The organism is Xanthomonas sp. fls2-241-TYG-148 (genome assembly GCF_030208815.1).
Classification (GTDB): Bacteria; Pseudomonadota; Gammaproteobacteria; order Xanthomonadales; family Xanthomonadaceae; genus Xanthomonas; species Xanthomonas campestris.
In genome coordinates this window covers 56155-170962 of the sequence record NZ_JARVTE010000004.1, presented here as the reverse complement: position 1 = coordinate 170962, position 114808 = coordinate 56155, and the positions used below count along the sequence as shown (strand labels likewise).

Below are 114808 nucleotides of genomic sequence, written 5' to 3'. Positions count from 1 at the left end.
CTTTTCGCTGTCGGTGGCCGCGTTCAACCGCGTGGCGCAGTACGACGCGGCGATCAGCAACTATCTCTCGGCTGTGGCTGACAGTGCGGAGAGCGTGCCCACGCGTAGCCCGTTCCCGGCGCAGATCAATTCCAATTTCATCAAGGTGATGGACCTGCGTTACGGCGAGAACCCGCACCAGTCCGGCGCGTTCTACCGCGACCTGTATCCGGTGCCGGGCACGCTGGCGACCTTCCAGCAGCTGCAGGGCAAGGAACTGAGCTACAACAACCTGGCCGATGCCGATGCGGCGTGGGAATGCGTACGCCAGTTCGAGCGCTGCGCCTGCGTGATCGTCAAGCACGCTAACCCGTGCGGCGTGGCGGTGGGCGTGGCCTGCGGCGATGCCTATGAGCTGGCCTATGCCACCGACCCCACCAGCGCGTTCGGCGGCATCCTGGCGTTCAACCGCACGCTGGATGCGGCCACCGCCAAGGCCATCCTGGACCGCCAGTTCGTCGAAGTGCTGATCGCCCCGGACTACGAGCCCGGCGCGCTCGACTACGCGACCAAGAAGGCCAACGTGCGCGTGCTCAAGATCCCGCACGGCGCGGGCCTCAACAACTACGACACCAAGCGGATTGGCTCTGGCCTGCTGATGCAGTCGGCCGACAACCGCGGCATGTCCCTGGGCGAGCTGAGCGTGGTCACAAAGCGCGCACCCAGCGATGCCGAACTGGCCGATCTGCTGTTTGCCTGGCGCGTGGCCAAGTACGTCAAATCCAACGCGATCGTGTATGCCAAGGACAGCCGCACCATTGGTGTGGGCGCCGGGCAGATGAGCCGCGTGGTCAGCGCCAAGATTGCGGCGCTCAAGGCCGAAGAAGCCAAGCTCGAGGTGGCCGGCTCGGTGATGGCATCGGATGCATTCTTCCCGTTCCGCGACGGCATCGATGCCGCGGCGGCGGCCGGCATCCAGGCGGTGATCCAGCCGGGCGGTTCGATGCGCGATGGCGAAGTGATCGCCGCCGCCGACGAACACGGTCTGGCGATGGTGTTCACCGGCGTGCGTCACTTCCGGCATTGATCCACACGACAAGGACCGTCCCGATGCACCGATCGCACGCACTGGCCGCGCTGCTGGCGGCGGCCGCCCTGCTGGGTGGATGCAAGCAGGCTCCCGCACCCACCGCGGCGCCTGCCACCAAGGCGCCGGCCACGCCGGCTGCCACGCCCCACCTCAGCCGCACTGCGCGGCTGGAGGCGTTCGTGCGCACGCGCTATGGCGACAAGGCCAGCCTGTCGGCCGACTGGGCCGGTGAGGCCGATGGCTTCAAGGCCAACAGCCAGGTGTGCGCCGAACAACCGGTAGTGGTGGGCGAGCAGGTGCAGCAACTGCTGGCGGTCTGCCACAGCCTGAGGGACGGCGGCCACGGCAATCCGGGCCTGGTCGACTTCTTCGTGCTGCGCGGCGAAGGCGATGGCTTCAAGGTGGTGGCGGAGAAGCTGTCCGACACCTTCGGCAGCGATGGCCAGCCCGGCAGCGTGGACATCCTGCGCCTGGGCAGCGACTTTTATGGCTTCATCGTGCACAGCTTCTGGATGGGCCAGGGCCTGCTGCTCGAATCCCAGGACCTGGTGGTGCCCGGCCCCAAGGGCCTGGCCAACGCCGGCTCGCTCCGCGCCCATATCGACAACAGCGGCTCCATCAGCTGCGAAGACGATGCGCGCGAGCCGGACCAGACCGAGGCGCAATGCCGCGCCGAAGCCTTCAATGTCGACTTCACCCTGGACGTGGACAGCAGCAACATCCAGGCGCGCACCTGGCCGCTGCAGATCCACGAACACGGCACCGATTGCGGCGTTGCGCTGGACACCACGCATACGTTCGCGCTCGACACCAAGACCTGGACCTACCCCTTCCCCAACGCCCTGCAGCGCGAAGATTGCAGGTAGCGCCCCCTCCCCCGTACTAGCGAGCAGCCCTCTTGAAAATCCTCGTCATCGGCTCCGGCGGCCGTGAACATGCCCTGGCCTGGAAGATCGCGCAGTCCGCGCGCGTGAGCGAGGTGCTGGTCGCACCGGGCAATGCCGGCACCGCCACCGAAGCCAAGTGCCGCAACGTGGCGATCAAGGTCGATGACCTGGATGGCCTGCTGGCGCTGGCACAGCGCGAGGCCGTTGCGCTCACCGTGGTCGGCCCGGAAGTGCCGCTGGTGCTGGGCGTGGTCGACCGTTTTCACGCCGCTGGCCTGCGCATCTTCGGGCCCACCGCCAAGGCTGCGCAGCTGGAAGGCAGCAAGGCGTTCGCCAAGGACTTCCTGGCTCGCCACGGCATTCCCACCGCGTATTACGCGGTCCACACCGAGGTGGACGCCGCGCTGGCCTACGTGCGCGAGAAGGGCGCACCGATCGTGATCAAGGCCGACGGCCTGGCGGCCGGCAAGGGCGTGATCGTGGCGATGACGCTGGGCGAGGCCGAAGACGCGGTGCGCGACATGCTCTCGGGCAATGCGTTCGGCGATGCCGGCGCACGCGTGGTGATCGAAGAATTTCTGGACGGCGAAGAAGCCAGCTTCATCTCGATGGTCGACGGCACACACGCCTTGCCGATGGCCACCAGCCAGGACCACAAGCGCGTGGGCGATGGTGACACCGGCCCGAACACCGGCGGCATGGGCGCGTATTCGCCGGCGCCGGTGGTCACGCCCGAGGTGCATGCGCGGGTGATGCGCGAGGTGGTCGAGCCGACCGTGCAGGGCATGATCGCCGACGGTGTGCCGTTCACCGGCTTCCTCTACGCCGGGCTGATGATCGATGCGCACGGCGCGCCCAAGGTGATCGAATTCAACGTGCGCTTCGGCGACCCGGAAACCCAGCCGGTGATGCTGCGCCTGCAATCGGATCTGGTCGATCTGGTGGAAGCGGCCATCGACGGCACCCTCGACACCGCGCAGGCGCAGTGGGACCCGCGCCCGTCGCTGGGCGTGGTCATCGCCGCAAAGCCCTATCCGGACACCCCGGTCACCGGCGAGGTTATCACCGGCCTGGACCAGGTGCCGGCCAACGCCAAGGTCTTCCACGCCGGCACCGCGTTGAATGCCGACGGGCAGGTGATCAGCGCCGGTGGCCGCGTGCTGTGCGTGGCCGCCCTGGGCGACAGCGTGCAGGACGCACAGCGCACCGCGTATGCCGGCCTGCAGCCGATCCACTGGCCCAACGCCTTCCAGCGCAGCGATATCGGCTGGCGTGCAATCGCCCGCGAGCGCGACGCGCAGGGCTGATACATGGCGTGCAGCGGCGGCGGTCACGCCGCCTACTGACAAAGGACTAGCCGGCCTGCACACCGGCGGCGCGTGCCTGCGGCAATAATGCCCGGGCACGCTTGCCCTTCAGAGACCGTGGCCACCACTTCGTTCGAATCCCGCCTCAGCCGCCTGTGGGCCCATGAAAAGGCCAGCTATGGCCTGCGTGTGTTCATCGCGCTGGCGGTGGCCATGGGCCTGTGCTGGCACTGGCAGCAGCTCACCGCGGTGCCGGCGCTGTTCCTGGGCGCGATCGCCAGCGCCATCGCCGAGACCGACGACAACTGGCTGGGCCGCAGCAAATCGGTGCTGCTCTCGCTGCTGTGCTTCGCTGCGGCTGCAGCCGCGGTGGTAGTCCTGTTCCCGTATCCGCTGGCGTTCGTCACCGGCATGGCCGTGGCCACCTTCTCGCTCACCCTGCTGGGCGCGCTGGGCGAGCGCTACGCCTCGATCGCGCAGGCCACGGTGGCCTTGTCGATCTACGCCATGATCGGCATGGACCAGCACGGCAGCCACGATCCGCGCATCGCCTGGCATGGCGCAGCGCTGCTGCTGGCCGGCGCCACCTGGTACGGCGTGCTGTCGATCCTGTGGACCATCCTGTTCGCCAATCGCCCGGTGCGCGAGCGGCTGTCGCGGCTGTTCTTCGAACTGGGCCGCTACCTCACGCTCAAGGCCGACCTGTTCGAACCGGTGCGGCAAAGCGACCTGCATGCACGCCGGCTGGCGCTGGCCGAACAGAACGCCAAGGTGGTGGGCGCGCTCAATGCGGCCAAGACCGCGATCATGAGCCGCTTCGGCCGCTCCGGCCGGCCGGGCGTGCAGTCCGGGCTGTACTTCCGGCTGTACTACATGGCGCAGGAATTCCACGAACGCGCCAGCTCCTCGCACTACCCATACGAAGCCCTGACCGACGCGTTCTTCCACAGCGATGTGCTGTACCGCTGCCAGCGCCTGCTCGCGCTGCAGGGCAAGGCCTGCGCCGCGCTAGGCGAGGCGATCCGGCTGCGCCAGCCGTTCGATTACGGCGATCACAGCCGGCTGGCCACCGACGATCTGCGCCAGTCGCTGGACTACCTGCACGCCCGCGCCGACCCCGCGCTCACCCGCCTGCTCGGCGCGCTGGAATTGCTGGTCACCAACCTGCAGACCATCGAGCGGCGGCTGTCCGAAGCGGCGCAATTCGATTCCACCAGCGACAACCTCGACACCCGCCTGCGCGATTCCTCGCCGCACACCGTGCGCGAGATGGCCGCTCGCCTCGGTCAGCAACTCACGCCCGGCTCGGTGCTGTTCCGCCACGGCCTGCGCATGGCCATTGCACTGGTGGTGGGCTACGCAGTCATGCAATCGATACATGCCGACAACGGGTACTGGATCCTGCTCACCACCGCGTTCGTGTGCCGGCCCAATTACGGCGCCACGCGGCTACGGCTTGTGCAACGCATTGCCGGCACCTTGATCGGCCTGATCGCCACCTGGGCGTTGATGCAGTTGTTCCCCGGCACCGAAGTGCAGTTGCTGCTCGCACTGGCCGCAGCGCTGATCTTCTTCATCACCCGCACCGACCGCTACATGCTGGCCACCGCCGGCATCACAGTGATGGCGCTGTTCTGCTTCAACCTGCTCGGCGATGGCTTCGTGCTGATCTGGCCACGCCTGATCGACACCGTGATCGGCTGCGCCATTGCCGCTGCCGCCTCGTTCCTGATCCTGCCGGACTGGCAAGGCCGCCGCCTCAACCAGGTGATGGCCACCGTGCTGGCCAGCTGCGCGCGCTATCTGGCGCAGGTGCTGGAGCAGTACGCCAGCGGCATGCGTGATGATCTGCCGTACCGCATCGCCCGGCGCGACATGCACAACGCCGATGCCGCGTTGTCGGTGGCGCTGTCGAACATGCTGCGCGAACCCGGCCGTTACCGCCGCAACCTGGACGCGGGCTTCCGCTTTCTGGCGTTGTCCAACACGCTGCTGGGGTATCTGTCGGCACTGGGCGCGCACCGCGCCGCACTCGATGGCGAACAAGACGCCGGCATTGCCCAGGCCGGCGATTACCTGCAGCGCACACTCGGCGAGATCGCCAACGCACTCAGCCTGCGCCAGGTGCTACCTGTGCACGATGAAACCGAAGAACTGGCCATGGCCGATGCACTCGAGCAGCACGCCGTGCAACTTCCACCCAAACAGCGGTTGGTGCGTGACCAACTGGCGCTGACCCTGCGCCTGCTGCCCAAGCTCCGCGCCGCAGCGGTGGCGGTCACCGCCGCCCCGGTCGAGACCACCGCGCCCAAGGCGCTGCAGGGCGCTTAACCTGTAGGCAGTGCGCGATCGGCACACCGCCGTCTCTGCCATGTCGTCAGCACCTGCACGTGGCCACACACGAGAGGCCTGCGTCCAACGATCACGCGCATTTCAGCGGTGCCCCTCGCGCGCACCGCTGCCATTGCAGACCACACGCATCTGCAACACTCACCCATCTGCTGCTGCACTTAGAGCGGCTAACAACACGTCGCGAGCAGCCGTCAGGTGGGTGCGGACGGCGCGGAGGAACCGGAGTGTACGGGGGTACATGCCGATTCCGAGCACCGGCCGCGCCCGCCTCGCGGCTGCGCAGTCGTTTTGATCGCTGCGCTTACTTCCAGCTACCACGCGCCACACTGAGTGCCACCCAGCCCAGCGCCGCCAACGCCAGTACGGCGCCGCCGATCACCACGCCATTCCAGCCAGCCTGCGCATACGCCGCAGTGCCCAAGGTGGAGCCCACCGCGCCACCGATGAAATAGCAGGTGATATACGCCGAGGTGATGCGGTTGCGTGCATGCGGATTGCGCTGATAGATCACGCTCTGGTTGGCGATATGCACGCCCTGCACCGCGATATCCAGCAACAGCACGCCGATGATCAGCAGCACGATCGAGTGCGGTGCGAAGGCCAGCAGCCCCCACGACAGCAGCAGCATCACCAGCCCGCCCCAGCTGACGCGATCGCCGTGCCCATGGTCGGACCAGTGCCCGGAGCGATTGGCCGCCAGCGCGCCAGCAGCACCGATCAGGCCAAACAAGCCGATCACCGCAGTGCCGTAGCCATAGCCCGGCCCGGACAGCAGGAACGCCAGCGTGGTCCAGAACATGCTGAAGCCGGCAAACAGCAGCCCACCCAGCACCGAGCGCGAACGCAGCACCGCATCGTCGCGCAGCAACGTCAGCACCGAGCCCACCAACTGCGGATACGACAGCTGCGCATTGCCTGGATGGCGCGGCAGCCCGCGCCACAACAGGCCGGCGGTGAGCAGCAGCAGAGCCGCGGCAATCCAGTACACGGTGTGCCAGCCACCAACATCTGCAAGCAGCCCGGCGGCGGTGCGGGCCAGCAGGATGCCCAGCAACAGCCCACTCATCACCGTGCCGATCACCCGCCCGCGCTCCTGCGGGGCGGCCAGGGTGGCCGCGAACGGCACCAGGATCTGCGCCGCCACCGAGCTGGCACCGGTGACGATCGTGCCGGCCAGCAACATGCCGAAACTGTGCGAGGCCGCGCTCACCAGCAGGCCCAACGCACTGAGCACAAACAAGCCCACGATCAGCCCGCGCCGCTCCAGCCGGTCGCCCAGCGGCACCAGCAGCAACAGGCCGGCCGCGTAGGCCAGCTGCGCGGCGGTCACCACCGCCCCGGCGGTGCGCACCTGGATCTGGAACGCTTGCGCCAGGGTTTCCAGCAGCGGTTGCGCGTAGTAATTGCTGGCCACGGCCAGGCCGGTGGCCGCGGCCATCAGCAGTATCAGCCGGCGCGGCAGCGGTGGGTGAGAAATCGGTTCCGACGTCATGGCAGCAACCTGGTGTGGAGTGGATGGGGCGCAGTGTGGTCGGCACAGGGCCATCTTTCCAATGTATTGTTTTCACTGTTTCCATCTTGTTTCGAGATCGCATGTTGACCCTGCGCCAGCTGGAGTTCGCCGTGGCGGTGGCCGACGAAGGCGGCTTCACTGCGGCCGCGCGCCGCTGCAACACCGTGCAATCCGCGCTCAGCCACCAGGTTGCCAAGATCGAGGAGCTGCTGGGCGCGCGCCTGTTCGAGCGCGGCACCCGCCAGGTGCGGCCCACCGCCGCCGGCGAGGTATTTCTGCACAACGCGCGGCAGACGCTGCGCGCGGCCGAGCGCCTGCATGAAGAAATGGCCCAGGCGCTGGGCACCGTGCGCGGCCGGCTCACGCTGGGGCAGATCTCCTCGCTCACCACGGTGCAGGTGCCGGCGCTGCTGCACCGCTTCCGCAGCGCACATGCGCACGTGGATGTGCACCTGCGCACGGCCATGAGCGACGCCCTGCTGCATGACCTGCGCGAAGGCCGGCTGGACCTGGCCCTGGTCGGCGTCGGCCCGCAGGTGGTGGTGCCCGAGCAGCGCCTGCTGCTGCACGAAGAGGCACTGGCGCTGATCGTGGCCCCCGGCCACCGCTTCGCCAGCCGCAAGCGCGTGGCATTGGCCGAGCTGGACGACGAGCCGATGGCCGGGCTGATTCCCGGCGCCGGCGTGCGCGGCATCATCGACGCGGCCTTCGACCAGGCCGGCCTGCACCAGCGCCTGCAATACGAAGTCACCCATGCCGATCTGGTGCGCGAGCTGGTCGCCGCCGGGCTGGGCGTGGGCATCGTGCCGCAGACCATGGCCGGCGCCATGCGTGGCGTGGTGGCGCTGGCGCTGAAGGAACACTTCCGCTTCCTCACCTATGCGGTCTGGCGGCCGGACCCCACCCCGGCCACGCGCGCCTTCATCACCCTGCTGCGCGCGCAGGTGGAGCAGCAGCGCCCGGCGCGACGCCCGGTGCGCTGAGCCGCAGCGGGCGCCCCAGCCCGGCGCTGAAGCCTGCTAGGCTGCGCGCGTCGCGAAGGAGTCCGCATGTCCGGTCACAGTCAGTTCGCCCTGCTCAGGCAGCGCCGCTTTTTGCCGTTTTTCACCGTGCAGGCGCTGGGCGCCTTCAACGACAACGTCTACCGGCAAGCCATCATCGGGCTGCTGTTCTACCTGGGCATCGACGCGGCGCAACGCACGCTCTACACGAATCTGGCGCCGGCGCTGTTCATCCTGCCCTACTTCCTGTTCTCCGCCCTGGCCGGGCAGATCGCCGAGAAACTGGAAAAGCAGAAACTCATCGTGATCACCACCACCATGGAGATCGCGATCATGTCGCTGGCCGCGGTGGGCTTCATCACCGAAAACATGGTGATCCTGCTGATCGCGCTGTTCTGCACCGGCCTGCAATCCACGCTGTTCGGGCCGGTGAAGTATTCGATCCTGCCCTCGGTGCTGAAACCCGAGGAACTCACCGGCGGCAATGGCCTGGTCGAGATGGGCACCTCGATCTCGATCCTGTGCGGCATGATCTTCGGCGGGCTGATCTTCCAGATCGCCGGCAGCCACGGCCCGGTGGCTGCGGCCACTGCGGTCATTGCCATTGCCGTCACCGGCAACCTGGTCGCGCGGCTGGTGCCCAAGGTCGATGCCGGCGCGCCGGAGTTGACCATCAACTGGAACCCCATCCCCGAATCGCGCGCGATCATGCGCCTGACCCGGCGCACGCCGGCGGTGCGCAACGCGGTGCTCGGAGTGTCGTGGTTCTGGTTCATCGGCACCGTACTGACCGCGCAGCTGCCCACCTATGCGCAGCTCAATCTCGGCGGCCAGCAGGACCTGTACGTGTTCGCGCTGGCGCTGTTTTCGATCGGCACCGGCGTCGGCTCGCTGCTGTGCGAGCGGTTGTCCGGGCGCACCGTGGAAATCGGCCTGGTGCCACTGGGCGCGTTCGGCATCAGCGCGTTCCTGCTGGATCTGTATTTCGCGCGTCCGGGTGCGGCGCTGGCAAACGACCTGTCGATCGGCCAGTTCGTGCAGCAGGCCGGCAGCGTGCGGCTGGTCGTGGACCTGGTCGGCATCGGCCTGTTCACCGGCCTGTTCGTGGTGCCGCTGTTCGCGCTGATCCAGAGCCGCACGCCCAAGGCCGAGCTGTCGCGCGTGATCGCCGGGCTCAACATCCAGAATTCGTTGTTCATCGTCGCCGCGGCCATCATCGGCATCGCCCTGCAGCTGCCGCAACTGGTGCTGTTCGGGGTGCGTATTCCGCTGCCGGGGCTGAGCATTCCGCAGGTGTTCCTGGCGCTGGCAATCGCCAATACGCTGGTGGCGCTGTGGATCTTCACCCTGGTGCCCGAATTCCTGATGCGCTTCCTCAGCTGGGTGCTGGTGAGCGTGCTGTACCGGCTGCGTGCGCACGAGATCGATCGCCACGTGCCCGACGAAGGCGCCGCACTGCTGGTGTGCAACCACGTCAGCTACATGGACGCGCTGATCCTCTCGGCGGTGATTCCGCGCCCGGTGCGCTTTGTCATGTACTACAAGATCTTCCGCATCCCGGTGATGCGCTGGATCTTCCGCACCGCCAAGGCCATCCCGATCGCCGGCGCGCGCGAAGACCCGGCACTCATGCAACAGGCTTTCGACCGCATCGATGCGGCGCTGGCCGATGGCGAGCTGGTCTGCATCTTTCCCGAAGGCGCGTTGACCAAGGACGGCGAGATCGCGCCGTTCAAATCGGGTGTGGAAAAGATTCTCGAGCGGCGTCAGGTGCCGGTGATCCCGATGGCGCTGCGCGGCATGTGGTCGAGCATGTGGAGCCGGCGCGACACCCGCCTGGGCCGCATGCGCGTGCCGCGGCGGATGCGGGCGCAGATCGAAGTGGTGGCCGGCCCGGCGATTGCCGGCGATCAGGCCAGCGCCGCGCTGCTCGAACAGCAGGTCCGTGCACTACGCCAGGAGCACGCCTGACGGCCAGGGCGCGTGTGTGCCCAGCACTGGCGGGCGCTGGCTTTGCGTCCGCCGCGCCCGGCGAGTAGCCTGTGCGCCATCGCACGTTTCGCGCCGCTGCCCGCGGCGCGCAGACAGCAGGTCGCAGCAAGGGGGAAGTGCCGTGTGTCCACATGTCATGCCGCAGGCGCAGGTCCTGGCCGGCGGTCGCTGCCTGTGCCAGTCACGGAAGGCGCGCATGGTGCCCACGCTCGCGTTCGCTTGACTGCGGCCAGGGACGTCACTTCGGTTCCGGCCCATTGATCACCGTGTCTTGTTTCACCGCTGGATTCATCACCACCCAAGGAGCTTCACCATGAGTGCCGTCCCACCGCCGATCCACACCCCGTCCACCGCCGCGCCCGGCCCGGTTCCCAATCACCTGATCTGGGCCATCGTGTCCACCGTGATCGGCTTCTGCCTGTGCTGCCCGGCGCTGATCTCCGGCATCGTGGCGATCGTGTTCGCCAGCAAGGTCAACAACCTGCTCAACCAGGGCGACATCGACGGCGCGCGTCGTGCCTCCAACACCGCCAAGACCTGGTGCATCGTGACCTCCGTGCTGGCCGGTATCGGCCTGCTGATCAACATCGGCATGGTTGCCACCGGTGGCATGCAGGGCTACATGGACTACATGCAGCAGTTGCAGCACATGCAGTAATGGAGCTGCGTCCATGCCACTGGCTTGGACTGGGGGCGGCCACCAGCGTGGCCGCCGTCGGCGTGTCGCTGCTGTATCGCTTCGACCCGAACGCGAGCAACAGCCCGTTCCCGCCCTGCATGTTCCGCGCCGTCACCGGGTGCTACTGCCCCGGTTGCGGCATGACCCGCGCGTTGTATGCGCTGGTGCATTTCGATCTGCCCGGCGCCTTCGCCATGAACCCCGCCGCCGTGCTCGGCCTGTTCACCCTGCCCGGCCTGATCGCCTGGAAAGCCGGCTGGCGCGCCCGCTGGTTCGCCCCGGTAGTGGCAGTGATGTCGGAACCGAAGTTCTGGTTGTGGGCGCTGCCCACGTATTGGGTCGCCCGGAATCTGCCGTGGTACCCGTTTACGCTGCTGGCACCTGGCTAGGACGGAAAGGACGACGCAGTGACGCTTGAAGAAGAAGCAGACCGCGCGACCGTGCATGTCGCAGGAAAGATTGTTCAAACGGTCTGGCGCCACCGATCCAGCGAACTCGTTATCCAGTTTACCGATGGAAGCCGGATCTTCGCTGATGTCAAAGAAGATGCGCTTGAGCTTTCGATTACTGGTTGCAGCAACGACTAACAGATCGCCTCTGATCGGATCGTTGCTCCAACAACTCTGCAAATTGAACGCGATGTTCGAATCGCATGCAGGCCTCGACAGAGAACAGCTGCGTGATCGGTTGATGCTTTATTAAGAGCGGCTAACAAAACGTAGCGAGCAGTTGTCAGGCGGCTGCGCAGTCGTTTTGATAGCTGCTCTAAGTCGTTACGCGCAGATTCTGCAGTGCTCACAAATAGCAATGCACGCACCGCTTAGCGCACCCAACCGGCAATCACCAACAGCGCCAGCATCACCATCCACAGCAGCAACACGCGCCAGACCAGGCTCATTGCATCGCGCACTTCGGGCAGGCGGCGCCAGACCGGCACCAGGCCCGAATCAGTGTAGTCGTGCGCTTCCTCGCGCAGCTCGGCACTGACGCTGGCACGCGCCACAGCACCGAGAAAATGCGGCTCCAGCGACCAGCGATTGCCATGCGCTTCGCGCCAGGCGCGGAACACCGTGTCGAAGTTACCCACCAGCGCCATCGACACCGTCATCAACTGCGCCACCGGCCATTCCAGCGCGGCCAGCAACCAGCGCGCGCCGGCCAGGTTGCGGGGCGGCAACAAGACCGACACGGGGCTTTCCACTGCCAACGCAGTGAGCCGGTACAGCACCGCGCCGAACGGCCCCAGCAGCAGGAACCACCACAACACCGCAAACCAGCGGCGCAGGCCGTTTACCACCACTGCTTCCACCAGCGATGGCGCATCTTCGTGCACGCTGCCGCCGGCCGCCTGCAGGTGCGAAATGGCCTCGCGCCGCAGCGCCGGCTCATCGGCGTCGATCACCGCTTCCACATCGCGGTCCAGATCGCGCGGGCCCCAGGTCCAGGCCAGCACGGCCACGCCGAACAGCAAGGCCAGAAATCCGTGCCACACATCGTCCAGCAGCCACCGCAGCAGGAGCACCACTGCCAGGGCTGGCAGCAAGGCCAGCAGCACGCCGTAGCGGCCCTGCCACGCACCGCGCCCGGCTGCGTAGCTGTCCAGCCGGCGCAGCCACTGCGCAAACCACTCGAAACGGCGCAGCCGCACCACCTGGGCAGGCAGCACATGCCCCAGCGCGAGCGCAACGATGACGGCAACCAGGGTGGTAAACATGGGCGGGCCTCCTCAGCCGAGTCTAGCTGAGCGGGCGCAACCGGCGTGCGTGAGCCGCGCGCCGGTGCTGCGCACGTAATGCCGCGGTGCACCGCAATCGCGGGCGTTCAGCAACTCGCAGGCGTGGTGGGCGCGCTCAGCCATGCGTGCGGTACCAGTGCTCGATCAACGCACGCGCGATCGAGATAGCCGGCGGCAGGCCAATACCGGTGTCGCCCGATTCGCCGGCCAATGCAGCGCCGATCTCCGCGTGCGAAACCCAGCGCGCGTCTTCCAGCTCGCCAGTGACCTGCGGCAGTTCGGTGGGTGCGGCCGTTGCCGCAAAGCCCAGCATCAAGGCACCGGGAAACGGCCACGGTTGCGCGCCCAGATACTGGCAGCCCTGGACCTGCACCCGGGTCTCTTCGAACACTTCGCGCGCCACGGTCTGCTCCAGCGATTCGCCCGGCTCCACGAAGCCGGCAATCACCGAATAGCGCCGCGGCGCCCAGCTGGCTTGCCGCCCGAGCAACAGGCGCTGCCCGTCACTAACCGCAACGATGATCGCCGGGTCCACACGGGGGTAGTGTTCGGTCTGGCATTGCGTGCAATGCGCAATGAAGCCGGCACGGCGGAACGCGATCGCCCCACCGCACACGCCGCAAAAGCGGGTGCGCGATTGCCAGTGCAGCATCGCCCGCCCATAGGAAAACGCAGTGGACAGCTCGGCCGGCCAATCGGCGGCGGCCTGGCGCAGGTCCACGCGGTGCGGCAGCTCCGTGGTCACCTGCTCGGCCGCCAGGGCGAACCAGCCCACCCCATCGCGCAGGCCCAGGAAGATCGCCGCGCCCGGCGCATCGGCCAGGGCGGCGCCGTCGCTGAGCAACGGCTGGCCCTGGGCATCGGCAGCGGCCGTGCCCTTGGCATCGATCAACAACACGCGGCCCGTGGGCCATAGACGCGCAATCGCGTCGGGATCGTCACGCAACACGTCGCCGCGATCGAGCGGCGCATGCGTGAAGGCAAAAGCAGACAACGAAAAAAGAGGCTCTGACATCGGCGCAAGCCTGCCGACAATCGGCAACGCCCGCAACCATCGCACCGACCCAGACCCGGCTAGCGCCGGGATGCGTTCAGACGCTGAAGCTGCTGCCGCAGCCGCAGGTGGTCTTGGCGTTGGGATTGCGGATCACGAACTGCGCACCGGTCAGGCTTTCGGTGTAGTCCACCTCGGCGCCCATCAGGTACTGCAGGCTCAAAGGATCCACCAGCAGGGTGACGCCGTCGGTGGCCACGGCCAGGTCGTCCTCGGCGCGGTTCTCATCGAATTCGAAGCCGTACTGGAAGCCGGAACACCCGCCACCCTGGATATACACACGCAACGCCAGCTCGGCGTTGCCCTCCTCCTGGATCAGCTCGCGCACCTTGGCGGCAGCGGCATTGGAGAAGTTCAGCGGCCGGTCGATGGACTGGTAGTCCGGCGCCGGGGCGGCAGTGGGAAGCGAAACGAGCGTACTCATGGCGTCAGCATGAGGGCCAGGAGCCCCCACTTCAAGCCGGGGCGCCCGGATCCGGCGCCCGGGGCCGCTGGCGCTGCGCTCAGGCGTCGGCCGCTTCGGCCTGCAGGGCCTTGACCGGCTCGGCGGCGCGGCTGGGTTCCGGGGCCGGCAAGGCAGCAGTGGCACCGGCGGCAGCGGCATGGATCAGCCGCCCGGTCAGCTGCGCACCGGCGCTCATTTCCACCACCTGGTAGTGCACATTGCCCTGCACGCGCGCATTGGCGGCCAGTTCTACCCGCTCGGCGGCATGCACGTCGCCGGTCAGCTGGCCGTTGATGATCACCACCGGTGCGCGCACTTCGCCTTCGATGCAGCCCTGCTCGGCCACGGTCAGGATGGCACTGGCGCCGTCCTCGGCAATCACCTTGCCCAGGATGCGGCCTTCCACATACAGGCCACCGCTGAAGGTCAGGTCGCCGCGGATGACCACCTGCGGTCCGATCAAGGTATCGACCACGGTCTGCGCGCCACGGTTGGACTTGTTTCCGAACATGAGCTACTCCCCCGCGCCGTTGCCGGCGACTTTCCAATCGAATGTCTGATTGACCGGCGCCCCATCGCCGCTCAGGGAGATTTTGACACGTTGCGGGGTGAAATCCTTCGGCAGGATCACGCTGCCGTCCAATTGCTGGAAATAGCGGAACGAATACGGCTGGCCGACCGCATCAGGCTTCTGGTGCAGCTCGTTCCAGCTCACCGTAACCAATTTGCCGGCGCGCACGCCTTCCACCGCAAAGCGCAGCTGTCCCTGGCTGATCGCGCCGCGGTTGAGGTTCTGGGTGAGCACCACGCTGTAATTCCAGGTGCCGCCGGCTTCGGCGGTGAACTGCACCGAGTGTGCATTGAGCCCCTTGCGCTGCGCGGTGGAGCCCACCAGCCGCTCGTAGAAGGCTACGTCGGCGCGCAGCGCGGCAATCTGCTCGTCGCGCTCGGCCAGCGAGGCCTGCACCTCGGTGTTGGCAGCGCGACTGATCTTGTCGGACATCGCCAGATTCACCTGCCGCTGCTGCAGTTGCTCGATCTGGCGGCGCTGCTCGGCCTGCGCGCGCTGGGCCTGCCGCAGGCCGGCCTCGGCCTCGACCAGGCGCGGCGCGGCGGTGCGGGTGGCCATCCACCAGACCCCACCCAGCGAGGCCAGCCACACGATCACCAGCACCGCCCACAGCCAGTGCCGGCCGGAGCGGGGGCCGCCGGCATCGCGTGGGACGATTTGAACGCGCGCGGTAGGTCTCATGGGCGTGGGCTCCGGACGGGCCGGTCTGTGATCGGCGGCGTAGTGTGCCAGAGCATCGCCGGCCCTCACGCTGGCGCCCGGCCGGCCGTTATCCGATAGTTCCGCATCCTTTGCGTGGAGCAACGCCATGAGCGAGGCCCATCTGTTTGTCATCGGCATCCTGCTGGCCTGGCTGGCGGGCATCCGCGTCTATCTCACCGTGTTCGGGGTCGGGCTGGCCGGCCTGCTCGGCTGGATCGAACTGCCACCGGCCCTGGTGCCGGCGCAATCGTGGTGGGTGCTCGGCACTTCCGGCGCCCTGGCGGTGGCGGAGTTCTTCGCCGACAAGATCCCCGGCGTGGATTCGGGCTGGGATCTGCTGCAGACCTTGGCGCGGGTGCCGGCCGGCGCCTTCCTCGCCGCAGCCACGCTATCGCCAGACGGCGATCTGGCCACCGGCGCATTGGCGGCCGGCGCAGGCGTGGCACTGACCAGCCACACCCTCAAGGCCGGCACGCGGGCCTTGCTCAACACCTCGCCCGAGCCGGCCAGCAACTGGATCGCCTCGCTGGCCGAAGACACCCTCACCGCCGCCGCGCTCGCGCTGGCAGTGGCGCACCCGTGGCTGGCGTTGAGCGTGGCGGTGGGCAGCAGCCTGCTGGCCGCGCTGGTGGTGGTCTGGGTGTGGCGCCTGCTATGGCGTGGCGTGCACCGATTGGTGGCGCCGCTACGCGCCGCCTCGACATCGGCTGTACGCCGCTCCCCGCTATCGTGAAGTTCATCGCATAATCATCGCGACTGCAGGGAGTATCGATGGCCGCCCGAGATCCGGTTCCTTCCACCCGTGACGACACCGCGACACGTAACCGCGCGCTGCGCGCTGAAACCCCGCCGGCCGACTATTGGCGCCGCTGGGCCGACGATGCCGCGTCCGCCGACAACGCCGAGCCGGTGAGCGCCACGATCATTCCCGCACCCGCGCTTGCCGCAGTGCCTAACGTCAAGCCACCGGTCCAGCAAACCGCTGCCGGCCTGCCGCGCAGCGCAGCATCCAGCGCACCTGCGCCGGTCGCTGCCGCGCAGCCAGCTGGCGGCAATGGTGCCGACAATGTCGCTGCCGACGCGCCCTACCGCGTGCTGATCGTCGAGGACGACCGCTCGCAGGCCTTGTTCGCCCAGAGCGTGCTGCACGGCGCCGGCATGCATGCGCAGGTCGAAATGACCGCTGCCAGCGTGCCGCAGGCGATCCAGGACTATCACCCGGACCTGATCCTGATGGATCTGCACATGCCCGAGCTCGATGGCATCCGGTTGACCACGTTGATCCGCCAGCAACCCGGCCAGCAGCTGTTGCCGATCGTCTTCCTCACCGGCGACCCGGATCCGGAGCGCCAGTTCGAAGTGCTCGACAGCGGCGCGGACGATTTCCTGACCAAGCCGATCCGTCCCCGCCACCTGATCGCCGCGGTGTCCAACCGCATCCGGCGCGCGCGCCAGCAGGCGCTGCAGCAGGCCGGCGAACAGGTCAGCGTGCGCAGCAATCCGGAAACCGGGCTACCCACGCGCGGCCACGTCATGGAACTGCTCGCCGATGCACTGGCACGCAAGCAGACCGGCGGCCTGTTCTTCATCGAAATCGCCAGCGCGCTCGGTTTGCGCGAGCGTTATGGCTACGCCGCCTACGAGCGCCTGATGACCCAGGCCGGCCATCGCCTGGCCAGCGTCGCGCAGCCGTATCCGCTGGCGCGCCTCAACGACAACAGCTTCCTGCTGCTGGGCGTGGAGATGGACGAAGCCGGCCTGGAAGCCTACGCGCTGGAGATCCGCCAACGCCTGTCTGCGCATGCATTCCCGGTGCGCGAGGAAGAATCCGTGCATGTGCGCTGCGCTATCGGGGCCGCGCCGCTGGGCCTGGGCTTCGACGACACCGGCAGCGCGCTGGAAGCGGTCGAGCGCACCGCACTGCAGGCACGCCTGCGCAGCGACGGTGTGCAGACCTATCTGGCGCCCAGCCAGGCCGAGCAACAGGAACAACTGCGCCTGGTCGAAGGCCAGCTCGAACTGGCCTACCAGCCGATCGTGGCCGTGGCCGGTGGCGATACCGCGCAATACCAGGTGCTGCTGCGGCTGCGCCAGGCCGATGGCACCTTGCTGTCGGCCGGTCAGGTCATCCCTGCCGCCGAAGCAGCCGGGCGTATCGCCGATCTCGACCAGCAGGTCATGGATCACGCGCTCGGCCTGCTGCATTTGTACCAGCACGCCAGCCCGCCGCTGCGGCTGTTCGTCTCGCAATCGCCGCGCACGCTGGCGCGCGACGCCTTCGCCGACTGGTTGCTCAAGGCCATCACCGAGCGTGGCGTGGCCGGGCAGTCGCTGATCGTGGACCTGCGCCTGGACGATGCGCTGATCCACGCCGTCACCGTGCAGCAGTTCTGTGCCCGCCTGATGCCGGCCGGCGTGCAGTTCTGCCTGAGCCAGTTCGAACCCGGCGATGAAGCCAACGCACTGCTCAGCCAGTTGCCGCTGAGCTTCGTGCGCATGGCCAACCGCTTCGCCGATGCACACGGCAACGCGGCCGTGCGCGACGAGTTGCGCGGGGTGATCGACATCGCGCACCAGCGCGGCCTGCTGATCATCGGCCAGCGCATCGAGGATCCGCAGGCTGCCGCCGCCATGTGGATGAGCGGCGTGGACTTCATCCAGGGCAACCTGGTGCAGACGGTCGGCAAGGAACTGGACTTCGACTTCACGAACGCGGTGCTCTGAGTGGCGGCGCGGGCAGGAGGCCTTCGCGGCTGGAGCACGCTGGTCACCCTGGCCGCACTGGTTGCAGCATCCGCTGCAGCGTTGCAATGGCTTGGCGTCGCAGGGCCATGGGGGAGCGTCATCGCCGCTGCCAGCGTGCTCGCGCTGGTTTGCGGCATCTGTACCGCTGTTGCTGCTTATCGCGCCAGCCGCGCGCTGGGCGCACTTACCCGCCAGCTCGACGACACCAACACCGCGCAAGCGCGCATGCAGCAGGAGTTGCAGCGCCACGGCGAACTGGAACAGGAACTGCTGCGCGCCAAGCAGGCCGCCGAAGCCGCCTCGCTGGCCAAGGGCGAATTTCTGGCCACCATGAGCCATGAGATCCGCACCCCGCTCAACGGCATCATCCCGATGCTGGAGCTGATCTCGCGTGGCCAGCTCAGCCTGGATCAGCGCGACATGCTGCAGACCGCCACCGGCAGTTCGCTGCAGCTGCTGCGCATCGTCGACGACATCCTCGATTACTCCAAGCTCGAAGCGAACAAGCTCGAACTGGAAATCACCACCTTCAACCTGCGCGAGCTGCTCGACGGTGTCGCCCAGCTGATGCAGCGCACCGCCGAAGGCAAGCAACTGCGCCTGGGCCTGGACATCGAACCGTCGGTGCGCCTGCTGGTGCGCGGCGACCCGATCCGGCTACGCCAGGTGCTGGGCAACCTGATCGGCAACGCCATCAAGTTCACCGAACGCGGCAGCGTGGACATCCAGCTGCGGCGCCTGGGCGAAACCCGCGCCCAGCACCTGCTGCGCTTCCAGGTCCGCGACACCGGCATCGGCATCGCAGCGGACCAGCAGGCGCGCCTGTTTCGCTCCTTCGCCCAGGCCGACGCCTCCACCACCCGCCTGTATGGGGGCACCGGGCTGGGCCTGGCCATCTGCAAACGCATCATCGACCTGATGGGCGGCCGCATCGGCGTGGAATCGGAGCCCGGTCGCGGCGCCACGTTCTGGTTCGAGATCCCGCTGCTCAAGGTCATCGGCGACCTGCAACAGACCACCGGCGCCGACGCCGCACGCGTGATGGTGATCAGTTCCGACGCACGCCTGTCGCAGCGGCTCAAGCGCCTGCTCGACAGCTGGGGCATCTCGCACGTGCTGATGGAAACCACCCAGGAAGCGCTGGAGCGCGTGCGCCGCCACACCGACGACGAAGGCTTCCGCTGCGTCATCGCCGACCACGAGACGCTGCGCTACAGCGCGCGCGCCGTGCATCGCGCCCTGGCACGGCCGGAAGACCTTAGCGGCTCACGGCTGATCTGGCTCTACGGCGACGAGCCGGTGCCCGACGAACTGCAGGCCAACGCCACCCTGGTGCCGCGCCAGAGCCCGGACGAAACCCTGCGCGCGCTGGTGCTGCCACCCGAGCCCAAGCCGCCCGTGGCGCCCACGCTGGCGTCCGCGATGATCCCCGAGCCACTGCCGTCGCCAGTGGCGCACGCGCGCGACGTGCGCATCCTGTTGGTCGAAGACAACCCGGTCAACCTGCTGGTCGCGCAAAAACTGCTGGGCGTGCTCGGCTTCGAGGCCGACACCGCCACCGATGGCGAAGCCGCGCTGAGCAGCATGGAATCCACCCGCTACGACATGGTTTTCATGGATTGCCAGATGCCGGTGCTGGACGGCTATGCCGCCACCCGCCGCTGGCGCGCCATGGAAACCGAAAGCGGTGGCCGCCCGATCCCGATCGTGGCGATGACCGCCAACGCCATGGCCGGCGACCGCGAACGCTGCCTGGCCGCGGGCATGGACGACTATCTCTCCAAGCCGGTCGCCCGCGAACAGCTCGATGCCTGCCTGCAGCGCTGGCTGCCGCGCCAGGCCCTGCTGCCAGGCCCAAGCACCGGAGCCCCCAGCGCGGATGCCGAGAGCGCTGCCAGCGCCGCACAAGCGCGCGCGCTGCCGATCCTGGAAAGCGGCGTCATCGACGAGTTGTACGAAGTAGCAGGCGCGGACACCATCCGCATCCTGCAGCTGTTCCTGGAAGACGCCCCCGGCATCATCGAAGGGCTGGAAGCGGCCGCCAGCAATCGCGACAGCATGCAGCTGCGCGATCTGGCCCACACCCTGAAGTCCTCCAGCGCCAACGTCGGCGCCCAGGCGCTGGCCAACGCCGCCCGCCGCATCGAACTGGCCGCACGCACCGGCACCATCGAACGCCCGTCGGTCATGGTCGCCCTGGTCATCGCCGAATACGCCCGCGCCCGCCTGGCGCTGCTAGGCCAAGTCACACGTTTGCAAGCCGCCAGTCGCGCTGCGGGCTGATTGCTGGTTGGTTGGCTGCGTGGCGCAGCTCTCTCTCAAGATCGCAGCGTCGTAGTTGTTCAATCGAGCGTCGTAATTCTCAACGGGCGTCAACCGCGTCTTGGCCTTTGCCAGTCCTGGGCAAGCGCGCTTGAGCGCGCAAGTCAGCAACAGGTTGATAACGATGCGCCCCTGCATTGGTCATCATCGCGCCCACGGTACCGACGTTGAGAAGCCGCAACAGCAGGCGGGCACGGGCAGACGCCACGCGCGCGCAAGCGACTCACCACAGCAGCCGCAGGAGCTGCGGCTGCCCTCAGCGCGTTCAGTCGTCCAGCTTGGTCAGCAGATAATTCGGTTCGCCGATACGCGCCACCAGATCCAGCTGGGTCTCCAGCCAATCGATGTGCTCTTCTTCGGACTCCAGGATGTCCACAAAAAGCTGGCGGCTCACGTAGTCCTTGACGGTCTCCGCATAGGCCACCGCTTCGCGCAGCACCACGACCGCCTCGCGCTCAAGCGCCAGATCGCAGCGGAACATCTCGGTCGGGTTCTCGCCGATGCGCAGCTTGCCCAGCGCCTGGAAATTGGGAAGCCCCTCGAGGAACAAGATGCGGTCCGACAGCTTGTCGGCGTGCTTCATCTCGTCGATGGATTCCTTGTACTCATGCTCGGCCAGTTCTTTCAGGCCCCAGTTCTTCAGCATCTTGGCGTGCAGAAAATACTGGTTGATCGCAGTGAGTTCGTTGTAGAGCACCTTGTTGAGGTACTCGATGACTTTGGTATCGCCCTTCATGCGATGTCTCCGAGACAGTGAGCCGGCCGCACTCTAACGCGTTGCCGCGGCGCATGAAGGAACGCGAATCGTGATCAGTTGCGGAACGCGCCGCTGGCGCGTCACTCGCTGGGCCTGCTGTCGCTGCAGCCACCAATGGCATTACCAAGCTCGATGGCCGCAGAGGATTAGACGCTGCTTGCCTCCAAGCGTGGCGCCTCAGCACCTACGCCAACAACCAGACTCAGGCAGCGCTGGCGAATCCCAACATCGGCAAGGGCAATGCGCGGCTGGCATGCGCCTGGCTCAGCAAATCGCCCGCCATTTCCAGGCAGGAACCGCAGTTGGAGCCACAGCCGGTGCGCATGGTCAGCTCGGCCAGACTGGCGCAGCCGTTCTCGGCCGCTTCGCGGATCTGGTGGTCGGTGACCCCATTACAGATGCAGACGTACACGGTATCGGTCGGGTGCTGGCGGTCCGGAGGAGACCGGGACTGATTGCACCGCAAACGAGAATAGGTGTCAATTCCAAACGTTAATCATTATTAATCCGCACAGGCAGAGCCCCGCCGCGCTTACGTGGGCGCTTGCGCGGCCGGTCGTGGCCGGCCGCGCTGCTGCCCGGCAACCAGGCTTCCAGCGCACGCTGCGGCATCACGCCCACCGCCGCAGGCCCGGCCACGGTCTGGGCGAGTGGCGCGAGATGACGTAATGCACGCGCATACACGCCGCGCTTGAACATCACCACGTGCTCCACCGGATACCAGAAATCCACCCAGCGCCAGTGATCGAACTCCGGGCTGTCGGTATGGTCGAGCTTGAGGTGCGATTCCTGGCCGGTGAACTGCAGCAGGAACCAGACCTGCTTCTGGCCGATGCACACCTGGCGTTCGTTGCGACGCACCGCCCGGCTGGGTAGGCGATAGCGTAGCCAACCAGGGGTAGCACCGAGCAATTCCACATGCTCGGGCAACAACCCGGTTTCTTCGCGCAACTCGCGGTACATGGCTTCCACCGGAGTCTCATCGGTATTCATGCCGCCTTGCGGGAACTGCCAGCCATCCCTGCGCACACGTCGCGCCCAGAACACCTGACCATCCTCACGCATCAGCACAATGCCGACGTTTGGCCGGAAACCGTCCGGATCGATCACGATGCGGACTCCTGAAAATCTACTGTCACCGACTCTGCCACGGCGACGCCCGGCTCACAAGCTGAAAACGAAATGCTTGACAACATCTCCGCCCATCGTAAAATAGGCGGTTCCCTAGGCTATGTAGCTCAGCCGGTTAGAGCACAGCACTCATAATGCTGGGGTCGGTGGTTCGAGTCCACCCATAGCCACCAAGGTGTTCAGGCCATCACAGGCATGCGATACTCTTGGACCAACACGTTTTATATTGCCCCGTCGCCAAGCGGTAAGGCACCTGACTCTGACTCAGGCATTCGGTGGTTCGAATCCATCCGGGGCAGCCAAACACGAGAGGTCCGATCTAACGATCGGGCCTTTTTTGTTGCGCGCCATCTCGCCGCTGCACGTAAACGACAGCATGCTGGCGTAGAGCGACACCTGCTCTCACCGAGATCGCCTCGCGCAGCAGACTTGCGTTGCAAGTGCTTGCACGCGCGAAGGCACTTCAGAGGAAGCACTTTGTAGGAGCGCGCTCGCGCGCGATGAAGCTTTCCCAGTAACACCCCATCGCGCTCAAGCGCGCTCCTACCGAAGCAAGCGGGCACGGCTGCCACAACACAAGCAATCAGAAAACCCGCAGCACACGGCTGGAGCACCAGGCTCGTGCGCGACGATCGCGCTGCAACGGCTCCACCACGTTACAGCTGCTACTCGCGGAAGTGCGGGCCAAGCAAGCTAGCGCGCGACGAAGCTTTCCAGGTAACGCCCATCGCGAACATCGCGCCCACGTGCGCCCCACAGCGGCGACCTCGTCAAGATTTCCACAACACCGGCAACCAGAAAAAAAGGCATCCCAGAACGGCACGCTTCGCCACATCCGATTTGTGACTCGCCCGCATCAGTCTCAAAACGGCGCCGATGCCGCTACTCCCAGTCGAACAGAAGGCGAGCCTCATACACGCCCAAATGCGCATGACGGAGGCAACCAACGCCCGATCGTTCGACCAAACCAGCACCACACCGCATGACACGACGGCCGCCAATAATCAGACCAAAAAATGACGTGCCCAAAACGACAAAAGCCCCGGCATTGCCGGGGCTTTTGAAGCATCCCGGCGAACCGGGACGCAGCAAACGCGATGGATCAGCGCTTGGAGAACTGGGTCGCGCGACGCGCCTTGTGCAGACCGACCTTTTTACGTTCGACTTCACGGGCGTCACGGGTCATGAAGCCAGCCTTGCGCAGCTCGGACTTCAGGGTTTCGTCGTACTCGACCAGTGCACGGGCGATGCCCAGACGGATCGCACCGGCCTGGCCGGTGGTGCCGCCGCCGGATGCGGTGACCAGGATGTCGAAGCTCTCGGTGTTCTTGGTGAGTTCCAGCGGCTGACGCACGATCATGCGCGCAGTCTCACGGCCAAAGAACTCGTCCAGCGGACGGTTGTTGACGGTGATGTTGCCGGTACCCTTGCGCAGGAACACGCGAGCGGTGGAGGACTTGCGGCGGCCAGTGCCGTAGTTTTGCGTGATAGCCATGATTAGATATCCAGAACTTGCGGCTGCTGAGCGGCGTGCGGATGCTCGGCACCCGAATAGACCTTGAGCTTGCGGTACATGGTGCGGCCCAGCGGGCCCTTCGGCAGCATGCCCTTGACGGCGATTTCGATCACGCGCTCCGGGTGGCGCTGCAGCGCCTGCTCCAGGCTCTCGGTCTTCAAGTTACCGATGTAGCCGGTGAAGCGGTGATACTTCTTGTCTTTCAGCTTGTTACCCGTGACCACGATCTTCTCGGCGTTGATTACCACGAGGTAATCGCCGGTATCGACGTGAGGGGTGTAAACAGGCTTGTGCTTACCGCGCAGGCGGCGAGCCAATTCGGTGGACAGACGGCCGAGCGTCTTGCCGGCGGCGTCAACGAGATACCAGTCGCGCTGGACGGTCTCGGACTTGGCGGTGAACGTAGTCATGAGAAAACTCTTGAGTGTGGTCGGGCGGATTGCAGCGGCAATGACCGCTGGAACTTTGCCACGCGTTGTGAAGGCGAAACAGAAGAGGCGGGATTGTACGGGACGCCCCTCCCCGGCGCAAGTCGAGGCCTCACATGGCCGGCAGTGGTTGGCAGCACGTCGACCGGGGGCGAGAATCCCTACATGACCCAGATCCCCCCTTCCCGACTGCACAGCCCGCTCGACCGCCTGCTGGTCGAAGCCCAGCGCGCGCTGGACACGGTGTTCGGCAATCCGCCGGCCGAGCGCCCCAATCCCGCTGGCGACACTCCCGATGCCGCCCTGGCACCCGCGCAACGCCAGCACGCCGCCGGACTGATGCGGATCAACCACGTCGGAGAGGTCTGCGCGCAAGGCCTGTATTTTGGCCAGGCCGCGGTGGCGCGCGATGACCACACCCGCCAGCACCTCCTCACCGCCGCGCAGGAAGAGACCGACCACCTGGCCTGGTGCGCGGACCGGCTACGCGAGCTGGAGAGCCGCCCCAGCCTGTTCAACCCGCTCTGGTACGCCGGCAGCTATGCACTCGGCGCTGTCGCCGGGCTGCGTGGCGACGACTGGAGCCTGGGCTTTGTGGTGGAAACCGAACGGCAGGTGGAGGCGCATCTGGACGAACACCTGGAGACCCTGCCCGAGACCGACCAGCGCAGCCGCGCGATCCTGCGCGTGATGAAGATCGACGAAGCACGCCACGCCGATCACGCCGAGCAGGCCGGCGCACGCATTCTGCCGCCACCGATCCCCAGCGCGATGGCCCTGGCCTCCAAACTGATGAAGACCATCGCCTACCGTTTCTAGGGGATTGGGGATTGGCGGCTGGCGGCTGGCGGCTGGCGGCTGGCGGCTGGGGGCTGGCGGCTGGCGGCTGGCGGCTGGCGGCTGGCGGTCAGAATCTTGCACGCGTCCCCACGCAGATTGCACGGTGAGACGCGCGCCATGCCGTGTCCGCCAACGGCGATTTCGGCATGAGTGTCTGACGACGACTCCGACGCCTGACCCAATCGCGCCGCATGCCTCGGCGCACGCCGCTGCAGCAGAGTCCCCTTTTGTTGAGGCGCGCCAAAGGCGCGGGGATAGGCTGCGACGGAGTGGGGCCCAAGTTTTGCAGAGCAAACCTCGGAAGGCAGGCCTGCGAAGCAGGACTGACTACAACTACGACACCAGCTTCAAACCGATCACGCCGGCCACGATCAAGCCGATGCAGGCCAGCCGCGACCACGAGGCGCTGTCGCCAAACAGCGCGATCCCGGCGATGGTCACGCCCAGCGCGCCGATGCCGGTCCAGATGGCGTAGCCGGTGCCCACCGGGATGGTCTTCAGCGCCTGGGTCAGGAACCACAGACTCACGCCGGCCAGGCCGATCGTCAGCACGCTCGGCCACAGGCGGCTGAAGCCGTCGCTGTATTTGAGTCCCAGGGCAAAGCCGATTTCGAACAGGCCGGCCAACACCAGATAGATCCAGGGCATCACATCACTCCTCACAGAAAAAACGGACAAAAAAAAAGCGACCCGGTGTCTGCACACCGGGCCGCCGTCGGCTATGGAACGCGAGGTCATCGCGTGGCGGGCCGTCCCGCCGTGTCATGTGGTTGCGCAGCTGCAAGCAGCGGCGCAACGGTCGAAGCTACGCTTATTCGCTCAGATTGCGGCCGTGGAACAGTTCTTCGATCTCGCGCTTGAGCAGTGCTTCGATCTTCATGCGCTCCTTGAACGAGAGGTTCTTCGCGCGCTCTTCGAACAGGTACTGATCCAGGTCGAAATCTTTCAGATGCATCTTCGTGTGGAAGATATTTTCCTGGTAGACGTTGACGTCGAACATCTCGTAGCGCGACTTCACGTTCTTGGCGAGGAAGTGCTGGATCGAGTTGATCTTGTGGTCGATGTAGTGCTTCTTGCCCTTCACATCGCGGGTAAAGCCACGGACGCGGTAGTCCATGATCACGATGTCGGACTCAAGACTCTCGATCAGGTAGTTCAACGCCTTCAGCGGCGAAATCACGCCGCACGTGGCGACATCGATATCGGCGCGGAAGGTGGCGATGCCTTCCTGGGGATGCGTCTCGGGGTATGTATGGACAGTGATATGGCTCTTGTCCATATGCGCAACCACGGCGTCGGAGATGAGCTCCTTGCCGGCCTGCTTCTTGTCGATCACCGGCTCTTCCGAGATCAGGATCGTCACCGACGCACCTTGTGGATCGTAATCCTGACGCGCGATATTGAGGATGTTGGCGCCGATGATTTCGGCCACATCCGTCAGGATCTGGGTCAGACGGTCCGCATCGTACTGCTCGTCGATGTACTCGATGTAGCGCTGACGCTCCTCTTCGGTACGTGCATAGCAGACGTCGTAGATGTTGAAGCTCAACGCCTTGGTGAGGTTATTGAACCCCTGCAGCCTCAGACGAGGCAACGGCTTGACCACGGCGGTCGGTCCTTTGGGAAGACGGGAAAGGGGGCAATTATGGGCCAAAGCTCTCATCAACGAAATGCCGGCGTTGAGAATGGTTTACCTTGCATGACTCATGCCGTTAAGCTTCAGGAATTACACGCGGAACTACCATGAGCCTAGGGAACACGACGGTTGTGACTACGACGGTACGTAACGCTACCCCCTCACTGACGCTGGACGCGGGCACCATTGAGCGATTCCTGGCGCACAGCCACCGCAGGCGCTATCCGACCCGGACCGATGTGTTCCGGCCGGGAGACCCCGCTGGCACCCTCTACTACGTGATCAGCGGCTCGGTGAGCATCATTGCCGAGGAAGATGACGATCGTGAGTTGGTGCTGGGCTACTTCGGTAGCGGCGAGTTCGTTGGTGAGATGGGGTTGTTCATCGAATCCGATACGCGCGAAGTGATCCTGCGCACCCGCACGCAATGCGAGTTGGCTGAAATCAGCTACGAGCGCCTGCAGCAGCTGTTTCAGACGAGTTTGTCGCCGGATGCGCCGCGAATCCTGTACGCCATTGGCGTTCAGCTTTCAAAACGCCTGCTCGATACCACAAGGAAAGCCAGCCGCCTGGCGTTCCTGGATGTGACCGATCGCATCGTGCGCACGCTGCACGATCTGTCGAAGGAGCCGGAGGCGATGAGCCATCCGCAGGGCACGCAGTTGCGCGTCTCGCGGCAGGAACTCGCGCGCTTGGTCGGCTGCTCGCGCGAAATGGCCGGACGCGTCCTGAAGAAGTTGCAGGCCGATGGCCTGTTGCACGCACGCGGCAAGACCGTCGTGTTGTACGGCACGCGCTAAGCGCATGGTGGCGATCGGTGCGCTGGCGCACCGATCGCTTCGCAATACCGGTGGCGCCGGCGCAAAACCGGCCAAACGCTGCGCCAGAGCGCTGCATATCGCCTTAGCGAGCCCATCCGTAGCGCGACCCAGTCCACAGATCGCAACATTGCTTTGCAGGACCTGTGGGTGATGTACGGCAGCTACTGCGCATCGACTGCGTCACAGTTGTTGCGTTATCCGTTTGCAGGGGTTCGCCCGTGATCCATGTTCTCGCGGACGAGATCACCGAAGGCCGCAGCGACGCTTTCTATAGTGATCACCAAGCGCGTACGGGCTGCCGGTGATCGGCGCGGTTAGAGCGCCTTGCCACCGCGATCGCGACAGCCCCAGTTGAGAATCGGGGTGCCTGCGGGCAGTACCTGGCGGAACAGGCTCTCGCGATTGGCCTTGGGGTTGACCACGACCGGTGCGCGCGCGGCCTTGAGCAGCGGCAGATCCGCGGTGCTGTCCGAATAGGCAATAGCGATATCGGCATAGCCGCGTTCGCGCAGCATGCGCATCTTTTCTTCGTTGTGGCAGTGCCGGCGTGCGGTCACTGCACCCAGGCGCGGCCCCACCAAGGTGCCGATCACCGGCACATCCTGATGCGCAACGAAGCCCAGGATTGCGCGTGCCAACTCCGGCGGCGCACCAGTCGCCACCACTACCCGGTCGCCTGCAGCGCGGTGTTCGGTGAAGACCTTCAATGCATGCGGCAGCAGCCGCTGCCGGATCTGCGCTTCATGTTTGAGCACGTAGGCGTCAATGAAGCGATTGAACTCGCGTGCACGGTGCAGGCCGAAGGTGGCGATCCAGACATAGCCGGACACGCCGCGCCGACGCGTGGGCAGCATCGCCACCATGGGCCCCAGGATCGGCGAGGCCAACAGCGCCACCAGCAGGCGCAACGGGTTGCGGCGGATCAGCCAGGCAAACAGATGGCTGCCGGAATCGCCGTCGTACAGGGTGTGATCGAAGTCGAAGACCACCAGCGGTGCGTCCTCGCGCGGGGCGGGATACGACTCAGTCATGCGCGAAGAATAGCTGACGCAGTGCTTCGCCGGGTTCGGGCGCGCGCATGAAGGTCTCGCCGACCAGAAACGCGTTCACGCCGTTGCTGCGCATCAACTGCACGTCGGATGCGGTGACGATGCCGCTTTCGGTGACCAGGACACGATCACGCGGCACAGCTGCGCGCATGTCCAGGGTGGTCTGCAGCGACACCTCGAAGGTGCGCAGATTGCGGTTGTTGATGCCCACCAGGGGCACCGGCACCTGCACCGCACGCTCGAGCTCGTCGATGTCGTGCACTTCCACCAGCACATCCAGGCCCAACTGCATCGCCAGACCGGACAGGTCGGCCAGTTGCTGGTCCTCCAGCGCCGAGACAATCAGCAGGATGCAGTCGGCGCCCAGCACGCGCGCCTCGTAGACCTGGTACGGATCGACGGTGAAATCCTTGCGCAGCACCGGCAAGGTGCAGGCCTCGCGTGCCTGCTGCAGATACGCATCGGAGCCCTGGAAGAAATCCACATCGGTCAGCACCGACAGGCAGCTGGCACCACCGAACTCGTAGCTGACCGCGATGTCGGCCGGGTGGAAGTCAGGCCGGATCACGCCCTTGGACGGGCTAGCCTTCTTCACTTCGGCAATCACGGCTGGCTCGCCGGCGGCAATGCTGGCCTTCATGGCGGCGGCAAATCCGCGGGTGAGCGGCAGGTCTGCGCTACGCGCGACCAGCTCGGCCAGCGGCACGCGTGCACTGCGCTCGGCGATTTCGTCGGCCTTGCGGGCAAGGATGGTGTTGAGAATATCGCTCATCGTGTCGGGTCCTGGCGGGCGGGCATTATCGGTCAAGATCATGGCGGCGACCTGACCAGGGCGCGCTGCGCAGCATGCCAGCGCCGCCGTGAGAGTGTCGGCCAGCGTGGCCGGACACGGGAATCAGCCTTGTGCGGTGGCGTGCTGCGTGAAGGCGACATAGGCGTCCAGACGGGCACGTGCCGAGCCATCGGCGAGCACCTGGCGGGCGCGCACGATGCCATCGGCGATGCTGTCAGCCACGCCGGCCACGTACAGCGCCGCGCCAGCGTTCAGCGCCACGATGTCCAGCGCCGGGCCGGGCACGTTGTCGAGCACCTGCAACAGCATCGCGCGCGACTCGGCGGCATCGGCCACCTTGAGATTGCGGCTGGCCGACATGGCAATGCCGAAATCCTCCGGATGCACTTCGTATTCGTGCACCTGCCCGTCGCGCAACTCGCCAACCAGGGTGCCGGCACCCAGCGAGAGTTCGTCCATGCCATCGCGGCCCCACACCACCAGCGCGCGCTCGGCACCCAGCTCCTGCAGCACGCGCGCCTGGATGCCCACCAGATCCGGATGGAACACGCCCATCAAGATGTTCGGCGAACCGGCGGGATTGGTCAGCGGGCCGAGAATATTGAAGATGGTGCGCACGCCCATCTCGCGGCGCACCGGTGCCACCACTTTCATCGCCGGGTGATGCACGGGTGCGTACATGAAACCGATGCCGGTCTGCGCCAGCGATGCAGCCACCTGCTCGGGCTGCAATTCGATCACCGCGCCCAGTGCCTCCAAGGCGTCGGCACTGCCCGACTTGGACGACACGCTGCGGTTACCGTGTTTTGCGACTTTTGCGCCGCCGGCAGCGGCCACGAACATGGCGCAGGTTGAAATGTTGAAGGTGTGCGAACCGTCGCCGCCGGTGCCGACGATATCGACCATGTGGCGGCGATCGGTGACCTCCACGCGGCGCGAGAACTCGCGCATCACCGTGGCCGCACCGGCGATCTCGCCAATGGTTTCCTTCTTGACCCGCAAGCCGGTCAGGATGGCCGAGACCATGGCATCGGACACCTCGCCGCGCATGATCTGCCGCATCAGATCGACCATTTCGTCATGGAAGATCTCGCGGTGCTCGATGGTGCGTTGCAGGGCTTGTTGTGGGGTGATGGGCATGGAACCAACCGTGGAGTAAGAAGAAAGACTTCAGGCGATGCGCGCAGTGTGCGGGGCCAGCGTGACCGAGCAAACCCCGTGCGTACGCCTGCGTGCGCAGGACCGAATCAGTGCCACCCGCTGGTCACTGCCCCGGGCGCCGCATGCGAAAGCGCGCCTGCGCCTGCACTTCAAAATAATCGGCCGGGCCACCGGCGCGCAGGATGGTGTGCACGGCGGCCGGATCGTAAATGCCATCGCTCAGCGCCGCGTGCGCCAGATGCACGCCGACCACTTCGCCCAGCACCAGCCAGGTCTGGATGGGCTGCCCATCGGCAGCCTGCAACGGAATCAACTGGCTAAGCCGGCACTCAAAGCTCACCGGGCTGGCCGCCACCCGCGGCACGTCGATCAGCCGCGACGGCGCGGCCTGCAGGCCGGCCAACTCGAACTCGTCGACCTCCTGCGGCACCAACGCAGCGCTGGCATTCATCGCCTCGGCCAACGGGCGCGTGGCCAGATTCCAGGTGAACACCCCGGTGGCCTCGATGTTGCGCACGCTGTCCTTCCAGCCAATGCTTGCAAAACCGACGATCGGCGGGGTGTAGTTGAAGGCGTTGAAGAAACTGTACGGCGCCAGGTTGACGATGCCCTCGGCGCTGCGCGAGCCGATCCAGCCGATCGGCCGCGGGCCGACGATGGCATTGAACGGATCGTGCGGCAGCCCGTGGCCTTGCGCGGGTTCGTAGAAATGGAAGGTGTCGCTGGGCGGGTTCATCGTGGTCCAGGGCATTGCGGTGCTAGTGCGGGAAGTGGATGCGTTGGCGCCGCGATGGGAAGAGCTGTGCGTTGCGGCGCGCATGTCTGCTGTGCTGCATGCGCGTTGGCGCAGGCAGCGACGCTCAGCGCTCCAGGAAATTCTTCAGCAACGCATGGCCGTGCTGGGTGAGGATCGACTCCGGATGGAACTGCACGCCTTCCACCGGAAACTGGCGATGGCGCAGGCCCATGATCTCTTCCATCGAGCCGTCCGGATTTTCGGTCCACGCGGTGACTTCCAGGTCTGGCGGCAAGGTGGTCTTGTCCACCACCAGGGAGTGATAGCGCGTGGCCTGGTAGCTATCCGGCAGCCCGGCAAACACGCCCTTGCCTTCATGGCGGATCGGCGAGGTCTTGCCATGCATGATGTTGCCGGCGCGAATGACATCGCCGCCGTACACCTGACCAATGCTCTGGTGGCCCAGGCAGACACCGAGGATGGGCGTGGTCGGCCCCAGCTGCTCGATCAGCTGCAACGAGATGCCAGCCTCGTTCGGCGTGCACGGCCCCGGCGAAATCACGATGCGCTCGGGTTTGAGCGCAGCGATCTGATCGACGCGCATTGCATCGTTACGCACCACCGTCACCTCGGCACCCAGGGCCTGCAGGTACTGCACGAGGTTGTAGGTGAAGCTGTCGTAGTTATCGAGCATCAGCAGCATGGCAAGGGACTCATTGCGCGATCAGGAAGACCGCATAGATGTTTTCGGTGTAGGTGATGGTGCCGGTCAGCAAACTTTCGCCCAGACCCTGCGCGCCCGCACCTGGTGCAGGTGGTGGCGGGGGAGGCGGTGCCGGTGGCGAAGGCGGCGATACGGCCGAGCCGGGCCTGGGCACTGCAGGGGCGGACCAGGTGCCTGCTTCGACACCGTAAGCAAAACTCGGCGCTACATCGGAGATGCTGTAAATCCCGCCAAGTCGAACGCCGTAGGCAGCGGCCAGACCCTGGGCAGATTCGCGTGACTGCGTGGCCGCTTCGCGCTTGAGTGCTGCGCGCAAGGCGGCCGCGTCGGCGAATGCTGTCTGCATCGACAGCACCTGGACATTCTCGTTGGCATCCAGCCCGCCGAGGAAGGCGCGCACGTCCTTCAAGGACATGAAGGTGCCGCGGATCTTGCGCTCCACCTGGGTTCCCTGGAAAGCCAGCTTGCCGTTCTCGTAGCGCGATTGCGGAGAGATCGACAGTGCCGAGGCGTAGAGCGAATCCCTCATGACGTGATTGCGCTGAAGCCCCTGCAAGACCTGTTTGGCGCGCTCCTCGACGAACTGCCGTGCCAGATCTGGCTGCAGGTCGATCTTGCTGATCTTGAGGTCGACGATGAAACGATCCGGATCGACGGTACGAAATGCCTGCCCCTTCACCAGCAAGTGCGGTTGGGAGGGCAGCGTGTTGATCTGTGCCGATGCCACCACGGGCAACATCAGGGCGCCAGCGAGCATCCAACCTACGATTTTTTTCATCGTCATCATCCTTGTGTCCTAGAAACGGTCCTGAGATTTTGGGTCTTGCACAAGCGAGGCAACATCCGCACACAGACGATCGACCGCGGCGGGCGTCGTGGCCCACGAAGTCACGAAGCGAATCACCAGGCGGCCATCACTACGCGTTTCCCAGCGTTCGAAATCGTAGCGCTGCGCGATCTGCTCGGCCTGCTGCGCGCTCACGGCAATGAATTGCTGGTTGGTCGGCGAGTTGCTGGTGAATTCGGCGCCGGCGGCCAGCAAGCCGGCGCGCAGCCGCTGCGCCATTGCATTGGCATGCGCGGCTAATTCAAAGAACAGCCCCTCTTCGAACAGCGCAGCGAACTGCGCACCCAGCACCATGCCCTTGGCCAGCAGCGCACCGCGTTGCTTGATCAGGTAGCGGAAATCGGCCTGCAGTGCGGGCGTCACGATGACCAACGCTTCGCCGAGCAAGGCGCCATTCTTGGTGCCGCCGATGTAGAACGCATCGGTGAGCGCGGCGATGGTGGGCAGATCCAGATCGTTGCCATGGGCAGTCAATGCCGCGCCCAGACGCGCGCCATCCAGATACAGCAGCAAGTCGTGCGCGCGGCAGAACTGCGCGAGCGCCTCAAGTTCGGCACGCGTGTAGATGGTTCCGCTCTCGGTGCTATTGGAGAGATACACCAGCCGCGGCTGCACCATGTGCTCGTTGCTGTGCACCGCAAGCAGTGGCGCGATCAAGGCAGGCGTCAGCTTGTCGTGCAGCGCGGGCACGGTGAGCACCTTGTGTCCGGTGGCCTCGATCGCGCCGGTTTCGTGCGTGGCGATGTGGCCGGCTTCCACCGCAATCACCGCCTGATGCGGGCGCAAAAATGCGCTGATCGCAATCAGGTTGGTCTGCGTGCCGCCGACCAGTAGATGCACGGCGGCCTGCGGTTGCGCGATGGCAGTGCGAATCAATGCCGCAGCACGTTCGCTATGCCGATCGGTGCCGTAGCCGCCATTTTGCTCGGCACTGGCCTGCGCCAATGCCTGCAAGACGCGCGGATGTGCGCCCTCGCTGTAATCGTTGCGAAAGCTGATGCGTGGGCCGCCGCCCTGCCCGTCCATCACAGCCCCTTGGCGGCCTGAGCAACCGCGCGGAACAGGGCGCGGCCCTTGTTCATGGTTTCCTGCCATTCCAGATCGGGGTCGGAGTCGTAGACCACGCCGCCGCCGGCCTGCACATACAGATAGCCGTCCTGGATCACGGCGGTGCGGATCGCAATCGCGGTATCGGCGTCGCCATGCCAGCCGATGTAGCCCACGGCGCCGGAATACACGTTGCGCTTGACCGGCTCCAGTTCGCGGATGATTTCCAGGGCGCGGATCTTCGGTGCGCCACTGACAGTGCCGGCGGGAAATGTCGCGCGCAGCACGTCGCTGTAATTCAGGCCGGCTTTGAGCGTGCCGGTGACTTCGCTGACGATGTGCATGACGTGGCTATAGCGCTCGATCACGAACTGCTCGCCCACCTTGACCGTGCCCGGCTCGGCCACGCGGCCGACATCGTTGCGGCCCAGATCGATCAACATCACGTGCTCGGCGCGCTCTTTCGGGTCTGCCAGCAATTCGTCTTCCAGCGCCTTGTCCAGTTCCGGTGTTGCGCCGCGTGGGCGGGTGCCGGCGATGGGACGCACGGTGACCACGCCATCGCGCAGGCGCGCCAGGATTTCCGGCGAGGAGCCGACCACCTGGGTGCCGCCGACATCGAGAAAGTACATGTACGGCGATGGATTGAGCGCACGCAGCGCGCGATACACATCCACCGGACGCGCACGGAACGGAACACGCAACCGTTGCGACGGCACCACTTGGAAAATGTCGCCGGCGCGTACGTATTCCTGCGCCTTGCGCACCACCGCGTGGTACTCCTCGCGGGTGAACGAAGAATGGAAATCCGATTCGTCGATGGCATCGGAAATTTGCGCCTGCGGATAGCCGGCGCCTCCCTGGCGCAGGCGATGCGCCAGTTCGTCCAGGCGGCGGTTGGCGCGCACATAGGCCTGCGGCTGGCGCGGATCGGCATGCACGATCAGGTACAGGCGGCCCTTGAGATTGTCGAACACCGCCAGCTCTTCGGAGAGCATCAGCAGGATGTCCGGCGTGCCCAGTTCATCGGGCTTCTCCCCGCTACCCAGGCGCGGTTCGATGTACTGGATGCATTCGAAGCCGAACCAACCGACCAACCCGCCGGTGAAGCCGGGCAGGCCATCGAGCTGAGGCACCGAATGCTCGGCGCGCAAGGCGTCGACTTCGGCCAGCGGGTCGGCGACTTCGCGGGTCTCCAGCACTTCGCCGTGTTCGCTGACTTCCAGCGTGTGGCCGCGAAAGCTGTACACGCGTCGCGCCGGCAGGCCGATGATGGAATAGCGCCCGAAGCGCTCACCGCCTTCGACCGATTCGAACAGGTAGGTGTAGGCGCCGTCGGCGAGTTTCAGATAGACCGACAGGGGCGTGTCCAGGTCGGACAGCACTTCGCGGACAACGGGGATACGGGTGTGGCCTTCAGCGGCCTGGCGCTGGAACTGCTCTGCAGTGATCAAGACGACTTTCCTTCCGGGACTCTGTGGCGGGGCGGACGACGGCAACGGGCCACCATCGCCACCAGCGGCGAGCGGAAGAGAAGGAGCGTGGAGTCGTCAGGCGGGACACGTGGGTACTGTAGCGCAACTGCCGGTTTAGGGCAGCAGGTGCCAAGGCGAAAACTGCGGGAATTGCGAGGGTGGGTTGTGCCAGGTTGGGCGGTGTTGGTTATGGCGTCTCAGGCTGACCGACATCGGCTCCGGATAGCGCGTCCTTGTTGTGGAGCGCGTTCTTCGCACAAGGTGAGACATTGCCGTGCGCTAGTGCAGAGCGAGCTACCTGGTAGCGGCATGTGTGTCGGCACAGGGACCCTCACCCCAACCCCTCTCCCAAAGGGAGAGGGGCTTACAGCGATGCGTTGGCGGTTGCTTCGCTTGAGCCGCAGTTGCTTCGCTTGAATCCCGACTCCCCCATTCCCCATTCCCAGCTTCAAGCGCTCCGCAACGGGCAATCGATCGGCAAATGCATGCGCAGGCGGGCCGCCACGCATTCGACGCGGAAATGCCGCGAGGTTTCCGGTTCGCCATCCAGATTCAAGGTGAGCGGTTGCACGGAAGCGATCTCCAGCCAGGGCAGCCGGGTGCGCACCGCAACCCGTTCGAGCGCGGCCTGCTTGCCGCCGGTGACCAGGGTACCCAGCGTGGCGGCGACCTCGCCGTTGAGCGCGGGCACGATGGTGACATCGAGCAGGCCGTCGTCGATCAGCGCTTCCGGGCACAGCGCCTGGCCACCGCCGGCCTGGCGCCCGTTGCCCAGGCCCAGTGCGATGAATTCGCCTTCCCAGCTGAAATCCGGGCCGGTGAAGCGGGCACTGATCGGGTCGATCCGCCCCAGCCGCGACATGCCGGTGATCAGGTAGGCCAGCCCGCCGAGCATCTTCTTCAGGCCCTCATCGGTTTCCACGGTGACCTGCGTGCCGAAGCCGCCGCTGGCCACATTGGCGCACCAGTGCGGGCCGTGGTCGGCGTCGATACGCAGCAGGTCGATGGACTCGGCGGCACGTTCGGCAATCAGGCCCAGGGCGCCGAGCGGTTCGAGCGGGATCATGGCGGCAGTTGCGAAATCGTTGGCGGTGCCCAGCGGCACCAGGCCCAACGATGGCAGCGTGGCGGCGTCGTCCTGGTGGTGGGCCAGTGCGGCGGCCACTTCGCTCAGCGTGCCATCGCCGCCGCCGGCGACCACGGTCTGTACGCCATCGGCGATGGCTTCGGCCACATAGCGCTCGGCGTCGCCCTCTTCCCAGGTCACGCGTACATCGAGCTGGATGCCGCGCTTGCGCAGCACGCCCACCGCCTCGCGCAGATCCTCGTTGTCGGTGGATTTGCCGTTGAGGATCAGTCGCCAGTGGGACGGGGCCATGCGCGCTGCCGATGGGAGGAGGTGTGGTGCGCGCAGGCTAGCAGCGGCGGAATGCGTGGATCGTGAATACGCAGCGCCCGCACCTGTCATCGGCATGTCATCGATGACCCGGAGGATAGAAGGCCATAGCAGGGACGACGGGCGGAGGCAGGATCAGCCTCCAAATTTTCTTGAAGGCCGCTCCATTGGGGCGGCCTTTTTTTTATGCGTGTTTCGCAGGGGTGGCGAGGTGACGCGCGGTCGCTTGGCCACGGGCCGCATGGTCGAAGCAGGATGCCCTGGGCAGAGCCTGCGCTGCGCGCCTAAGCGGGCGTCAACCGCCAGGCAAGGCTAGAAGCCCGGCCTACGCGCGGCTCGTCCCTTGCCCCGCCGCCTCAGCTACCTGCAGCAAACGCCGCCAGGCGCTCGCCGTCGAGCCGGTACACGGTCCAGCCTTCCATGGGGCGCGCACCCACGGCCTGGTAGAACTCGATCGCCGGCTGGTTCCAGTCCAGCACCGACCACTCGAAGCGTCCGCAGCCCTTATCCACCGCCAGCTGCGCCAGGTGCCGCAGCAGCGCCAGGCCGGCGCCCTGCCCGCGCGCTTGCGGCCGCACGAACAGGTCTTCCAGATACAGGCCGTTGCGGCCCAGCCAGGTGGAGTAATTGAAGAAATACACCGCGAACCCAAGCACCTGGCCCCCCTGCTCGCAGAGCAGCGCGTGCGCGGTGGCACCGTCGCCGAACAGGCTGGCGCGCAGATCCTCCGGCGTGGCCTTCACCGCGTCGGGCTCGCGCTCGTACACCGCCAGCGCGGTGACCAGTTCATGCAGCAGCGCCGCATCGGCGGGCGTGGCGGAGCGGATCTGCAGCGGCGCCTGACTCATCGCGCTGCATCCACCGCCGCGCGCATCTGCGCGATGATCTGCGCGTAATCAGGCGCATTGAAGATGGCCGAGCCGGCCACGAAGGTATCCGCACCGGCGGCAGCGATCGCGCCGATGTTGTCGGCCTTGACGCCGCCATCGATCTCCAGGCGGATCGGCTTGCCCAGCGCATCGATCTTGCTGCGGATGGCGCGCAGCTTGTCCAGCGCCGAGGGAATGAAGGCCTGGCCGCCGAACCCGGGATTGACCGACATCACCAGCACCAGATCCAGCTCGGGCAGCACCCAATCGAGAATATCGACCGGCGTGGCCGGGTTGAGTACCAGCCCGGCCTGGCAGCCATGCGACTTGATCAACTGGATGGTGCGGTGCACGTGGCGGCTGGCTTCGGGATGGAAGCTGATGGTGGTGGCACCGGCGTCGGCAAAGTCCGGCACGATGCGGTCCACCGGTTCGACCATCAGGTGCACGTCGATCGGTGCAGTGATGCCGTGCTTGCGCAGCGCCTGGCAGACCATCGGGCCGATGGTCAGGTTGGGCACGTAGTGGTTGTCCATCACGTCAAAGTGCACCCAGTCGGCACCGGCCTTCAGGACGTTGTCCACTTCCTCGCCCAGGCGGGCGAAATCGGCAGACAGGATGGACGGGGCGATCGCCGTCGGTTGCATGGGCAGCTCGGGAAAATGCAGGAGCCCCATTGTCGCAACCGTGGCGCGGCGAGGAAAGCCGAGCGCGGCGGCAGGCGTGCGGTTGAACTCCGGGCCGGCTTGGCGTTGCCTGCCGGCGATGGGCGCCTGGCGCAGCCAACACCGGCGGTATTGCACTCGATCGACCAGAGCCGCTGCCTGGCAGGCCTTCCAAATCCACGACAGCCTCCCAAAACGCGACGATGCGTGCATCCGCAGCGGACGCGAGCGCGTAGGTACTGGACCGGCGCGCCGCGCCAGATGTCAGGAGACCGCATGAAAACCACCCCGCTCGCTTCCGCTGCCCTCGTTCTATTGGCCCTAGCCCCCTCGGCCTGGGCGCAATCCGGCCCCGCTGACTGGTCCGGCTTCTCGTTGGGGGCCAATGTGGGCGGCGCCGACCCGGCCGGCGTGTCCGGCGGCCGTTTCGGCTTCGATACCAACCTGGACGGCCGCGACGGCGACCAGGTCAGCACCGCCACCGGGGCAGATGCGTTTTCGCCGGGTTTCTGCGGTGGCGCCGCGGCCGGGCGCACGCCGGCGAGCGGGTGCAGCAAGGACAAGGGCGGTGCCGAATACGGCGTGCGAGCCGGCTACGACTGGCAGGTGGGCGACTGGGTCTACGGCGTGGTGGCCGAGTACACGCGCAACGACCTGCGCGACAGCGTCAGCGCCTTCAGCACCACACCGGCGCTGTACACCTTTACCCGCCAGCTCAATCGCACCGCCGCGCTGCGCGGGCGCGTGGGCTATGCGTTCGGCGCGCAGGGCGATTACCTCGCCTACGTCACCGCCGGCGTGGCGCGCGGCGAGTTCGACCACAGCTTTGCCAGCAGCAACACCGCCAACAGCTTCACTGGCAGCGGTGGCGACAGCGCAAATGGCTACCAGGCCGGCATCGGGCTGCAGCGTCGCTTGAGCGACCATGTCTCGGTGGGCGTGGAATATCTGTTCACCCGCCTGCAGGACGAAGACACCCGCGTGCGCGTCGGCCCGGGCACCGCCCCGGCGACCAACCCGTTCCTGCGCGTGAACCCGGCCGGCACCGACCTACGCCGCACGGACACGGATTTTTCGTCCAATGCGATCCGCCTGACCGCCAGCTACCGCTTCTGATCCGGCGAAAGGGCCTGGCCTGAGGGCTGGGTGCTGGGTGCTGGGTGACATATTCGCCCCGTGTGCGCCCAGGAATCTCTAGGTTCCTGGGCGTTTACGTAAGACCTCGCCGACTGTTCCGGGGGCAGTTCTGGAACGCGTCTCGCCAAGCGATGCGCGCATCGAGTCTCCGTTTAATTTGGCGCGTTCAAGGCCCAGTCGCGGACTGTTCCAAGGCCTGTTCCTCCATTCCTGCAGTTCTGGCCAGAGAGAGCCAGGCCTATGGGAGAGGCTGTGCCCGCAATGCGCGGCGTCAAAGGCTGAGGATGGCTTAGCAACGCACTCCTGATGTTGGGCAAATACGATCAGGCAGCCCCGCATTGATCTGATGATCTTGCTGCGGCCCATTGCCCCGCTTTCCGTCAGACCTCAGCGCTTGCGCTGCCGCTGGATGCGGTCGTAGGCGGCGTTGATCTGGCTGGCCTTCTTTTCGGCCTGCCGGCGGTCTTCCGGGCTGGCGTTGGCCACCTTGTCGGGGTGGTAGCGCGACATCAGGCGGCGATACGCCAGGTCGATCTCGGCTTTGGTGGCGTCTGCTTCCAGGCCCAAAGCCTCGTAGGGGTTCTCTTCGCGGCGCTTGAACCAGCCCGCATCCACCGCATGCCCGATCGCCAGGCCGATCATCACCCCGATCAGCGGCGCCCCGCGGAACAGCAAGGCGCCGGCAAGTGCGCCGAGCAATTTTCCGTACCAGGACATGGGGGCGATCGGCAGCCAAAGAGGCGGGCCGGCGATTTTACCCGAAGCCCTGTGTGGCTTGGCTGTCGATCGGCGTGCGAGGCGCTCATGGCCGAAGTACCGGGTACGTTTGCGACGCGCCGCATGCCGGCGGCAGCGTGCCTGACACCCGGGTGCGGCCGTCGGCCCTGCCGGTTCGGCACAGCGGCCATGGCCGTAAGCTTGCAGCGCCTGCCAGCCACTGCGTGCAGCGGGGCGCCGCGAAGCACCGTACACTACGCGGCCCGCTGCCTACCCGCGGGCCCGCCGGGTCCTGGGGACAGCGTCATTGCGACGTCCTTAGGAGTGCCTGTGTCGACCACGCTGTTGCAATCCGATCTCCCCGGCCTGCCGTTGCGCCACCGTGGCAAGGTCCGCGATGTCTTCGACATTCCCCGCGACCGCCTGCCCGCCGATGCGCCCCCCGGCGACTACCTGTTGATGGTGGCCACCGACCGCCTGTCTGCGTTCGACGTGGTGCTGCCCGACCCGATTCCCGGCAAGGGCGAAATGCTCTGCCAGGTGTCCAATTTCTGGTTCCACAAGACCGAACACCTGATGCCCAACCATCTGGTGGACATCCGCGTCGAGCAGGTGCTGCCTGAGGGCGTGGATCCAGCGCTGTACGCCAAGCGCGCGGTGGTCACGCGCAAGCTCAAGCCGGTGCCAGTGGAAGCGATCGCACGCGGCTATCTGATCGGCAGCGGCTGGAAGGACTATCAGCGCACCGGCAAGATCAGCGGCATCGAATTGCCCGATGGCCTGCGCCAGGCCGAGAAACTGCCCGAGCCGATCTTTACCCCCTCGACCAAGGCCGCTGTCGGCGACCATGACGAAAACATCGACTTCGACGCGATGGTCAAGACGGTCGGCGCCGAGCTGGCCGAGCGCGTGCGCGATGCTACCTTGCGCATCTATCGCTTCGCCGCCGATTTTGCCGCCGAACGCGGCATTTTGCTGGCCGACACCAAGTTCGAGTTCGGCACCGACGCCGATGGCCGCCTGTACATCATGGACGAGATGCTGACCCCGGACTCCTCGCGCTACTGGCCAGCCGACCAGTACGAACTGGGCACCAGCCCGCCGAGCTACGACAAGCAGTTCGTGCGCGATTACCTGGAAACCCTGGACTGGGGCAAAACCGCACCTGGCCCGCGCCTGCCGGCCGAAGTGATCGAACGCACGCGCGCCAAATACGCCGAGGCGTTGCAGAGGTTGGCCAATATTTCGGTTGATTGATGATTTGCCCCCCCGATTTAAAGGGGGGTAAAACGTCGCATTACGCTGACGCCGTTGTGACTAAAGCGCTGACATACTCGGCGCGTTTCGAGGCAATCGACTGCCAACTGAGGCGAGGCTGACGGTTGCACGTGAAACTTCATGACGGCCACTGCACACACTCGCATCCATTTATTCCACTAAGCTCGCCGCGATGGCGTGCTCTCTTGCCCAACGAGGTCGCAATGGCTCGGTCAAGTCACCTCTTCCGCATGCTGCCTCCCTTCCGCAGTGTGGTAATTCCCGGTTTATTGCTCGCACTGAGCGCCTGCACCGCCGGCGAGTCTGCTGCCCCTGCCGCTCCCGCTGCAGTAGCACCTGAGCAAACCAGCAAACCCGCAGCGCCGGCGGCCAACGACAAGCTTGGCGCGCTGATACAGGCCACCGGTGTCACGTGCACGGATATCAAAACCGCAAAAGGATGCACAGCAGGCAATCTCGACAGCGGCGACTTTTATGATGTGGAGCTTTCACCCGATTGTGGCGATGAGGGATTTTTTGCCGGCGTAGCCCAGGCGAAGGGAGTTGATTTATTGGATGTTGTGCCCGCCACCGGCAGCAAAGCAACGACGACAACAAACTTAGCAAAAGGCCAGCTTGTCTGCGTCCAGGCAATCGGCCGCGCAGGACAGAACCCGCTTTATTACTACGTTGCCGCAATTCCAGCGGACACCATTGCCAAGTGCAAGAACAACGTATTGTGTAAAACCTATGGCGACAGGCCGATCAAGCAGATCAAGCCTTCAAGTGGCGAGAGCTGCCACGCAGAAGCACCAGGACAGTACGTTGGAAATTGTGCACAAGGATGGGTGAGTGCGGATGCACTCGATGTATTTTCGAACGGATTGTGAGCCGTCTAATCCGTATCAGGTTCGACCAACCAACCAGCAAAGGAACAGCTCATGTCGGATCCAAAAATTACCCGTGTGGTCAGTAGCGTAGGCACGACACGTACGCTGGAAATGGACGATGGCAGCATCATCACGCGCTCTGGAGGCACCGTATCATGGCGCAACAACAATCCCGGCAACCTCAAATTTGAATTCGCCGGAAGTGCCGATACGACTGTCCATAACCCACGTACCCGTGAGCAGGCACTCGATGCCGCTCAGAACCGTTACCAGGGTGTGGTTGGCCTGGACCAGTGGGGCAATGCTGTCTTCGAAAGCTACGAGGCCGGCCGCGCAGCCAAAATTCAGCTCCTAGAGCGTCGCTTCGCAGAAAAGACCGTCGAGGAGATGCTGCCCAGTTATTCGACCGCCGACTACAGTGGCAAAACCCACCACAAGGAGCAGGCGGCCGCGATTTTTGCCGAGGGCGATCGACACGGCGTGGACTTGCGCGAGAAAACTGTTGGGCAGATGAGTGTCCGCGAACGCGAGGTACTTGCAGATGGAATTCGGCGTTTTGAGGGCTGGCGCGCAGGCGAGGTAGCGACCGTCCAGCAACCCTCGCACACACCGGCACCAGCACCAGCACCAGTGCAAACGCAATCACCCGCTGCAAAGGCGGGGAACACGCCTGTGGCCGGCCAGGTGGCAGCAGCTGCCGGTGGTGCGGCCGTTTATAACGAGGCGTATCAGCACTTCCTCGGCGGAAGTCAGAAGTATGAGTATGGGCGTCCAGACAACCCGCGCCCCGGTCGAGATAGCAGCCGGCTAGAGCGTGACGCCGACGGAGATGGACGGCGGGGAGTGGATTGCTCAGCTTTCGTCTGGCGGGGACTCAAAAATGCTGGGTACGATGTGCCCGGAGAGAATGCGGCTGCCTTCACGACCGCCAAGCTGTTCAGCGGCACCAACATCACGCCCTATGCGCGCGAGCATTTCGACGTCACGTCTGCCGCAGAGGCGCGCAAACCGAATGGATCGTTGCAGCAGGGCGACATTTTGATGTTCTCGTCGTCGCAGGGCCAGCATGTCGGCATTTTCAAAGGCTACGACGCAAAGGGGAATATCCAGTTCATCGGCTCCCAGGGCAGCACGGGGCCGGCCGAAGTCACCATCACTCCCGGCGGCTACTGGGATGGCAGCGGTACGCGTATCGTTGGTGCGTTGACTCCCAAACCCGAATTCCAGGTCCGTGCACCACTCCATGGCACGACTGAACCCACCGCTGCGCGCACTCAGACACCTGCGAATGTGTCGCAAATTCACCAAGGCACGGGTGATGCCACCGCTCAGCACCTACTCAAGCACGGGACCCGCGGGGACGAAGTGCAATCGCTGCAGCAGGGCCTGAATCGTCTTGGTGTACGCGACGCACAGGGCAACCGGCTTGCGGAAGATGGTCGTTTTGGGGACAACACACGGGAGGCGGTGATCGCGTTTCAGAAGCAGCATGGGCTGCAGCCCGACGGGGTGGTGGGCCGCAATACGCAGGCCGCGCTGTCCACACAACCGGCGCAGACCCAGTCGCAGGCGGGCGAAACGCAGGCCGCTGCGCCCAAGGGGCCGTCGCTCAACGATGCCTCGCATCCGGACCATGCGTTGCACAATGCGATCCGCAGCAAGCTGCCGAGCATGATCTCTAATGAGACTGCTGCCAACGTCACTTTGCAGGCCAAGCAGAATGGCATCGACAGCGCAGATAAGCTGCAGAACGTGACGGTGCAGGACGGCAAGGCGTTCGTGATGGGCACCACGCCAGGGTTCCGTGCGGCGGTGGATCTGAACCAGCCTGCCCCGTCATTGGAGCAGACCAGCGCGCAGCTTCTGGCTGGCCAGTCGCAACAACAACAGGCGCACGAAGAGCAGCAAAAGGTCGCCATCGGCGGTCGCTGAGTTCACGATGCACGAAAGAGCCGGCCGGCCTGTCTGGCCGGCTTTTTTGTATCTGCCGTTTACCTGGCGCAGCTTCATGCACTCGGGTAGAAGCGAGACGTCACATATTTGAATCCGTGGAGCGGCGTCATTGACCGTGATTGCCTGCCGCATGACGCGCACGTCGGCGCTCCCAATAAGAGCGGCTAACAAAACGTAGCGAGCAGTCGTCAGGTGGGTGCGGACGGCGCGGAGGAACCGGAGTGTACGTGGGTACATGAGGATTCCGAGCACCGGCCGCGCCCGCCTGGCGGCTGCGCAGTAGTTTTGATCGCTGCTCTAAACCTGCTGAACGCGACAAGAGGTTGCGCGGATGCAGTCGTGCGGGAACCTTACGCGCAACGGGACAGGCACATCTCTGCGATGCGGTCCGCAGCGCAAAGTGGCCGGGCGCACAGAACGCAATACCTCTGTAACTTTTACTACTGTCCAGTTCGGGACTGTGCAAGCGTAGCTGCCGACACCCTAGGTGTCATCGGCGACCGGCGATCGGGGGGCAGCCGGTCTTTGCATTGCACGTTTTCTGGAGAGAGTCGTCATGCAATTCCATGTACTGGGCGCGGCAATTTGCTGCGCGCTATCGTTTTCTGCTGTCGCTACTGCGGCTGATTTGTCGACCACTGCGGCGGTATCGCGCGCGCAGTCCCTGCTGGGAAACAACGCCGCAGCGCTGGTCAATCGTGCGCAGGCCGATGCCTTCATCGCGCGCGACAGCATCGTCGATGCCGATGGCACCGAGCATGTGCGCTTTGATCGCACGTATCAGGGGTTGCCGGTGATCGGTGGCGATGTGGTGGTGCATTCGCGGCGCGGGGTGATGCGCGAGTTGAGCCAGACCATGGCCACCACGCTACGCCCGGCCACGGTGCCCGGCATCGATGCGGCGACCGCTATGCGCGTGGCCGGCACGCGCTTCGATGTGGCGCCCGATGCCGCACCGCGTGCAAGCCTGGCGCTGTACGCGCGGCAAGGCACGCCGCGCCTGGTGTATGAAGTGATCTACAGCGGCATCAAACCCGATCAGACGCCTACCGAAATGCATTACATCGTGGATGCGGTGGATCAACGCATTCTCGAGTCCTGGGACACGGTGCATACCGCCTGCGCCGGTGGGACCAGTGCGGCCGGCACCGGGCGCGCGCTGTATGCCGGTAGCGTGGCGCTGTCGACCACGCGTTGCAGCAGCGGGTATGAGCTGACAGATTTGAGTCGCGGTGGCGGTGCCACCTACACCATGCGCAACAGCACCTCCGGCAACGGCACGTTGGTCACCGACGCCGATAATGCATGGGGCAGCGGCGCCAACAGCGATACGGTGACCGCGGCGGTGGATGCGCATTACGGCGTGGCGTTGACCTGGGACTACTATCGAACCGCGCATGCACGCAGCGGCATCGCCAACGACGGCGCCGGTGCACGCAGTCGCGTGCATTACGGCAGCCGCTACAACAACGCCTTCTGGTCGGACAGCTGTTTTTGCATGACCTTCGGCGATGGCGATGGCAGCGCATTTACACCCTTGGTGTCGGTGGATGTGGCCGGCCATGAGATGACCCACGGCGTGACCAGCCGGACAGCGCGATTGGTGTATTCCGGCGAATCCGGCGGCTTGAACGAAGCAACCTCCGACATCATGGGCGCGATGGTGGAGTACTCGGCCAACAACAGCGCGCAGCCGGGCAATTACCTGATCGGCGAGAAGATCGTGCCCCGCAACACCACCGGCACGCTGGCGCTGCGCTACATGTTCAAGCCGAGCCTGGATGGCGATTCACCGGACTGCTACAGCAGCAGCCTGGGCTCGCTCGACGTGCATTACAGCTCCGGTGTGGCCAACCATTTCTATTACCTGTTGGCCGAAGGCGCGGTGGTGCCGAGTGGCTTCGGTGCAGGCACCAGCTGGAACGTGACGCCGGCCGGCTTGGTCTGCAACGGCAACACGGCGTTGACCGCGATCGGCAGGGCTGCGGCCAGCCGCATCTGGTATCGCGCGCTCACTGTCTACATGACATCGTCCACCAACTACGCCGCGGCACGGCGCGCCACGCTCAGCGCGGCGACCGATCTGTATGGCAGCACCTCCAGCCAGTACCGGGCGGTGGCTGCGGCCTGGAGTGCGGTCTCGGTCAACTAGAGCGACTAACAAAACGGAGCAAGCAGCCGTCCGGTGGGTGCGGAGGGCGCGGAGGAACCGGCGTGTACGTAGGTACATGCCGATTTCGCGCACCGGCCGCGCCCGCCTGGCGGCGGCGCAGTTGTTTTGATCGCTGCTCTAGGTCTGGCTACGGGCCGTGGTCCGCAGTGGGCCAGGCCGGTGCGCGAGAACCGGCGTGGACGCAACGGACGACGCCGCTGGCGGCACCACCCTCGCCGCCTGGCGGGCAATTGCCAGTGCGCGGAGCGTGATACGCAACACAGGGGAGCTGCCACGCGCTGGTGCGTGGCAGGTCCTGTTCCCGGCAGCTGCCCCGCAAGCGCCACTGCGGCCATCCGCGCGCGTATGCTTGGGCCATTCCTGGGAGGGAACATGACCGAACGCACCACGACCGCGCGCCCGCTCGAGCGCTATTTCGCCAGTTATTCCGACGACCACCGCAATGCGACCAACCAGCAGATCCACGTGCTGGCGGTGCCCGCGATCCTGTGGTCGGTGGTGGCCTTGCTGTGGTGCATCCCGGTGGGCGGGACCTGGTTCAGCAGCGGCGTGTGGGCGGCGCTGGCCATGTTCGCCGCGTGGTCGTATTACAACCGGCTGTCGCGGCCGCTTGGCCTGGGCATGTTGGCGATCTTTTTCTTTTTCGGCTGCCTGTGCCGGCTGATCGAGGGCCGACTGGGCCTGGCCGGCCTGTTCACACTGGCGGTGACAGTGTTCGTGCTGGCGTGGATCGCGCAGTTTGTCGGCCACAAGATCGAAGGCCGCAAGCCGAGCTTTCTGACCGACCTGACCTATCTGCTGATCGGGCCGCTGTGGGTGCTGGCGAAGTTGTATCGCCACCTGGGCTGGCGGTTCTGATCTTCGGGTTCCCCGAGTCAGCGATACTGCCCTGACGACAACGTAGGCTACTCGCCGATGCCCAGCTCTTCCGGCAGCGGGCGAAACGCACGCGGTGCATAGCCGAAGTCGCGCCGCGCCGGCTCCAGGTCGAACACCAGGTCATCGCGCATGCGCTGCAACGCGGCGGTGTTCAAGCTGCGCAGCCGGCCCAGGCGCTGCGCGGTGGTGAGCGCCAGACCGAACAGCGAAGGCGGCACCTGATACAGCCGTGCCGGCCGCGGCAAGGCCTCCAGCACGCGTTCCACCATCTGCGTGTAGGCCAGCACTTCGCCGCCGCCCACCGCATAGCTGCGCTGATGCGTGGCCGGCTGGGTAACCACCGCCAATGCCGCGCTGGCCAGATCGTCCACATGCACCGGCTGGCGCAGCCCGGTGGCATTGGCCGGCAACACGAACGCGCCCGTGCGCCTGGCCAGCCCGGCAATCTGGGTCAGCGTGCGGTCGCGGCCGGCGCCGTAGACCAGGGTGGGGCGCAGCACGGTGGCCGCGGCGCCACGCGCCTTGGCGGCGGAGAACAGCGCTTGCTCGGCATTGGCCAGCCGCTGGGCGACATCGCGCTCGGCGGCATCGATCGAATGTTCCTTGACCTCCACGCTGGTGGAACCGAACGCGACGATGCGTGGCGTGCTCACGGCGTTGGTTTCGTACCAGTGCGCGAAGTGATCCAGCGGGCCGCAGCTGAAGATCACCTCGAAACTCTCGCCCGCCACCGCCGGTGCCCCCAGGTCACCTTGCCGCCAGATGAGTCCTGCGCGTGCGGCACGCGGCGCGCGCGACCACGCGGTCACCTGCCAGCCACGCCCCAGCAGGCGGGTGAGCAAGCGTTCGCCGATCTGGCCACTGCCGCCGAAGACCAGGGCACGGGGTGCAGCGGCGGCGACGGAAGGAGCGGGATTGGCAGCAGTCACAAGGTACGCAGGCGGTGGCGATAGCGTCAGCATACCCAGTGCAACGCGGCGGTGCGACGGCACATCCTGTCGTTTTCCCGACAGGCGCACGCTCACCTTGACGCCGGCGTCAGTCAACGGTTTGTTAAGCTCTCTGGCCTGCTCGCGAATCTCGTGTTCCCTGCATGCCTGCACCGTTGGAAATTCTGCTCGCGCTGCCGTTCCTGATGGCGGCCGCCGTGGCGCTGTCGTGGCGCACCTCCCGTTCGATCACTGCGTGGTTGGCTGCGGCCGCGCCGTTGGCCGGCCTGGGCATCCTGGCACTGCTGACACCGGCGGTGCTGCGCGGGGAAATCATCCGCAGCGAACATGCCTGGTTACCGCAGATCGGGCTGCTGTTCTCGCTGCGCATGGACGGGCTGGCCTGGATGTTCGCGCTGCTGGTGCTGGCGATCGGCGCGCTGGTGGTGATGTATGCGCATTACTACCTGAGTGCACGCGATAGCGCCTCGCGCTTCTTCGCGTATTTGTTGCTGTTCATGGGCGCGATGCTGGGCATGGTGCTGTCGGGCAACCTGCTGCTGCTGATGGTGTTCTGGGAACTCACCAGCCTCAGTTCTTTCCTGCTGATCGGCTTCTGGTCGCATCGCAAGGATGCGCGCGAAGGTGCACGCATGGCGTTGGTGCTCACTGCCGGCGGCGGCCTGGCGTTGCTGGGCGGGGTGCTGCTGATCGGCCGCATCGTCGGCAGTTTTCAGCTGGATGCGGTGCTGGCCTCGGGTGATCTGATCCGTGCAAGCCCGCTGTACCCGTATGCGCTGGTGCTGGTGCTGCTGGGCATCTTTACCAAGAGCGCGCAGTTTCCGTTCCACTTCTGGTTGCCGCATGCGATGGCCGCGCCCACACCGGTGTCGGCGTATCTGCATTCGGCCACGATGGTCAAAGCCGGCGTGTTCCTGCTGGCGCGCCTGCACCCGGCGCTGGCCGGCACCGACCTGTTCCTGTACACGGTGACCAGCATCGGCGCGATCACCGTGCTGCTGGGCGCATGGCATGCGATTTTTCAGCATGATCTCAAGGGCGTGCTGGCGTATTCGACCATCTCGCACCTGGGCCTGATCACCATGCTGTTCGGCCTGTCCACGCCGATGGCGGTGGTGGCCGGTGTGTTCCACATCCTCAACCACGCGGTGTTCAAGGCCTCGTTGTTCATGGCCGCCGGCATCATCGACCACGAAACCGGCACGCGCGACATGCGCAAGCTGGGCAACCTGCGCCGCTTGATGCCGTTCACCAGCGCACTGGCGATCACCGCATCGCTGGCGATGGCCGGCATTCCGCTGCTCAACGGGTTCCTCTCAAAGGAAATGTTCTTCGCCGTGGCGCTGGAGGCCGAAGGCCCGCAGCTGCTGCGCCTGCTCGCCAGCGGCGCGGCGTTGATGGCCGGCCTGCTCGGCGTGGCCTACAGCCTGCGCTTTGTGCACGACACCTTCTTCGGCCAGGGCCCGCGCGACCTGGACCGCACTCCGCACGAGCCGCCGCGCTGGATGAAGATTCCGGTGGAAGTGCTGGTGCTGACCTGCGTGGCGGTGGGCATCGTGCCAGCCTGGACGGTGGCCCCGGTGCTGCGTGCCGGCGCCAGCGCAATCCTGGGCGAGCGCCTGCCCGATTACAGCCTGGCGCTGTGGCACGGGTTGAACTGGCCGCTGGCAATGAGCATCGCCGGCGTGGTGGGCGGCGTGCTGCTGTACATGGCGCTGCGCAGGCTGCTGGATCTGTACGCGATCGAAAACCGCTCGCCGGGCAAGGCCTTGTTCAACTGGAATCTGCGGGCGCTGTTCGCCGCCTCCGCACGCGCCACCGATGCGATCACCAACGGCAACCTGCAACGCATGTTGATGCTGCTGGTGCTCAGTGCGGTGGTGGTGGCGCTGGTGCCGTTCCTGCAGGGCGGCGCGCTGCGACCGTGGCCGACACCGGCGCCCATGCCGCTGCTGGGCTGGGCGTTGTGGCTGCTGATGCTGGCCTGCGCACTGGGCAGCCTGTTCCTGTACCGGCAACGCTTGCTGGCGGTGCTGGTGCTGGGCGGCACCGGGTTGGCGGTGAGCCTGACCTTCGTGTTCCTGTCTGCACCGGACCTGGCACTGACGCAGTTGTTGGTGGAGATGGTGACGCTGGTGCTGATGCTGCTGGCGATGAACTACCTGCCGGAGACCTCGCGCCCGGAACGCGCGCCGCTGCGTAAATTCCGCGATGCCTGCATTGCCGTCGTTGCCGGCGGCGGCCTGGCGGCGCTGGCCTACACGTTGATGACCCAGCCAAGCCCGACCATCGCCGGCGAGATGCTGCAGCGGGCCTTGCCGGAGGCGTATGGGCGCAACGTGGTCAACGTGATCCTGGTGGACTTCCGCGGCTTCGATACGTTTGGCGAGATCACCGTGTTCGCCATCGCCGGGCTGGTGGTGCACGCGCTGCTGCGGCGCTCGCGCATGGCGCCGGAACGCACCATGCCCGGCCCGGCGATCAAGCTGCCGGTGCCGGCGGATCTGGCGCAGATCATGTTCCCGCTGACGCTCACGGTGTCGCTGTTCCTGTTCTTGCGCGGCCACAACGCGCCCGGCGGCGGCTTCATTGCCGGCCTGGTGCTGGCGGTGCCATTGCTGATGCAATACGTGATCCAGGGCGCGGCGTCGGTGGAGTCGCGCTTCGGGTTCGACTACATCCGCCTGATCGGCATCGGGCTGTTGTGCGCACTGCTCAGTGGTGCCGGCTCGCTGCTGTTCGGCCGGCCGTTCCTCACCAGCGGGCACGCCGAGATTCCGCTGGGATGGCTGGGCGAGCTGGAGCTGGCCAGCGCATTGGGGTTCGATACCGGCGTGTATCTGGTGGTGTTCGGTGCGGCGATGTTGATGCTGTCGATGATGGGCACGATCAAACCCTCGCGTACCCGCGACTCGCATCGCGGCGAGATCGATCCCACCCAGCGTTCGACGCGCACTGCGGAGCAGCATTGATGGAACTGGCACTGGCAAGCGCGATCGGCGTGCTCACCGCCCTGGCGATCTACCTGCTGCTGCGTGCGCGCAGTTTCGATGTAATCCTGGGGCTCACCTTCCTGTCGTACGCGACCAACCTGCTGATCTTCGCCGGTGGGCGCCTGCGCAGCGGGCAGCCGCCCGTGCTGCGCGACGGCATTGCCGCCGACCTGAGCCAGCACACCGACCCGCTGCCGCAGGCGCTGGTGCTCACCGCGATCGTGATTGCCTTCGCGATGACCGCGGTGAGCCTGGTGCTGGCGATCCGCAGCCGCAGCGACAACGGCAGCGACCACGTGGATGCGCACGAAGATGCGGATACCGGCGAAGACACGCGTGAGGCGCGCCGATGAACCATCTGCTGATCCTGCCGATCCTGATTCCGATGCTTGGCGCGTCGGCGTCGTTGTTTGTCGAACACCGCCGCTATGGCCCGCGTGTGCAACGCGCTGTGGCCTGGACCAGCATGGCCCTGCTGGCGGTGGCAGTGGTCGCCCTGTTCGCCCGCGCTGCGCACGGCGAGGTGCTGGTGTACCTGCTGGGCGACTGGCCGGCGCGGCTGGGCATCGTGCTGATGGGCGACCGGCTGGCCGCGTGGATGCTGATGACCACGCTGGTGCTCGGCGCGGCCTGCCTGCTGCACGCCTGCGCCGGCTGGGACCGCCGCGCGCCGCATTTCCATGCGCTGTTCCAGTTCCAGCTGATGGGCTTGAACGGGGCATTTCTGACCGGCGACATCTTCAATCTGTTCGTGTTCTTCGAGGTGATGCTGATCGCCTCCTACGGCCTGCTGCTCAGCGGCGGGCGCGGGTTGCAGATGCGTATCGGCCTGCACTATGTGGTGTTCAACGTCTGCGCCTCCACGCTGTTCCTGATTGCGCTGGGGCTGTTGTTCGGTTTGTTCGGCACGCTCAACATGGCCGAGCTGTCGCAGCGCATCGCCACCCTGCCCGCACCGGACGTGCCGCTGGCGAAGGCCACCCTGGGATTGTTGTTGCTGGTGTTCTGCAGCAAGGCCGCACTGCTGCCGCTGTACCTATGGCTGCCGGAAACCTATTCGCGCGCACCGGCCTCGGTGGCGGCCTTGTTCGCCATCATGACCAAGGTGGGCCTGTACGCGGTGCTGCGGGTGTCGTCGTTGTGGTTCGGTGCCGGCGCAGGCGCATTGCACGGCTTCGGCCGGCACGCGCTGTTGTGGCTGGGCATCGGCACGCTGGTGATGGCGGCCTTCGGCGTGATGGCGGCATCGCGGCTGCGGGTGATGGTGTCGTACCTGGTGGTGTTCTCGGCGGCGACGTTGTTCATCGCCTTCTCGCTGGACGATGCACGTGCGCTGGGCGCCGGCCTGTATTACCTGCCGCATAGCTGCTTTGTGGCGGCGGCCTTGTTCATGGTGTCGGACCTGATCCGCCGGCGCCGTGGTCGCGCCAGCGATCGCAAGGAAGTGGTTGCCCCACTGCCTGGGCGGGCGATTCCCGGCGCGATGTTCATGATTGCGGCCGTTGCCGTGGCTGGCCTGCCGCCGCTGTCCGGGTTCCTGGCCAAGGCCGCGCTGCTGCAGCATGTGCCCGGCGATCTGGTGGCCCCGGTGTGGGGCGCGGTGCTGGGCAGCAGTTTGCTGGTGGTGATCGGCCTCACGCGTGCAGGCGTGCGCCTGTTCTGGCGCGTGCCCGAGGCCGTGGAAGAAGCGGTCGAGGACGACGCACCGGAGCGCTTGCCGCAACGGCGCGCGCGCATGCGCCCGGTGGAAACCGCCGCCACCATCATCCTGTTGAGCGGTCTGGTGGCGATGACGATCGGTGCAGGGCCGTTGATGCACTACACCGATGCGGCCGGTGCGCAGCTGCGTGACCCGGGCGCGTATCTGGAACAGGTGCGCGGGACCACGCCGCAACGGAGGCAGCCATGAGCGCGCAGGTGCCCTGGCAACGCCGGCTGTTTCCCTCGCGCCCGTTGAGCGTGATGGTGTTCCTGTTCTGGCTGCTGCTCAGCGACAGCTTCGGGCCGCAGCAGTGGGTGCTCGGCCTGCTGCTCGGCTGGGTGGTGCCGATCTTCGCCGCGCGGCTGGACCGCGAGTTCGCGCGCATCGGCTCGTTGCGTTCGGTACCGCGCATGCTGCTGGTGGCCGCCGTCGATATCGTGCGCTCCAACATCAAGGTAGCGCTGCAGGTGCTGGGGCCGGAATCGCGTATCCACCCCGGCTTTATCTGGGTGCCGCTGGACATCGAGAATATCCACGGCATCGCCGCGCTCACCAGCATGATCACGCTGACGCCGGGCACGGTGTCGGCGGCGCTGTCGGACGACCGCAAATATCTGCTCGTGCATGTGCTGCATCTGGATGACCCGGATGCGCTGATCGCCGAGATCAAGTCACGCTATGAAACGCCCCTGATGGAGATCTTTCCATGACCGGCCATACCTTCATCGAAACGACCATCGTCGTGTGCATGCATGCGGTGGCACTGGCCATGGTGATGTCGCTCTGGCGGCTGCTGCGCGGGCCCACCGTGCCGGACCGCATCCTGGCGCTGGACACGCTCTCCATCACCGCCATTGCCGAGCTGATGTTGCTGGGCATGTACCTGGATTCGCCGATCTATTTCGAGGCCGCCCTGGTGATTGCCATGCTGGGCTTCGGCAGCACCGTGGTGCTCAGCAAGTACGTGCTGCGCCGGGATATCGTCGAATGATCGCGCTCACCGAATATCTGCTCAGCGCGTTGCTGCTGGTGGGCACCTTCTTCATCCTGATCGGCGCGTTCGGGCTGGTGAAGTTGTCGGACTTCTTCAAGCGCCTGCATGCGCCCACCAAGGCCAGCACGCTGGGCGTGGGCTGCGTGCTGCTGGGCTCGGTTGGCTATCACCTGTTCCTGGGCGTGGACCCGCAACCGCGCGAATTGCTGATCACCGTGTTCCTGTTCATCACCGCGCCGATCAGCGCGCACATGATGGCCAAGGCGGCGCTGTCGCTGATGATGGAAGACCGCCCGGAAGTCCCCAACCACGGCGACATGCAAAAAGAAGGGCTGCCGCCAGCGCAAGGCGATGTGGGCGAGAACATGGAGACCACGCCGGATCGGTCGACGTCGGAGCACAATTCCAGCGGTTGATGGGTTGACTGGTCAGCGCACTCCGGTTGTCCCGCGGTGCTGCGTTCGATGCGGGTTTGGTCATTGAACGCAGGCGACAGTGACGCATAGCACCGCGCGCTGCGCTGCCCGGATCAGCCGCAGCCTTCCACGTAATCCACCTGCGGCGCCACCCCCACGCGCCAGCTGGTCACCTTGCCGTCGGCGTCGGTGTCGAACACCAGCGCGCTTTGCGATTGCGCGTCGGCATGCCGCAGGCTCAGCGCACCGGGGATGTACTTGTGCGGTTGTTCCGCCAGGCCATCGGGATACAGCGCGCGCAACTCGGCGACGCTCATGCCCACCCGCCCGCCACCGGGCGCCACTTCCTTGGGCTCGTTGGTCTGGTAACGCACCAACTGGTTGCCCTCGAACATGAAACCGAAGCGGCGCGCGTCGTCGGCCCACTGCGGGCGCAACAGGTAACAACCGCCATCGGCCGCTGCATCGCCGCGTAAGGCACCGCCCCAGGCCGCACGCGCCTGCGCGGCGTCCATGCCCAGGCGCACGTCGCCATAGCCATCCAGGCGCGCCAATGCGGCCGGGTCCTGACGCAGGCGTGGCGGCAGGCTGCCCGGCGGCGCGGTGGCCGGCGGAACGTCGCCGCGCGGTTGGTCCGCCTCGGCGGCGGGCGCTGCCGGCGGGCTGGACGCAGTGGCGTCATCCGCGGCCGGGGTTTCAGCGGTGCGGCTGCAGCCGGTGGCCAATGCCGCGAACGCGATCACTGCAATCAGTCTGGATGTCATGCCTGCACTCCCCACCAAGTCGCCATCAGCCTACACAGTGCGCATCGCGGCCATGTGCAGGCGCTGCGTGTTCGGGGCGTGGCAGGTGAGCGGCTTGGGGTGTTCACGGCGCCTGCCGTCATGCGGTCGCGCCGATGTCATCGTCGCTTCATTGGCGACAGTCACCCTGGCGGCTTCGCAGGACTACCGCCATGTACCCACGCAAGACCGATCTCGCCCTGACCGCGCTGCAATCCCATCGCAGCCCGCTGACCTTACTGCAGCGCCGTGCACTGATCCTGGCCGATGGCCAGCGCGATCTGGACACCCTGGCGGCGCTGCTGGGCGGCGAGGCCGCCACGCTGGTGCAGACCCTGTGTGCGCTGGGCTATCTGCACCTGGGCGCAGGCGTGGCGACCAACGCGGCGCCTCCCTCCTCCCCCGCAGTACCTTCAGCACCGAGCGACGCCAAGCCGGCAGCACCCTTGCTGAGCGAAGAAGAACAACAAAGGCAGCGGCGGCGCGCGACCACCAACGCACGCCTGTATCTGCTGGATATCCTGCAGTTGCAGCGCAACCCGGTGGCGGTCCTGCTGCACCGTCGCCTGCAAGCCTCGCGCAGCGACATCGAGATTCATGCCGCCATTGCCGAGGCACTGCAGGCCTTGCCGCAATTCACCTCAGCCAGCTATGCCGAACGCGTGCGTGCGCGCATTGCGGAGTTGCTGCCTGACACACTGGGTGAAGCGACTGCAGCGGCTGCGGAATCGATCGTGCGCCATGCGGATAACGCATCGGTTTAGTTGACGCGGCGATGGGTAGCACGACGCATGTGCTTGGAAGCGAATGCGGTAGCTGCAATCGAATTACGGCATGCCATCAAGATGCTGGCTTAGAGCAGCTAATAAAACGTAGCGAGCAGTTGTTGTCAGGTGGGTGCGGCCGGCGCGGAGGGACCGGAGTGTGAGGGGTACATGCCGATTCCGAGCACCGGCCGCGCCCGCCTGGCGGCTGTGCAGTCGTTTTGATAGCTGCTCTTAGCGCAGCGCCAGCTGGTCACGCGATGCAACTGATGAAACATAAGCTCCTGATGAGCTGCATTGCTGCCGATGCTGTCGCTATGCAGCTGGCGGTGAACCCGATGGGTCCGACGTAAACGTAGCAACCAGGCGTCACCCGCGTTTTGCATATGGTCGCTGATTAGCCGCCCATATCCCTCAGCAAAAATCGCAACGGCCATCGAGGATGCTTCGGAACGCTCGTGCTGTTGCGAGGCCTAGGGTTGATGCGCAACAGCGTGCAGCGTCATGAGCGGCACCGCTCAACACCACACTATTGCGGCGTCGCTACCGCACTCAGCTAGCCGGCGGCGCCTGAAATGCTTTGCGCAACCCCGCCCAGCACTGCTGGTAATCGCCCTGCCGATGCGGTGCGTGCAGCGCCTGCGCGGTGGGGCGCAGCACGGCGCGGGTTTCGAACATGAAGGCCATCGTCTCGGTGATGACGTCCGGCCGCGACAGGTCCGCTTGCGAGGCCTTGTCGAAGGTGGCGGCATCCGGGCCGTGGCCGCTCATGCAGTTGTGCAGCGACGCACCGCCCGGCGCGAAGCCGTCGGCCTTGGCGTCGTACACGCCATGCACCAGTCCCATGAACTCGCTGGCCACATTGCGGTGGAACCATGGTGGGCGGAAGGTGTTCTGGGCCACCAGCCAGCGCGGCGGGAAGATCGCAAAATCCATGTTGGCCGTGCCGTGCGTGTCGCTGGGCGAGGTCAGCACCGTAAAAATACTCGGGTCCGGATGATCGAAGCTGATCGAGCCGATGGTATTGAAACGGCGCAGGTCGTAGCGGTACGGCGCGTAGTTGCCATGCCAGGCCACCACGTCCAGTGGCGAATGGCCGATGTCCGCACGCCACAGGTGGCCCTGGAATTTTGCCACCAGTTCAAAGCGGCCTTCGCGTTGCTCGAAGGCCGCACACGGGGTTTCGAAGTCGCGCGGATTCGCCAGGCCATTACTGCCGATCGGCCCCAGGTCGGGCAGGCGCAGCAAGCCACCGAAGTTTTCGCAGACATAGCCGCGCGCGGTGTCGTCGCGTAGCTCGATGCGGAAGCGCACGCCGCGCGGAATCACCCCGATCTGCTGCGGCTCCAGCTCCAGCATGCCGAGCTCGGTGTGCACCCGCAGCCGGCCCAGCTGCGGCACCAGCAGCAGCTCCCCATCGGCGTTATAGAAGAAGCGATCGTGCATGGAGGCATTGGCCGCATATAGATGCACGGCCACGCCGTTCATTGCTTCCGGACCGCCGTTGCCGGCCATCGTATACAGGCCATCGATGAAATCGGTGGGTGTCTGCGGCAACGGCAGCGGGCTCCAGCGCAACTGGTCCGGCGGCACAGGTCCGTGGCCGAAATCGTTGTGGAACTGCGACTGCTCGATCTGCGAGAACGTCCCGTGCACCGCAGCAGGACGCATGCGGTACAGCCAACTGCGCCGATTTTCGCCGCGCGGCGCGGTGAATGCAGTGCCCGACAACTGCTCGGCATACAGCCCGTGCGCCACACGCTGCGGCGAGTTCTGGCCAACGGGCAAGGTATCGGCTACTGCCTCGCTGGCGAATTCATTGCCGAAGCCGGTCATGTAACGCTGGTCGTTGTGCATGGGTGCGTCCGGATGTTGACCCGCCCTCCACGACGGCAGAAGGGTGGGATCGAGTTGGATCAAGCCGCTCTTACCGAAAAAGAGCTCAAGCCTGCGGATCAAGCCCCTCTCCCGTCGGGAGAGGGGTTGGGGTGAGGGTACGGCGGCGCAACGACATGACAGATCGCCTCGACCACCGCATCCAGCGAAAGCAGTACATCGTTGTTCCAGAACCGCAGCACTGTCCATCCCTTCGATTGAAGCCACCGCGTCCTTGCCTGATCGCTGGATGCCTGATGCTGCGATCCATCGAGCTCAATAATCAACCTTACTTCCACGCAACAGAAATCCGCGATGTACGGTGGAACTGGATGCTGACGCCTGAACTTGAGACCTTGCAGCTGGTTGCTGCGTAGACAGCGCCAAAGCTCTCGTTCTGCGTCCGTCAACTCTTTGCGTAACGCACGCGCGTTGGTGAGTGCAGCAGTGGGTAATGGTGGTTTGATGTTCATCGCTCCACCGTACCCTCACCCCAACCCCTCTCCCGCAGGGAGAGGGGCTTTGACTACGTGCGTCTTCGTTGCTGTGTGTTGTCAGAAAAACGCCTTGCCTGGTCGTGCTTGATCGCGGCCACTTGCCGCTCGCTTCGTCGGATCTGTACCGGAACCACATCCGACATCACGGGCAGCCAGGCGCGGCACCGCAACAATCTGCACCACTCAAAACCGCACCGAAGCAATTAATGGCAGCAACCACAAATCCCGAGTAGCGAATCACCCATCCCGGCCCTCAAAGCACCCCACGCTTCATCTGATCGCGCTCGATGCTTTCGAACAAGGCCTGGAAGTTGCCTTCGCCAAACCCTTCATTGCCCTTGCGCTGGATGATCTCGAAGAAGATCGGGCCGATGCAGTTGGTGGTGAAGATCTGCAGCAACTTGCGCTGCTTGGTGTCCACGTCGGCGTCGATCAGGATCTTGTTGCGGCGCAGGCGCTCGACGTCTTCGCCATGATCGGGAATGCGCAGGTCCACCACGTCGAAATAGGTGTCCGGCGTATCCAGGAATGTGACGCCGGCAGCGCGCATCCGTTCCACCGAGGTGTAGATATCGTCGGTGAAGCAGGCGATGTGCTGGATGCCTTCGCCCTGGTAAGCGTCCAGGTATTCGTTGATCTGGCTCTTCGGGTCGGACGACTCATTGAGCGGAATGCGCACGATGCCGTCCGGGGCAGTCATCGCCTTGGACACCAAACCGGTCTTGGCGCCCTTGATGTCGAAGTAGCGGATCTCGCGGAAGTTGAACAGCCGCTCGTAGTAATCCGACCACTGCTGCATGTTGCCGAAGTACAGGTTGTGGGTCAGGTGGTCGATGAAGGTGAGCCCGAAGCCGGCCGGGTGCTGGTCGGCGCCTTCGATTGCCTCGTAGTCGGCGTCGTAGATGCTCCCCGCGTCGCCGTAGCGGTCCACCAGGTAAAGCATGCAATCGCCGATGCCCTTGACCACCGGCGCCGGCACCGCGCGCGTGTCGGGCTTGTTCTGCACGGCTTCGCCGCCGTTGCCGAGCACGGTCTGCAGCACGGTGTCGGCCGGGGTGCGGAAGCGGATCGCAAAGCCGCAGGCGCACGGGCCGTGCGCGGCGGCGAAATCGGCCGCGAACGAATCCGGATCTTCGTTGAGCAGGAAGTTCACCCCGCCCTGGCGATACACCGTGATCGGGCGGCTGCGGTGGCGCAGCACCGCGGTGAAGCCCATCTTGCGGAAGTAGTCGTGCAACTGCGCGGCCTGGCCGGCGGGGGCAGCGAATTCGACGAATTCGAAGCCGTCGATGCCCATCGGATTTTCAAAGGTGGTGACCTGCATGCCCGGGTCCGGGCGCGTTGCAGTGGTGTTCGGTTGTGCGCTCATCGTCGTTTCTCCACGCTAGGGCGCCCGCGGGGCTATGCGGGGTGGCAGAAGACCCGCGAGAATGCGCAGGCCACCCTCCGTTTGTAGTTGCAAATGAAACCAAAATCAAGACACAGTGCAACATGAGCGATCTCGACACCCCCACACCGTCGCCGCATCCCGTCCTGCTCAACCTCGAGCAGTTCCTGCCCTATCGCCTCAGCGTGCTGTCCAACCGCATCAGCGGCAACATCGCCAAGGTCTACGGCGACCGCTATGGCATGGCCATTCCCGAGTGGCGGGTGATCACCATCCTGGCACTGTATCCGGGCTCCTCGGCCAGTGAAGTGTCAGACCGCACGGCGATGGACAAAGTTGCCGTGAGCCGCGCGGTGGCGCGCCTGCTGGAGCGGGGCTTCATCCGGCGCGAAACGCACGGCGACGACCGCCGCCGCTCGATGCTGGCGCTGTCGCCGGCCGGGCGCCAGGTGTACGAAACCGTGGCACCGCTGGTCAACGAGATGGAGCAGCGGCTGATGTCGGTGTTCAGCGCCGAAGAACAGCAGACGCTGGAACGGCTGATCGACCGCCTGGCCAAGGACGGGTTGCCGCGGATGGCCAGCAAGGACTGAGTGCGGGTCTGCGGTGCAGCTTCGGGGGAGAAGCGCTGGTTCGGTCGTGCGCTGTGCGCCATCCGCGTTCTGGAAGAGCACGCGTGCGGTCGGTTTGATGCGCCGCATGGCGATGGCGTAAGGCTGGTGCGGCCAGCGTTGCATGTGCTGTGGCGTTGGCCTACGACGTGTGTCGCGACCTGCGGCTACGCAAGCAGAGCCGCGCAGTCTTGCGCAGTCACAGGTTCGCCGCCCACTGCGCCGCTTCCCGTACGCGCATTCGCAGCCGGCCTCATCGCGCCATCCGCCCGCAGAGCGCGGTGCCGCGCGCTAGACAGCACGTACCTGCACCACCGCATCGGGTATCTACGCTGCTGGGTGTCCACTGCCACGCACCTGCACGCCCGGATCGGCTTGGGTACATGCGGCACGCAGCGATCCAGCAAGCCACCCTCAACAAAAACCCCCGCACTGGCGGGGGTTTTGTTTTAACTCCAGCAGGAACCGTGCTCAGGCTTCCGGCGGTGCCCATTGCTTGAGAAAGTCGAACAGCTTCTTGCGGTCGTAGCCATCGCCCTTGCGCAGTTCCGGGCCGGCCTGCAGCGTCAGCGGCTTGCCGTCGTTGTCCAGCACCAGCAGCGAAGGGAAGTCGTTGAGCTGGGCGAACTGCGACAGGAACGCGGCATTCTCGTTGGACGCATCGCGGTTGACCTTGACCACCACGAAATGCGCGTCGCGGAAGCTGCGCAGCTCCGCGTCGCCGCCCATCACCTCGTCCAGCGCCTGGCACGGCGCGCATGCGGCATTGCCGACATTGAGCACGATGCGCTTGCCACCGCGCTTGGCTTCGACCTTGGCCGTTTCCAGATCCGCTGCCGGATCGCGTGAGGGGTCGTACTGCGCATTGAGCGCGGCCGCCGCAGCGATATCCGCCGCGGTGGGCGTGTTGCCCGAGGACACCGGCTGGCTGGGATCGGCGCTGGGTGGTTTTTGCATGGAGGTGTCCAGCGGCCGTGGCGCCTGTTGCTGGTCGGTGGGCTGCCCGCAGGCGCTCAACAGACCTGCCATCAGCAGGCCACAGACAGTCGCTTTGATCGGCATTGCGGTTCTCCTCACTTCACACCATGCATCAGTTTGTTGATCAACGGCGCGATCAGGAACAGCAACGCGCCAGCGCCCAGCAGCGCCCAGAACCCGAAGGTATACCCGCCCAGGGCCGAGGACACGCTCATGCCTTCGCTACCGCTGACATGGCCGGCAAAAATACCCGACAGGTTGTTGCCGATGCCGGTAGACAAAAACCAGCCGCCCATCCCGAAACCGACCAGACGCACCGGGGCCAGCTTGGTCACCATCGACAGGCCGATCGGCGACAGGCACAGCTCACCCACCGACTGAATCACATAGACCATGAACAAGGTCCAGAACGGGATCTTGCCGGCGTCGCTCACCAGGCTGGAAAGCGCAAACATCAGCAGCAGGAACGCCAGGCCGTTGAAGATCAGGCCCAGGCCGAACTTGCGCGGAATGGACGGATTGAAGCGGCCGGACTTGACCCAGATCCAGGCGATCACTGGCGCCAGGGCGATGATGGCGATGGAGTTCACCGACTGGAACCAGGCGGTGGGGAAGGTCCAGTCGCCGAACGTGCGGTTGACGATGTTGTCGGCCAGGAAGGTGAACGAGCTGCCGGCCTGTTCGAAGAACATCCAGAACAGCACGTTGAAGGCGAAGATGATCAGCATCGCGATCACCTTGTCGCGCTGCACCTTGCCCTCGCGGATGCCTTCGATCAACAGCAGCACCGACAGGCCGATGAACAGCACCGTGAGCACCGCCTGCAGCACATCCGCGCCGACTGCCAGCAGGAAATAGACCACCGGGATCGACACCAGGCAGCCGCCCAGCACCATCAGCACACGGCCCATACCCTGCGCGTTGGGCGCCGGTGCGCCGATGCCGGCCAGCTGACGGCGGCCGATCCAGAACCAGACCAGGCTGATCAGCATGCCCACACCCGAGGCCATGAACACCATCTTGTAGGACGGCATGGCTTCGGTGCCGAAGACCTTTTCGGCCAGCAGCTGGGTCAGCACCGGCGAGATCATCGCGCCGAGGTTGATGCCCATGTAGAAGATGGTGAACCCGCTGTCGCGGCGCGGGTCGGCCACCGAATACAGCTTGCCGACCATGGTGGAGATGTTGGGTTTGAACAGCCCGTTGCCCACCACGACCGTGGCCAGGCCGATCTCGAACACCACATGGTTAGGCACCGCGATCAGGAACAGGCCCGTGGCCATCACCGCCGCGCCCACTAGGATGGAGCGCTGGTAGCCGAGCACCCGGTCGGCCACGTAGCCGCCGAAGATCGCCGCTGCGTACACCAGCGCCAGATAGGCGCCGTAGGTGCGCCCGGCCGGGGCCTGGCCGCTGGCTTCGCCGCCAAAGAACTGCGCCACGATGTACAGCACCAGCGCCCAGCGAATGCCGTAGAACGCAAAGCGTTCCCAGAATTCGGTCATGAACAGCATCCACAGCGGCCGGGGGTGGCCGAGCAAGGTGGGGAACTGGGGAGGCGCAGGCGGTTGCGGCGGAGTGGAAGCGGAAGTCGGCGCGGCAGCGTCAACGCTCATGAAGTGTCCCTTGCGTATTCAGTAATGGCTGGGTGCCTGGGGCGAACCCGGGGCGACGCGCGAGGATCACTTAGACGTCATGTACGCGTCAAATTCGCCGGACTCGGCGACCGGCTGGGGATGGGTGGAAACGCCCGCATCTCCCACCGCCGCATGCCCGCTTCCCCTTCTCCCGCTGGGAGAAGTGCCCGCAGGGCGGATGAGGGTGCGATGTCGCTGGGTGGTGCCGATCGCCGAAGTACGAGCATCAGCAAGTAGCTGATCCCGGGGATGAGGCCCCTACCCTCACCCCAACCCCTCTCCCGCCGGGAGAGGGGCTTCGAGCGACTTCTCCACTAAGTGCATTCCCGAGTAAGTGCTCTCCCGAGCTTCAGCGCCCCCTGCGTTGCCAAGCTTTTTGCCTCGCTCAGCGCTTCCCAGCGTCCGCACTCCCCTGCGGCGGTCGGTTGTCCACGCCTACGGACGTACGCACGTCGAACAGCTCCGGGAAAAAGGTCAGTGCCAGGGCCTGCTGCAGGAACCCCACGCCACTGGAGCCGCCGGTGCCGCGTTTGAAGCCGATCACCCGCATCACCGTGCGCATGTGCCGGAAGCGCCACAGCTGGAATTGGGTTTCCACATCCACCAGGTCTTCGCACAACGAATATTCGCGCCAGTAGCGGTCGGTATTTTCGTAGATGCGCTCGAACACCGGCCGCAGCGTGTCGTCGGCCACGTGCGCGGCGGTCCAGTCGCGGGCCTGGTATTGCTGCGGAATCGCATGCCCGAAGCGCGCCAGGTAACGCAGGAATTCTTCGTACAGGCTCGGGGCTTCCAGCACTTCGCGCAGCCGTGCCTGGCCGGCAGGGTCATAGGCGAACACCTGCAGCATCTGCGGATTCTTGTTGCCCAGCAGGAACTCGATGTAGCGGTATTGCAGCGACTGGAAGCCCGACGAGGGGCCGAGCACATCGCGAAAACCCATGTACTCGCTGGGGGTCAGCGTTTCCAGCACCGACCATTGCTCGGTCAGCTGGCGCAGCACCTGCTTGCTGCGCGCCAGCACCTTGCGGCATTGCCAGACCTCGTCGCGCTGCAGGTGCACGATGGCCGCGCGCAGCTCGTGGGCCAGCAGTTTCAGCCACAGCTCGGAGGTCTGGTGCTGAATGATGAACAGCATTTCGTCGTGGTGCGCCGGCTCGGACAAGGGCTGCTGCGCACTCAGCAACTGGTCCAGGCGCAGGTAGCCGCCGTAGGTCAGCCGCCCTTCCAGATCGGTGTGGATGCCGGGTTCCAGGTCACGCAGGTTCTTGTCGACGGGCATGGGAAAGCGCTGACGATGGGCAGGCAAGGGTAGCGCGGTGGGGCCGGCTTGGCAGCGGGGTGCGGAATGGGGAATGGGGATTCGGGATTCGGGATTCGGGATTCGGGATTCGGGACAGAATGCGCGTTGCTGGCGCTTGGTGCTGAAGATCGGCTCGGATTGGAAGCCTGACTGGCGCGGCAGTAGCGCAGGCACGTCATCGATCAGCGGGCTCTGCCGCGCCGCGCGCAGTCGCGCCCGGCGGTCCTTCACTGTTGAAAAACCGGCTCTCTCCACAGGCCCAGTCGCAGCCGCTGCGCCGGTGTCACCCTATCGTCAACCTGAGCCTGCAAATTCATGCAGAATCGAACAGCGCTGCCGGCCAGGGACGTGGCCGGACCAGGGGAGCGCTCCACGTCTCAAGGATCAGGGGACTCTCATCTCATGCAAGTGTTGCAGCGTCGTGCAGCCTTATTCGTCTGTGCGCTGGCGTTTGCCGGCCACGCCAGCGCCGAAGTCGTCATCAGCCAGGTCTACGGCGGTGGCGGCAACAGTGGCGCCACCCTCCGCAGCGATTTCATCGAGCTGCACAACACCGGCACCACCACGGTCAGCCTGGACGGCTGGTCGGTGCAATACGCCTCGGCCGCCGGCAGCAGCTGGCAGACCACGCCATTGGCGGGCACGGTGCCGGCCGGTGGCTATTACCTGATCAAACAGGCCGATGGCAGCGGCGGCAGCGTTGCGCTGCCCACGCCCGATGCCACCGGCACGCTGGCCATGAGCGGCACTGCCGGCAAGGTGGCGTTGCGCAACAGTACCGCCGCGCTGAGCGGCACCTGCCCCACCGAATACGCTGATCTGGTCGGCTACGGCAGCAATGCCAGCTGCGCCGAAGGCAACGCGCCCGCCCCGGCGCCCAGCAACACGCTGGCGGTGCTGCGTGGCAGCGAAGGCTGCAGCGACACCAACAACAACGCCGCCGATTTCGCCGCTGGCGCCCCGGCCCCGCGCAATGCCGCCAGCGGCGCACGGCTGTGCAGCGGTGGCGGCCAGCCGATCGCCACGCTGGCCGATGTCAGCCAGGCCGAAGGCAACGCCGGCAGCCGCAGCGTCGTGTTCACGCTGAGCCTGAGCCAGCCGGCCGGTGCCGGTGGCGTGCGCTTTACTGCCGCTACCGCCAATGGCACCGCCGTGGCCGGCAGCGACTACCTGGCCCTGCCCGCCACCAGCGTGCAGATCGCCGCAGGCGAGCGCACTGCCACCGTCGCGGTAGAGGTGCTCGGTGACACCACGCCCGAACCCGATGAAACCTTCACCCTGCAGATCAGCGGCCTCACCGGTGCGCTGCCGGCTACGCTGAGCGCCACCGGCACCATCGTCAACGACGATTTCCAGCTGCTGCCGATCCACGCCATCCAGGGCAAGGGCGCACGCTCGCCGCTGGAAGGCCAGGTGGTGGCGACCTCCGGGATCGTCACTGCGCGCCGCAGCGCCGGTTTCTTCCTGCAGGCGCCCACGGCCGAAGCCGATGCCGACCCGGCCACCTCCGAAGGCGTCTACGTCTATACCGGCAGCGCCCCACCGGACACCGCCGCCATCGGCAACCGGGTGCGCGTGCAGGGCACGGTGATCGAATACGTGCCCACCGCCGACCCGACCCAGCCGCCGCTGACCGAAATTGGCGGCACCCTGACCGTGCTGCTGGATTCCACCGGCAATGCGCTGCCTGAGCCCGTGCTGCTGAGCCCGGCCCTGCCCAACCCGAATGGCGCCTTTGATCAGCTCGAAGCGCTGGAAGGCATGCGCGTGGCGGCGCCCAGCCTCACCGTCAATGCGCCCACCGGCGGCAACGTCAACGAGACCACCGCCACCGCCACCAGCAACGGCGTTTTCCATGCCGTGGTCAGCGAATTGCCGCGCGCCTTCCGCGAGCCCGGCGTGCAACTGCCCGACCCCTTGCCGGCCGGCTCGCCGGCGGGCGTGCCGCGCTGGAACACCAATCCGGAAGTGATCGCCGTCGGCAGTGCCGGCGTGGGTGCCGAGCGCCTGGATCTGGCCGCCGGCTGTCGCGTGTTCAACGTCGTCGGCCCGCTGGATTACAGCTTCCGCCGCTACACGCTGTACCCGGAACGCACCCCGCAGGTGAGCTGCAACGGTGCCGACCAGCCGCGCCCGGCACCGCGGCCGCAAGCCGACGACGTGGCCGTGGCCACTTACAACATGGAGCGTTTCTTCGACGACCAGAACGACCCGGCGATCGGTGAACCGGTGCTCACCCCGGCTGCATTCCAGGCCCGCCTCAACAAGGCCTCGCTGGCGATCCGCAACTACCTGCACACGCCCGACATCCTGGGCACGGTGGAAGTGGAAAACATCAGCGTGCTGCAGACCCTGGCCGCCCGCATCAACACCGACGCCGTGGCCGCCGGCCAGCAGGATCCCAAGTACGTGGCGTATCTGCAGGAAGGCAATGACGTTGGCGGCATCGACGTCGGCTTCCTGGTCAAGACTGCCGACGTCAGCGGCGGTGTACCGCGCGTCGAAGTGGTTTCGGTCGCGCAGGAAGGCAAGGCCACCACCTGGACCGAACCGGGCGGCGCGGTGAGCCTGCTCAACGACCGCCCGCCGCTGGTGCTCAGCACCCGCGTGCATCAGGCCGACGGCCGCGTGCTGCCGCTGACCACCATCGTGGTGCATCAGCGCTCGCTCAATGGCGCCGAAACCGATGACGCCGCCGGCACCCGCATCCGGGCCAAGCGCCAGGCGCAGGCCAGCTACCTGGCGCGTTTACTGCAGGCGCGCCAGCAGCTGGATCCGGCCGAACGCGTGCTGGTGATGGGCGACTTCAACGCCTTCGAGTTCAACGATGGCTATGTGGACGCAATGGGCACGGTCACCGGCAAGCCGGCAGCGGATGCGCAGACAGTGGTCAGCGGTGATGGCATCGATCTGGTCGACCCGGACTACACCGACCTGACCTGGTTCAACACACCGGACCAGAGTTACTCCTACGCGTTCGATGGCAACGTGCAGTCGCTGGACCACATCCTGGCCAACGACGCCTTGATGCGCGCATCCAACATCGCCTCGTTGTCGGTGGGCCATGCACGCATCAATGCCGACTTCCCCGGCACCGCGCGCAACGATGCCAACACGCCCACCCGCCTCTCCGATCACGATCCCACCGTGGTGCTGTTACGCATGACGCCGCAGGTGAATGCAGACATGCGCGTGGCGGTCACTGCAGCACGTGATCAGGTGCTCGAAGGCGAGCGCATCGACTACACCGTGGATGTGGAGAACAGCGGTCCAGATCGGGCACCGTTCACAGCGCTCGCGCTGGTGTTCGACCTCCCGGTGCAAGCCCGCATCACCGCGCCCGCCGGTTGGATCTGCCAAAACCTAACCAATGCCACGCAGACCACGTTCACCTGCAACATCCCGCTCCTGGCCGCCGGCAACGCGCAGAGCTTCACCGTGCAGCTGGATGCCGGTGCGGACCTGGCGGGCCGCACCCTCACCCTCGCCGCCTCGGTCGCCTCGCAATCGCCCGACCCGCAGCCGGACAACAACACCGACACCGCCAAGGTGGCCGTGCAGGCCCGGTTGCGCAGCGACCTGGCCGTGCGTCTGGAAGGTCCCGCCAGCCTGCCGACCACCGCCTTCAACGCGAGCTATCGCGTGCTGGTGGACAACCGCGGCAACGCACCGGCGACCGGCGTCAGCGTGCGCGTGGAGGGCAACACGCTGTCTGCGCTGTCGCTGCTGGTGGCCCCACGCGGCTGGCGCTGCGACAAGCAGCTGCAGTCGCTGCGCAGTGCGGTGTTCGTCTGCACCACTGCGGCTGCGCTGCAGCCCGGTGCGCAAACCGCCTTCCTGCTGAGCGTGGCGACCAAGCCGATCCCGGCCGAACGCGCGGTGCAGGTGCAGGCCACAGCCAGCTCCAGTTCACCGGATGCGAACCCGGCCGACAACGCTGCGCGGATTAGCACCCCGATCGGAGGCGGCGCCGGGCGGCGTTGATCGCACTGCAACACGTCGCAGTTTTCAACTGTGGCAAAGGGCGCGGCCTGGTCCGCGCCCTTTTTTTTGTGCAACCCAGCATCATTGTGTGCTGCGGTGCAGGACAGCTTTTTGCTTCGCCGTCCTTAACATCGCAACTCATATCATTTGAAACTTCTTGATGAAGGTGTCGCCGCAATGAGCGTAGCCGCGCAGTTCGAAATCGAATATCTGCAATACATGGACGCGGACGGCCAGTTGGTCCGCGACGATCTGCCGGCCGACGCCGCCAACCCGCAACAGTTGCTCGCCCTGTTCAAGCGCATGCTGTTCGTGCGGACCTTCGACAGCAAGTCGATCGCGCTGCAGCGCACCGGCAAGCTCGGCACCTACGCCGCCAGCCTCGGCCACGAGGCCACCCATGTGGGAATCGGTGCCTCGATGCGCAGCGGCGATGTGTTCGCGCCCAGCTACCGTGAATACGGCACCATGTTCGAACGCGGCGTGCGTCCACGCGATGTGCTGCTGTACTGGGGCGGCGACGAGCGCGGCAGCGACTACCCGCGCGATGCCGATGCGGCGATCGACTTCCCGATCTGCGTGCCGATTTCCACCCAATGCCTGCACGCGGCCGGCTCGGCGCTGTCGTTCAAGCTGCAGGGCAAGGCGCAGGTGGCGGTGGCGTGCTGCGGCGATGGCGGCAGCTCCAAGACCGACTTCTACGCCGCGCTCAACTCGGCCGGCGCCTACAAGCTGCCGCTGATCCTGTGCGTGATCAACAACGGCTGGGCGATCTCGGTGCCGCGCTCGGCGCAGACCGGCGCGCAGACGCTGGCACAGAAGGGCCTGGCCGGCGGCCTGCACTGCCTGCAGGTGGACGGTAACGACCTCATCGCCGTGCTCGAAGCCATGCGCCAGGCACGTGCGCGCGCCCTGGCCGGCGAGGGCGGCACCGTGATCGAATTCCTCACCTATCGCCTCACCGACCACACCACCGCCGACGACGCCCGCCGCTACCGTGGCGAGGACGAAGTGAAGCAGGCCTGGGCACGCGAACCGATGCTGCGCCTGCGCCGCTACCTCACCGCGCAAGGTCTGTGGGACGAGGCGCAGGAAGACGCCTGGAAGGCCGAGTGCGGCGCGCGCATCGACGAAGAGGTCAATGCGTACCTCAATACCCCGGTGCAGCCGGTGGAAGCGATGTTCGATTATCTGTACGGCGACCCGCCGGCCGAACTGCTGGCCCAGCGCGCCGAGGTCATCGCCCTGGAGGCCCGTCATGGATGAGCTCAACCACGCACAGCTCGCCGGCTCACAGTAGGCCAGTGCCCCTTACAACGCCGCTGCCACGCGCGGAGAGATCGCCATGAGTTCGCCCATCACCCTGATCGAAGCCATCACCCAGGCGCTGGCCTGGGAGCTGGAACACGACCCCGCGGTGCTGGTGCTGGGCGAGGACGTGGGCGTCAACGGCGGCGTGTTCCGCGCCACCGCCGGCCTGCAGCAACGCTTCGGCAGCGCGCGCGTGCTCGACACGCCGCTGGATGAAACCACCATCGCCGGGCTGAGCGTCGGCCTGGCCGCGCAAGGCATGAAGCCGGTGGCCGAAGCGCAGTTCGACGGCTTTGTGTACCCCATGGTCGATCACCTGATCTGCCACGCTGCACGCCTGCGCAACCGCACCCGTGGCCGCCTGCATTGTCCGATGGTGCTGCGCGTGCCGTGGGGCGGCGGCATCCGCGCACCGGAACATCACAGCGAGGCCAACGAAGCCATCTTCACCAACGTGCCTGGTTTGCGCGTGGTGCTGCCGTCCTCGCCGCAGCGTGCCTACGGCCTGTTGCTGGCCGCGATCCGCGACCCGGATCCGGTGATCTACATGGAGCCCAAGCGCATCTACCGCCAGTACAAGGAAGTAGTGGCCAACGATGGCGAAGCGCTGCCGCTGGATGTCTGCTTCGTGCTGCGCGACGGCACCGACGTCACCCTGGTGACCTGGGGCGCGCAGGTGAAGGAAGCACTGGAAGCAGCCGACAAACTGGCCGGCGAAGGCATCAGCGCCGAAGTCATCGACGTGGCCACGCTGCGCCCGCTGGATTTCGACACCATTGCCGAATCGGTGGCCAAGACCGGCCGCTGCGTGATCGTGCAGGAAGCCCCGCGCACCGCCGGTTTCGGTGCGGAGATTGCCGCGCAGCTGGCCGAAAAATCGATGTACGACCTGCTCGCTCCGGTAGAACGGGTGACCGGCTACGACACGCATATCCCGCTGTTCCGGCTGGAGATGAAGTTCCTGCCCAGCGTGGAGCGCATCGTCACCGCCGCCCGCCGCGCGGTGGCTGCGGGCTGATATGCGCGCCCGCCTGCTTTGCGACTACCGCGCCGCCTACGCCAACCCGATCCGCTTCCATGCCGGCCAGCAGGTCGCCATTGGGGTGCGCGATGAAGAATGGCCGGCGTTTGCCTGGGTGAACACCGGCGAAGGCCACGCCGGCTGGGCGCCGGTGGCCTGGCTGCGCCCGCTGGGCGACGGCCTGGCCGAAGCGCTGCGTGATTACGATGCACGCGAGCTCGATGCTCACCAGGGCGAGCACGTGCTGCTGCATTACGAACACGGGGGGTGGTGGTGGTCCGAGCGTGCCGATGGCACGCAGGGCTGGCTGCCGGCCGCCGACCTCGAACTCCTCGACGACACCACGCCGCAGCTGCAGACGGCGCAAGAGAACCTGCCATGAGCGAAGCCAAGAATTTCCACCTGCCCGACCTGGGCGAAGGCCTGCCCGACGCCACCATCGTCGAATGGTTCGTCAAGGAGGGCGACCCCGTGCGCCTGGACGACCCGTTGGTGTCGATGGAGACCGCCAAGGCGGTGGTCGAGGTGCCCTCGCCGTTCTCCGGTACCGTGGTCAAGCTGGCCGGCGCCGCCGGCGATGTGATCACCACCGGTGCGGTGCTGGCGCAGTTCGCGCTGGATGCCTCGCAGCCGCAGCGTGCCGACGGCCAGGACACCGGCCACGGGCATGGCCATGGCGCGCCTGCCGCAGCGCCGACCCCGAGCACTGGCGAAAGCGCGGCCGGCCCCACCACCCGCGTGGTGGCCTCCGATGAGGGCGGCGAGATTGCCGATGCCGACAGCGACGGTGGCCGCGACGATGCGGGCACCGTGGTCGGCGCGATGCAGAGCTCCAACGCCGTGCAGAGCGAGCAAGCCATCGCCGTGGGTGGCGTGCGCGCCATGCCGGTGGTGCGCGCGCTCGCACGCAAGTTGCGCGTGGACCTGACCCAGGTGCGCGCCACCGGCCCCGATGGCACGGTGACGCTGGCGGACGTGAAGCAAGCGGCGGCGGCAGGCACGGCGCAGGCCGTGCGTGGCGCAGTGATCGCACCAATCGGCGGCGCAGCGGCGGCAAGCCTTGGCGGTGATCATGGGCAGCGCCCGGCCGCAGCCGGCACGACGTCGCCGCAGGCCAGCAACACCACACGCACTGCCGACCAGGCGCGCTCCACGCTGTCGGCCAGCGGCAAGCCGATGCGCACGCAATCGCCGGGCACCCCGGTCAAGGGCCAGCCCGAACAGCTCAAGGGCGTGCGCCGCAACATGGCACGCGTGATGGCCGATGCGCACACCAAGGTGGTGCCCACCACGCTCAACGACGACGCCGACCTGCACGCCTGGCAGCCCGGCAACGACGTCACCGTGCGCCTGGTGCGCGGCATCGTGCGCGCCTGCCAGGCCGTGCCCGCGCTCAACGCCTGGTTCGACGGCGATGCGCTGAGCCGCACGCTGCACCCGCAGGTAGACATCGGCATTGCAGTGGACACCGAAGAAGGCCTGTTCGTACCGGCACTGCGCAACGCCGACATGCTGGACGCGCACGGTATCCGCGAAAGCATCAACCGCCTGCGCCAGCAGGTGGAAAACCGCAGCATCGCCGCGTCCGAGCTGAGCGGCTACACCATCTCGCTGTCCAACTTCGGCATGTTTGCCGGCCGCTACGCCACACCAGTGGTGGTGCCGCCGTGCGTGGCGATCGTCGCCGCCGGCCGTGCGCGTTACCAGCTCACCCCGGTGATGGGCGGGGTGGAAACGCACAAGGTGATGCCGCTGTCGCTGACCTTCGACCACCGCGCCGCCACCGGTGGCGAAGCGGCGCGTTTCCTGCGCGCACTGATCGACGATCTGGCATTGGCCAACTGAGTGGTTGCCCAGTGGCGCCAGATGGCGTCACTGGGCTGTTGCAGCGCCCCGCGGCCGCGCACCTGCTAGACGCTGCCTTGCGCCCTGCTGCCGTCGTGCGCTCTGCGCCAGACCCTATTGAAGACGTGCAACCGCACTGCGTGCTGCACCGCAGTTCCCCATGACGATTCGTCTGTGCGGAATGTTGGTTTGTGCGCGGAGTGATGCACGCAATTCCGCCAGTGGTTTTCAGGCTGTTTGCCCTAAGAGCGGCTACAAAACGTAGCGAGCAGTCGTCAGGTGGGTGCGGACGGCGCGGAGGAACCGGAATGTACGGGGGTACATGAGGATTCCGAGCACCGGCCGCGCCCGCCTGGCGGCTGCGCAGTCGTTTTGATAGCTGCTCTAAGCTGAGGAAGCCAGGCACGCGCATGCTCAAACGCATGCGGCATTTGCATGCCTGCACTTCAGATCGAGTGCGCCGCGCCTTTGCACCTGGCTGCGCCGCAGCACGCCACCGCTGCATGGGTAGCCGCATGCTGCTGCACTGCAGACACCCCGGAACAACAGCCTGCGCAGCGCCATCACGACGCGCCCCTCGCCTGCATTGATGCCAGCCCCCGGAGCGTCCGTTGTTCCTTCGCAGACACAGGCATAGAAACCCATCACGCCCGCAGTCAGCCGCTGCGCCGCAAATGGCCGGATAATCGCCGCATGTCATTTGCCCACCTCTCGCTGTCGCCAACGCTGCAGCCCTGTTTCGATACCGCACTGGCCAAGGCCGGGCACCACACGCCCACGCCGATCCAGCAGCAGGCAATTCCGGCCATGCTGGCCGGGCGCGACCTGATCGCCATGGCGCAGACCGGCTCCGGCAAGACGCTGGCCTATGCGCTGCCGCTGCTGCAACAGCGCATGCAGGCGCCGGATCAGGCGCCGCGCGTGCTCGGTGGTCTGATCCTGGTGCCCACCCGCGAACTGGCCGCCCAGGTGGAGCAGAGCCTGCTGCAGCTGGCCGCGCATCTGCCGCGACGGCTGAAGATCGTCGCCGCCACCGGCGGCAGCTCCATCAACCCGCAGCTGATGGCATTGCGGGGCGGCGCCGACATCGTGGTGGCCACGCCGGGGCGCCTGCTGGACCTGGTGGAACACAACGCGCTGCAGCTGGGCACAGTGGCCACGCTGGTGCTGGACGAAGCCGACCGCCTGCTCGACCTGGGCTTTGGCGTCGAGCTCGAACGCATCCTGGCGCTGCTGCCGGCGCAGCGGCAGAGCGTGCTGTTCTCGGCCACGTTTCCGCCGGCAATCACGGTCTTGGCCAAGCGCCGCCTGCGCGACCCGCTGCGCATCACCATTGCGGCCACCCCGGAGCAGGCCCCGGCGATCGCCCAGCGCGCCATCGCCGTGGACGCCGGCCTGCGCACCCAGCTGGTGCGGCAGTTGCTGCAGGACCACGGCTGGCCGCAGCTGCTGGTGTTCGTCGCCAGCCGGCACACCGCCGAAAAAGTCGCCGAGAAGCTGGAAAAAACCGGCATCACTGCACTGTCGCTGCATGGTGACCTGAGCCAGGGCCGGCGCGAGCGCACGCTGCACGCCTTCAAACAGGCCGAGGTGCAGGTGCTGGTGGCCACCGATCTGGCTGCGCGCGGCATCGACATCGCCGCGCTGCCCGCGGTGCTCAACTACGACCTGCCCCGCGCCACGGTCGACTACACCCACCGCATCGGCCGCACCGCGCGGGCCGGTGCCAGCGGCACCGCGATCAGCTTTGTCACACCGGAGAGCCGGCCGCAGTGGCGCCTGATCGAAAAACGTGAGGGTGTGCGCGTACCGATCGAGGTGTTGGCAGGCTTCGAGCCGGTGGCCGCGCCGCAGACCGATGCAACCGCGCGTGCGCCGGACGCCACCGGCGGCATCAAGGGCAAGCGCCCGAACAAGAAGGACAGGCTGCGCGCGGCCCAGGCCGCCGCGGCATCCGGCGACCAGCACTGATACCGGCGCGCCGATGGTGCGCTTCAACCCCAGCGTGGTGCGGCTGGTGCGTAGGCGGGTGGTAAGCCCGCGCATGCGGTGACGGCCAGAGCCGGTCTACGTGCAGAGCAACACGTGCGACGACCCGCGTGGCCTCCACCGTCATCCAGCGTTGTCAGGCAGCCGCGGCAGCACCCGGGCTACGCAGCGTGCAGGCGCGGGACACTCTTAGTCCTGCTCGAAATCCAGCTCATCGCCGTGGTCGCTTTCGCCGGCTACACGCGGGGTGCGCTTGCCCGGCTTGCGCAGGATCTCCACGAAATACTGGTTGCCGCCTTCGCTGGTCAGCGCATTGATCGCGCGGATCAACTCGGCCGGCGGCAGCGGCGCGGCGCTGGCTTCGTCCACACCAAAGCGCATGTCGAAGTCCCAGTAATCGGCGCCTTCCGGCAAATCCTTGCGGCGCTCGCGGCGGATGTACTTGCGGATATCGTTCTTGCTGGCTTCCAGCAGACGGTCGCGGTTCTTGCCTTCGAGGTTGAGCTGGTAGGTCTTGCGCATGGGGACATCGTTCCGGAACTGGCCGCCTATTGTGAGGCCGCGCAGCCGTTCTGGGTGAATCGCCGGCCACAGCGGCCTTGACGCCACGCATCGACCGCATGGCGCGGCAGTGTCTGAAGACGCGTCTGCGGCGATGGGCGGGCCGTGATGTCTGATGCGCAGGCGCTGACCAAGCAGCGATCTGACAGACGCGCTACCGGTTGCAGCCAGTGCGCAACGCAGAGCTGCTTGCCAGGCGCGTGGATGCCACGCTGCCCTGCCAACACGTGCGCCTCCGGGCGGCACTCCAGCGCCGTCCCGGTGGCACGCACCGGCAGGCTCAGTCGGCGGTGTTCAACGCACGATTCATCGCAATGATCTGCGCATGGCTGGAATTGGGGCCGAGCTTGGCGAACCACTGCGGCAGCTGATCGCGCTTGCCCGGCGCCACACCCGGGACCGCTGCGGCCAGCGCTGCGCGCATGCGCGCTGCGTCGTCGTCGCAGCAATACGCCGGGGTGCCGGGCTGCTGCCGCCAGGAGTCGGCCAGCGCGCCACCATCGACAGGATCGAAACCGACCTGGTCCACCAGCTGCATCACGGTCTGCTTGGCGGCGGCATCGTCGCCGGCCACCGCAACCGCCAGACGCCCCGCACTGCCGGCCGGTGTGCCGCGCTCAGCCAGCGAGTCGGCCAGGATGTTGTTGAACGCCTTGATCACCGGCCGGCCAATCTGCCCGGACACCCAGGCGCTTTCCGGCGTGCCGGCGTCGAGCGCGGCAATGCGCGCATCGCGCATGCCCGGGTAATAGTTGCTGGTGTCGATCACCGGCACTTGCGGCGGCACTGCGTCGAACAGCCCGGCCGCAAGCTCGGCAACGGCGGGCAATGGAATCGCAAGCACGATCACATCGACATCGCGCACCACCTCGCGCACATCCGCCGGGGTCACGCCGATCTCTTGCGCAAACGCGCGCACGCCCTGCTCACCGCGCGAATTGGCAACGCGGACGTCGTGTTGCGCGGCATGCAGCTTGCGCGCCAGGGTGCCGCCGATATTGCCGCTTCCAATGATTCCAATCCGCATCGGTGTGCCTCATCACGTGGTCAAGTCACCAGTGTTGGGGCCGCGTGCAGCAATGAGAAGAACGCACGAAAAAGTAAGTGACTTACCGAGCCCACAGCACCTCCACGCGCGACGGGGCCTGTGGCGGTCCGCAACAACGCCTGGAGTGGGCCGCATCCACCACCGATGCACGGCGTGTGCTTAAGGGCAAGCAAAGCACGTCAGGTCAGCACACCACGGCGCAAGACCTTGCAGGGGAATGAGCGTGACATAACACGGCACCGCAGCCGCGGGCGTGCGACACGTGCGCTGTTTCTGCAATGCAAACGTGCATTACCGAATCGGCGCCGGCCCGGTGGCCGGCGCCGAAGACACCTCAGGCAGGCAGTGGCGCCGGTGCTGCGCTGTGGTTGTCCGGGCGGATCTTGAACCAGATCGAATACATCGCCGGCAGGAACACCAGGGTCAGGATGGTGCCGGCCAGGGTGCCGCCGATCAGCGTGTAGGCCAGCGTGCCCCAGAACACCGAATGGGTGAGCGGGATGAAGGCCAGAATTGCCGCCAAGGCGGTGAGAATCACCGGGCGCGCACGTTGCACGGTGGCTTCCACCAGCGCATGGAACGGGTCAAGACCTTCGGCCTCGTTGTGGTGGATCTGGCCGATCAGGATCAGCGTGTTGCGCATCAGGATGCCCGACAACGCGATCAACCCCACCAGCGCATTGATGCCGAACGGTTGCTGGAAGGCAATCAACGTTGGCACCACGCCGATCAAGCCGAGCGGGCTAGTGAGGAACACCATCACCATCGCCGAGATCGAACGCACCTGGAAGATGATGATGATCAAGGTGATCGCCAGCATGATCGGGAACAGCGGCAGCATCGCGGCGGTGGCCTTGCCGGATTCCTCGATGGAACCGGCTTCCTTGATGTGATAGCCCGGCGGCAGCGAGGCGATGAGCGGCTGCAGTTGCTTGGTGATCGCCGCCGACACGTCCGGTGGCTGCAAGGCATCGTCGACATCGCCACCGACGGTGATCGTGGGCACGCGGTCGCGGCGGCGCAGGATCGGTTCTTCCATGCGCACATCCACGCTACCCACCTGCGAGAGCGGGATGCGCTGCCCGTTGGCACCGGCCAGCGTGAAGTCGGCAATGCGCGCCGGATCGAAGCGGATATCGCCCGCCGAACGCGCCACCACCTGCACACTGCGGATGTCTTCGCGCACCAGCGTGATCGGCACACCGCTGAGCAGGAATTGCAGCTGCTGGGCCACCGCGGAGGAACTCAAGCCCACCGCCTGCAGGCGGTCCTGATCCAGGGTGAAATGCAGCGTCGGCGTGCGCGTGCCCCAGTCGGTATTGACGGTGCGCAGCATCGGGCTGTCCTGCATGCGCTGCTTGACCTGCGCGGCGATGTCGCGCACCACGGCCGGGTCGGCGCCACTCACCCGGTATGCCACCGGAAAGTGCGAGTACGGGCCGAAGGTCAGCTGCGTCACCCGCAGGCGGGCTTCGGGAGCCAGGCCTTGTGCAACCGCCTCGCGCAGGCGCAGCTTCAAGGCATCGCGCTCGTGCTGGCTGTCGGTGCGGATCACGATCTTGGCGAACGAGGGATCCGGCAACTCCGGGCCCATGGCCAGGAAGAAGCGCGGCGCGCCCTGGCCGATATACGCGGTGACAATCTTGGCCTCGGCCTGCTTGGACAGCCATGCTTCCACCTTGGCGGTGGCCGCGCTGGTCTGGGTGATCGCAGTGCCATAGGGCAGCTGCACTTCGACCAACACTTCAGGGCGATCGGAGATCGGGAAGAACTGTTTCTTGACCACGCCCATGCCCAGGATGGACAGCACGAACAGCCCCACCACCGAGCCTGCCACGAGCCATTTGCGGGCAATCACACGCCCCAGTGCATTGCGGAAACGGTTGTAGCGCGGGGTGTTGTACATCGCCTCGTGGCCGCCTTCGATCTTCTTCAGATCCGGCAGCAACTTGACGCCCAGATACGGTGTAAACACCACCGCCACCACCCACGAGGCGATCAACGCAATGCCGACGATCCAGAACATGTTGCTGGTGTATTCGCCCGCGGTGGAGGCGGCAAAGCCATTGGGCATGAAGCCCACTGCGGTCACCAGCGTGCCGGACAACATCGGTGCGGCGGTGTGGCTCCACGCATACGCCGAGGCAGCAACGCGGCCGTAGCCTTCTTCCATCTTCACCACCATCATTTCGATGGCAATGATGGCGTCGTCCACCAACAGGCCCAGCGCCAGGATCAACGAGCCCAGCGTAATGCGGTCGAAGTTCTTGCCAGTGGCCAGCATCACCACGAACACCGCCGCCAGCGTCAACGGCACCGCCGCTGCCACCACGATGCCCACGCGCCAGCCCATGCTGACGAAGCACACCAGCATCACCACCAGCAGCGCGACGAAGAACTTGGTCATGAACTCGCCCACCGACGCATCGATGTTGACCGCCTGGTCGGTGACCTTGCTGAGCTGCATGCCCAGCGGCAATTCGGCGTTGATGGCGCCCACTTCGGCATCGAGCGACTTGCCCAGATCCAGGCCATTCCAGCCATCGCGCATGATGATGCCCAGCAACAACGCCGGCTCGCCGCCGCTGCGGATCATGAACGTTGACGGGTCTTCATAGCCACGTTTGACGGTGGCGATATCGGACAACTTCAGGCTGCGGCCCTGCACCACCAGCGGGGTATCGCGGATCTTCTGCAGGTTGTCGAGTGCGCCGTCCAGGCGAATGAACACATCCGGCCCGCGCGTCTCCACCGAGCCGGCCGCCGTCAATGCATTCTGCGCATTGAGCGCGGCAAACACGTCCTGCGGGCTGACGCCCAGCGTGGCCAGGCGATCATGCGAGAACTCGACAAAGATGCGCTCGGGTTGTTCGCCGATGATGTTGACCTTCTTGACGCCGGGCACATGCAACAGGCGTTGGCGCATGGTTTCCGCATCGCGGGCAAGCAACCGTTGCGGCTCGCCCTTGGCCTTGAGCGCAAACAGCGCGAAGGTGACATCGGCATATTCGTCGTTGACCATCGGCCCGATCACACCCGCCGGCAGGTTGCCGGCTTCGTCGCCGACTTTCTTGCGCGCCTGGTAGAACTGTTCCTGCACTTCACCGGGCGGCGTGCTGTCCAGCAGCGTCAAGGTGGTGAATGCCAGGCCCGGGCGCGTATAGGTTTCGGTGCGGTCGTACCAGCGCAATTCCTGCATGCGCTTTTCGAGTTTTTCGGCCACCTGCTCCTGCATTTCCTGCGGCGTGGCGCCGGGCCAGGCAGTGATGATGGTCATGACCTTGACGGTGAACGCCGGGTCTTCCGCGCGCCCCAGCTTGAGGAAGGCCACCAGGCCCGCCAGCGAGATCAGCACGATCAGGAACAAGGTGATGGAGCGCTCGCGGACCGCCAGCGCGGAGAGATTGAAGCGGCCTTCGCTCACGGCTGCGCTCCTGCCGCAGGCGCGGGCTTGGCGGTGGCGCCGGCAACGCATACGTGCTGCCCGTCGCGCAACAGATGCGCACCCAGCGCAACGATGCGCTCACCGCGCGCGAGCGTGCCGGCGACATTGGCGTGATCGTCATCCAGGCGCAGCACCCGCACGGGCCGCCACGCCACCTTGGCCGGCGTGCCGGCGATCACCCACACGCCCGGGCCCTTGCCGGCATCGAACAGCGCGGCCAGCGGCACCTGTACCCCCGCCTGCGTGGTGGCGGCTTCGGGAATGCGGATGCTCACCGTGGTGCCCAGGGGCGCGTCGGCCAGGGCGCCGCCAAGCACGTAGCGCGCCTCGAAGGTGCGCGTGAGCCGGTCTGCGCTGTCGGACAACTGACGCAGCGTGGCGGGCTCGGTGACCGCGGCATTGCCGAACAAGGTGGCTTGTGCGGTGGAGCCCACCACCGGCCGCAGCGTCTCCGGCAGCTGGATGATGGCTTCGCGGCGCCCGGCATGCGCCAGCCGCACCACCGGCTGCCCGGCCGCAACCACCTGGCCGGGTTCGACCAGGGTTTCCATGACCACGCCATCGGCGTCGGCCAGCAGGTCGGTGTAACGGTTAGCGTTGCGCGCCACATCAGCCTGCGCCTGCGCTGCGCTCAGCTGTGCCTTGGCGGCATCGGCGGCGGCCTTGATCTGGTCGTAGGCCGAGGCCGAAATGGCGCCGGTGCCGCGCAGGTCACGATAACGCGCTTCGTCCTCGCTTGCCTGCTGCGCCCGCGCCCGCGCGGCAGTCACCGCTTCCTGTTGCGCCTGCGCGGCAAGCTTGAGATCGACCGGATCGATCCGCAGCAGCGGCTGGCCGCGGGTCACCCGCTGCCCGGCATCGACCAGGCGCTCGGACACTTTTCCGGAGACGCGGAAGCCCAGGTCGCTCTGGACCCGCGCCGCCACCGTGCCGGAAAAGCTGCGCGCCGCCGAACTGGCGTCGCCAACCGTCGCCACCCGCACCAGCGGCGTGGCGGTGCGCGGATCAGGCGGGGTCTTGTCGCCACAGCCGGCCAACGCCAGCGGCAGCACACACAGCAGGGATGCAACAACAAGACGGCGCCGACGCATGCGAGTTCCAGTGGAGTTCTAGGATGGCTCGCATCTTGGTACTTGTGACCAAATCAGTCAATAGTCACAAACGCATTAAGGCGACAGGCTGCGCAGCACCAGCCCCGACAACAGCCCGGGAACCTCGTCGATGACGTCCAGGCTGTGCTGCATCAGCAACGGATTGGTGTACGGCCGGATCAGTACGTAGAGCGCCCGGGAGGCTTCGTCCAGCGGGGTCTTGCGCTCGAAATCGCCGCTCTGGCGGCCCTGCTGCAGGATCTCCTGCAGCAGCGTCTGCACCCGCTCTTCGTAGGCCACCACCGACTGCCAGCGCTCGGTAGCGGCCGAGGCGGCAATCTCATACAGCTTGCGATCCTGGAAGAACAGCCGGAGGCTCGCCTCCACGATCACCTTGAACATCCGGCGTAATTTCTCCGGTGGCGAGTCGGTTTCGTCCACGGCGGCGCGCACCTCGTCCTCAATCTGGCGCAGGCAGTTGCTGCAGATCATCTCGCCAATCGCCTGCTTGGATTCGAAGAACTTGTAGATGTACGCCTTGGAGAAACCGATGGATTTGGCCAGGTCCGAGACGGCGGTCTTCTCATACCCGTAGCGTCTGAAATGCTCGGTGGCGGCGTTGACGATCTGGTCGCGCACGTCATGGTCGGCCGGGCCGCGGCCCGACACGGGATAACTGGATGCTTTGCTCATGCGCACAGCTTAACGCTCCGACGCAGGACATACAAAAGTGACCGATTCGTATTATAGTCACCACACTTCCACTGCCAGACCGGCCCCGCCATGCCCTCTTTGCGCACCCTCACCGTGCTGCTTGCCGCCAGCCTTGCCGGCTGCGCGGTCGGCCCCGAGTACGCTCGCCCCGACGCCCCACTGCCGGACCGTTACCTGGCCCAGGACGCCGCCGAGCAGCGCAGTGCCGCTGCCCCGGTCGATCTGTCGCGCTGGTGGGCCGGCTTTGGCGACCCGGCCCTGGACCGGTATGTCACGGCGGCGCTGGCGCAGAACCTGGACCTGGCCCAGGCCGCCGCGCGCGTGACCCAGGCGCGCGCGGGGCTGGGCGCGGCCAACGCCGCCCTGCTGCCCTCTGGCAGCATCAATGGCCAGGCCACCCGCGCCTACCAGTCGCTGGAAACCCCGCTCGGGCAGGTGCTGCGCAACACCCCGGACTTCGACCGCTATGCCAGCGTCTACGAAGCCACTGCCAACGCCAGCTGGGAGATCGATGTCTTCGGCGGGCTGCGCCGTGGCCGCCAGGCGGCACTGGCCGATTACCAGGCCAGCGCTGCCGGGGCGGCCGCCACGCGGCTGGCGGTGGCGGCGCAAACCGCCGATACCTACATCAGCATCCGCGGCCTGCAGGCACGGCTGGCAGTGGCCCAGCGCCAGGTCGCCACCCAACAGCAGCTGCTCGCCATGGTGACGCTACTGCAGGGCAAGGGGCTGGCGGCCGACCTGCAGGTGCATCAGGCGCAGGGCGCGCTGACCCAGGCCCAGGCCGGCGTGCCCGCGCTGGAGACCGCGCTGACCGCAGCGATGAACGCCCTGGACGTGATGCTGGGCGCCACGCCCGGCACCCACCGGGCCGAGCTGGCGACCAGCACGCCGATCCCGACCGCCCCGCAGGTGACCGGCGCCGCCTCGCCGGGCGACCTGTTGCGGCGGCGGCCGGACCTGATCGTGGCCGAGCGCCGGCTGGCCGCAGCCAACGCGCGCATTGGCGTGGCCATGGCCGAGTACTACCCCAAATTCTCGCTGAGCGGGTTGATCGGCAGTGCCACCGCCATCTCCGGCGCCAACCTGTTCACCGGCGACGCCGCGCAATCGGCCGGCGTGCTTGGGCTGCGCTGGCGGCTGTTCGATTTCGGCCGCATCAATGCGCAGATCGCACAGGCCAAGGGCCAGGAGGCCGAACAGCTGGCCGCCTACCGGCTCGCCGTGCTGCGCGCCACCGAAGATGTGGAAAACGCGCTCACCGCGCTGGTCAAACGCGAGCAGCAGGCCACCGTGCTGGCACAAGGTGTGGACGCGCTGGGCAAGGCACGCGGCGCCTCCGCAGCAGCCTACGAGAAGGGTGTGGTCAGCCTGATCGAAGTCCTCAATGCCGACGACGCCTTGCTGCGCACCTCCGATGCGCAACTGCAGGCGCAGACCGAGGCGGCCCGCAGCGCGGTAGCCGCGTTCAAGGCGCTGGGCGGCGGCTGGGAGAGCACGCCCGCCACCGCAGTGGCGGTGCAGGGACCCGCGCAGCACTGAGGCTGCGCGTACGGTCACGGGCCGTGCAGGGCGATAGCGCTGCCGGTGCCTGCGGCTGTAGTTGCGTGCAGGCTGCAGCTGCAGCGTGACAGCGGAGCACGCGTTAGCGGCCGTGCTCCGTGCGCGGCGCAAAGGCGCCTGCTTGCAGCAGTTCAACAAACCAGCGCGCCTTTTTTAGCAGCACGTGCGAGCGCTTCAATCCGCGTGGAAACGCGCACCCTCATTGAACGCGCACTGATACGCCAGTACCGGGCCGCGCTGCTGCAGACCGGGCAGGTCGTACATGTAAGTGGTGAAACGCACGCTGCCATCCGGGCGCAGCTGATAACGCATGAACTGCTGGATCGGCTTGCCGTCGTTGGCCACGGTGAAGTGCGCGCCGGAGAAGGCCACGTTTCCGTCGTCGGTGATGCGATACGCATCGATATGGCGGCCGCCACGCGTACGGCTCACCGGCGTGCCCTCTTCCGGTGTGCAGCGGCTCAGGTCCGTGCTCACGCTGACGTCGTAGCCGGCTTCCAGTGCGGCAAGCACGTCGGTGCGGCTGTTGAGGGTTTCACTGGCGAAGGCGGGCAGTGCGCAAGCACACAGCGCGGCGATCGCGGCGATAGATGCGGGACGGGACATGGCAAGCTCCAGGCAGACAGGGGAATGAAGCGGCCTGGACTCTAGGCAATCCAGGGCCCACAACATGACCCAGTGCTGTCTGCAGCAGTGCAGTGCGCTACGCATCACGCGGCATGTTTGCGCTGTTTGGCGACGGCTGCGCAAAAGTGCGCAACCGATCCACATCGCCGGCTATACCCATGCGCGCAGAGGCTGTGCATGACGTTGCGAGCCTACTGATGAATGCGATGCCCACCCTTGCCGCATCGCACCGCTGTCAGCGGCCGCAACATTGATCCGCCTGACATCTCACTGCACGCGCGTGGCGGCAGCCGGTGCAACCCTACGGCCTTGCGTTGACCTCGCGCGGTGTGGCGTCGGGTTGCGGCTGTAACGCAGGCGTTGCGCCCTGCAGCAGACGCTCGGCCAACGCCCGCGTGGCCACACGCAATTCCGGCACCGCCGTGATTTCCCAATAGCGCCCGCGCAGCAGCGGCCCCACGCAATACAGCCCCGGCACCACCTGGCCGGCGCCATCGCGCACGCGCAGTTGCGCGTCGGTATCCACGCCCAGGCCAAGCGGATCGGCCCGCAGCAAGCCGGCTTCGCGCATGCCGGCGATCAAGGGGTCGCTGGTGCGGTCGATGTCGGTATCCAGCCCGGTGGCGCGCACCACCGCATCGAAACGGCGGGTCTGCGCATCGACCCCGCCGCGTGGACGGATCACCGCTTCCACACCGTCCGGCACCCAGCGCGCACGCAATAACCGCGCCGCCACCACCTGCAGCTGCCCGCTGTCTTGCAGCTGCGCCAGTTGATCGGCCGCGCCTGGTGCCACGCGGTGCCGCGCCACTTCCCAATACGGGCGCAAATGGCGCAAAAAGCGCGCACGTTGGCTTAGCTCCAAACGTTGCCAGAGCGGCTGCAGATGCGGGCGCAGCGCATCCACCACGCGCCGCCAATCGTCCACCACTACGCTCAGTTGGCGCACGCCACGCAACAGGGCACGCAGATCGGCATCCTTGATGGCCCGTTGCAGATGCGGCGGTAACTCCAATGCTGCACCTGGCTGGCGCAGATGCGCCTGCGGTGCCAGGCCGCGCCGCGAGATCGCCAGCAGGCGGCCGCGGTGGCCACGTGCGTGCAAGCTCAGCGCCACGTCCACCATGGTCAGGCCAGTGCCGACGATCAGCACGTCATCGTCGGGGGACAGCCGCGACAACGCATCGCCCTGCCATGGCCAGCCGATGTAGCGCGGGTGCACGCTCAAACGCGGCCCGATGCCGGCCAGCGCCTGCGGCTGCAACGCGCCCACCGCGAGCACCACCTGGTCGGTCTGGAACGCATCGCCATTGGCCAGGAACACACGAAAACCCCGCCGCGCGCGCTCCACCGCCACCGCTTCCTGCGACAACCGCACGATCGACGCCTGCGCCGCGCTGACAGCCGTATCCAGCTCGCTACGCAGATAGTCGCCATAGGCCAGCCGCGGCAGAAATTCCAGCCGTCCCGATTCGCCCAGGTGCAGCGTGTCGGCGAAAGCTGCCGGTGCCTGGGCATCGATGCCGAGGTCCTTGGCACGCACGTTGAGCAGATGCTCCGGCCGTGCGGCGCCATAGGCGATGCCGCTGCCGAAGGTCTCGGCCACACCCACCAGCGTGATGCGTACCTGCGCGTCAGCGCCCTGTGCCAATGCGCGCACCAGCGCACTGCCGCAGAAGCCGGCGCCGATGACGGTGATATGGGTTTCCATGTGCAGTTCCCGCTCGAAGACCTGCACGTTGTGCCCGCAGCGCTGCGGCGGTGTGTAAACAAATGGTTAGCGGCACGCATGCGATTGCGCATGAGCACATGCCGCATGGTGATGAGGATTGCGCTGCGCGGCTCACGCACGACGGGTTGCATTCAGATGACAGCGGGCACTGCCTGGGAAAGGTGCTGCGTCATGGCACGCCAATCGCAGTGCAACGCCGTGCTGCGCAGAATGACACCGCGCGGTTGCTGCCGGCCGCAGCGCCGTAAGTGCACAGTGGCTGGCATGGCGGTGATCGATAATGCGGCTTTACCAATGCGAGTGCCGCTATGTCCACACCTCCCCCACAACCGCAACGCGTGCTGATCGCCGGCGGCAGCCGCGGGATCGGGCTGGCGATTGCGCAGGCCTTTGTCCAAAGCGGCGCGCAGGTCTCGCTGTGCGCACGCAATCCCAACGGCCTGGCTGACGCCGCTGCCCAGCTCGCAGCGCACGGAGCGCCGGTGCATACGTTTGCCTGCGACCTGGCCGACGCCGCGCAGATCGAGCGCTATGTGCATGCCGCTGCACAGGCGTTGGGCGGCCTGGACGTGGTGGTCAACAACGCCTCCGGCTACGGGCACGGCAATGACGACGAAAGCTGGCAAGCCGGCCTGGATGTCGACCTGATGGCCGCGGTGCGTTGCAACCGCGCCGCGCTGCCGCATCTGCGCCAGAGTGGCGATGCGGTGATTCTCAACATCAGCTCGATCAACGGCCAGCGCCCCACCCCGCGCGCGATCGCCTATTCCACCGCAAAGGCTGCGCTCAACTACTACACCACCACGCTGGCCGCCGAGCTGGCACGCGACCGCATCCGCGTCAACGCGATCGCACCCGGCTCGATCGAATTCCCCGGCGGGCTCTGGCAACAACGCAGCCGCGACGAACCGGCGTTGTATGCACGCATCCGCGACAGCATTCCGTTCGGCGGCTTCGGGCAGGTGCAGCATGTTGCCGACGCCGCACTCTTCCTGGCATCGTCACAGGCACGCTGGATCACCGGGCAGGTGCTGGCAGTGGATGGCGGGCAGTCGCTGGGGGTGTGAGGCCGTGGTGTGTGGCTGCGTGTTTCGAGCCACGTGTGTTTGACGGCCTGGTAGGAGCGCGCTTGCGCGCGATGGAGCTTTGCCGGTAAAGCCCATCGCGCGCAAGCGCGCTCCTACGACGAGCGGGGTTCGCAATGCGGCGGATGGTGTGCAGCGTGATGTGTGGCGAGCCATTACGGCGTCGGCACGGGCTTGCGCGTACTTGCGCTGGAACTGCTCTGCACGAGAATTTGTAGGAGCGTGCTTGCGCGCGATGAGGCGTTACCGGTAACGCTTCATCGCGCGCGAGCGCGCTCCTACGGGTGCTGTCGCTGGCGCCGCCGCACGCTCAACCAACCAGCTCCGCGGCGCCAACGCTGTGCTCGCCGCGCGCCGGTGCCAGCGCGGCACTGACCATGGCGGCGGCGATGCGGTCTGCGGCGTTGATGCGCAAGCGGCGTGGCAGGAGGGGGCCCAGGGCGCCGAGCACCAGGCTGCCGAGGTGCTCGCCAGTGCGGCGTTCTTCGCGTTCGCCGCCGATCAGGCCTGGGCGCACGAAGGTCAGCGAAGGGAATCCCACGGCGCGCAGGTCGCGTTCCAGTTCGCCTTTGACGCGGTTGTAGAAGATCCGCGAATCGGCATTGGCGCCGGCTGCCGAGTTGAGCACGAACACTGAGGTGCCTTGCGCGCAGGCGGCGCGCGCGATCGCCATCGGGTAGTCATGGTCGATGCGATAAAACGCCTCGCGCGAGCCGGCCTGTTTCATGGTGCTGCCCAGCGCGCAGATGGCCGCTTCCATGTGCGGTGCGGTCCAGCTGTCCAGGCGTTCGAAGTCGATCACCTGGTTGCGCAGCTTGGGGTGGATCTGCGTCAACGGCCGGCGCGTGATCGCCACCACACCGGTGCAGCGCGCGTCGGCCAGCAATTGCTGCAGGACATGTTTCCCGACCAGACCGGTCGCCCCGGCCAATAACACGTCCATCAGTGCGCCCCCGCCATCAGCGGGCGCCTTCCGACACGATCCGGGCACTGCTGGCGATGCGGTCGCGCTCCACCGCCAGCAATGTGAGCGAATGCGCCGGTGCCTTCCATTCGCTGCCACCGGCAACCACGCGGCCACCGTGACGTGCGGTGTCCACCAGCACGCGCCAGTGTTCGTCGTGCATCGCCGGCAGCGTAAACGCGACGCTGGTGGGCGCGGCATTGATCAGCATCAACAGCGTCACATTGGCGGCGATCTCGCGCAAACCGGTGGTCGGCGAACGGCCATCCAGGCGCAGCATCAGCGCGCGGGCTTCGGGGTCGTGCCAGGCGGCTTCGTCCATCTCGTTGCCGTTGGGCGCCAGCCAGGTCAGGTCCTTCAAGCCCAGTGCTTCATCGAACTTGCCGTCGAAGAAGCGTGCGCGATGCAGCAACGGGTACCGCTGGCGGATGCGGATCAGGCGACGCACAAACGCGGCCTGGTCTGCGGCAGCGGCTTTGGTGGCCGCGGTCCAGTTGATCCAGGTCAGCTCGTTGTCCTGGCAGTACGCGTTGTTGTTGCCGTTCTGGCTATGCCCGAATTCGTCGCCGGCCAGCAGCATCGGCGTGCCTTGCGAGAGCAGCAAGGTGGCCAGCAGGTTGCGCATCTGTTGCCGCCGCAGCTGCTTGATGGCGGGGTTGTCGGTCTCGCCTTCGGCGCCGTAGTTGGCGGAGATATTGTGATCGCTGCCATCGCGGCCGTCTTCGCCGTTGGCAAGGTTGTGCTTGCCTTCGTAGCTGACCAGATCGCGCAGGGTGAAGCCGTCATGCGCGGTGACGAAATTCACCGACGCGGTGGGGCGGCGGCCGCTGTGGTTGAACAGGTCTGCCGACCCGGTGAGGCGCGTGGCCAGTTCTGCCAGCTGGCCGCCATCGCCACGCCAGAACGCACGCACGTTATCGCGGAATTTGTCGTTCCACTCCACCCAGCCTGGCGGGAAGTTGCCCACTTGATAACCGCCGGGGCCGATGTCCCATGGCTCGGCGATCAGCTTGGTCTGGCTGAGCACCGGATCCTGGCGCACGGCATCCAGGAAGCTGCCCGAGGGATCGAACCCATACCGCTCGCGGCCGAGGATGCTGGCCAGGTCGAAGCGGAACCCGTCGACATGCATTTCCTGCACCCAGTAACGCAGCGAGTCCATCACCATGCGCAGCGCGCCGACATTGGTGAGGTCGAAGGTGTTTCCGGTGCCGGTGTCGTTGATGTAGAAACGGCGATCGTCGGCCAGGCGGTAATAGCTGGCGTTGTCGATGCCCTTGAACGACAGCGTCGGCCCGAGCTCGTTGCCTTCGGCGGTGTGGTTGTAGACCACGTCCAGCAGCACTTCGAGCCCGGCGTGATGCAGCCGCGCCACCATCTGCTTGAACTCGGCCACCGTGCGCGTGGACATGTAACGGCCCTGCGGCGCGAAAAAGCCCAGCGTGTTGTAGCCCCAGTAATTGCGCAGGCCTTTTTCCAGCAGGTACTGGTCATCGACAAAGGCGTGCACGGGCAGCAATTCGACCGCAGTGACGCCGAGTGAACTGATGTGGTCGATCAACTCGTCGGTCTTCAGTGCCGAGAACGTGCCGCGGTTTTCCGGCGGCACGGCCGGGTGCAGCATGCTCAGGCCGCGCACGTGCGCCTCGTAGATCACCGTGCGGTTCCACGGGGTCTGCGGCGGGCGGTCCTGGCCCCAGGTAAAGGCCGGGTCGATCACTGCGGATTTGGGCATGAACGCAGCACTGTCGCGACGATCGAAGCTCAGGTCCTTGTCGCGATGCCCGATGGTGTAACCGAACAGGTGCGGCGCCCATTTGAGTTCGCCCACGATCTGCTTGGCATATGGGTCCAGCAGCAATTTATTGTGGTTGAAGCGGTGCCCGGCATCGGGTGCGTACGGGCCATGCACGCGGTAGCCGTAGAGCTGGCCCGGGCGCGCGTCGGGCAGGTAACCGTGCCAGACCTCGTCGGTGTATTCGGGTAGCGGAATGCGTTCCTGCTCGCGGCCACGCTCATCGAACAGGCACAGCTCCACGCGGGTGGCATTGCGCGAATACAGCGCGAAATTGACGCCCAGGCCATCCCAGGTGGCACCGAGTGGATTGGGACGGCCTTCGCGAATGCGCGAGCGCTGGGTGAACTTGCGAGTGGCCATCGGTGACTCCTTAGAACGCGGTGAACGAATACGGGAACGCGATTACGACGATGCAACGATACGCGGGCCGGCCGGCGCGGCGGCGCCCTGCTCGGCGGCGCGAATTTCTGCCTCGACCAGGCGCTCGGCCATGGCCCAGTGGCGGTCGGCATGCCCGTCCGGGCGGCCTTCGGCCTCCCATATTTCCTGTGCCAGCTGACGGAGGCGTGCCTGGCGCTGCGTGTCGTTCATCGTGTTTCCTCTGAGGGGGTCAGCAACACTGCCACCGGGGAGCGTGCAAATAGCGTGGACAGCGCAAGACGCCCGCGCTGGGGCTGCAGTGTGCTGCCATCGAGCACATTGCGATACGTCCCATCCGGCAGGGCCAGCGCCGCGTTGCCCCATTCCGCCGGCGGCACCAGCAGCGGCAGCTCGCCAGATGCCTGCTCACCGGCACCCAGCCGGGTGACGGCCACGATCAACACTTGGCCACGATGCTGACGGCGGAAGGCGATCACTTGCGCCTGCGTGCCGGTGGCTACGTTCAAGGGCTGGTAGTCGCCTTGCGCGAACAGCGCCGGATGCGCGGCGCGCAGTTGCAGCAGCACCGCGGTGAGGCGCGCCTTGACCGCGCCATCGCGCCAGCTGCGCAGCAGCGCATGCCAGTCGCGGCGCAGCGTCAGCCATTGCTGGCGTTGGGCGTAGTCCACCGGCCGGCGGTTGTCCGGGTCCACCAGCGACAGATCCCAGCCTTCGGTGCCCTGGTAGAGATCGGGCACGCCGGGCACGGTGAGGCGCAGCGTGGTCTGCGCCAACGCATTGCGCGCACCGGCAGCGGCGATGTGGTTGCTGGCGCGCAACAGCGCGCGGCGCAGCGGCAGGCCGGCGCGGCTGCACAGCACCTGCTCCACGGTGGCCTGCACGGCCTGTTCGTAATCGGGCGAGCCATCGGTCCAGCTGGTGTGCAGCTTGGCTTCGCGCACGGCCTTGAGCAGCCACTGCGCCACGCGCTCGGCAAACGCGGCCAGCGGCTCGGCCTGGTCGGCGCCCAGCCCGATCGGCCAGGCGGCCACCAGGGTCTGCCACAGCATCTGCTGGTCGCCGCCGGCCAGCGCCGGTGCCTCCAGCGATTCGGTCAGCGCATCGAACTGCGTGCTCTGCTCCACCCACCAGCGCGGTTGTTCGGACAACACCGCCATGCGCATGCGCAAGTCTTCGCCGCGCTTGTGGTCATGCGTGGCGGTGGCCAGCAGCGCGCGCGGGTAGTGCTTGGCGCGTTCCTGGTTCTGCGTGTGGAACTGCGCGATGTCATTGGCGAAATGGGTCGGATGGCTGCCGACCTCGTTGCGCGACAACAACACGCCATGGCGGTAAAACGCGGTGTCTTCCACAGCCTTGGCATTGAGCGGGGCCGACAACTGCTCCACCCGGCGGCGCAGGATGCGGCGCAGCGCAATCTGCGCGCGGTCGGCGCCGTTGTCGTCGAGCAGCCAGCGCTCAATGGCATCCACCGCCGCCACGATCGCCTCGGGCATGCCCTGGCGCGCGCGCGCGGCGGTGCTGCGCAGGCGCTCCGCATCGGCACCGCTCAGGCCCTTGGCGCCAGCATAGGTGCGGTACACCGGGAACCAGCGCAGCAACACGCACAGCCCACGTGCCAGCATCTGCGGGCTGAACTCACGCGTGGGCGGATCCAGCCGCGCCAGGGCCGACAACGCACCCACCGCGCGATTGAACTCGGTCTGCAGCGAGCCGCGCAGCATCTCATCGCGTGCGGTGCGTTCTTCCTGCGCAAAGTCGCCACTGCGCCCGCTCACCTTCTGCCAGGCGCGCGCCAGCGGCTTGAAGCCGGCCGCGTCGTGCAGCACGCCGCCCACCTGGTCCATGAAGTCGTAGCCGGTGGTGCCGTCGCACGGCCAGTCGGCCGGCAGGTGCTCGCCGGGGGCGAGGATCTTTTCCAGGTACAGACCCAGACTGCCGGGCTTGAGCCCGCGCTGGCGGCCGGCCGCATCCAGCCGGCTGCGCAGCTTGCGCACATAGCCGGTGGGATCGGTGAGGCCATCGACATGGTCGATGCGCAGGCCATCCAGATGGCCTTCGGCCACCAGCCGCAGCGGCAGCGCATGCACCGCGTCGAACACTGCCGGCAGCTCCACCCGCAGCGCCACCAGCGAGGTGATGTCGAAGAAGCGGCGGTAGTTGAGCATGTCGTTGCCCACGCGCCACCAGTTCAGGCGGTAGGGCTGGCGTTCGATCAACTTGTGCAGACGGCCGTCGCCGCGCTTGGCACCATCGTTGTAGTCACGAAGCCACTGCGCGCGCGCCGAGGCTTCCGGCACGTCGAGGGTCTGCGGACGGATCGGGTAGCGCTGGTCGTAATGCGCCAGCGCGGGCGTGCCATCGTCATCCAGCACCAGTGTGATCAGGCCGTCGGCCAATGCGTTGGCATAGGGCCGGTCGAGCACCGCCAGCCACAGCTTGCCGTCGCGCCCCGGGGCGCGCCAATCGATGTCGAACCAGTCGGCGTGCTTGGCGCTGCGGCCGTTGCGCAAGACGTCCCACCACCACGCGTTCTGCGCGTGCGTGGCCATGTGGTTGGGCACGATGTCGGCGATCAGGCCCATGTCGTGCGCGCGTGCGGCCTGTGACAGCGCCACCAGAGCGTCTTCGCCACCGAGCTCCGGGTTGACCACCGTGGGGTCGATGTTGTCGTAGCCGTGCGTGGAGCCCGGCACCGCGGTGCCGATCGGCGACAGATACAGATGGCTGATGCCCAGCCCGGCGTAGTACGGCACTTGCGCAAGCGCATCGTGCAAAGTGAAACCGGCATGCAGCTGCAGGCGGGCGGTGGCGCGAAGGGGAATCATGGATGCGGTTCCGAAACGGCCGAGACGCGGCGCGCCTCGGCAAAACCCTGCAGCGCGGCGGTCAGCTGCGCCTGGGGCAAGGGGTCGGGCAGGCGTCGGCGCCAATTGGGATGGACCTCGACGGTGCCCGGCAGATTGGGTTGTTCGTCCAGCGCCAGCGCGTCTTCCACCGGCAGCAGGGCCAGCGGCGACACGCTGCTGGCGGTGAAGCGCAACGCATCCAGCAACGGCGCATCGCTACCCAGGCCGGCGTCGGCCACGGCCGCGTCCAGGCGCGAAGCGTCACGCATGCGAGTCTGGTGGTCGGCCTGCGCCTGCGCGGGCTGGATCAGCTCGAGCTTGCGACGCCAGTCGATGTCGCGGCCGGCGCGCCAGCCGGTCAGGGTGGGCAGGTCATGGGTGGTGGTGGTGGCCACCGCGTCCGCACGCCACAGCGCCGGCGGCACGAAGGCACCCTCCTGGTCGCGGGTGAACATCAGCACGTCGATGCCCATCACGCCGCGACGCGAGAGCTCTTCGCGGATGCCCGGCGGTACCACGCCCAGGTCTTCGCCAATCACGATGGCGCGATGCCGCCAGGATTCCAGCGCAAGCAGATTGAGCAGGTCCTGCAGCGGATACGCCAGGTAGGCGCCATCGCCGGAGCTGGCACCATCGGGCACCACCCACAGCCGCAGCAGGCCCAGGATGTGATCGATGCGGATGCCGCCGCGGTCGCGCAGCACCGCACGCAGCAGCGCGATATACGGCGCAAACCCACTACGACGCAGCGCGGTGGGCGAGTACGCACCGATGCCCCAATGCTGGCCATCGGCATTGAAGGCGTCCGGCGGCGCGCCCAGCACCAGCCCGCGCAGTACGGTGTCGGCCGCGGCGGCGGCTTCGGCACCGTTCGGATCAAAGCCCACCGCCAGATCGGCGATCAGGCCGATCCGCATGCCGCGCTCGTGCGCTTCGCGTTGCACGTCGGCCCAGCTGCGGGCGGCCAGCCATTGGGTGAACACATGCAGGTGCGCATCGCCATCGCCGAAGTCGCGCGCGGCGAAGTGCGCAAATGCCTCCAGTGCCGCACCACCCTGGGCGCGAAAGGCGGCCAGCTCCGGGTGGTCCGGCGTCACCTGCGTGGACAGCTGGCGTAGCAGTTCCCACTTGGCAGCGGCCGAGGCCGGCCAGTCGATCAATGCGGTGCCATGCAGCCCGTCCAGGCGCTCGCGCAGGCCGGGCACGGCAGCAATCGCCGTGTGCACGGCATCGCCCAGCACGCGCACCGGTGCGGCGTGCAAGGGGTCCAGGAACCGCCGGTCGCTGGGCGAATACGGGCTGTAGCCGCCAGTGATCGGGCGCGAGGCATGCACCGGGCTCAGCGCCAACGCATCGGCATTGGCGCCGGCGGCCTGCCGCACCCACTCCATGGCTCCGGCCGCATCGCCAATGCCGCCATCGTCGGCGCTGCGGGCCGAATACACCTGCAGCGCCATGCCCCACGCACGCGGCGCCGGCTGGCCACAGGCGTCGGCCACGCTGAAGCAACGCTGCGGCGCCACGGCTACCTGTTGGGTTGTGGTGCCCAACTCCAGCGTCCAGTAGCCAAAGCGCGCCGGCGCCAGCAGCCGGCCTTGCGCATCGGCACGCGCGGCCTCGCTGCTGCCGTCTTCGGCCTGCCAGCGTCCCTGTGCGTTGGGCGCAACCTGCAACGGCAAGGGCTCGCCCACCTTCACGGTCACCAGCGGCGCCGGCTCGGCGGCAGTGGCGCGGATGCGCTGCAGGCTGTCGGCGCGCTGCGCGGCGTTGGCAGCGGGCAGTTCCAGCGCGGTGAGCACGGCATGGATCGACTCCGGCGCCACCTGGCGCGGCTGGTCGCTGGCGTCTACCCAATCCACCATCACCCCGGCCGCGGCGGCCAGGGCATGCAGTTCCTGCGTACTCATGCGTGTTCCTCGTACCAGGCGATGAAGCTGTCGGTGGGCAGCGTCTGCGCATCGGCCGCGACGTTTTCGGCATGCGCCACACGGCCGCGCAGCGGCGGCAACGGCACCGCCTCGGTGCCGACATTGAAGGCGATATGCCACAGCCCGCCCGGCAACTCCCAGGTGGCGGTGACTGCACCATCGGCCAGCACGCTGGCACGCAGCGCGCGCGCCTGCGCCAGGCCGGGCACCAGCCACTGCCGGCGCACGCCCAGCAGCGCCTGGAACCAGGCCGCCCACTGCGCGCCGTCGCCGTGCGCGGCGTCTTCGATCGGCGCGCGCGAGGCAGCAAAGGTGGCATGGCTGTTGGGGTCGGGAATGGTTTCGCGCTTGGCCGGGTCGGCGAATGCGGCAAAGTGCGCAAACTCGCGGCGGCGGCCTTCGCGCACCGCATCGTCGAGCGGCGGGCCGAAGTCGGTGAAGAACAGGAACGGCTGCGTTGCGCCCCACGGCTCGCCCATGAAGAACAGCGGGATCATCGGCGTCAATGCGGTCAGCGCCAGCGCCGCACGCAACCGTTGCGGCGACACCAGCACGCTCAGCCGCTCACCGCAGGCGCGGTTGCCGATCTGGTCGTGGTTCTGCGCAAAGATCACGAACTTATGCGGCGGCAGCGCCCCGCTCGGCTCGCCACGCACATGCCCGCGCGGATCGGGCTGGCCCTGATAGGCGAAGCCTTCGCCAAGCACGCGCGCCAGATGCTGGGTGGGCTGGTCGGCAAACGCGGCGTAATAGCCCTCTTCCTCACCGGTCAGCAGCACGTGCAGCGCGTTGTGGAAATCGTCGTCCCATTGCGCGGTGTAGCCACGGTCCAGTTGCGAGGCCTGGTTGGCTTCGTTTTCCAGCACCAGATGCACGTGCCGCCCGGCCGGCAGGCTGGCCTCGATGGTCTCGCGCAAAGTATCCAGGAACGCATTGGGCGTGATCGCATGCACCGCATCCAGGCGCAGCCCATCGAAGCCGTATTCGTGCAGCCACATCAGCGCGTTGTCGAGGAAATAGCGCTGCACCGGCGGCTTGCGGAAATCGATCGCTGCGCCCCACGGCGTGGGCTTGTCTTCGTTGAAGAACGCCGAGGCGTAACTGCCCAGGTAATTACCGTCCGGGCCGAAGTGGTTGTAGACCACATCCAGCAACACCATCAGGCCATGGCCGTGTGCGGCGTCGATCAGTGCCTTGAGCTCGTCCGGCGTGCCGTAGGCCTCGGCCGGCGCATACGGCAGCACGCCGTCGTAGCCCCAGTTGTGCGCACCGGGAAATGCGCTCAGCGGCATCAGCTCGATCGCGGTGATGCCCATTGCCGCCAGCTGCGGCAGCTGCACCTGCACACCGGCGTAGCCGCCGCAGGCACCGACGTGCAGTTCGTAGATCACCGCCTCGTCCCACGGCCGACCCTGCCACTGCGTGTGCGTCCAGTGGTAGCCGTCAACGCGCTGCACCGCACTGGAGCCGTGCACGCCATCGGGCTGCCAGCGCGAGGCCGGGTCCGGCACCGGCGTCTGGCCATCCACGCGGTAGCGGTAGCGCGCATCCAGTGCGCAGGCCACCACACCACTGAAAAACCCATCGTCCTGCCGCTGCAGCGCGGCACGCTCGCCGCTGTCGAAGATCACTTCCACGGTGTGGGCATCGGGCGCCCAGAGCGCAAAGCGCACCTGCCCGTCGCCCGCCGGCCATGCACCCCAGGCGGGCGTGGTCACATTGCGCTCGATCATGTCATTTCTCCGCTTGCAGGTAGATCGTGGCCAGCGGCGGCAGCGTCAGGCGCAGGCTTTGCGCGTGGCCATGCATCCCGGTCGGTTCGGTCAGCAGACGACCGCCATTGCCAAGATTGCTGCCGCCGTAATGGGCACTGTCGGTATTGAGGATTTCGCGCCAGCCGCCGGCACGCGGCACGCCGACGCGGTAGTCGTGATGCGGCTGCGGGGTGAGGTTGCTCACCGCCAGCAGCGGCGCGCCGCCGTCGGGGTCGTGGCGAATGAAGGCCAGCACGCTGTTGCGCGCATCGTCGGCCACGCTCCACTCGAAGCCATCGGCACGGTGGTTGCCGCGGTACAACGCAGGCACGCGGCGCAAGGCGCGATTGAGATCGCGCACCAGCTGTTGCATGCCGCGATGCGGCGCATGATCGAGCAGGTGCCAGTCCAGCGAGCGGTCGTGGTTCCAGTCCGCCCACTGGCCGAATTCGGTGCCCATGAACAGCAACTTGTCGCCCGGGTGCGCCCACATCAGCGCCAGGTAGGCGCGCAGGTTGGCAAAGCGGCGCCAGTCGTCGCCGGGCATCTGGCCAAGCAGGCCGCCGGTGCCGTGCACCACTTCGTCATGCGACAGCGGCAGCACGAAGCGTTCGGAAAACGCATACACCAGCCCGAAGGTCAGCTGGCTATGGTGCTGGGCGCGCGCGGCCGGGTCGCGCTGCATGTAGTGCAGCGTGTCGTGCATCCAGCCCATGTTCCACTTATGCGTAAAGCCCAGCCCGCCTTCGCTGATCGGCGCGGTCACGCCCGGCCAGGCGGTGGATTCCTCGGCAATGGTCAGCACGCCGGGAAACTGGCTGGCGATCTCGCTGGTGAGCTGGCGCAGGAACGCCACCGCCTCCAGGTTCTCGCGCCCGCCATGGGCGTTGGGCACCCACTCGCCCTCGGCACGGCCGTAGTCGCGGTAGAGCATCGAGGCCACCGCATCCACGCGCAGGCCATCGAGGTGGTAATGCGCAACCCACTCCATCGCACTGCCGAGCAGGTACGCGGTGACCTCGGGCCGGCCATAGTTGTAGATCAGCGTATTCCAGTCGCGATGCATGCCCTCGCGCGGGTCGGCGTGCTCGTAGGTGGCACTGCCGTCGAACTGGCTCAGCCCATGCGCATCATCGGGGAAGTGCGCGCTGACCCAGTCCAGGATCACGCCGATGCCGGCGCGGTGGCAGGCATCGACAAACTGGGCAAACCCGTCCGGGCTGCCGTGCCGTGCAGTGGGCGCGTACAAGCCCAGCGGCTGATAGCCCCACGAGCCGCCGAACGGGTGCTCGGTGATCGGCAGCAGTTCGATATGGGTGAAGCCCAGCTCCTGCACGTACGGGATCAACTGCGCCGCCAGCGACACCCAGTCCAGCGGCTGGTCGTGGCCGTCGCGGCGCCAGGAGGCGGCGTGCACTTCATAGATCGACAGCGGCGCCGGCTCGGCAGCGGCGCTGCGGCGTGCCATCCACTCGGCATCGGTCCAGGCAAACGCATCCGCACTGGCCACCACCGAGGCGGTGGCCGGTGGCAACTCGCTCTGGCGGGCCACCGGGTCGGCCTTGAGCAAGACCCGGCCATCGGCGGTGGTGATGGCGTACTTGTAGCGCGCGCCGGTCTCCACGCGTGGCAGCACCAGCTCCCAGATGCCGCCGCTGCGCTGGCGCATCGGGTGGCGGCGCGGCTCCCAGCCGTTGAAGTCGCCTACCACTGCCACGCGCTGGGCATGCGGCGCCCACACTGCGAAGCGCACCGCGGGCACCTCGCCAACCTGCACATGCCGCGCGCCCAGGTTGGCGCGCAGCGCCTGGCCATCGCCGGCAGCAATCTGCAGCAACGCCGATTCATCGATCTGCGACGCAAACGCGTACGGGTCTTCGATCTCCTGCACCACGTCCGGCCAGACGATGCGCAGGCGATACGGGGCCTCTGCCGCCAGTTCGCCTTCGAAGACACCATCGATCGCGCTGGCCTGCATGCGGGCCAGCAACTTGCCGCGGCCATCGATCATCCCCAAGGCCTCGGCGCCGGGCGCCAGGACCCGCACACGCAAGCGGCCATCGGCCTGCACGTGCGGCCCCAACACCGCAAAGGCGTCGCCGGGGAGCCCGGCGGCGATCACCTGCAGGTCCTGCAGCGCTACGGCGCTTCCTCCGCCGCCTTCCGCCATGTCCTGCTCCGCGTCCCGGCCGTGCACGCCCAACCGTTCGCTCATGACACCGTCGCAACAGCGGGTGCGGTTGCAGCGGTGCGCTCGTATAGCGAGATGTATTTCTTGCCCGCCACATCCCACCCGCTGGGCCGCAGCATCGCGGCGCGGCGCATCGCCGACAGCAGGCTGGGCAGGCGGAAGGTGCGGAAGGCACGCTCCAGGCAGCGCCGCAGCGCTTCGGCGCTGGCCTGCTGGAACAGGAACCCGGTGACACCGTCGTCCACGGTGTCGATCAGCCCGCCGGTGGCATGCGCGATCGGCAGGCAGCCAAAGCGCTGTGCGTACATCTGGCTCAGGCCGCACGGCTCGAAGCGCGAGGGCATCAGCAGGAAGTCGGCGCCGGCGAACATGCGCCGCGCCAAGCCTTCCTCGAAACCGATGAACGCACCGACCTGGCCGGGATAACGCCGGGTCAGCTCGGCCACCTGTTGTTCGATCTCCGGCTCGCCGCCGCCGATCACCGCGATCTGGCCGCCAGCGGCCACAATCTGCGGGGCGACCTCGCAGATCAGGTCCAGGCCCTTCTGGTGCACCAGGCGCGACACCACCGCGAACAGCGGGCCGGTGCTCTCGCGCAGACCGAAGGCCTTGCGCACCTGCGCGGCGTTGGCCTGGCGGCCCTGCCAGTGGTTCACGCTGAAATGGCTGTCCAGGTATTCGTCGGTGCGTGGGTCCCAGCTGGCGTCGATGCCGTTGACGATGCCGCTCAGCGCGCCCTTGGCGGCGCGGCCGGCCAGCAGGCGGTCCAGCCCGCAGCCCTGCGCCGGGCCGGTGATCTGCTGCGCGTAGCTGACGCTCACCGTGTTGACGTGGTCGGCATGCACGATGCCGCCGCGCAGGAATGACATCTGCCCGTAGAACTCCAGCTCCGAGACGCGCTCGGCCGGGATGCCCAGTGCGGCGGCCATCGAATACGGCACCAGGCCCTGGTAGGCCAGGTTATGGATGGTCAGCAGGCACGGCGTGGTGCCGCCGGACCAGCGCACGTAGGCGGCAGCCAGCGCGCACGGCCAGTCGTTGAGATGCAGCAGGCGCGGCCGCCAGCCCAGTCCGGCACGGCCGGCGGCGATCTGCGCGGCAGCGTGCGACAAGGTGGCAAAGCGGATTGCGTTGTCTTCGAACTCCGAACCGCTGGTGCTCACATACGGCGAGCCATCGCGTTCGAACAGTTCCTTGGACAGCAGGATGTAGATCGGCAGGCCGTCCGACTGCACGATGCGGCCGATGTCGCAGGCCGGCAGCGCGGCATGCGCCAGCACACGGCCCACGATCTCCACCTTGCCCGCGCGCGCCAGCACCGCGCGGTAGCCGGGGATCAACACGCGTACGTCGTAGCGATGGCGCAATGCGCGCGGCAGTGCCGCCGCCACATCACCCAGGCCGCCGGCCTTGATGAAGTCCGCCATCTCCGACACCACGAACAAGGCACCGCGCGTATCGGCCAGTGCAACCGGCAGACGCTCGTGGTGACGGATGAAACGGCCGCGCGCATCACGCGGCCGCACGCTCTTCTTGAGCGAAGTCGGGATCATCGTGCTGCGCTCTAGGCGTGCGGTAGTGGCGTGAAGCGGCATCATGGCAACCATCTAAACGTCCGTCGTAAAGTGGGTGGAGACGGAAAAACAGAGAAGCAAAAACCATCGCCTGCCTGCGTGGCCAGACGACTTGCAACGAAGAGAGGAGCGGGGCCAACGCGCGTACTCCACGTCGTCCTTGCCAGTGAATCTACACCCCGTCTAAATAAAAGATGCGTGAACACGTGCTGACTTTTCCAAGACAGCACACATTCCCTTGCAGTGGTTCTGCTGCGGCATTCGGCATAAGCGTGAGATTGCAGTGCGATGACATCCCCATATAGGTGCGCGGTGGTTGCGTTGCACCGAAATCGGGAGCCGCGGCCGTGGCTGTCGTCATCTGCGTAACTGGTTCAGATGCGCACGATCCGCCGCTGCGTGTGACGGCTGTCGGCGTTGCTGCGGTCGCGTCTGCAAACCGCGTACGCGCGCGCTCAAGGGCCCTGCACCAACGCCGATAACGTGGCGTTGGTACTTCACCCTCGAGATCTGGCGCATGGCAGAACAGCCCGAACACCCCAACCGCCCACGTGGCGGGCTGCGCCGTCTGCTGCCATGGGGCGGTGCCGGCACCGCGCGCCCGGCTACCTTGCCCAGCGTGCTGGGCGAGCGCGACGGCGCTGGATTGGCTGCGCATCAGCTGGTGCCGGCCAAGGCCAAGTCGGGCGCGCATGACCCTGCCGCTGCCACTGCATTGCTGATCCGCCTGTTTTCGCATGCCGCGCACCCGGAAGCCTTGCTGCTGGCCTTTGCCGAAGGCATTGCCAGCCTGCATGGTGAGCTCGGCGACATGGGCGTACGCCTGAGTACGGCGTATGCCGCCGGCGACTGGCCCGGGTATGGGCGCGCCCTGCGCCAGCTGATCGACAAATACATCCGCACCATCGACACCGGCGATTCGCTGGCTGAAGGCCGTACCGAAGCCGAACAGCTGCGCGACCTGCTGCGGCACGCGTTGGGCAATGCATTGGCCACGCTGCTGCAACGCAGCCCGGAGTTGGCCGAAGAAGCGCAAACGCTGGCCTCGGCACTGCGCCACTGGCGACCCGGCCACGAACTGATCACGCTGGAACAGCGGCTACGCGAGCTCAGCCACCAGATCGGCTTGCGCGCCGAAGATGCCAGCGAGCAACAGAACCTGTTGCTGGGCTTATTCGACCTATTGTTGGAGAACGTCGGCGAACTCCTGGACGATCGCAGTTGGCTGCAGGGCCAGATCTCGGTGGTGCGGCAGTTGATCGCCGGGCCGATGGACGTGGGTTCGATCGAACAGGCGCGCGGCACCCTGCGCGAGGTGATCTACAAGCAAGGCCTGCTCAAGCAGGGCATTGCCGACTCCAAGACCGCCATGCGCGAGATGATGGTGTCCTTCGTCGACCGGCTCGACGGCATGGCCACCAGCACCGGCGAATACCACGACCGCGTTGCCGGTTATTCGCAGGCGATCGGCGACGCTCGCAGCATTCCCGACCTCAACCGCTTGCTGCAGGACGTGTTGCAGGACACCGCCGGCGTGCAGGCGCAGGCGCTGGCCGCCCGCGACGAACTGCTGTCCGCGCGCCGCCAGGTGGAAGAGGCCGAGCACCGCATCGCCTCGCTGGAGCAGGAGCTCAAGGACGTGGCCGGTCTGGTGCGCGAAGACCAGCTCACCGGCGCCCTCAACCGGCGCGGCTTCGAAGAACTGTTCGAGCGCGAGGCCACCCGCACCCAGCGCAGCGGGCAACCGCTGTGCGTGGCGATGCTGGACCTGGACGACTTCCGCCGCCTCAACGAGACCCATGGGCATGCCGGTGGCGACGCCGCGTTGCGCCACACCGTGGACGTGGCCAAGTCGGTGCTGCGCACCACCGATGCGATTGCGCGCTTCGGTGGCGAGGAATTCGTGTTGCTGTTGCCGGACTCGACCATCTTCGAGGCCAGCGCTGCGGTGATCCGCCTGCAGCGCGCGCTTGCGCAGCGCTCGCTGCTGCATGAGGACGTGCGCGTGTTCGTCAGCTTCAGCGGCGGCGTGGCCATGCGCCGCACCGACGAAGCCCAGGACGAGGTGATCCGCCGCGCCGACCGCGCCATGTACGACGCCAAGGCGGCCGGCAAGAACCGGGTGATCAGCGCCGACTAAAGCGCTGCCGCAGCTAGTGTCTCCACTGCAGCCCGGTCCAGAGCCGCGGGGTTCTCAGCCTCAGCGTGCCAGCATCAGCAAGCACGCCGCCGAACGCTTGGTGCGCCAGCGCTTAGTGCGCGGCCTTGTTGCCGCGCAGCTTCTGAAACCCGGTCACCGCTGCCAGCACCACCGCACCAGCCACCACGCCCACCAGCATGTTGCCCAGCGCCTCCACCAGCCAGCCCAGGCTGCCGGAGGCCTTGGCCAGGTCCACCACCAGGTGGTGCAGCACCGGGATGTTGTGCACCAGGATGCCGCCGCCGACCAGGAACATCGCCAGCGTGCCGGCCACCGACAGGAACTTCATCAGCCACGGCGCCGCCACCAGGATGCCGCGGCCCAGGGCCGCCAGCGCCGCGCCCTTCTTGCTCAGGTACAGGCCCAGGTCGTCGAGCTTTACGATGCCGGCCACCAGGCCGTAGACGCCGATGGTCATCGCCAGCGCAATCGCCACCAGCACGGCCACCTGCTGGCCGAACGACACGCCCGCCACCACGCCCAGCGACAGCACGATGATTTCGGCCGACAGGATGAAGTCGGTGCGGATCGCGCCCTTGACCTTGTCCTTCTCCAGCGCCACCACGTCCACGGCCTCGTCGGCCAGCACCCGGGTGCGCTCGGCATGCCGCTGCGCGTCTTCTTCTTCGCTATGCAGGAACTTGTGCGCCAGCTTCTCCACGCCTTCGAAACACAGGTAGGCACCGCCGATCATCATCAGCGGCATCACCAGCGGCACGTTGTAGCCGCGCCCGCGCAGCCAGGCCTCCAGCGCGCTGATCGCCAGCGCCGCCGGCACCAGGATTACCTTGTTCACCAGCGAGCCCTTGGCCACCGCCCACACCACTGGCAGCTCGCGGTCGGCGGTGACGCCGGTGACCTGCTGCGCGTTGAGCGCCAGATCGTCGCCCAGCACGCCGGCCGTCTTCTTGGCCGCCACCTTGGTGAGGATGGACACGTCGTCCAGCAGCGTGGCGATGTCGTCGAGCAGGGTAAACAGGCTGGCACCGGCCATGCGGAGGTCCTTCTTGGGTGGGCGTGAATTCTCGCCGATCCTGCGCGCCGATGGGGTGACGGCTGCACCAGGGTGCTGGCGAGACACCGCGGGGCACTGGCAGCACGGCGCCAGCCGGCCAGACTGCGCCGCACGCGCCGCCGGCAGCAGCGGCACGCCCACCCCTTCGCAGCCCCGGGCGCGGATTCACCACGCGACGACCCGGCGCTGGCCACACTCGGGCGCTCAACACCACCCGGAGATGGCCTTGAGCCCCAACGACCCGCACCGCACACCGGCTCAGGCCACGCACCCGGCCGATAACGCCGTGGTCGGCGGCATGAGCCGACGGACGCAGATCCTGCGCCTGTTGCTGCGGTACCGCGGGTCGGGCGTGTTTGCCGGCATGAGCCTGGACCCGGCGGCGGTCAACGAGTACGAAGTGCCGGCCGAGGGCACGCCGGACCAGTTCGTTGCCGACCTGGAAGCGCTGGGCCCCACCTTCGTCAAACTCGGCCAGATGCTCTCTACCCGCCCGGACATCGTGCCGCCGGAATTTGCCACCGCGCTGGAGCGCATGCAGGAGAACACCAGCTCGGTGCCGGTGGAGCGCATCCGCCAGATCATCGAAGAAGAGCTCGGCGTGGCGGTCAACAAGGCGTTCTCGCATTTCGACCCGGTGCCGCTGGGCTGCGCCTCGCTGGCGCAGGTGCATCGCGCCGCCCTGCGTGACGGCACGCCGGTGGCGATCAAGGTGCAAAAGCCCGAGGTCGCCGCGCAGGTGCGCTCGGACCTGGACGTGCTCAAGAGCTTCGCCAACGCCGCCGACCGCCTGACCGGCATCGGCCGCCGGGTGCGCTTTGCCGACTGGCTGGGCGAATTCGGCAAGACCCTGCGCGCCGAACTCAACTATGAGGCCGAGGCCGAGACCCTGGTGCGCTTCGGCGAACACCTCAAGCCGTTCCCCTTGCTGTGGGTGCCGCAGCCGGTGTGGGACCTCAGCAGCCGCAAGGTGCTGACCATGCAGCTGGCCGAAGGCGTGCGCGTGGACAAGATCTCCGGCCTGCGCCGCACCGAGCAGCCGATGGACGAGCTGGCCGCGGCCCTGGTCAAGGGCTACCTGGACCAGATGTTCGTGCATGGCGAAATCCATGCCGACCCGCACCCGGGCAACCTGCGCGTGATGCCCGACGGCCGCCTGGCCATCTTCGACCTGGGCATGGTCGCGCACGTGCCACCGCGCCTGCGCGAGCGCCTGCTCAAATTGCTGTTTGCCGCCGTGGACGGCCGTGGCGAAGAAGTCGCCGAGGAAACCATCGCGCTCAGCACGCGCCTGGAGGACTACGACGAGGAGCGCTACCTACGCGAAACCGGGCAGATGATTGCCCGCTACGCCGCTCACGACGCCACCTCCGAGGGCCGCGTGGTGCTGGACCTGGTGCGCATTGCCACCGCCACCGGCCTGCGCACCCCGCCGGAGCTGAGCCTACTCGGCAAGACCTTGCTGAATCTGGAAGGCGTGTGCCGCGCGCTGTCGCCGGCACTGGACACCCGCCGCATCGTCGAGCGCCACCTGCAGCACGTAATGCGCGCACGCCTGAAGAAGTCGATGTCGGCGGCCAACCTGGCCAGCGAAGCCATGGAATTGCAGCACCTGCTGCGCGAAGGCCCGCGCCGCATGTCCGACATCCTCTCGCTGGTGGCCGAAAACCGCATGCAGATGCGCGTGACCGGGCTGGAAGAGTCGCACCTGATGGAAAGCCTGCAGAAGATCGCCAACCGCGTCGCCGCCGGCATCGTCACCGCCGCGCTGATCATGGCTTCTTCGCAGATGATGCGGATCGAGACCGGTCTCAAGCTGTGGGGCTACCCGGCGATCGCGATGGTGCTGTTCCTGCTCGGCGTGTTCCTGGGCCTGGGTATCGTGCTCAGTGCGCTGGTCTTCGACCGCCGCGTGCGCGCACGTGAGGAACGTGGGCACCGGTAACGCGGGATGGTTGGTGCTCGTTGGTGGCTGCTGCTTGCGCGCCTGCTATTCGTTAGGCGTTCGACGCCGCATATGGGCGGTGCGGATGGCTGTGGCACTAGCGTTGACTTCAAAGGGTGTCTGCACGCCGGCGTCGTGGTTGCCTGCATGGATCTGGCTTGCGACATCATCGAAGAGCGTAAAGCGGCCGTGGCGCATCTGGTTGGCGAAAAGCGCCGGTGCCAGCCCGATTGCAGGCAGCCCGGCTGATCGATCGATCGATCGATTGATCGATTGATCGGTTGATCGGTTGATCGGTTGATCGGCACCGTCGATGATTTCTCGCTATCGCGCCACAGCGCAATGAACGCGTGCTTTCAGCCATACGCTCCTAGCTTGCGTTCGCCAACGCACTGAACACATGCCGCAGCTGCGCGAGCATTCAAAGATGTTCTCCGGGCAGCAGCGCCACAAACGCCAGGCGCACTTCCTGCCTAGTGCTCGATGTCCCATAGCAATCCTCGCCGCACCGCAACCAGTCGTTCTCCAGACAACGACTAGCTACCCACGCGTCTTGCACCACACTGCGTGTGTCTTTGACGGCCAGCACTGCGCCGTTCAATCGTGCAGGTCATAGCGGGCAGAACCGCGCCAATACGCCTGTATATCGCAGCGTAATTTGCGCTTTGCCGCGTCCACACGCACTTCGGCGAGAAAGCAGCCCACCTGGCAAAGCAGCGCGCACAGTGGCCGCAACACTACATCAGGGCCCTCAACAAACATTTCAGTCAGCTTTGTCGCGGCATAGTCCGTCATCCCGGTGTCACATTTCGCGTGAAACCCAAGGACACGGCGAGCAAAGCGTGCGGTGCGTGCTCGCCTCTTTCCCCCACGGACGCTGCACATGCATTGGATTTTGGCGCTGTCGTTGTTGCTGTTGCTCTGGTTGCTGGTGGCGTCGCCGCGTCTGGCGTGGCTGAAAGCCGGGCTGCTGTCGTTGTTGTTGCTGTTGCTCAGCGCGTGGGGCTTGGTCGATCGGCTCAGTGGCGACGGCATCAATGCCGCAACGCTCTACCACCTGCGCGCGGACATGGACGGCGCCGGTGTCAGCGATTTCTCCGGCTATATCGCCGTGTTTATCGGCATGGTGCTGCTCTCGCTCAGCCCACTGGTGCTGTTGCGGGTGCGCCGTTTCCGGCGCCCGCGTGGCGGCGGTGCGGTGTTCGGTGCCTTCGTGGTGATGCTGTTGGTGAGCGTGGCGGTCAGCCCGCTGTATCGCGATGGCAAGCGGCTGTACTACCAGTTGCGCCCGGTCGATTACGCCACCGTGGTGCCGGAATACCAGGTGCCGCAGCAGCCGCTGCAAAAGCGCAAGAACATCGTCTGGATCTATGGCGAAAGCCTGGAGCGCACCTACTTCGACGAAGCGACGTTTCCCGGCTTGATGCCCAATCTGCGCCAGCTCGCCACCGAGGCAGTGGACGTGCGCAACCTCACCTCCACCGAAGGCAGCGGCTGGACCATTGCCGGCATGGTCGCCTCAATGTGCGGCGTGCCGCTGACCACTGCCCCAGGCGATGAGAACAGCATGGGGCGCATGGGCCTGTTCCTGCCCGAGGCGCGTTGCCTCGGCGACTATCTCAAGGACCAGGGCTACCGCAATCACTACGTGGGCGGTGCCGATGCCAGCTTCGCCGGCAAGGGCAGCTTTCTGGCCAGCCACGGCTTCGACGTGGTGCACGACGTGAATTACTTCCACAACAAGGGGGTGGCGCCGAAGCATTTCTCCGCATGGGGCGTGCACGACGATGTCTTGCTCGACGATGCCTGGGAGAGCTTCCAGGCGCTCTCGCGCGCCGGCCAGCCGTTCATGCTCACCACCTTGACCATGGACACCCATCACCCTGCCGGCCATCTGCCACTGGCGTGCAAGAACCAGCGCTATGAGAGCCCGCTGGGTGACATCGGTTTGCTGCATGCCATCAAGTGCAGCGACCGGCTGATTGGCGAGCTGGTCACGCGCATCCGCAACAGCCGCTATGGCCGCAACACCATCATCGTAATCGCCTCCGATCACCTGGCCATGCCCAACGATCTCAGCGACGTGCTGGCCAAGCAAAAACGCGAAAACCTGTTGCTGTTCCTCGGCAAGGACATTCCGCCGCAGCAGGTGGTCACGCGCGCCGGCAGCACCCTGGATTCGGGCGCCACGCTGCTGCAATTGCTGGAACCAGGCATGCGCACGCTGGGCTTCGGCCGCTCGCTGCTGGCCAATGACGCCCCGCCAAGTGCCAGCGTTGCCGCCAGCCGTGACAGCGGCAAGGACTACCCGCGTTATCTGGCTTATGCACGCACGTTGTGGACCGGGCGCAGCACGCGCATGTTGCGTGTCAACGGCAATGGCGATGTGGTGGTGGGCGTGCAGCAGGTGCGCCCGCCGGTGCTGCTGGAATACGACGACGACACCAACCTCAAGACGGTGTATCTGGAAAACACCTCGCGCCAGTTCGACCGCACCCACAGCGACGGCACGCTGGCCTATGTGGACCGCTGCACCGCCTTCGAAGACGGTTCGGCTGATGGCGACTGGTGTGCGCTGGTGGTGGATCGCAATCAGCACATGAAGCTGTACCGCGATCCCGACCTCACCCGCGGCATCGCCGTGGATGCGCCGCTGGATGTCACCCCGCAAGCGCCGCGCCCGCGCGTGCGTCAGCCGATCATGCTCACCCAGGCCGCGCGCAAGACCGAGGCCGGGCGCTACATGCTCGAGCTGTACGCCAAGCGCCGCCCAACCCGCGCGTTCTGGGTCGAAGCCGTGTCGTCCGAACGCAAGGTGGTGCTGGCCCAGCAATGGGTGGTGCCCGACGCCTCCGGCCGCATCCGCATGCCGGTGGGCCTGGAGCACGCAGTGGAGGATCTGGAGATCCGCGCCTGGCTGGACTACACCGAAGAGGTGAGCGTGGACGACCTGGCGTTGGTCAAGGACACCGCGGTTGCGGATCGTTCCTGATCGGGTCTCTGCACGGCTAGCAGGCGGGCGTTGCTGTTGTTTGCTGCGGCATGTGGCACATGGATCTGCAGCTTCCGAGGCGGTGTCCTCACGGCGTGCGGGGCATTGAGGCGACACCAGCGCCGGCACCTGGGTTTCCATGGATGCATTCGCAACAAGCCCTTGAAGTGGCAAGCCCCTTGCGCGCTCGACCAAGCTGGCGTTGGCGTGTGCGGCATCGGGGTTGGCGATGCTGTCGGTTTCACTGCGCATTGAACGCCAGCAGCTAAAGGGAGTCGTCCTGGTTTGAAAAAGGCGGTGTGGATGAGGCAACGCCGGAGCCGGAGCGGACACCAAAGCCAAGCATGTGTTCTGCGGCTTGGCTGCAGGGCCCTCGCCCGCCCACCGGCGCGGGACACGCCTTGAATCCGTCCATGGAGGCTCTTATGCGGCATCCATGCCGCATAAGGTCCCGCGCCGGTGGGCGGGCAAGGACCCGTGGGGATGATCGGTGTGCATGGCGCAAGCAGTGTTTGATGCACTCTGTTCGATAGTGGTTAGCCGGTTCAACTTCGGATGCATGTTGCGACCGCCGCTTTACATGGGCGACCGACCAACTCCCCGGAGCGGTGTCCTCACCGTTTGCGCGACCCTTGGCGGCATGGATGCCGCTAAGGAGCCTCCACGGACAGATTCACGGCGTGTCCCGCAAGTGGTGATGCCACCGCGCACTCAGCAGATCAGACGGTTGATCCAGGCAGTCGACCGCGCCTGGACGCGCGACGATTCAAATCCCGGTCGTCCGATGTGAAGCCAGCGGCGATTCGTTATTCCGGCTCGTCGACGGAACGAAGAGACGGTGAGCGACACGCGGCGTGACCGGATAGGTGACGACGCGCGCGGCGCTCGTCGTCACGTCAGATGCCTCGTAAGCGCCGAGGCAACCGCGCCTGCCGCCCACCCGGCCTGAAACCATGCACACGACGTGCCGCAGCCGGTGCATTCCCCGCGCCATCCACCGCGCTGACGCATTACCAGCGCACCACACACGCACGCCAGCTCAGCCTTCCGAAGTAGGCGTGGCATCGCCCGCATCGCGCGCCACCGCTGCACCCGCACGGCTGAAGCGGATTTCCTGTGGCGATTGCAGCGCAATACCGGCAGTGTCCATGCGCTGCAGCAACGCAAAGAACAGTTCGCTGCGCACGCCATACGAATCGCGCGGGCTGCGCACATAGGCAAACGAATTGAAGTTGACGTGGCCGCCGGCCAGCGAGTCGATGAACACCACCGGCGCCGGCTCGGCCAGCACCTTGGTGTGCTCGGCAAACAACTCAAGCAGCATGTCGCGCACCTTGGCCACATCGGTTTCCAGCGGCACCGAGAACTGCAATTGCACCCGGCCCAACGGATTGGACAAGGTCATGTTGCGCACGCTCTTGGTGATCAATTCCGAGTTGGGCACGATCAGCGTGGAGCGGTCGCCGACCTGGATCTCGGTGGCGCGCACGCTGATCTTGCGCACGTCGCCTTCCTGGTCGCCAATGCGCACCCAATCGCCAATCTTCACCGGCCGCTCGGCCAGCAGGATCAGGCCCGACACAAAGTTCTGCGTGATCGCCTGCAAACCAAACCCGATACCCACCGACAACGCGCTCAGCACCAGCGCCAACCGTTTCAGGTCCAGGCCCAGCGCAGTCAGGCCCCACACCACCACGATCAACCAGCCCAGATAGCGCGCCACCGTGCTGATGGAGTTACGTGCGCCGGCATCGAGTTCGGTCTTGGGCAGATAGGTGTTGAGCAACCACTGCTGCACCACATGCACCACCCCCATGCCCAGCAGGAACACGCACAGCGCACGGAACACATCGCCGGGGGTGATCACCAGCTCTTTGCCGATGTTGATGCCGTGGGTGATGTTCTCCGCCCAGTCGGCCACCACGCTGAGATTTGCGCCATACGGCGTCAGCAGCAACGCGATGCCCAACAGCACCAGCACCACGCGGGCCGCCGCCGAGATCAGCAATCCAAGCTGCACCAGGCGTCCGCTGCCGATGCTGAGCGCGTGCGCGAGCGCGCGGCTGAAACGGCCATCGGGTTTGAACAGCCAGGTCATCAGATCGTCGGCGAACACCACTAGCAAGCCGAGCAGGCTGCAGACCAGGGTGATCCAGATGATCTGCCGCTCCACGAACAAGGCCAGATTGAGATAGCCAAACAAGGCGGCGATCAGCGCAAAGATCACCGCCAGATGCCCCAGCAAGCGGATCAGCACGATGAAGCCGCCGCCGCGCGAGACTACCGGCGGCGGCGCGTCGCTGTCGGGATCGACCACGCCGGCATTGGCCGCGTGCGCGCGCAACGACAGACTCAAGCCCGCCAGCGCCGACAAAATCAAACCGGCATACAGCAGTGCCGCCACCGCATCGGTGGCTGTATTCAACGCCGGGCTGCTACCCGCCGCTTCGTTGATCTTGGACGCCATGCCGCTGCACCAGATCACCGCCGCGGTGGCCAGGCAATGCACGCGCAGCCGATCGACGGTGGCGTCATCCAGCGGGAACAACCGCCAGCTGGGTTGGTGCTTCATCAGCAGGCTGGCACTGAGCGAGCCCACGAAGGCGGCCACCAGACTGACCGCGACAAACCCGCTCAGCAGTTGGTCCAGATCCTCCGCCACCTGGCCGAGCGAGCGGATACTTTCGACCAGCACGAACGCCGCGACTCCAAGCGTCAGCGTACCGATCAGCAGGAACCACAACGCCAACCCCGAGCGCCGCAAGCGCCCGCCCGGCGCGCGCGAGGCCGCATAGCGCCGGCCCAGATGGCGCAGAAAGATGCGTAGCGGCAGCGCCAGCAACAGCGCGATCACCACACCGGTGATCAACCCGCCGACGCCATTGGCGGCGGTTCCGGCCTGCACCATCTGTACCGTCCTGGCCGACAACGCCTGCAGGCGCGCGCGATCGTCAGGCCACTGCTGCGCAATCTGGTTCCAGAATGTCGGCGACAACGGCGAGGCGACGCGTGTTGAGAGCTGCACGCTGAAGAGTTGCACGCGTTCGCGTTCGAGCCGATCGGCCAGGTCCTTGGCATCGGAGACCAACAGCATGGCGCGCTTGGATTCGGCATCCAGCCCATCGCGTTCTTTGGCCAGCGACTCACGTTGCTTGGTCAGGTCTTTCGGTTCGCCTGCTTGCTTGACGCCAAGTGCCTCCAACCGCACGTTGAGTTCCTTCAGCGGCGGATCCAACGTGCGCACCAGATCCTGCGCCTGCCGCTGCGCGCCAGTGACCTCATCGGTCAGCTTGCCGAGCTGATCCTTATCGGCCTTGTCCAGCCCCGCTTCGGCCTGCTTGAGAACCTTCTGCATGCTGTCGAGCTGGGCCTGCGCATTTTCCTGCAGCGTGTCCTCGTCCTGCGCCACCGCAGCACCCATGCAAACCATCCACAGGGCCACCAGCAACAGCAGACGCCGCACGACGCCGCGATGGGCAGTTGGAACCACTCGAAATTCAGACACGGGCAGGTATCGGGCAGGCGCGGACGGTGCGCAGAGCCCGCAATCTTAAGCCACCGCCCGGAGCGGTTCCGGCCATTCGGCTCACGCCGGCCGCGCCGATTCAGCGATGAGTGCGCCCGCCGGCGGAGACTATTGGAAGCCACGGTGCATGTGGCGGGCCCATTGGCCGGTTGAACGACAGGGTCGGGATTGCCCAGCGAGCCAAGTGCACCCTGAGATCGTGTCCACAGAGGCGAGCCACGTGAGCCGAAGGCAGTCCACGTTCGAGTTGAGTATGTGGAAAAGTCGGACGGGCTCGCGGAAGCAATGTGGGTGCGCGCAATGGCAAGCAATGAGGGACAGGCGCGCAGTCGCAGACAACAGGCGTCCTCGCCAGTCAGCACGCCCTGGCGCGCCTGGGCATCCAGTCCCCAACCACATGGCTCTGCGACGCCAGCCAACCAGCGCATGAACGTCGGTGCCGGGCTGTCACCTCGTGCCAACAGTTGGCTGTCGCAGAATCGAATCACCGCTGCGGCAGACGCAGCGGATGACCGCGAAGGAGACTCCTATGCAGATCCAGATCCAGACCGACAACCACGTGCCGCATGACCCCTCCGTTGTGCAGCACGTCGAGAAGACCTGTGCCGCGCAGTTGGCGCACTTTGCCCACGACATCACCCGCGTGGAAGTGCATTTGCGCGACGAGAACGGTCAGCGTGGCGGTGCGGCGGATCGGACCTGCAGTATCGAGGCGCATGTCGCCGGCCTGCCGCCCATTGCCGCCAGCAACAGCGCCGAAACCACCGCGTCTGCGGTCACCGGTGCGGCCCGCAAGCTGCGCAGCGCTATCGAAAGCGCCCGTGGCAAGCAGCAGGCCAAGGCGACCGCTCCGGCGCCAGACCCCTTGTAAGGTCTGCACTGCGGAGCGGGCACACCCGCCCTGTGGCAGCCATGGCCCCGCGCATGGCGTGGCCACGCATCCCTGAAAACGCGATCGGCCCGTTTGCAATGGCAGTGCCATCACAAACGGGCCGACTCATGTCTGGTGCGCCCGGAGGGATTCGAACCCCCGACCAATGGCTTCGGAAGCCACTACTCTATCCGGCTGAGCTACGAGCGCCTGGCCGCGCATTATGCCAGAACCGGCGCCATGCGCGTGATCCCCAGGGCCTGGCCCGCTTCCCTGCGTGCATCTCCCGCTCACACCAGCCGAAGGCGCCTCCTCATCTATCCGTGCGGTCGCACAGATGGGCGATCCCTCCAGCACTGCAGCGCTTCGCGCCTGAAAACTCCACTTCGAAAGCGCGCGCAACCGCAGCCAACAGCGACGTCCGCACTGCCAAGCGCATGACCGCGGCCAGGCGGCGCTGCTACCCTTTGCAGCATGAGCAAGCAAGGTTTCGAGAACGTGCCCATGGCCCCTGCGCTGACGTGGCCAGAGCGCCTGGGACAGTATTGGAAGTTGGTTCGTGGTGACCGCCCGATCGGCAGCCTGCTGCTGCTCTGGCCCACCTGGTGGGCGCTATGGCTGGCGGCCGGAGGCCTGCCGCCGTTGTGGACCTTGTTCGTGTTCACCGCTGGCGTCTGGCTGACCCGTTCGGCCGGCTGCGTGATCAACGACTACGCCGACCGCTGGCTGGATCCGCACGTGGAGCGCACCAAGTCGCGTCCGCTCGCCACCGGCGCGGTCTCCGGCCGCGAGGCGCTGTGGGTGTTCGTGGTGCTGATGCTGGTCGCCTTCGCACTGGTGCTCAGCCTCAACTGGCTGACCGTGGCGCTGAGCGTGCCCGGCCTGTTTCTCGCCGCCAGCTATCCCTATCTGAAGCGCCACACCCACCTGCCGCAGGTGTACCTGGGCATGGCGTTCGGCTGGGGCATCCCGATGGCCTTCGCCGCCGTGCAGGGCAGCGTGCCGCTGCTGGCCTGGCTGCTGTACGCCGCCAACATCCTCTGGGCCACGGCCTACGACACCTGGTATGCCATGGTCGACCGCGACGACGACATCCGCATGGGCAGCAAATCCACCGCCATCCTGTTCGGCCGCTACGACCTGATCGCGCAAGGCGTGCTGTATGCATTGATGTTCGCGGCCCTGGTGCTGGTGGGCTTGCGCGCCGGTCTCAGCATCGCTTACTGGGCTGGGATAGGCATCGCAGCGCTGCTGGTGGCCTACGAATTCCACATCGCGCGCCACCGCGAACGCGGTCCCTGCTTCCGCGCCTTCCTGCATAACAACTGGGTAGGCCTGGCGATCTTCGTCGGCATCGCCGCGGCGCTGGCATTGCGCTAGCGGGCAGATGCGGCAATCGCGTCGCGCGTTACGCCCGGGGCGCGAAGACAGTGGTTGCGCGCCACTGGTGCGCGCCTTGGAGCGTCCGCGCCGCAAACGCAGGCCGGAGCGAGGAAAGTGGTTTGGTTGCGGCATGGCTCCACCTGTCAGGCGCCGGCTTCAGTGGGATGCGACAGCGCGCCCGGAAATCGGCTATTCGGCTCGGTCAGACATCCTCTGCCTGACTCGCCGCCGCGACACATCCATGTGCCGCTCTGCGCCAATCCCCGGGCGCGCTGTCACCTCGGCATGTTGATGTCCTGACACCGATAGCAGCGCAACTGGGTGACCCGTGCCGACAACCTTGCGGACCGAGTCTCATGACGCAACGCTACAAGGCGCGAGCCACCACCCCTCACGGCACCCGCGCGCAGACCCAGGCGTCCACGCGCTGCACACCGGCGCGCCGTAGCGCCTGTGCGGCTGCATGCAAGGTGGCGCCCGTGGTCATGACGTCGTCCACCAGCGCCACATGGGTGGGCAGCGGCCCCCGCGCCAGGAACGCATCGCGCAGATTGCGCCGGCGCTCGTCGGCATCCAGTTCGGACTGTGGCGCGGTGGCGCGTACGCGGCGCAGCAGCGGCAGGCAGGGCAGCTGCAGTGCGCGGCCCAGCGGTCGGGCCAACTCCAGCGCCTGGTCGTAACCGCGCTGGCGTAGCCGCTGCCGGTGCAGGCTCACCGGCACCAGTGCCTGTGGCCGCGGCAAGGCGGCACAGCGCGCGGCCATCAGTTCGCTCAGCACCCGGCCGGCCGCCAGATCCTGATGGAACTTGAAGCGTCGCAGCAGCCCGTCCACCGGCCAGCGATAGGTGAAGCAGGCATATGCGCGCTGCAGCGGCGGCGGGTGCTGCAGGCACTGGCCGCACAGTGGCAGCCCGGCAGCGGCAAACAACGGCGTGGCGCAGCATACGCAGGCAGTGCCATGGTCTGGCAGCGCCGCCCGGCAGGATGGGCACAGGTCGCAATCGTCGGTGCCCGACTCCGCGCACACCAGGCACAGCGACGGCAGCAGCAATCGCAGCAGCCGTTGTGGCCACCTGTAAACCGAATGCGGATGCGTGAAGTTGACAGCCTCGTCCATGCTCACCAGACTGCCTGGCTTCCAAGCCGCTGACTGTCAGGAAACCCCGATGTCCGTTGTCGTCCGCCATGACTGGGATCGCAAAGAACTGCATGCGCTGTTCGCGCTGCCGTTTCCCGAGCTGCTGCATCGCGCCGCCAGCGTGCA

At 66.3% G+C, this 114808-nt stretch carries 94 protein-coding genes, 3 tRNA genes and 5 other RNA genes (2 of these 102 running past the window's edge); 44 read left to right on the top strand and 58 right to left on the bottom strand.

Annotated features, from left to right (window positions below; all coding sequences use genetic code 11):
- From purH to yccS, 4 genes are all read left to right on the top strand, one after another.
- Window positions 1-1066: the 3' portion of a bifunctional phosphoribosylaminoimidazolecarboxamide formyltransferase/IMP cyclohydrolase gene (gene purH, locus QRM60_RS08725; protein ID WP_285445988.1), read on the top strand. Its footprint begins 518 nt before the window's first position; only the last 1066 of its 1584 coding nucleotides appear in the window; the start codon falls outside the window, past its left edge; it ends in the stop codon at window positions 1064-1066.
- Between the two features lie 23 nt (window positions 1067-1089).
- Window positions 1090-1935 carry a hypothetical protein gene (locus QRM60_RS08720; RefSeq protein WP_285445987.1) on the top strand — a complete coding sequence of 282 codons (846 nt, stop codon included), beginning with the start codon at window positions 1090-1092 and terminating at the stop codon, window positions 1933-1935.
- A gap of 32 nt (window positions 1936-1967) precedes the next feature.
- Window positions 1968-3263 (top strand): phosphoribosylamine--glycine ligase, encoded by a 1296-nt coding sequence (purD, locus tag QRM60_RS08715; RefSeq protein ID WP_285445986.1) that lies wholly within the window; start codon window positions 1968-1970, stop codon window positions 3261-3263.
- Window positions 3264-3380: 117 nt separating this feature from the next.
- Window positions 3381-5594, top strand: a complete 2214-nt coding sequence (gene yccS, locus QRM60_RS08710; protein ID WP_285445985.1) for a YccS family putative transporter — start codon at window positions 3381-3383, stop codon at window positions 5592-5594.
- 186 nt (window positions 5595-5780) lie between these two features.
- On the opposite strand, the gene QRM60_RS08705 is transcribed toward yccS, so the two are convergent.
- Together QRM60_RS08705 and QRM60_RS08700 are read right to left on the bottom strand one after the other, a co-directional pair.
- Window positions 5781-5855, bottom strand: a non-coding RNA gene (locus tag QRM60_RS08705) — sX9 sRNA.
- 61 nt (window positions 5856-5916) lie between these two features.
- On the bottom strand, window positions 5917-7107 hold the full coding sequence (locus QRM60_RS08700) for an MFS transporter (protein WP_285445984.1): 1191 nt from the start codon (window positions 7105-7107) through the stop codon (window positions 5917-5919).
- 101 nt (window positions 7108-7208) lie between these two features.
- On the opposite strand from QRM60_RS08700, the gene QRM60_RS08695 reads away from it, so the two are divergent.
- The 5 genes from QRM60_RS08695 to QRM60_RS08675 all read left to right on the top strand — a co-directional run bounded on the left by QRM60_RS08695 (window position 7209) and on the right by QRM60_RS08675 (window position 11387).
- Window positions 7209-8111 (top strand): LysR family transcriptional regulator, encoded by a 903-nt coding sequence (locus QRM60_RS08695; RefSeq protein ID WP_011035743.1) that lies wholly within the window; start codon window positions 7209-7211, stop codon window positions 8109-8111.
- A 66-nt stretch (window positions 8112-8177) separates the two neighbouring features.
- Window positions 8178-10100, top strand: coding sequence for an MFS transporter (locus QRM60_RS08690; protein ID WP_285445983.1), 1923 nt, complete (start codon window positions 8178-8180; stop codon window positions 10098-10100).
- 334 nt (window positions 10101-10434) lie between these two features.
- Complete coding sequence (locus QRM60_RS08685; protein WP_014509198.1) at window positions 10435-10779, top strand: CD225/dispanin family protein; 345 nt, start codon at window positions 10435-10437, stop codon at window positions 10777-10779.
- A complete protein-coding gene (locus tag QRM60_RS08680; protein ID WP_273677322.1) occupies window positions 10779-11189 on the top strand; it encodes a DUF2752 domain-containing protein in 411 nt (136 codons plus the stop codon). Before QRM60_RS08685 ends, QRM60_RS08680 begins: the two co-directional genes overlap by 1 nt.
- An 18-nt stretch (window positions 11190-11207) precedes the next feature.
- A complete protein-coding gene (locus QRM60_RS08675; protein ID WP_076053453.1) occupies window positions 11208-11387 on the top strand; it encodes a hypothetical protein in 180 nt (59 codons plus the stop codon).
- A 233-nt stretch (window positions 11388-11620) separates the two neighbouring features.
- Here the strand turns inward: QRM60_RS08675 and QRM60_RS08670 are convergent, their stop codons facing one another.
- From QRM60_RS08670 to QRM60_RS08650, 5 genes are all read right to left on the bottom strand, one after another.
- The gene (locus QRM60_RS08670) at window positions 11621-12514 is read right to left on the bottom strand and encodes a hypothetical protein (RefSeq protein ID WP_285445982.1); all 894 of its coding nucleotides are present in this window, start codon (window positions 12512-12514) and stop codon (window positions 11621-11623) included.
- A 136-nt stretch (window positions 12515-12650) separates the two neighbouring features.
- A complete protein-coding gene (gene nudC, locus QRM60_RS08665) occupies window positions 12651-13550 on the bottom strand; it encodes an NAD(+) diphosphatase (RefSeq protein ID WP_076053449.1) in 900 nt (299 codons plus the stop codon).
- Between the two features lie 76 nt (window positions 13551-13626).
- On the bottom strand, window positions 13627-14013 hold the full coding sequence (gene erpA / locus QRM60_RS08660; protein WP_011035737.1) for an iron-sulfur cluster insertion protein ErpA: 387 nt from the start codon (window positions 14011-14013) through the stop codon (window positions 13627-13629).
- Between the two features lie 79 nt (window positions 14014-14092).
- Entirely contained in the window at window positions 14093-14545 is a 453-nt protein-coding gene (locus QRM60_RS08655) for a polymer-forming cytoskeletal protein (RefSeq protein ID WP_011035736.1), read from the bottom strand.
- A 3-nt stretch (window positions 14546-14548) separates the two neighbouring features.
- The gene (locus QRM60_RS08650) at window positions 14549-15286 is read right to left on the bottom strand and encodes a DUF6776 family protein (protein WP_285445981.1); all 738 of its coding nucleotides are present in this window, start codon (window positions 15284-15286) and stop codon (window positions 14549-14551) included.
- A gap of 127 nt (window positions 15287-15413) precedes the next feature.
- On the opposite strand from QRM60_RS08650, the gene QRM60_RS08645 reads away from it, so the two are divergent.
- From QRM60_RS08645 to QRM60_RS08635, 3 genes are read left to right on the top strand one after another with little or no spacing between them, the layout of a single operon-like run.
- A complete protein-coding gene (locus tag QRM60_RS08645) occupies window positions 15414-16040 on the top strand; it encodes a DUF4126 domain-containing protein (protein ID WP_011035734.1) in 627 nt (208 codons plus the stop codon).
- Between the two features lie 38 nt (window positions 16041-16078).
- Window positions 16079-18031, top strand: a complete 1953-nt coding sequence (locus tag QRM60_RS08640) for an EAL domain-containing response regulator (RefSeq protein ID WP_285445980.1) — start codon at window positions 16079-16081, stop codon at window positions 18029-18031.
- Between the two features lie 39 nt (window positions 18032-18070).
- Entirely contained in the window at window positions 18071-20335 is a 2265-nt protein-coding gene (locus QRM60_RS08635; RefSeq protein WP_285446033.1) for an ATP-binding protein, read from the top strand.
- Window positions 20336-20639: 304 nt separating this feature from the next.
- Here QRM60_RS08635 and bfr read toward each other — a convergent pair whose 3' ends face one another.
- The 3 genes from bfr to QRM60_RS08620 form a co-directional block, all read right to left on the bottom strand.
- A complete protein-coding gene (gene bfr / locus QRM60_RS08630) occupies window positions 20640-21110 on the bottom strand; it encodes a bacterioferritin (RefSeq protein ID WP_011035731.1) in 471 nt (156 codons plus the stop codon).
- A 223-nt stretch (window positions 21111-21333) separates the two neighbouring features.
- Window positions 21334-21543 carry a (2Fe-2S)-binding protein gene (locus QRM60_RS08625; RefSeq protein ID WP_011035730.1) on the bottom strand — a complete coding sequence of 70 codons (210 nt, stop codon included), beginning with the start codon at window positions 21541-21543 and terminating at the stop codon, window positions 21334-21336.
- Window positions 21544-21623: 80 nt separating this feature from the next.
- On the bottom strand, window positions 21624-22241 hold the full coding sequence (locus QRM60_RS08620) for an RNA pyrophosphohydrolase (RefSeq protein ID WP_076053443.1): 618 nt from the start codon (window positions 22239-22241) through the stop codon (window positions 21624-21626).
- 117 nt (window positions 22242-22358) lie between these two features.
- On the opposite strand from QRM60_RS08620, the gene QRM60_RS08615 reads away from it, so the two are divergent.
- Window positions 22359-22435, top strand: a tRNA-Met gene (locus QRM60_RS08615).
- Window positions 22436-22489: 54 nt separating this feature from the next.
- A tRNA-Gln gene (locus QRM60_RS08610) sits at window positions 22490-22564 on the top strand.
- 800 nt (window positions 22565-23364) lie between these two features.
- Here QRM60_RS08610 and rpsI read toward each other — a convergent pair.
- The gene (rpsI, locus tag QRM60_RS08605) at window positions 23365-23757 is read right to left on the bottom strand and encodes a 30S ribosomal protein S9 (RefSeq protein WP_011035728.1); all 393 of its coding nucleotides are present in this window, start codon (window positions 23755-23757) and stop codon (window positions 23365-23367) included.
- 2 nt (window positions 23758-23759) lie between these two features.
- On the bottom strand, window positions 23760-24188 hold the full coding sequence (rplM, locus tag QRM60_RS08600) for a 50S ribosomal protein L13 (RefSeq protein ID WP_003483082.1): 429 nt from the start codon (window positions 24186-24188) through the stop codon (window positions 23760-23762).
- A gap of 183 nt (window positions 24189-24371) precedes the next feature.
- Here rplM and coq7 point away from each other — a divergent pair, with 183 nt between their 5' ends.
- A complete protein-coding gene (coq7, locus tag QRM60_RS08595) occupies window positions 24372-25025 on the top strand; it encodes a 2-polyprenyl-3-methyl-6-methoxy-1,4-benzoquinone monooxygenase (RefSeq protein WP_011035727.1) in 654 nt (217 codons plus the stop codon).
- A gap of 354 nt (window positions 25026-25379) precedes the next feature.
- On the opposite strand, the gene QRM60_RS08590 is transcribed toward coq7, so the two are convergent.
- On the bottom strand, window positions 25380-25694 hold the full coding sequence (locus QRM60_RS08590) for a multidrug efflux SMR transporter (RefSeq protein WP_011035726.1): 315 nt from the start codon (window positions 25692-25694) through the stop codon (window positions 25380-25382).
- 163 nt (window positions 25695-25857) lie between these two features.
- Window positions 25858-26652, bottom strand: coding sequence for an adenosylmethionine decarboxylase (speD, locus tag QRM60_RS08585; protein ID WP_042597304.1), 795 nt, complete (start codon window positions 26650-26652; stop codon window positions 25858-25860).
- A 137-nt stretch (window positions 26653-26789) separates the two neighbouring features.
- On the opposite strand from speD, the gene crp reads away from it, so the two are divergent.
- On the top strand, window positions 26790-27482 hold the full coding sequence (crp, locus tag QRM60_RS08580) for a cAMP-activated global transcriptional regulator CRP (protein ID WP_011035725.1): 693 nt from the start codon (window positions 26790-26792) through the stop codon (window positions 27480-27482).
- Window positions 27483-27817: 335 nt separating this feature from the next.
- Here the strand turns inward: crp and QRM60_RS08575 are convergent, their stop codons facing one another.
- From QRM60_RS08575 to rpe, 11 genes are all read right to left on the bottom strand, one after another.
- A complete protein-coding gene (locus QRM60_RS08575) occupies window positions 27818-28534 on the bottom strand; it encodes a haloacid dehalogenase-like hydrolase (RefSeq protein ID WP_040940498.1) in 717 nt (238 codons plus the stop codon).
- Window positions 28527-29324 (bottom strand): indole-3-glycerol phosphate synthase TrpC, encoded by a 798-nt coding sequence (gene trpC, locus QRM60_RS08570; protein ID WP_116923196.1) that lies wholly within the window; start codon window positions 29322-29324, stop codon window positions 28527-28529. Before trpC ends, QRM60_RS08575 begins: the two co-directional genes overlap by 8 nt.
- A gap of 123 nt (window positions 29325-29447) precedes the next feature.
- The gene (gene trpD, locus QRM60_RS08565) at window positions 29448-30485 is read right to left on the bottom strand and encodes an anthranilate phosphoribosyltransferase (protein ID WP_285445979.1); all 1038 of its coding nucleotides are present in this window, start codon (window positions 30483-30485) and stop codon (window positions 29448-29450) included.
- A gap of 124 nt (window positions 30486-30609) precedes the next feature.
- On the bottom strand, window positions 30610-31242 hold the full coding sequence (locus QRM60_RS08560) for a flavin reductase family protein (RefSeq protein WP_042597311.1): 633 nt from the start codon (window positions 31240-31242) through the stop codon (window positions 30610-30612).
- A 124-nt stretch (window positions 31243-31366) separates the two neighbouring features.
- Complete coding sequence (locus QRM60_RS08555) at window positions 31367-31945, bottom strand: aminodeoxychorismate/anthranilate synthase component II (RefSeq protein ID WP_228878533.1); 579 nt, start codon at window positions 31943-31945, stop codon at window positions 31367-31369.
- Between the two features lie 10 nt (window positions 31946-31955).
- Window positions 31956-32744, bottom strand: a complete 789-nt coding sequence (locus tag QRM60_RS08550) for an SIMPL domain-containing protein (RefSeq protein ID WP_115541163.1) — start codon at window positions 32742-32744, stop codon at window positions 31956-31958.
- Window positions 32745-32762: 18 nt separating this feature from the next.
- Window positions 32763-33839 carry an aminotransferase class I/II-fold pyridoxal phosphate-dependent enzyme gene (locus QRM60_RS08545; protein WP_285445978.1) on the bottom strand — a complete coding sequence of 359 codons (1077 nt, stop codon included), beginning with the start codon at window positions 33837-33839 and terminating at the stop codon, window positions 32763-32765.
- Window positions 33839-35314: an anthranilate synthase component I gene (gene trpE / locus QRM60_RS08540; RefSeq protein ID WP_040940492.1), complete on the bottom strand. Its 1476-nt coding sequence runs from the start codon at window positions 35312-35314 to the stop codon at window positions 33839-33841. The genes QRM60_RS08545 and trpE overlap by 1 nt, the downstream gene beginning before the upstream one ends.
- Before the next feature lie 469 nt (window positions 35315-35783).
- On the bottom strand, window positions 35784-36713 hold the full coding sequence (yegS, locus tag QRM60_RS08535; RefSeq protein WP_285445977.1) for a lipid kinase YegS: 930 nt from the start codon (window positions 36711-36713) through the stop codon (window positions 35784-35786).
- A 374-nt stretch (window positions 36714-37087) separates the two neighbouring features.
- Complete coding sequence (locus QRM60_RS08530) at window positions 37088-37579, bottom strand: GNAT family N-acetyltransferase (protein ID WP_115575989.1); 492 nt, start codon at window positions 37577-37579, stop codon at window positions 37088-37090.
- Entirely contained in the window at window positions 37576-38277 is a 702-nt protein-coding gene (gene rpe / locus QRM60_RS08525) for a ribulose-phosphate 3-epimerase (RefSeq protein WP_016945174.1), read from the bottom strand. The genes QRM60_RS08530 and rpe overlap by 4 nt, the downstream gene beginning before the upstream one ends.
- 264 nt (window positions 38278-38541) lie before the next feature.
- Here rpe and QRM60_RS08520 point away from each other — a divergent pair, with 264 nt between their 5' ends.
- Window positions 38542-39381 (top strand): outer membrane beta-barrel protein, encoded by an 840-nt coding sequence (locus QRM60_RS08520; protein WP_014509222.1) that lies wholly within the window; start codon window positions 38542-38544, stop codon window positions 39379-39381.
- 408 nt (window positions 39382-39789) lie between these two features.
- On the opposite strand, the gene QRM60_RS08515 is transcribed toward QRM60_RS08520, so the two are convergent.
- On the bottom strand, window positions 39790-40119 hold the full coding sequence (locus tag QRM60_RS08515; protein ID WP_011035707.1) for a DnaJ domain-containing protein: 330 nt from the start codon (window positions 40117-40119) through the stop codon (window positions 39790-39792).
- Between the two features lie 330 nt (window positions 40120-40449).
- Here QRM60_RS08515 and QRM60_RS08510 point away from each other — a divergent pair, with 330 nt between their 5' ends.
- The 3 genes from QRM60_RS08510 (at window position 40450) to QRM60_RS08500 (ending at window position 44198) form a co-directional block, all read left to right on the top strand.
- Window positions 40450-41376 (top strand): phosphoribosylaminoimidazolesuccinocarboxamide synthase, encoded by a 927-nt coding sequence (locus QRM60_RS08510; protein ID WP_186829727.1) that lies wholly within the window; start codon window positions 40450-40452, stop codon window positions 41374-41376.
- A 224-nt stretch (window positions 41377-41600) separates the two neighbouring features.
- Window positions 41601-42266 (top strand): hypothetical protein, encoded by a 666-nt coding sequence (locus QRM60_RS08505; protein ID WP_285446032.1) that lies wholly within the window; start codon window positions 41601-41603, stop codon window positions 42264-42266.
- A gap of 51 nt (window positions 42267-42317) precedes the next feature.
- Window positions 42318-44198, top strand: a complete 1881-nt coding sequence (locus QRM60_RS08500; RefSeq protein WP_343237648.1) for a peptidoglycan-binding protein — start codon at window positions 42318-42320, stop codon at window positions 44196-44198.
- A gap of 183 nt (window positions 44199-44381) precedes the next feature.
- Here QRM60_RS08500 and QRM60_RS08495 read toward each other — a convergent pair.
- Window positions 44382-44456, bottom strand: a non-coding RNA gene (locus tag QRM60_RS08495) — sX9 sRNA.
- Between the two features lie 319 nt (window positions 44457-44775).
- Here QRM60_RS08495 and QRM60_RS08490 point away from each other — a divergent pair.
- The gene (locus tag QRM60_RS08490) at window positions 44776-46371 is read left to right on the top strand and encodes a M4 family metallopeptidase (protein WP_285445976.1); all 1596 of its coding nucleotides are present in this window, start codon (window positions 44776-44778) and stop codon (window positions 46369-46371) included.
- A 3-nt stretch (window positions 46372-46374) separates the two neighbouring features.
- On the opposite strand, the gene QRM60_RS08485 is transcribed toward QRM60_RS08490, so the two are convergent.
- Window positions 46375-46449: non-coding RNA, sX9 sRNA (locus QRM60_RS08485), on the bottom strand.
- 315 nt (window positions 46450-46764) lie between these two features.
- Here QRM60_RS08485 and QRM60_RS08480 point away from each other — a divergent pair.
- Window positions 46765-47250 (top strand): Mpo1-like protein, encoded by a 486-nt coding sequence (locus QRM60_RS08480; RefSeq protein ID WP_114997087.1) that lies wholly within the window; start codon window positions 46765-46767, stop codon window positions 47248-47250.
- Window positions 47251-47297: 47 nt separating this feature from the next.
- Here QRM60_RS08480 and QRM60_RS08475 read toward each other — a convergent pair whose 3' ends face one another.
- On the bottom strand, window positions 47298-48200 hold the full coding sequence (locus tag QRM60_RS08475; protein ID WP_285445975.1) for an NAD-dependent epimerase/dehydratase family protein: 903 nt from the start codon (window positions 48198-48200) through the stop codon (window positions 47298-47300).
- Window positions 48201-48364: 164 nt separating this feature from the next.
- On the opposite strand from QRM60_RS08475, the gene QRM60_RS08470 reads away from it, so the two are divergent.
- Genes QRM60_RS08470 through QRM60_RS08445 form a run of 6 tightly spaced genes read left to right on the top strand, consistent with a single transcriptional unit; the run spans window position 48365 to window position 54326 of the window.
- Window positions 48365-51193 (top strand): monovalent cation/H+ antiporter subunit A, encoded by a 2829-nt coding sequence (locus tag QRM60_RS08470; protein WP_223646886.1) that lies wholly within the window; start codon window positions 48365-48367, stop codon window positions 51191-51193.
- Window positions 51193-51567: a Na+/H+ antiporter subunit C gene (locus QRM60_RS08465; protein ID WP_005990640.1), complete on the top strand. Its 375-nt coding sequence runs from the start codon at window positions 51193-51195 to the stop codon at window positions 51565-51567. The genes QRM60_RS08470 and QRM60_RS08465 overlap by 1 nt, the downstream gene beginning before the upstream one ends.
- On the top strand, window positions 51564-53123 hold the full coding sequence (locus tag QRM60_RS08460; protein WP_119961004.1) for a monovalent cation/H+ antiporter subunit D: 1560 nt from the start codon (window positions 51564-51566) through the stop codon (window positions 53121-53123). The genes QRM60_RS08465 and QRM60_RS08460 overlap by 4 nt, the downstream gene beginning before the upstream one ends.
- Window positions 53120-53626 (top strand): Na+/H+ antiporter subunit E, encoded by a 507-nt coding sequence (locus tag QRM60_RS08455; protein ID WP_042597342.1) that lies wholly within the window; start codon window positions 53120-53122, stop codon window positions 53624-53626. Before QRM60_RS08460 ends, QRM60_RS08455 begins: the two co-directional genes overlap by 4 nt.
- Window positions 53623-53907 carry a K+/H+ antiporter subunit F gene (locus tag QRM60_RS08450; protein WP_014509232.1) on the top strand — a complete coding sequence of 95 codons (285 nt, stop codon included), beginning with the start codon at window positions 53623-53625 and terminating at the stop codon, window positions 53905-53907. Before QRM60_RS08455 ends, QRM60_RS08450 begins: the two co-directional genes overlap by 4 nt.
- Window positions 53904-54326 (top strand): Na+/H+ antiporter subunit G, encoded by a 423-nt coding sequence (locus QRM60_RS08445; RefSeq protein WP_076053420.1) that lies wholly within the window; start codon window positions 53904-53906, stop codon window positions 54324-54326. Before QRM60_RS08450 ends, QRM60_RS08445 begins: the two co-directional genes overlap by 4 nt.
- Window positions 54327-54439: 113 nt before the next feature.
- On the opposite strand, the gene QRM60_RS08440 is transcribed toward QRM60_RS08445, so the two are convergent.
- Complete coding sequence (locus QRM60_RS08440) at window positions 54440-55066, bottom strand: lectin (protein ID WP_285446030.1); 627 nt, start codon at window positions 55064-55066, stop codon at window positions 54440-54442.
- Window positions 55067-55281: 215 nt separating this feature from the next.
- Between QRM60_RS08440 and QRM60_RS08435 the strand changes: the two genes are divergently transcribed.
- A complete protein-coding gene (locus tag QRM60_RS08435) occupies window positions 55282-55872 on the top strand; it encodes a hypothetical protein (RefSeq protein ID WP_285445974.1) in 591 nt (196 codons plus the stop codon).
- A gap of 96 nt (window positions 55873-55968) precedes the next feature.
- On the opposite strand, the gene QRM60_RS08430 is transcribed toward QRM60_RS08435, so the two are convergent.
- The 4 genes from QRM60_RS08430 to hppD form a co-directional block, all read right to left on the bottom strand.
- Window positions 55969-56045: non-coding RNA, sX9 sRNA (locus QRM60_RS08430), on the bottom strand.
- 379 nt (window positions 56046-56424) lie between these two features.
- A complete protein-coding gene (hmgA, locus tag QRM60_RS08425; RefSeq protein ID WP_285445973.1) occupies window positions 56425-57729 on the bottom strand; it encodes a homogentisate 1,2-dioxygenase in 1305 nt (434 codons plus the stop codon).
- A 98-nt stretch (window positions 57730-57827) separates the two neighbouring features.
- Window positions 57828-58220, bottom strand: coding sequence for a DUF559 domain-containing protein (locus tag QRM60_RS08420; protein WP_285445972.1), 393 nt, complete (start codon window positions 58218-58220; stop codon window positions 57828-57830).
- 277 nt (window positions 58221-58497) lie between these two features.
- A complete protein-coding gene (hppD, locus tag QRM60_RS08415) occupies window positions 58498-59613 on the bottom strand; it encodes a 4-hydroxyphenylpyruvate dioxygenase (RefSeq protein WP_285445971.1) in 1116 nt (371 codons plus the stop codon).
- Window positions 59614-59735: 122 nt separating this feature from the next.
- Here hppD and QRM60_RS08410 point away from each other — a divergent pair, with 122 nt between their 5' ends.
- Window positions 59736-60224, top strand: coding sequence for a MarR family transcriptional regulator (locus tag QRM60_RS08410; protein WP_011035688.1), 489 nt, complete (start codon window positions 59736-59738; stop codon window positions 60222-60224).
- A gap of 489 nt (window positions 60225-60713) precedes the next feature.
- Here the strand turns inward: QRM60_RS08410 and QRM60_RS08405 are convergent, their stop codons facing one another.
- From QRM60_RS08405 to QRM60_RS08395, 3 genes are all read right to left on the bottom strand, one after another.
- Window positions 60714-61304 (bottom strand): thioredoxin family protein, encoded by a 591-nt coding sequence (locus QRM60_RS08405; protein ID WP_012437177.1) that lies wholly within the window; start codon window positions 61302-61304, stop codon window positions 60714-60716.
- An 11-nt stretch (window positions 61305-61315) separates the two neighbouring features.
- The gene (locus QRM60_RS08400) at window positions 61316-62836 is read right to left on the bottom strand and encodes an oligopeptide:H+ symporter (protein WP_040940481.1); all 1521 of its coding nucleotides are present in this window, start codon (window positions 62834-62836) and stop codon (window positions 61316-61318) included.
- A gap of 406 nt (window positions 62837-63242) precedes the next feature.
- Window positions 63243-64139, bottom strand: coding sequence for a tryptophan 2,3-dioxygenase family protein (locus QRM60_RS08395; protein ID WP_011035685.1), 897 nt, complete (start codon window positions 64137-64139; stop codon window positions 63243-63245).
- A 423-nt stretch (window positions 64140-64562) separates the two neighbouring features.
- On the opposite strand from QRM60_RS08395, the gene QRM60_RS08390 reads away from it, so the two are divergent.
- The 5 genes from QRM60_RS08390 (at window position 64563) to QRM60_RS08370 (ending at window position 72321) form a co-directional block, all read left to right on the top strand.
- The gene (locus QRM60_RS08390; protein ID WP_285445970.1) at window positions 64563-68144 is read left to right on the top strand and encodes a lamin tail domain-containing protein; all 3582 of its coding nucleotides are present in this window, start codon (window positions 64563-64565) and stop codon (window positions 68142-68144) included.
- A gap of 177 nt (window positions 68145-68321) precedes the next feature.
- Window positions 68322-69410 (top strand): pyruvate dehydrogenase (acetyl-transferring) E1 component subunit alpha, encoded by a 1089-nt coding sequence (gene pdhA / locus QRM60_RS08385; RefSeq protein ID WP_285445969.1) that lies wholly within the window; start codon window positions 68322-68324, stop codon window positions 69408-69410.
- Between the two features lie 79 nt (window positions 69411-69489).
- Complete coding sequence (locus QRM60_RS08380) at window positions 69490-70473, top strand: alpha-ketoacid dehydrogenase subunit beta (RefSeq protein WP_076040491.1); 984 nt, start codon at window positions 69490-69492, stop codon at window positions 70471-70473.
- A 1-nt stretch (window position 70474) separates the two neighbouring features.
- A complete protein-coding gene (locus QRM60_RS08375; protein WP_040940478.1) occupies window positions 70475-70858 on the top strand; it encodes an SH3 domain-containing protein in 384 nt (127 codons plus the stop codon).
- Complete coding sequence (locus QRM60_RS08370; RefSeq protein ID WP_285445968.1) at window positions 70855-72321, top strand: dihydrolipoamide acetyltransferase family protein; 1467 nt, start codon at window positions 70855-70857, stop codon at window positions 72319-72321. The genes QRM60_RS08375 and QRM60_RS08370 overlap by 4 nt, the downstream gene beginning before the upstream one ends.
- A gap of 250 nt (window positions 72322-72571) precedes the next feature.
- Here the strand turns inward: QRM60_RS08370 and QRM60_RS08365 are convergent.
- Window positions 72572-72645, bottom strand: a non-coding RNA gene (locus tag QRM60_RS08365) — sX9 sRNA.
- 369 nt (window positions 72646-73014) lie between these two features.
- Between QRM60_RS08365 and QRM60_RS08360 the strand changes: the two genes are divergently transcribed.
- Window positions 73015-74292 (top strand): DEAD/DEAH box helicase, encoded by a 1278-nt coding sequence (locus QRM60_RS08360; protein ID WP_285445967.1) that lies wholly within the window; start codon window positions 73015-73017, stop codon window positions 74290-74292.
- Window positions 74293-74499: 207 nt separating this feature from the next.
- Here QRM60_RS08360 and QRM60_RS08355 read toward each other — a convergent pair whose 3' ends face one another.
- From QRM60_RS08355 to QRM60_RS08335, 5 genes are all read right to left on the bottom strand, one after another.
- Window positions 74500-74832 (bottom strand): DUF6172 family protein, encoded by a 333-nt coding sequence (locus QRM60_RS08355; RefSeq protein ID WP_285445966.1) that lies wholly within the window; start codon window positions 74830-74832, stop codon window positions 74500-74502.
- Between the two features lie 319 nt (window positions 74833-75151).
- Window positions 75152-75898, bottom strand: coding sequence for an NAD(P)-binding domain-containing protein (locus tag QRM60_RS08350; protein WP_285445965.1), 747 nt, complete (start codon window positions 75896-75898; stop codon window positions 75152-75154).
- A 355-nt stretch (window positions 75899-76253) separates the two neighbouring features.
- A complete protein-coding gene (locus QRM60_RS08345; RefSeq protein WP_285445964.1) occupies window positions 76254-79343 on the bottom strand; it encodes an efflux RND transporter permease subunit in 3090 nt (1029 codons plus the stop codon).
- Complete coding sequence (locus QRM60_RS08340; protein WP_285445963.1) at window positions 79340-80455, bottom strand: efflux RND transporter periplasmic adaptor subunit; 1116 nt, start codon at window positions 80453-80455, stop codon at window positions 79340-79342. The genes QRM60_RS08345 and QRM60_RS08340 overlap by 4 nt, the downstream gene beginning before the upstream one ends.
- A 75-nt stretch (window positions 80456-80530) precedes the next feature.
- Window positions 80531-81148 carry a TetR/AcrR family transcriptional regulator gene (locus QRM60_RS08335; protein WP_285445962.1) on the bottom strand — a complete coding sequence of 206 codons (618 nt, stop codon included), beginning with the start codon at window positions 81146-81148 and terminating at the stop codon, window positions 80531-80533.
- 90 nt (window positions 81149-81238) lie between these two features.
- Here QRM60_RS08335 and QRM60_RS08330 point away from each other — a divergent pair, with 90 nt between their 5' ends.
- Window positions 81239-82711, top strand: coding sequence for an efflux transporter outer membrane subunit (locus QRM60_RS08330; protein WP_285445961.1), 1473 nt, complete (start codon window positions 81239-81241; stop codon window positions 82709-82711).
- Between the two features lie 195 nt (window positions 82712-82906).
- On the opposite strand, the gene QRM60_RS08325 is transcribed toward QRM60_RS08330, so the two are convergent.
- Window positions 82907-83338, bottom strand: coding sequence for a VirK family protein (locus QRM60_RS08325; protein WP_285445960.1), 432 nt, complete (start codon window positions 83336-83338; stop codon window positions 82907-82909).
- A gap of 322 nt (window positions 83339-83660) precedes the next feature.
- Window positions 83661-85070 (bottom strand): FAD/NAD(P)-binding protein, encoded by a 1410-nt coding sequence (locus QRM60_RS08320; protein ID WP_285445959.1) that lies wholly within the window; start codon window positions 85068-85070, stop codon window positions 83661-83663.
- Between the two features lie 329 nt (window positions 85071-85399).
- On the opposite strand from QRM60_RS08320, the gene QRM60_RS08315 reads away from it, so the two are divergent.
- Window positions 85400-86158: an SDR family NAD(P)-dependent oxidoreductase gene (locus tag QRM60_RS08315; protein ID WP_285445958.1), complete on the top strand. Its 759-nt coding sequence runs from the start codon at window positions 85400-85402 to the stop codon at window positions 86156-86158.
- A gap of 328 nt (window positions 86159-86486) precedes the next feature.
- Here the strand turns inward: QRM60_RS08315 and QRM60_RS08310 are convergent, their stop codons facing one another.
- From QRM60_RS08310 to glgA, 8 genes are read right to left on the bottom strand one after another with little or no spacing between them, the layout of a single operon-like run.
- Entirely contained in the window at window positions 86487-87119 is a 633-nt protein-coding gene (locus QRM60_RS08310) for an NAD(P)H-binding protein (RefSeq protein WP_285445957.1), read from the bottom strand.
- A 16-nt stretch (window positions 87120-87135) separates the two neighbouring features.
- The gene (glgX, locus tag QRM60_RS08305) at window positions 87136-89298 is read right to left on the bottom strand and encodes a glycogen debranching protein GlgX (RefSeq protein WP_285445956.1); all 2163 of its coding nucleotides are present in this window, start codon (window positions 89296-89298) and stop codon (window positions 87136-87138) included.
- A gap of 42 nt (window positions 89299-89340) precedes the next feature.
- Window positions 89341-89529 carry a DUF2934 domain-containing protein gene (locus QRM60_RS08300; RefSeq protein WP_011035666.1) on the bottom strand — a complete coding sequence of 63 codons (189 nt, stop codon included), beginning with the start codon at window positions 89527-89529 and terminating at the stop codon, window positions 89341-89343.
- Window positions 89526-92144: a malto-oligosyltrehalose synthase gene (treY, locus tag QRM60_RS08295; RefSeq protein ID WP_285445955.1), complete on the bottom strand. Its 2619-nt coding sequence runs from the start codon at window positions 92142-92144 to the stop codon at window positions 89526-89528. Before treY ends, QRM60_RS08300 begins: the two co-directional genes overlap by 4 nt.
- Entirely contained in the window at window positions 92141-94072 is a 1932-nt protein-coding gene (gene malQ, locus QRM60_RS08290) for a 4-alpha-glucanotransferase (RefSeq protein ID WP_285445954.1), read from the bottom strand. Before malQ ends, treY begins: the two co-directional genes overlap by 4 nt.
- Window positions 94069-95826: a malto-oligosyltrehalose trehalohydrolase gene (treZ, locus tag QRM60_RS08285; RefSeq protein ID WP_285445953.1), complete on the bottom strand. Its 1758-nt coding sequence runs from the start codon at window positions 95824-95826 to the stop codon at window positions 94069-94071. The genes malQ and treZ overlap by 4 nt, the downstream gene beginning before the upstream one ends.
- Before the next feature lies 1 nt (window position 95827).
- A complete protein-coding gene (locus tag QRM60_RS08280; RefSeq protein WP_285445952.1) occupies window positions 95828-98062 on the bottom strand; it encodes a 1,4-alpha-glucan branching enzyme in 2235 nt (744 codons plus the stop codon).
- Window positions 98059-99645, bottom strand: a complete 1587-nt coding sequence (gene glgA / locus QRM60_RS08275) for a glycogen synthase GlgA (protein WP_012437158.1) — start codon at window positions 99643-99645, stop codon at window positions 98059-98061. The genes QRM60_RS08280 and glgA overlap by 4 nt, the downstream gene beginning before the upstream one ends.
- A gap of 484 nt (window positions 99646-100129) precedes the next feature.
- Here glgA and QRM60_RS08270 point away from each other — a divergent pair, with 484 nt between their 5' ends.
- Window positions 100130-101752, top strand: a complete 1623-nt coding sequence (locus QRM60_RS08270; protein ID WP_285445951.1) for a GGDEF domain-containing protein — start codon at window positions 100130-100132, stop codon at window positions 101750-101752.
- A 112-nt stretch (window positions 101753-101864) separates the two neighbouring features.
- On the opposite strand, the gene QRM60_RS08265 is transcribed toward QRM60_RS08270, so the two are convergent.
- Window positions 101865-102806: a DUF808 domain-containing protein gene (locus QRM60_RS08265; RefSeq protein ID WP_042597948.1), complete on the bottom strand. Its 942-nt coding sequence runs from the start codon at window positions 102804-102806 to the stop codon at window positions 101865-101867.
- A gap of 241 nt (window positions 102807-103047) precedes the next feature.
- On the opposite strand from QRM60_RS08265, the gene QRM60_RS08260 reads away from it, so the two are divergent.
- Window positions 103048-104772 carry an AarF/UbiB family protein gene (locus QRM60_RS08260; RefSeq protein ID WP_011035657.1) on the top strand — a complete coding sequence of 575 codons (1725 nt, stop codon included), beginning with the start codon at window positions 103048-103050 and terminating at the stop codon, window positions 104770-104772.
- Window positions 104773-105369: 597 nt separating this feature from the next.
- Here the strand turns inward: QRM60_RS08260 and QRM60_RS08255 are convergent.
- Window positions 105370-105567, bottom strand: coding sequence for a hypothetical protein (locus tag QRM60_RS08255; RefSeq protein ID WP_183111930.1), 198 nt, complete (start codon window positions 105565-105567; stop codon window positions 105370-105372).
- An 88-nt stretch (window positions 105568-105655) separates the two neighbouring features.
- Here QRM60_RS08255 and QRM60_RS08250 point away from each other — a divergent pair, with 88 nt between their 5' ends.
- Window positions 105656-107764: a phosphoglycerol transferase I gene (locus tag QRM60_RS08250; RefSeq protein WP_285445950.1), complete on the top strand. Its 2109-nt coding sequence runs from the start codon at window positions 105656-105658 to the stop codon at window positions 107762-107764.
- A 1039-nt stretch (window positions 107765-108803) separates the two neighbouring features.
- Here the strand turns inward: QRM60_RS08250 and QRM60_RS08245 are convergent.
- On the bottom strand, window positions 108804-111227 hold the full coding sequence (locus QRM60_RS08245; RefSeq protein WP_343237647.1) for a DUF3772 domain-containing protein: 2424 nt from the start codon (window positions 111225-111227) through the stop codon (window positions 108804-108806).
- 592 nt (window positions 111228-111819) lie between these two features.
- Between QRM60_RS08245 and QRM60_RS08240 the strand changes: the two genes are divergently transcribed.
- Window positions 111820-112161, top strand: a complete 342-nt coding sequence (locus tag QRM60_RS08240) for an HPF/RaiA family ribosome-associated protein (protein WP_040940458.1) — start codon at window positions 111820-111822, stop codon at window positions 112159-112161.
- A 133-nt stretch (window positions 112162-112294) separates the two neighbouring features.
- Here the strand turns inward: QRM60_RS08240 and QRM60_RS08235 are convergent.
- Window positions 112295-112371 (bottom strand) — tRNA-Arg (locus tag QRM60_RS08235).
- 264 nt (window positions 112372-112635) lie between these two features.
- Here QRM60_RS08235 and ubiA point away from each other — a divergent pair.
- Window positions 112636-113541 (top strand): 4-hydroxybenzoate octaprenyltransferase, encoded by a 906-nt coding sequence (gene ubiA, locus QRM60_RS08230; protein ID WP_285445949.1) that lies wholly within the window; start codon window positions 112636-112638, stop codon window positions 113539-113541.
- 394 nt (window positions 113542-113935) lie between these two features.
- Here ubiA and QRM60_RS08225 read toward each other — a convergent pair whose 3' ends face one another.
- Entirely contained in the window at window positions 113936-114661 is a 726-nt protein-coding gene (locus tag QRM60_RS08225; protein WP_161962841.1) for a ComF family protein, read from the bottom strand.
- Window positions 114662-114710: 49 nt separating this feature from the next.
- Between QRM60_RS08225 and bioB the strand changes: the two genes are divergently transcribed.
- On the top strand, window positions 114711-114808 hold the 5' portion of the coding sequence (gene bioB, locus QRM60_RS08220) for a biotin synthase BioB (RefSeq protein WP_285445948.1). The gene runs 937 nt beyond the window's last position; the window shows 98 of its 1035 coding nt (coding positions 1-98); its start codon is at window positions 114711-114713; its stop codon lies off the right edge, out of view.

Excerpts from the sequence above, each read along its gene's own strand:
- QRM60_RS08720 (WP_285445987.1), top strand. The coding sequence starts at position 1,090 with ATGCACCGATCGCACGCACTGGCCGCGCTGCTGGCGGCGGCCGCCCTG.
- QRM60_RS08700 (WP_285445984.1), bottom strand. The coding sequence starts at position 7,107 with ATGACGTCGGAACCGATTTCTCACCCACCGCTGCCGCGCCGGCTGATA.
- QRM60_RS08695 (WP_011035743.1), top strand. The coding sequence starts at position 7,209 with ATGTTGACCCTGCGCCAGCTGGAGTTCGCCGTGGCGGTGGCCGACGAA.
- QRM60_RS08690 (WP_285445983.1), top strand. The coding sequence starts at position 8,178 with ATGTCCGGTCACAGTCAGTTCGCCCTGCTCAGGCAGCGCCGCTTTTTG.
- QRM60_RS08685 (WP_014509198.1), top strand. The coding sequence starts at position 10,435 with ATGAGTGCCGTCCCACCGCCGATCCACACCCCGTCCACCGCCGCGCCC.
- QRM60_RS08680 (WP_273677322.1), top strand. The coding sequence starts at position 10,779 with ATGGAGCTGCGTCCATGCCACTGGCTTGGACTGGGGGCGGCCACCAGC.
- QRM60_RS08670 (WP_285445982.1), bottom strand. The coding sequence starts at position 12,514 with ATGTTTACCACCCTGGTTGCCGTCATCGTTGCGCTCGCGCTGGGGCAT.
- nudC (WP_076053449.1), bottom strand. The coding sequence starts at position 13,550 with ATGTCAGAGCCTCTTTTTTCGTTGTCTGCTTTTGCCTTCACGCATGCG.
- erpA (WP_011035737.1), bottom strand. The coding sequence starts at position 14,013 with ATGAGTACGCTCGTTTCGCTTCCCACTGCCGCCCCGGCGCCGGACTAC.
- QRM60_RS08655 (WP_011035736.1), bottom strand. The coding sequence starts at position 14,545 with ATGTTCGGAAACAAGTCCAACCGTGGCGCGCAGACCGTGGTCGATACC.
- QRM60_RS08650 (WP_285445981.1), bottom strand. The coding sequence starts at position 15,286 with ATGAGACCTACCGCGCGCGTTCAAATCGTCCCACGCGATGCCGGCGGC.
- QRM60_RS08645 (WP_011035734.1), top strand. The coding sequence starts at position 15,414 with ATGAGCGAGGCCCATCTGTTTGTCATCGGCATCCTGCTGGCCTGGCTG.
- QRM60_RS08640 (WP_285445980.1), top strand. The coding sequence starts at position 16,079 with ATGGCCGCCCGAGATCCGGTTCCTTCCACCCGTGACGACACCGCGACA.
- bfr (WP_011035731.1), bottom strand. The coding sequence starts at position 21,110 with ATGAAGGGCGATACCAAAGTCATCGAGTACCTCAACAAGGTGCTCTAC.
- rpsI (WP_011035728.1), bottom strand. The coding sequence starts at position 23,757 with ATGGCTATCACGCAAAACTACGGCACTGGCCGCCGCAAGTCCTCCACC.
- rplM (WP_003483082.1), bottom strand. The coding sequence starts at position 24,188 with ATGACTACGTTCACCGCCAAGTCCGAGACCGTCCAGCGCGACTGGTAT.
- coq7 (WP_011035727.1), top strand. The coding sequence starts at position 24,372 with ATGACCCAGATCCCCCCTTCCCGACTGCACAGCCCGCTCGACCGCCTG.
- QRM60_RS08590 (WP_011035726.1), bottom strand. The coding sequence starts at position 25,694 with ATGCCCTGGATCTATCTGGTGTTGGCCGGCCTGTTCGAAATCGGCTTT.
- crp (WP_011035725.1), top strand. The coding sequence starts at position 26,790 with ATGAGCCTAGGGAACACGACGGTTGTGACTACGACGGTACGTAACGCT.
- QRM60_RS08575 (WP_040940498.1), bottom strand. The coding sequence starts at position 28,534 with ATGACTGAGTCGTATCCCGCCCCGCGCGAGGACGCACCGCTGGTGGTC.
- trpC (WP_116923196.1), bottom strand. The coding sequence starts at position 29,324 with ATGAGCGATATTCTCAACACCATCCTTGCCCGCAAGGCCGACGAAATC.
- trpD (WP_285445979.1), bottom strand. The coding sequence starts at position 30,485 with ATGCCCATCACCCCACAACAAGCCCTGCAACGCACCATCGAGCACCGC.
- QRM60_RS08560 (WP_042597311.1), bottom strand. The coding sequence starts at position 31,242 with ATGAACCCGCCCAGCGACACCTTCCATTTCTACGAACCCGCGCAAGGC.
- QRM60_RS08555 (WP_228878533.1), bottom strand. The coding sequence starts at position 31,945 with ATGCTGCTGATGCTCGATAACTACGACAGCTTCACCTACAACCTCGTG.
- QRM60_RS08550 (WP_115541163.1), bottom strand. The coding sequence starts at position 32,744 with ATGAAAAAAATCGTAGGTTGGATGCTCGCTGGCGCCCTGATGTTGCCC.
- QRM60_RS08545 (WP_285445978.1), bottom strand. The coding sequence starts at position 33,839 with ATGGACGGGCAGGGCGGCGGCCCACGCATCAGCTTTCGCAACGATTAC.
- yegS (WP_285445977.1), bottom strand. The coding sequence starts at position 36,713 with ATGGCCCCGTCCCACTGGCGACTGATCCTCAACGGCAAATCCACCGAC.
- QRM60_RS08530 (WP_115575989.1), bottom strand. The coding sequence starts at position 37,579 with ATGAGTCAGGCGCCGCTGCAGATCCGCTCCGCCACGCCCGCCGATGCG.
- rpe (WP_016945174.1), bottom strand. The coding sequence starts at position 38,277 with ATGGGGCTCCTGCATTTTCCCGAGCTGCCCATGCAACCGACGGCGATC.
- QRM60_RS08520 (WP_014509222.1), top strand. The coding sequence starts at position 38,542 with ATGAAAACCACCCCGCTCGCTTCCGCTGCCCTCGTTCTATTGGCCCTA.
- QRM60_RS08515 (WP_011035707.1), bottom strand. The coding sequence starts at position 40,119 with ATGTCCTGGTACGGAAAATTGCTCGGCGCACTTGCCGGCGCCTTGCTG.
- QRM60_RS08505 (WP_285446032.1), top strand. The coding sequence starts at position 41,601 with ATGGCTCGGTCAAGTCACCTCTTCCGCATGCTGCCTCCCTTCCGCAGT.
- QRM60_RS08500 (WP_343237648.1), top strand. The coding sequence starts at position 42,318 with ATGTCGGATCCAAAAATTACCCGTGTGGTCAGTAGCGTAGGCACGACA.
- QRM60_RS08490 (WP_285445976.1), top strand. The coding sequence starts at position 44,776 with ATGCAATTCCATGTACTGGGCGCGGCAATTTGCTGCGCGCTATCGTTT.
- QRM60_RS08480 (WP_114997087.1), top strand. The coding sequence starts at position 46,765 with ATGACCGAACGCACCACGACCGCGCGCCCGCTCGAGCGCTATTTCGCC.
- QRM60_RS08470 (WP_223646886.1), top strand. The coding sequence starts at position 48,365 with ATGCCTGCACCGTTGGAAATTCTGCTCGCGCTGCCGTTCCTGATGGCG.
- QRM60_RS08465 (WP_005990640.1), top strand. The coding sequence starts at position 51,193 with ATGGAACTGGCACTGGCAAGCGCGATCGGCGTGCTCACCGCCCTGGCG.
- QRM60_RS08460 (WP_119961004.1), top strand. The coding sequence starts at position 51,564 with ATGAACCATCTGCTGATCCTGCCGATCCTGATTCCGATGCTTGGCGCG.
- QRM60_RS08455 (WP_042597342.1), top strand. The coding sequence starts at position 53,120 with ATGAGCGCGCAGGTGCCCTGGCAACGCCGGCTGTTTCCCTCGCGCCCG.
- QRM60_RS08450 (WP_014509232.1), top strand. The coding sequence starts at position 53,623 with ATGACCGGCCATACCTTCATCGAAACGACCATCGTCGTGTGCATGCAT.
- QRM60_RS08445 (WP_076053420.1), top strand. The coding sequence starts at position 53,904 with ATGATCGCGCTCACCGAATATCTGCTCAGCGCGTTGCTGCTGGTGGGC.
- QRM60_RS08435 (WP_285445974.1), top strand. The coding sequence starts at position 55,282 with ATGTACCCACGCAAGACCGATCTCGCCCTGACCGCGCTGCAATCCCAT.
- hmgA (WP_285445973.1), bottom strand. The coding sequence starts at position 57,729 with ATGCACAACGACCAGCGTTACATGACCGGCTTCGGCAATGAATTCGCC.
- QRM60_RS08420 (WP_285445972.1), bottom strand. The coding sequence starts at position 58,220 with ATGAACATCAAACCACCATTACCCACTGCTGCACTCACCAACGCGCGT.
- hppD (WP_285445971.1), bottom strand. The coding sequence starts at position 59,613 with ATGAGCGCACAACCGAACACCACTGCAACGCGCCCGGACCCGGGCATG.
- QRM60_RS08410 (WP_011035688.1), top strand. The coding sequence starts at position 59,736 with ATGAGCGATCTCGACACCCCCACACCGTCGCCGCATCCCGTCCTGCTC.
- QRM60_RS08405 (WP_012437177.1), bottom strand. The coding sequence starts at position 61,304 with ATGCCGATCAAAGCGACTGTCTGTGGCCTGCTGATGGCAGGTCTGTTG.
- QRM60_RS08400 (WP_040940481.1), bottom strand. The coding sequence starts at position 62,836 with ATGAGCGTTGACGCTGCCGCGCCGACTTCCGCTTCCACTCCGCCGCAA.
- QRM60_RS08395 (WP_011035685.1), bottom strand. The coding sequence starts at position 64,139 with ATGCCCGTCGACAAGAACCTGCGTGACCTGGAACCCGGCATCCACACC.
- QRM60_RS08390 (WP_285445970.1), top strand. The coding sequence starts at position 64,563 with ATGCAAGTGTTGCAGCGTCGTGCAGCCTTATTCGTCTGTGCGCTGGCG.
- pdhA (WP_285445969.1), top strand. The coding sequence starts at position 68,322 with ATGAGCGTAGCCGCGCAGTTCGAAATCGAATATCTGCAATACATGGAC.
- QRM60_RS08380 (WP_076040491.1), top strand. The coding sequence starts at position 69,490 with ATGAGTTCGCCCATCACCCTGATCGAAGCCATCACCCAGGCGCTGGCC.
- QRM60_RS08375 (WP_040940478.1), top strand. The coding sequence starts at position 70,475 with ATGCGCGCCCGCCTGCTTTGCGACTACCGCGCCGCCTACGCCAACCCG.
- QRM60_RS08370 (WP_285445968.1), top strand. The coding sequence starts at position 70,855 with ATGAGCGAAGCCAAGAATTTCCACCTGCCCGACCTGGGCGAAGGCCTG.
- QRM60_RS08360 (WP_285445967.1), top strand. The coding sequence starts at position 73,015 with ATGTCATTTGCCCACCTCTCGCTGTCGCCAACGCTGCAGCCCTGTTTC.
- QRM60_RS08355 (WP_285445966.1), bottom strand. The coding sequence starts at position 74,832 with ATGCGCAAGACCTACCAGCTCAACCTCGAAGGCAAGAACCGCGACCGT.
- QRM60_RS08350 (WP_285445965.1), bottom strand. The coding sequence starts at position 75,898 with ATGCGGATTGGAATCATTGGAAGCGGCAATATCGGCGGCACCCTGGCG.
- QRM60_RS08340 (WP_285445963.1), bottom strand. The coding sequence starts at position 80,455 with ATGCGTCGGCGCCGTCTTGTTGTTGCATCCCTGCTGTGTGTGCTGCCG.
- QRM60_RS08335 (WP_285445962.1), bottom strand. The coding sequence starts at position 81,148 with ATGAGCAAAGCATCCAGTTATCCCGTGTCGGGCCGCGGCCCGGCCGAC.
- QRM60_RS08330 (WP_285445961.1), top strand. The coding sequence starts at position 81,239 with ATGCCCTCTTTGCGCACCCTCACCGTGCTGCTTGCCGCCAGCCTTGCC.
- QRM60_RS08325 (WP_285445960.1), bottom strand. The coding sequence starts at position 83,338 with ATGTCCCGTCCCGCATCTATCGCCGCGATCGCCGCGCTGTGTGCTTGC.
- QRM60_RS08320 (WP_285445959.1), bottom strand. The coding sequence starts at position 85,070 with ATGGAAACCCATATCACCGTCATCGGCGCCGGCTTCTGCGGCAGTGCG.
- QRM60_RS08315 (WP_285445958.1), top strand. The coding sequence starts at position 85,400 with ATGTCCACACCTCCCCCACAACCGCAACGCGTGCTGATCGCCGGCGGC.
- QRM60_RS08310 (WP_285445957.1), bottom strand. The coding sequence starts at position 87,119 with ATGGACGTGTTATTGGCCGGGGCGACCGGTCTGGTCGGGAAACATGTC.
- glgX (WP_285445956.1), bottom strand. The coding sequence starts at position 89,298 with ATGGCCACTCGCAAGTTCACCCAGCGCTCGCGCATTCGCGAAGGCCGT.
- QRM60_RS08300 (WP_011035666.1), bottom strand. The coding sequence starts at position 89,529 with ATGAACGACACGCAGCGCCAGGCACGCCTCCGTCAGCTGGCACAGGAA.
- treY (WP_285445955.1), bottom strand. The coding sequence starts at position 92,144 with ATGATTCCCCTTCGCGCCACCGCCCGCCTGCAGCTGCATGCCGGTTTC.
- malQ (WP_285445954.1), bottom strand. The coding sequence starts at position 94,072 with ATGAGTACGCAGGAACTGCATGCCCTGGCCGCCGCGGCCGGGGTGATG.
- treZ (WP_285445953.1), bottom strand. The coding sequence starts at position 95,826 with ATGATCGAGCGCAATGTGACCACGCCCGCCTGGGGTGCATGGCCGGCG.
- QRM60_RS08280 (WP_285445952.1), bottom strand. The coding sequence starts at position 98,062 with ATGAGCGAACGGTTGGGCGTGCACGGCCGGGACGCGGAGCAGGACATG.
- glgA (WP_012437158.1), bottom strand. The coding sequence starts at position 99,645 with ATGGTTGCCATGATGCCGCTTCACGCCACTACCGCACGCCTAGAGCGC.
- QRM60_RS08270 (WP_285445951.1), top strand. The coding sequence starts at position 100,130 with ATGGCAGAACAGCCCGAACACCCCAACCGCCCACGTGGCGGGCTGCGC.
- QRM60_RS08265 (WP_042597948.1), bottom strand. The coding sequence starts at position 102,806 with ATGGCCGGTGCCAGCCTGTTTACCCTGCTCGACGACATCGCCACGCTG.
- QRM60_RS08260 (WP_011035657.1), top strand. The coding sequence starts at position 103,048 with ATGGCCTTGAGCCCCAACGACCCGCACCGCACACCGGCTCAGGCCACG.
- QRM60_RS08255 (WP_183111930.1), bottom strand. The coding sequence starts at position 105,567 with ATGACGGACTATGCCGCGACAAAGCTGACTGAAATGTTTGTTGAGGGC.
- QRM60_RS08250 (WP_285445950.1), top strand. The coding sequence starts at position 105,656 with ATGCATTGGATTTTGGCGCTGTCGTTGTTGCTGTTGCTCTGGTTGCTG.
- QRM60_RS08240 (WP_040940458.1), top strand. The coding sequence starts at position 111,820 with ATGCAGATCCAGATCCAGACCGACAACCACGTGCCGCATGACCCCTCC.
- ubiA (WP_285445949.1), top strand. The coding sequence starts at position 112,636 with ATGAGCAAGCAAGGTTTCGAGAACGTGCCCATGGCCCCTGCGCTGACG.
- QRM60_RS08225 (WP_161962841.1), bottom strand. The coding sequence starts at position 114,661 with ATGGACGAGGCTGTCAACTTCACGCATCCGCATTCGGTTTACAGGTGG.